General features: G+C 67.8%; 101 protein-coding genes, 1 tRNA gene and 6 pseudogenes (2 of these 108 cut by a window edge). 49 read left to right on the top strand and 59 right to left on the bottom strand.

Features of this window, described 5'->3' with window-relative positions:
• The 3 genes from RVF83_RS09390 to RVF83_RS09380 all read right to left on the bottom strand — a co-directional run.
• Window positions 1-320, bottom strand: the 5' portion of a protein-coding gene (locus RVF83_RS09390; RefSeq protein WP_005194418.1) for a MaoC/PaaZ C-terminal domain-containing protein. Its footprint begins 163 nt before the window's first position; 320 of the gene's 483 nt are visible here — the first part of the coding sequence; it begins with the start codon at window positions 318-320; its stop codon lies beyond the left edge, outside the window.
• Window positions 317-1,327 carry an alpha/beta hydrolase gene (locus RVF83_RS09385; protein ID WP_005194419.1) on the bottom strand — a complete coding sequence of 337 codons (1,011 nt, stop codon included), beginning with the start codon at window positions 1,325-1,327 and terminating at the stop codon, window positions 317-319. The genes RVF83_RS09390 and RVF83_RS09385 overlap by 4 nt, the downstream gene beginning before the upstream one ends.
• 108 nt (window positions 1,328-1,435) lie before the next feature.
• Window positions 1,436-2,518: an enoyl-CoA hydratase/isomerase family protein gene (locus tag RVF83_RS09380; protein ID WP_005194421.1), complete on the bottom strand. Its 1,083-nt coding sequence runs from the start codon at window positions 2,516-2,518 to the stop codon at window positions 1,436-1,438.
• A gap of 47 nt (window positions 2,519-2,565) precedes the next feature.
• Here RVF83_RS09380 and RVF83_RS09375 point away from each other — a divergent pair, with 47 nt between their 5' ends.
• Together RVF83_RS09375 and RVF83_RS09370 are read left to right on the top strand one after the other, a co-directional pair.
• Entirely contained in the window at window positions 2,566-3,750 is a 1,185-nt protein-coding gene (locus tag RVF83_RS09375) for a CoA transferase (RefSeq protein WP_005194423.1), read from the top strand.
• Window positions 3,747-5,147 (top strand): amidohydrolase family protein, encoded by a 1,401-nt coding sequence (locus RVF83_RS09370; RefSeq protein ID WP_005194424.1) that lies wholly within the window; start codon window positions 3,747-3,749, stop codon window positions 5,145-5,147. Before RVF83_RS09375 ends, RVF83_RS09370 begins: the two co-directional genes overlap by 4 nt.
• Window positions 5,148-5,156: 9 nt before the next feature.
• On the opposite strand, the gene RVF83_RS09365 is transcribed toward RVF83_RS09370, so the two are convergent.
• The gene (locus RVF83_RS09365; RefSeq protein WP_005194425.1) at window positions 5,157-5,849 is read right to left on the bottom strand and encodes an SDR family NAD(P)-dependent oxidoreductase; all 693 of its coding nucleotides are present in this window, start codon (window positions 5,847-5,849) and stop codon (window positions 5,157-5,159) included.
• A gap of 62 nt (window positions 5,850-5,911) precedes the next feature.
• Here RVF83_RS09365 and RVF83_RS09360 point away from each other — a divergent pair, with 62 nt between their 5' ends.
• The gene (locus tag RVF83_RS09360; protein ID WP_005194427.1) at window positions 5,912-6,781 is read left to right on the top strand and encodes an alpha/beta fold hydrolase; all 870 of its coding nucleotides are present in this window, start codon (window positions 5,912-5,914) and stop codon (window positions 6,779-6,781) included.
• 11 nt (window positions 6,782-6,792) lie between these two features.
• A pseudogene (locus RVF83_RS09355) lies at window positions 6,793-8,047 on the top strand (MFS transporter).
• A 45-nt stretch (window positions 8,048-8,092) separates the two neighbouring features.
• On the opposite strand, the gene RVF83_RS09350 reads toward RVF83_RS09355, so the two are convergent.
• Window positions 8,093-8,419 carry a hypothetical protein gene (locus RVF83_RS09350; protein ID WP_005194431.1) on the bottom strand — a complete coding sequence of 109 codons (327 nt, stop codon included), beginning with the start codon at window positions 8,417-8,419 and terminating at the stop codon, window positions 8,093-8,095.
• 320 nt (window positions 8,420-8,739) lie between these two features.
• Here RVF83_RS09350 and RVF83_RS09345 point away from each other — a divergent pair, with 320 nt between their 5' ends.
• Window positions 8,740-10,218: an LVIVD repeat-containing protein gene (locus RVF83_RS09345; protein WP_005194433.1), complete on the top strand. Its 1,479-nt coding sequence runs from the start codon at window positions 8,740-8,742 to the stop codon at window positions 10,216-10,218.
• Window positions 10,215-10,877 carry a DUF305 domain-containing protein gene (locus RVF83_RS09340; RefSeq protein ID WP_005194434.1) on the top strand — a complete coding sequence of 221 codons (663 nt, stop codon included), beginning with the start codon at window positions 10,215-10,217 and terminating at the stop codon, window positions 10,875-10,877. Before RVF83_RS09345 ends, RVF83_RS09340 begins: the two co-directional genes overlap by 4 nt.
• A gap of 31 nt (window positions 10,878-10,908) precedes the next feature.
• Here the strand turns inward: RVF83_RS09340 and RVF83_RS09335 are convergent, their stop codons facing one another.
• The 4 genes from RVF83_RS09335 to RVF83_RS09320 form a co-directional block, all read right to left on the bottom strand.
• Window positions 10,909-11,406 (bottom strand): HNH endonuclease, encoded by a 498-nt coding sequence (locus RVF83_RS09335; protein ID WP_005194436.1) that lies wholly within the window; start codon window positions 11,404-11,406, stop codon window positions 10,909-10,911.
• Window positions 11,407-11,767: 361 nt separating this feature from the next.
• Window positions 11,768-12,634 (bottom strand): enoyl-CoA hydratase-related protein, encoded by an 867-nt coding sequence (locus RVF83_RS09330; protein ID WP_005194437.1) that lies wholly within the window; start codon window positions 12,632-12,634, stop codon window positions 11,768-11,770.
• A gap of 164 nt (window positions 12,635-12,798) precedes the next feature.
• On the bottom strand, window positions 12,799-15,345 hold the full coding sequence (locus tag RVF83_RS09325; RefSeq protein ID WP_005194440.1) for an ATP-dependent Clp protease ATP-binding subunit: 2,547 nt from the start codon (window positions 15,343-15,345) through the stop codon (window positions 12,799-12,801).
• 276 nt (window positions 15,346-15,621) lie between these two features.
• The gene (locus tag RVF83_RS09320; RefSeq protein WP_005194442.1) at window positions 15,622-16,380 is read right to left on the bottom strand and encodes a VOC family protein; all 759 of its coding nucleotides are present in this window, start codon (window positions 16,378-16,380) and stop codon (window positions 15,622-15,624) included.
• Between the two features lie 102 nt (window positions 16,381-16,482).
• Between RVF83_RS09320 and betT the strand changes: the two genes are divergently transcribed.
• From betT to RVF83_RS09290, 6 genes are all read left to right on the top strand, one after another.
• A complete protein-coding gene (betT, locus tag RVF83_RS09315; RefSeq protein WP_039879849.1) occupies window positions 16,483-18,693 on the top strand; it encodes a choline BCCT transporter BetT in 2,211 nt (736 codons plus the stop codon).
• Window positions 18,690-20,207, top strand: a complete 1,518-nt coding sequence (locus RVF83_RS09310) for an aldehyde dehydrogenase family protein (protein ID WP_005194446.1) — start codon at window positions 18,690-18,692, stop codon at window positions 20,205-20,207. The genes betT and RVF83_RS09310 overlap by 4 nt, the downstream gene beginning before the upstream one ends.
• Window positions 20,204-21,769 (top strand): GMC family oxidoreductase, encoded by a 1,566-nt coding sequence (locus tag RVF83_RS09305; protein WP_005194448.1) that lies wholly within the window; start codon window positions 20,204-20,206, stop codon window positions 21,767-21,769. Before RVF83_RS09310 ends, RVF83_RS09305 begins: the two co-directional genes overlap by 4 nt.
• Window positions 21,770-21,910: 141 nt before the next feature.
• Window positions 21,911-22,405 carry an RNA polymerase sigma factor gene (locus tag RVF83_RS09300; RefSeq protein ID WP_005194449.1) on the top strand — a complete coding sequence of 165 codons (495 nt, stop codon included), beginning with the start codon at window positions 21,911-21,913 and terminating at the stop codon, window positions 22,403-22,405.
• Window positions 22,402-23,724, top strand: coding sequence for a VOC family protein (locus RVF83_RS09295; RefSeq protein WP_168432576.1), 1,323 nt, complete (start codon window positions 22,402-22,404; stop codon window positions 23,722-23,724). Before RVF83_RS09300 ends, RVF83_RS09295 begins: the two co-directional genes overlap by 4 nt.
• 224 nt (window positions 23,725-23,948) lie before the next feature.
• The gene (locus RVF83_RS09290; protein ID WP_168432577.1) at window positions 23,949-25,508 is read left to right on the top strand and encodes an HNH endonuclease signature motif containing protein; all 1,560 of its coding nucleotides are present in this window, start codon (window positions 23,949-23,951) and stop codon (window positions 25,506-25,508) included.
• Between the two features lie 4 nt (window positions 25,509-25,512).
• Here RVF83_RS09290 and RVF83_RS09285 read toward each other — a convergent pair whose 3' ends face one another.
• The gene (locus tag RVF83_RS09285; protein WP_005201303.1) at window positions 25,513-25,986 is read right to left on the bottom strand and encodes an anthrone oxygenase family protein; all 474 of its coding nucleotides are present in this window, start codon (window positions 25,984-25,986) and stop codon (window positions 25,513-25,515) included.
• A 52-nt stretch (window positions 25,987-26,038) separates the two neighbouring features.
• On the opposite strand from RVF83_RS09285, the gene RVF83_RS09280 reads away from it, so the two are divergent.
• Entirely contained in the window at window positions 26,039-27,349 is a 1,311-nt protein-coding gene (locus RVF83_RS09280; RefSeq protein WP_005201302.1) for a PQQ-binding-like beta-propeller repeat protein, read from the top strand.
• Between the two features lie 186 nt (window positions 27,350-27,535).
• Window positions 27,536-28,303, top strand: coding sequence for a lytic transglycosylase domain-containing protein (locus RVF83_RS09275; protein ID WP_005201300.1), 768 nt, complete (start codon window positions 27,536-27,538; stop codon window positions 28,301-28,303).
• A gap of 1 nt (window position 28,304) precedes the next feature.
• On the opposite strand, the gene RVF83_RS09270 is transcribed toward RVF83_RS09275, so the two are convergent.
• From RVF83_RS09270 to RVF83_RS09255, 4 genes are all read right to left on the bottom strand, one after another.
• Window positions 28,305-29,597, bottom strand: a complete 1,293-nt coding sequence (locus tag RVF83_RS09270; protein WP_005201298.1) for a M18 family aminopeptidase — start codon at window positions 29,595-29,597, stop codon at window positions 28,305-28,307.
• Window positions 29,598-29,607: 10 nt separating this feature from the next.
• Window positions 29,608-30,288 (bottom strand): phosphoribosylformylglycinamidine synthase subunit PurQ, encoded by a 681-nt coding sequence (gene purQ, locus RVF83_RS09265; protein WP_005201295.1) that lies wholly within the window; start codon window positions 30,286-30,288, stop codon window positions 29,608-29,610.
• 5 nt (window positions 30,289-30,293) lie between these two features.
• Window positions 30,294-30,533, bottom strand: coding sequence for a phosphoribosylformylglycinamidine synthase subunit PurS (purS, locus tag RVF83_RS09260; protein WP_005201292.1), 240 nt, complete (start codon window positions 30,531-30,533; stop codon window positions 30,294-30,296).
• Between the two features lie 68 nt (window positions 30,534-30,601).
• Complete coding sequence (locus tag RVF83_RS09255; RefSeq protein ID WP_005201291.1) at window positions 30,602-31,084, bottom strand: glutathione peroxidase; 483 nt, start codon at window positions 31,082-31,084, stop codon at window positions 30,602-30,604.
• 171 nt (window positions 31,085-31,255) lie between these two features.
• Here RVF83_RS09255 and RVF83_RS09250 point away from each other — a divergent pair, with 171 nt between their 5' ends.
• Window positions 31,256-31,750: a MarR family winged helix-turn-helix transcriptional regulator gene (locus RVF83_RS09250; protein ID WP_005201289.1), complete on the top strand. Its 495-nt coding sequence runs from the start codon at window positions 31,256-31,258 to the stop codon at window positions 31,748-31,750.
• A gap of 61 nt (window positions 31,751-31,811) precedes the next feature.
• Window positions 31,812-33,359, top strand: a complete 1,548-nt coding sequence (locus RVF83_RS09245) for a DHA2 family efflux MFS transporter permease subunit (RefSeq protein WP_005201287.1) — start codon at window positions 31,812-31,814, stop codon at window positions 33,357-33,359.
• Between the two features lie 70 nt (window positions 33,360-33,429).
• Here RVF83_RS09245 and RVF83_RS09240 read toward each other — a convergent pair whose 3' ends face one another.
• Entirely contained in the window at window positions 33,430-35,577 is a 2,148-nt protein-coding gene (locus tag RVF83_RS09240; RefSeq protein WP_005201285.1) for a S9 family peptidase, read from the bottom strand.
• Window positions 35,574-36,473 (bottom strand): phosphoribosylaminoimidazolesuccinocarboxamide synthase, encoded by a 900-nt coding sequence (locus RVF83_RS09235; protein WP_005201283.1) that lies wholly within the window; start codon window positions 36,471-36,473, stop codon window positions 35,574-35,576. Before RVF83_RS09235 ends, RVF83_RS09240 begins: the two co-directional genes overlap by 4 nt.
• Window positions 36,474-36,534: 61 nt before the next feature.
• Here RVF83_RS09235 and RVF83_RS09230 point away from each other — a divergent pair, with 61 nt between their 5' ends.
• On the top strand, window positions 36,535-36,822 hold the full coding sequence (locus tag RVF83_RS09230; RefSeq protein WP_005201280.1) for a SelT/SelW/SelH family protein: 288 nt from the start codon (window positions 36,535-36,537) through the stop codon (window positions 36,820-36,822).
• Window positions 36,823-36,825: 3 nt separating this feature from the next.
• Here the strand turns inward: RVF83_RS09230 and purB are convergent, their stop codons facing one another.
• From purB to RVF83_RS09215, 3 genes and pseudogenes are all read right to left on the bottom strand, one after another.
• Window positions 36,826-38,253, bottom strand: coding sequence for an adenylosuccinate lyase (gene purB, locus RVF83_RS09225; RefSeq protein ID WP_005201276.1), 1,428 nt, complete (start codon window positions 38,251-38,253; stop codon window positions 36,826-36,828).
• Between the two features lie 64 nt (window positions 38,254-38,317).
• Window positions 38,318-38,735: pseudogene (locus tag RVF83_RS09220) on the bottom strand (hypothetical protein).
• A 25-nt stretch (window positions 38,736-38,760) separates the two neighbouring features.
• Entirely contained in the window at window positions 38,761-39,351 is a 591-nt protein-coding gene (locus RVF83_RS09215) for a TetR/AcrR family transcriptional regulator (RefSeq protein ID WP_005201274.1), read from the bottom strand.
• A 183-nt stretch (window positions 39,352-39,534) separates the two neighbouring features.
• Between RVF83_RS09215 and RVF83_RS09210 the strand changes: the two genes are divergently transcribed.
• The 4 genes from RVF83_RS09210 to RVF83_RS09195 all read left to right on the top strand — a co-directional run bounded on the left by RVF83_RS09210 (window position 39,535) and on the right by RVF83_RS09195 (window position 42,128).
• Window positions 39,535-40,299, top strand: coding sequence for a DUF6882 domain-containing protein (locus RVF83_RS09210; RefSeq protein WP_039881278.1), 765 nt, complete (start codon window positions 39,535-39,537; stop codon window positions 40,297-40,299).
• A gap of 94 nt (window positions 40,300-40,393) precedes the next feature.
• The gene (locus RVF83_RS09205) at window positions 40,394-40,663 is read left to right on the top strand and encodes a metal-sensitive transcriptional regulator (protein ID WP_005201272.1); all 270 of its coding nucleotides are present in this window, start codon (window positions 40,394-40,396) and stop codon (window positions 40,661-40,663) included.
• Between the two features lie 28 nt (window positions 40,664-40,691).
• Window positions 40,692-41,087, top strand: coding sequence for a DUF302 domain-containing protein (locus RVF83_RS09200; protein ID WP_005201270.1), 396 nt, complete (start codon window positions 40,692-40,694; stop codon window positions 41,085-41,087).
• A gap of 93 nt (window positions 41,088-41,180) precedes the next feature.
• Window positions 41,181-42,128 (top strand): alpha/beta hydrolase, encoded by a 948-nt coding sequence (locus RVF83_RS09195; RefSeq protein ID WP_005201268.1) that lies wholly within the window; start codon window positions 41,181-41,183, stop codon window positions 42,126-42,128.
• A gap of 25 nt (window positions 42,129-42,153) precedes the next feature.
• Here RVF83_RS09195 and purD read toward each other — a convergent pair whose 3' ends face one another.
• The 4 genes from purD to RVF83_RS09175 all read right to left on the bottom strand — a co-directional run bounded on the left by purD (window position 42,154) and on the right by RVF83_RS09175 (window position 48,039).
• A complete protein-coding gene (purD, locus tag RVF83_RS09190) occupies window positions 42,154-43,407 on the bottom strand; it encodes a phosphoribosylamine--glycine ligase (protein ID WP_174351917.1) in 1,254 nt (417 codons plus the stop codon).
• Between the two features lie 31 nt (window positions 43,408-43,438).
• Window positions 43,439-44,644: a low temperature requirement protein A gene (locus RVF83_RS09185; RefSeq protein ID WP_005201263.1), complete on the bottom strand. Its 1,206-nt coding sequence runs from the start codon at window positions 44,642-44,644 to the stop codon at window positions 43,439-43,441.
• A 99-nt stretch (window positions 44,645-44,743) separates the two neighbouring features.
• Complete coding sequence (locus RVF83_RS09180) at window positions 44,744-46,789, bottom strand: ArnT family glycosyltransferase (protein WP_005201262.1); 2,046 nt, start codon at window positions 46,787-46,789, stop codon at window positions 44,744-44,746.
• A complete protein-coding gene (locus RVF83_RS09175) occupies window positions 46,786-48,039 on the bottom strand; it encodes a bifunctional glycosyltransferase family 2/GtrA family protein (RefSeq protein ID WP_039881277.1) in 1,254 nt (417 codons plus the stop codon). Before RVF83_RS09175 ends, RVF83_RS09180 begins: the two co-directional genes overlap by 4 nt.
• Before the next feature lie 134 nt (window positions 48,040-48,173).
• On the opposite strand from RVF83_RS09175, the gene RVF83_RS09170 reads away from it, so the two are divergent.
• A complete protein-coding gene (locus tag RVF83_RS09170; RefSeq protein WP_005201251.1) occupies window positions 48,174-50,285 on the top strand; it encodes a RecQ family ATP-dependent DNA helicase in 2,112 nt (703 codons plus the stop codon).
• A 28-nt stretch (window positions 50,286-50,313) separates the two neighbouring features.
• Here the strand turns inward: RVF83_RS09170 and RVF83_RS09165 are convergent, their stop codons facing one another.
• Window positions 50,314-51,690, bottom strand: a complete 1,377-nt coding sequence (locus tag RVF83_RS09165) for a wax ester/triacylglycerol synthase domain-containing protein (RefSeq protein ID WP_005201249.1) — start codon at window positions 51,688-51,690, stop codon at window positions 50,314-50,316.
• Window positions 51,691-51,773: 83 nt separating this feature from the next.
• Window positions 51,774-52,199 carry an HIT family protein gene (locus RVF83_RS09160; RefSeq protein ID WP_005201247.1) on the bottom strand — a complete coding sequence of 142 codons (426 nt, stop codon included), beginning with the start codon at window positions 52,197-52,199 and terminating at the stop codon, window positions 51,774-51,776.
• Between the two features lie 92 nt (window positions 52,200-52,291).
• On the opposite strand from RVF83_RS09160, the gene RVF83_RS09155 reads away from it, so the two are divergent.
• Both RVF83_RS09155 and RVF83_RS09150 read left to right on the top strand, forming a co-directional pair.
• A complete protein-coding gene (locus RVF83_RS09155) occupies window positions 52,292-53,392 on the top strand; it encodes a DNA adenine methylase (protein WP_255220824.1) in 1,101 nt (366 codons plus the stop codon).
• A 10-nt stretch (window positions 53,393-53,402) separates the two neighbouring features.
• Window positions 53,403-54,242 (top strand): hypothetical protein, encoded by an 840-nt coding sequence (locus RVF83_RS09150; RefSeq protein ID WP_005200222.1) that lies wholly within the window; start codon window positions 53,403-53,405, stop codon window positions 54,240-54,242.
• A gap of 5 nt (window positions 54,243-54,247) precedes the next feature.
• On the opposite strand, the pseudogene RVF83_RS09145 reads toward RVF83_RS09150, so the two are convergent.
• From RVF83_RS09145 to RVF83_RS09130, 4 genes and pseudogenes are all read right to left on the bottom strand, one after another.
• Window positions 54,248-55,694: pseudogene (locus RVF83_RS09145) on the bottom strand (sensor histidine kinase).
• Window positions 55,694-56,416 (bottom strand): response regulator transcription factor, encoded by a 723-nt coding sequence (locus tag RVF83_RS09140; protein ID WP_005200224.1) that lies wholly within the window; start codon window positions 56,414-56,416, stop codon window positions 55,694-55,696. Before RVF83_RS09140 ends, RVF83_RS09145 begins: the two are co-directional and overlap by 1 nt.
• 91 nt (window positions 56,417-56,507) lie before the next feature.
• Window positions 56,508-57,194: a DUF899 domain-containing protein gene (locus tag RVF83_RS09135; protein ID WP_005200225.1), complete on the bottom strand. Its 687-nt coding sequence runs from the start codon at window positions 57,192-57,194 to the stop codon at window positions 56,508-56,510.
• Window positions 57,195-57,254: 60 nt separating this feature from the next.
• A complete protein-coding gene (locus tag RVF83_RS09130; protein WP_005200226.1) occupies window positions 57,255-58,445 on the bottom strand; it encodes a winged helix DNA-binding domain-containing protein in 1,191 nt (396 codons plus the stop codon).
• 482 nt (window positions 58,446-58,927) lie between these two features.
• On the opposite strand from RVF83_RS09130, the gene RVF83_RS09125 reads away from it, so the two are divergent.
• Complete coding sequence (locus RVF83_RS09125; RefSeq protein ID WP_005200227.1) at window positions 58,928-62,680, top strand: hypothetical protein; 3,753 nt, start codon at window positions 58,928-58,930, stop codon at window positions 62,678-62,680.
• A 4-nt stretch (window positions 62,681-62,684) separates the two neighbouring features.
• Here RVF83_RS09125 and RVF83_RS09115 read toward each other — a convergent pair whose 3' ends face one another.
• On the bottom strand, window positions 62,685-64,310 hold the full coding sequence (locus tag RVF83_RS09115) for a carboxylesterase/lipase family protein (protein WP_005200228.1): 1,626 nt from the start codon (window positions 64,308-64,310) through the stop codon (window positions 62,685-62,687).
• Window positions 64,311-64,395: 85 nt separating this feature from the next.
• Here RVF83_RS09115 and RVF83_RS09110 point away from each other — a divergent pair, with 85 nt between their 5' ends.
• Complete coding sequence (locus RVF83_RS09110) at window positions 64,396-64,749, top strand: hypothetical protein (RefSeq protein ID WP_005200229.1); 354 nt, start codon at window positions 64,396-64,398, stop codon at window positions 64,747-64,749.
• On the opposite strand, the gene RVF83_RS09105 is transcribed toward RVF83_RS09110, so the two are convergent.
• The 3 genes from RVF83_RS09105 to RVF83_RS09095 all read right to left on the bottom strand — a co-directional run bounded on the left by RVF83_RS09105 (window position 64,739) and on the right by RVF83_RS09095 (window position 65,853).
• Window positions 64,739-65,191, bottom strand: coding sequence for a hypothetical protein (locus RVF83_RS09105; protein ID WP_005200230.1), 453 nt, complete (start codon window positions 65,189-65,191; stop codon window positions 64,739-64,741). The two genes, RVF83_RS09110 and RVF83_RS09105, sit on opposite strands and share 11 nt — an antisense overlap.
• A gap of 149 nt (window positions 65,192-65,340) precedes the next feature.
• A tRNA-Thr gene (locus RVF83_RS09100) sits at window positions 65,341-65,415 on the bottom strand.
• A gap of 51 nt (window positions 65,416-65,466) precedes the next feature.
• Window positions 65,467-65,853 (bottom strand): RidA family protein, encoded by a 387-nt coding sequence (locus RVF83_RS09095; RefSeq protein ID WP_005200231.1) that lies wholly within the window; start codon window positions 65,851-65,853, stop codon window positions 65,467-65,469.
• A 166-nt stretch (window positions 65,854-66,019) separates the two neighbouring features.
• Between RVF83_RS09095 and RVF83_RS09090 the strand changes: the two genes are divergently transcribed.
• The 4 genes and pseudogenes from RVF83_RS09090 (at window position 66,020) to otsB (ending at window position 70,123) form a co-directional block, all read left to right on the top strand.
• Window positions 66,020-67,501, top strand: a complete 1,482-nt coding sequence (locus RVF83_RS09090) for a threonine/serine ThrE exporter family protein (RefSeq protein ID WP_005200233.1) — start codon at window positions 66,020-66,022, stop codon at window positions 67,499-67,501.
• A gap of 113 nt (window positions 67,502-67,614) precedes the next feature.
• Window positions 67,615-67,776: a hypothetical protein gene (locus RVF83_RS09085; protein WP_005200235.1), complete on the top strand. Its 162-nt coding sequence runs from the start codon at window positions 67,615-67,617 to the stop codon at window positions 67,774-67,776.
• Window positions 67,777-67,780: 4 nt separating this feature from the next.
• On the top strand, window positions 67,781-69,340 hold the full coding sequence (locus RVF83_RS09080) for an alpha,alpha-trehalose-phosphate synthase (UDP-forming) (RefSeq protein WP_005200237.1): 1,560 nt from the start codon (window positions 67,781-67,783) through the stop codon (window positions 69,338-69,340).
• Window positions 69,337-70,123 (top strand): annotated as a pseudogene (otsB, locus tag RVF83_RS09075) (trehalose-phosphatase). Before RVF83_RS09080 ends, otsB begins: the two are co-directional and overlap by 4 nt.
• A gap of 6 nt (window positions 70,124-70,129) precedes the next feature.
• Here the strand turns inward: otsB and RVF83_RS09070 are convergent.
• Both RVF83_RS09070 and RVF83_RS09065 read right to left on the bottom strand, forming a co-directional pair.
• Entirely contained in the window at window positions 70,130-70,939 is an 810-nt protein-coding gene (locus tag RVF83_RS09070) for a transglutaminase-like domain-containing protein (RefSeq protein WP_039881065.1), read from the bottom strand.
• A 69-nt stretch (window positions 70,940-71,008) separates the two neighbouring features.
• A complete protein-coding gene (locus RVF83_RS09065) occupies window positions 71,009-72,136 on the bottom strand; it encodes an ROK family transcriptional regulator (RefSeq protein ID WP_039881041.1) in 1,128 nt (375 codons plus the stop codon).
• Between the two features lie 85 nt (window positions 72,137-72,221).
• Here RVF83_RS09065 and RVF83_RS09060 point away from each other — a divergent pair, with 85 nt between their 5' ends.
• Window positions 72,222-72,998, top strand: a complete 777-nt coding sequence (locus RVF83_RS09060; protein ID WP_005200244.1) for an SDR family NAD(P)-dependent oxidoreductase — start codon at window positions 72,222-72,224, stop codon at window positions 72,996-72,998.
• Here the strand turns inward: RVF83_RS09060 and RVF83_RS09055 are convergent.
• On the bottom strand, window positions 72,995-74,251 hold the full coding sequence (locus tag RVF83_RS09055) for a L,D-transpeptidase (RefSeq protein WP_039881043.1): 1,257 nt from the start codon (window positions 74,249-74,251) through the stop codon (window positions 72,995-72,997). The genes RVF83_RS09060 and RVF83_RS09055 overlap by 4 nt on opposite strands.
• Window positions 74,252-74,301: 50 nt before the next feature.
• Window positions 74,302-74,889 (bottom strand): helix-turn-helix domain-containing protein, encoded by a 588-nt coding sequence (locus tag RVF83_RS09050; protein ID WP_005200248.1) that lies wholly within the window; start codon window positions 74,887-74,889, stop codon window positions 74,302-74,304.
• Between the two features lie 48 nt (window positions 74,890-74,937).
• On the opposite strand from RVF83_RS09050, the gene RVF83_RS09045 reads away from it, so the two are divergent.
• Window positions 74,938-76,713: an FAD-dependent oxidoreductase gene (locus RVF83_RS09045; protein ID WP_306302380.1), complete on the top strand. Its 1,776-nt coding sequence runs from the start codon at window positions 74,938-74,940 to the stop codon at window positions 76,711-76,713.
• Here RVF83_RS09045 and deoC read toward each other — a convergent pair.
• Window positions 76,681-77,427, bottom strand: a complete 747-nt coding sequence (deoC, locus tag RVF83_RS09040; RefSeq protein ID WP_039881070.1) for a deoxyribose-phosphate aldolase — start codon at window positions 77,425-77,427, stop codon at window positions 76,681-76,683. The two genes, RVF83_RS09045 and deoC, sit on opposite strands and share 33 nt — an antisense overlap.
• On the opposite strand from deoC, the gene purU reads away from it, so the two are divergent.
• A complete protein-coding gene (gene purU / locus RVF83_RS09035; protein WP_005200253.1) occupies window positions 77,386-78,279 on the top strand; it encodes a formyltetrahydrofolate deformylase in 894 nt (297 codons plus the stop codon). The genes deoC and purU overlap by 42 nt on opposite strands.
• A 13-nt stretch (window positions 78,280-78,292) precedes the next feature.
• Here purU and RVF83_RS09030 read toward each other — a convergent pair whose 3' ends face one another.
• From RVF83_RS09030 to RVF83_RS09020, 3 genes and pseudogenes are all read right to left on the bottom strand, one after another.
• Window positions 78,293-79,285 carry an alpha/beta hydrolase gene (locus RVF83_RS09030; RefSeq protein ID WP_039881073.1) on the bottom strand — a complete coding sequence of 331 codons (993 nt, stop codon included), beginning with the start codon at window positions 79,283-79,285 and terminating at the stop codon, window positions 78,293-78,295.
• A gap of 765 nt (window positions 79,286-80,050) precedes the next feature.
• On the bottom strand, window positions 80,051-81,826 hold the full coding sequence (locus RVF83_RS09025; RefSeq protein WP_005200257.1) for an ABC transporter ATP-binding protein: 1,776 nt from the start codon (window positions 81,824-81,826) through the stop codon (window positions 80,051-80,053).
• A pseudogene (locus tag RVF83_RS09020) lies at window positions 81,819-83,583 on the bottom strand (ABC transporter ATP-binding protein). Before RVF83_RS09020 ends, RVF83_RS09025 begins: the two are co-directional and overlap by 8 nt.
• A gap of 193 nt (window positions 83,584-83,776) precedes the next feature.
• On the opposite strand from RVF83_RS09020, the gene RVF83_RS09015 reads away from it, so the two are divergent.
• Complete coding sequence (locus tag RVF83_RS09015; RefSeq protein WP_005200261.1) at window positions 83,777-84,409, top strand: hypothetical protein; 633 nt, start codon at window positions 83,777-83,779, stop codon at window positions 84,407-84,409.
• 15 nt (window positions 84,410-84,424) lie between these two features.
• Here the strand turns inward: RVF83_RS09015 and RVF83_RS09010 are convergent, their stop codons facing one another.
• The 5 genes from RVF83_RS09010 to RVF83_RS08990 form a co-directional block, all read right to left on the bottom strand.
• Window positions 84,425-85,597: a hypothetical protein gene (locus RVF83_RS09010; RefSeq protein ID WP_005200263.1), complete on the bottom strand. Its 1,173-nt coding sequence runs from the start codon at window positions 85,595-85,597 to the stop codon at window positions 84,425-84,427.
• Complete coding sequence (locus tag RVF83_RS09005) at window positions 85,594-86,469, bottom strand: carbon-nitrogen hydrolase family protein (protein ID WP_039881047.1); 876 nt, start codon at window positions 86,467-86,469, stop codon at window positions 85,594-85,596. Before RVF83_RS09005 ends, RVF83_RS09010 begins: the two co-directional genes overlap by 4 nt.
• A gap of 51 nt (window positions 86,470-86,520) precedes the next feature.
• The gene (locus tag RVF83_RS09000) at window positions 86,521-87,219 is read right to left on the bottom strand and encodes a class I SAM-dependent methyltransferase (RefSeq protein WP_247602352.1); all 699 of its coding nucleotides are present in this window, start codon (window positions 87,217-87,219) and stop codon (window positions 86,521-86,523) included.
• Window positions 87,220-87,326: 107 nt separating this feature from the next.
• Entirely contained in the window at window positions 87,327-87,836 is a 510-nt protein-coding gene (locus RVF83_RS08995; protein ID WP_005200268.1) for a DUF2505 domain-containing protein, read from the bottom strand.
• A 10-nt stretch (window positions 87,837-87,846) separates the two neighbouring features.
• A complete protein-coding gene (locus RVF83_RS08990) occupies window positions 87,847-88,353 on the bottom strand; it encodes a DUF2505 domain-containing protein (RefSeq protein WP_005200270.1) in 507 nt (168 codons plus the stop codon).
• Between the two features lie 38 nt (window positions 88,354-88,391).
• Here RVF83_RS08990 and RVF83_RS08985 point away from each other — a divergent pair, with 38 nt between their 5' ends.
• Window positions 88,392-89,516: a UDP-N-acetylmuramate dehydrogenase gene (locus RVF83_RS08985; RefSeq protein WP_005200272.1), complete on the top strand. Its 1,125-nt coding sequence runs from the start codon at window positions 88,392-88,394 to the stop codon at window positions 89,514-89,516.
• Window positions 89,517-89,534: 18 nt separating this feature from the next.
• Here RVF83_RS08985 and RVF83_RS08980 read toward each other — a convergent pair whose 3' ends face one another.
• The 6 genes and pseudogenes from RVF83_RS08980 to RVF83_RS08955 all read right to left on the bottom strand — a co-directional run bounded on the left by RVF83_RS08980 (window position 89,535) and on the right by RVF83_RS08955 (window position 95,078).
• The gene (locus RVF83_RS08980) at window positions 89,535-90,626 is read right to left on the bottom strand and encodes an alpha/beta fold hydrolase (protein WP_039881075.1); all 1,092 of its coding nucleotides are present in this window, start codon (window positions 90,624-90,626) and stop codon (window positions 89,535-89,537) included.
• Between the two features lie 56 nt (window positions 90,627-90,682).
• A complete protein-coding gene (locus RVF83_RS08975) occupies window positions 90,683-91,510 on the bottom strand; it encodes a MerR family transcriptional regulator (RefSeq protein ID WP_005200276.1) in 828 nt (275 codons plus the stop codon).
• Between the two features lie 6 nt (window positions 91,511-91,516).
• A pseudogene (locus RVF83_RS08970) lies at window positions 91,517-91,841 on the bottom strand (DUF2516 family protein).
• 72 nt (window positions 91,842-91,913) lie between these two features.
• Window positions 91,914-93,074, bottom strand: coding sequence for a hypothetical protein (locus tag RVF83_RS08965; RefSeq protein ID WP_005200280.1), 1,161 nt, complete (start codon window positions 93,072-93,074; stop codon window positions 91,914-91,916).
• 14 nt (window positions 93,075-93,088) lie between these two features.
• Entirely contained in the window at window positions 93,089-93,622 is a 534-nt protein-coding gene (locus RVF83_RS08960; RefSeq protein WP_005200282.1) for a helix-turn-helix domain-containing protein, read from the bottom strand.
• Between the two features lie 115 nt (window positions 93,623-93,737).
• The gene (locus tag RVF83_RS08955; RefSeq protein WP_039881050.1) at window positions 93,738-95,078 is read right to left on the bottom strand and encodes a DUF445 domain-containing protein; all 1,341 of its coding nucleotides are present in this window, start codon (window positions 95,076-95,078) and stop codon (window positions 93,738-93,740) included.
• 41 nt (window positions 95,079-95,119) lie between these two features.
• Between RVF83_RS08955 and RVF83_RS08950 the strand changes: the two genes are divergently transcribed.
• The 3 genes from RVF83_RS08950 to RVF83_RS08940 are packed head-to-tail and all read left to right on the top strand — an operon-like array spanning window position 95,120 to window position 97,598.
• Window positions 95,120-95,920: a TetR/AcrR family transcriptional regulator gene (locus RVF83_RS08950; protein WP_174351911.1), complete on the top strand. Its 801-nt coding sequence runs from the start codon at window positions 95,120-95,122 to the stop codon at window positions 95,918-95,920.
• Entirely contained in the window at window positions 95,917-96,750 is an 834-nt protein-coding gene (locus RVF83_RS08945; protein ID WP_005200287.1) for an SDR family NAD(P)-dependent oxidoreductase, read from the top strand. The genes RVF83_RS08950 and RVF83_RS08945 overlap by 4 nt, the downstream gene beginning before the upstream one ends.
• Complete coding sequence (locus RVF83_RS08940; protein WP_005200290.1) at window positions 96,747-97,598, top strand: polyphosphate kinase 2 family protein; 852 nt, start codon at window positions 96,747-96,749, stop codon at window positions 97,596-97,598. The genes RVF83_RS08945 and RVF83_RS08940 overlap by 4 nt, the downstream gene beginning before the upstream one ends.
• A gap of 37 nt (window positions 97,599-97,635) precedes the next feature.
• Here the strand turns inward: RVF83_RS08940 and RVF83_RS08935 are convergent, their stop codons facing one another.
• The gene (locus tag RVF83_RS08935) at window positions 97,636-98,877 is read right to left on the bottom strand and encodes a benzoate/H(+) symporter BenE family transporter (protein WP_005200292.1); all 1,242 of its coding nucleotides are present in this window, start codon (window positions 98,875-98,877) and stop codon (window positions 97,636-97,638) included.
• 62 nt (window positions 98,878-98,939) lie between these two features.
• Here RVF83_RS08935 and RVF83_RS08930 point away from each other — a divergent pair, with 62 nt between their 5' ends.
• Together RVF83_RS08930 and RVF83_RS08925 are read left to right on the top strand one after the other, a co-directional pair.
• Window positions 98,940-99,470, top strand: coding sequence for a helix-turn-helix domain-containing protein (locus tag RVF83_RS08930; RefSeq protein ID WP_005200293.1), 531 nt, complete (start codon window positions 98,940-98,942; stop codon window positions 99,468-99,470).
• 149 nt (window positions 99,471-99,619) lie between these two features.
• Window positions 99,620-100,573: a hypothetical protein gene (locus tag RVF83_RS08925; protein ID WP_005200295.1), complete on the top strand. Its 954-nt coding sequence runs from the start codon at window positions 99,620-99,622 to the stop codon at window positions 100,571-100,573.
• Between the two features lie 150 nt (window positions 100,574-100,723).
• Here the strand turns inward: RVF83_RS08925 and RVF83_RS08920 are convergent, their stop codons facing one another.
• The 4 genes from RVF83_RS08920 to RVF83_RS08905 all read right to left on the bottom strand — a co-directional run bounded on the left by RVF83_RS08920 (window position 100,724) and on the right by RVF83_RS08905 (window position 105,302).
• The gene (locus RVF83_RS08920; RefSeq protein WP_005200297.1) at window positions 100,724-101,485 is read right to left on the bottom strand and encodes a hypothetical protein; all 762 of its coding nucleotides are present in this window, start codon (window positions 101,483-101,485) and stop codon (window positions 100,724-100,726) included.
• Window positions 101,486-101,730: 245 nt separating this feature from the next.
• The gene (locus RVF83_RS08915) at window positions 101,731-102,648 is read right to left on the bottom strand and encodes a 3-hydroxybutyryl-CoA dehydrogenase (RefSeq protein WP_005200299.1); all 918 of its coding nucleotides are present in this window, start codon (window positions 102,646-102,648) and stop codon (window positions 101,731-101,733) included.
• Window positions 102,649-102,790: 142 nt separating this feature from the next.
• Entirely contained in the window at window positions 102,791-104,086 is a 1,296-nt protein-coding gene (aceA, locus tag RVF83_RS08910; protein WP_005200301.1) for an isocitrate lyase, read from the bottom strand.
• A 472-nt stretch (window positions 104,087-104,558) separates the two neighbouring features.
• Window positions 104,559-105,302, bottom strand: a complete 744-nt coding sequence (locus RVF83_RS08905; RefSeq protein WP_005200302.1) for a hypothetical protein — start codon at window positions 105,300-105,302, stop codon at window positions 104,559-104,561.
• Between the two features lie 93 nt (window positions 105,303-105,395).
• Between RVF83_RS08905 and ramB the strand changes: the two genes are divergently transcribed.
• Entirely contained in the window at window positions 105,396-106,826 is a 1,431-nt protein-coding gene (gene ramB / locus RVF83_RS08900; protein ID WP_005200303.1) for an acetate metabolism transcriptional regulator RamB, read from the top strand.
• Between the two features lie 3 nt (window positions 106,827-106,829).
• Here ramB and RVF83_RS08895 read toward each other — a convergent pair whose 3' ends face one another.
• Window positions 106,830-108,233, bottom strand: a complete 1,404-nt coding sequence (locus tag RVF83_RS08895) for a lipase family protein (RefSeq protein ID WP_005200304.1) — start codon at window positions 108,231-108,233, stop codon at window positions 106,830-106,832.
• 409 nt (window positions 108,234-108,642) lie between these two features.
• Here RVF83_RS08895 and RVF83_RS08890 point away from each other — a divergent pair, with 409 nt between their 5' ends.
• Complete coding sequence (locus tag RVF83_RS08890) at window positions 108,643-109,932, top strand: lipase family protein (RefSeq protein ID WP_005200305.1); 1,290 nt, start codon at window positions 108,643-108,645, stop codon at window positions 109,930-109,932.
• Window positions 109,933-109,963: 31 nt separating this feature from the next.
• On the opposite strand, the gene RVF83_RS08885 is transcribed toward RVF83_RS08890, so the two are convergent.
• Complete coding sequence (locus RVF83_RS08885) at window positions 109,964-110,428, bottom strand: MaoC family dehydratase (RefSeq protein WP_005200306.1); 465 nt, start codon at window positions 110,426-110,428, stop codon at window positions 109,964-109,966.
• A gap of 25 nt (window positions 110,429-110,453) precedes the next feature.
• On the opposite strand from RVF83_RS08885, the gene RVF83_RS08880 reads away from it, so the two are divergent.
• The 7 genes from RVF83_RS08880 to RVF83_RS08850 all read left to right on the top strand — a co-directional run.
• Window positions 110,454-110,990, top strand: a complete 537-nt coding sequence (locus RVF83_RS08880) for a carboxymuconolactone decarboxylase family protein (protein ID WP_005200308.1) — start codon at window positions 110,454-110,456, stop codon at window positions 110,988-110,990.
• 13 nt (window positions 110,991-111,003) lie between these two features.
• Window positions 111,004-111,672, top strand: coding sequence for a class I SAM-dependent methyltransferase (locus RVF83_RS08875; RefSeq protein ID WP_005200310.1), 669 nt, complete (start codon window positions 111,004-111,006; stop codon window positions 111,670-111,672).
• 28 nt (window positions 111,673-111,700) lie between these two features.
• Window positions 111,701-112,519 carry a class I SAM-dependent methyltransferase gene (locus tag RVF83_RS08870; protein WP_005200312.1) on the top strand — a complete coding sequence of 273 codons (819 nt, stop codon included), beginning with the start codon at window positions 111,701-111,703 and terminating at the stop codon, window positions 112,517-112,519.
• Window positions 112,516-112,860, top strand: a complete 345-nt coding sequence (locus tag RVF83_RS08865) for a cupin domain-containing protein (protein WP_005200315.1) — start codon at window positions 112,516-112,518, stop codon at window positions 112,858-112,860. The genes RVF83_RS08870 and RVF83_RS08865 overlap by 4 nt, the downstream gene beginning before the upstream one ends.
• Window positions 112,861-112,896: 36 nt before the next feature.
• Window positions 112,897-113,562: a helix-turn-helix transcriptional regulator gene (locus RVF83_RS08860; RefSeq protein WP_005200317.1), complete on the top strand. Its 666-nt coding sequence runs from the start codon at window positions 112,897-112,899 to the stop codon at window positions 113,560-113,562.
• Window positions 113,563-113,645: 83 nt separating this feature from the next.
• Complete coding sequence (locus RVF83_RS08855; protein ID WP_005200319.1) at window positions 113,646-114,125, top strand: hypothetical protein; 480 nt, start codon at window positions 113,646-113,648, stop codon at window positions 114,123-114,125.
• 5 nt (window positions 114,126-114,130) lie between these two features.
• Window positions 114,131-114,805, top strand: the 5' portion of a protein-coding gene (locus RVF83_RS08850; RefSeq protein WP_005200322.1) for an ABC transporter ATP-binding protein. 45 nt of this gene lie beyond the right edge of the window; the window shows 675 of its 720 coding nt (coding positions 1-675); its start codon is at window positions 114,131-114,133; its stop codon lies off the right edge, out of view.

Raw genomic sequence — 114,805 nt, 5'->3', positions numbered from 1 at the left:
ATCGAACCGGTCAATGTGTCGCCGGGACGCACCGGCCGGAGGAACACCACATCGGCAAGCCGCTTGCCCGCGATGACCTTCCAGCGGTACAGCACCCCGGTCACCGCGAGCTTCTGGTAGATCGACATCGTGTGCAGCCCGCTGGCGATGAGCCCGCCATAGACGCCGGCCTCGGCCGCGGCCTTGTCGGTGTGGAAGTCCTGCGGGTCCCAGGTGCGGGCGAAGTCGAGCAGTTCGTCCTCGGTCACATGGTGAGTGCCGAAACGGAACACCTGTCCGGCCTCGAGGTCGTCAGCCCACAGTCGGTCGTCTTCGCTCACTTCAGATCTTTGGCGATCATCGGCCAGGTCGTCTTGAGATCGCGCTCCCAGTAACCCCACGAGTGGGTGCCGTCCGGCCGGAACAGGACCTTGTGCGGAACCTTCAACGCGCGCATGCGTTCTGCCATCTGCTTGGTGCACTCGTTGACCGCGGCTTCGATGACACCACCGAGGACCACCTGGTTGGCCAGCGTCAACGGGTCACCGGCGATCAGCGGGGCCTCGAGGCGGTCGTACCAGCCGGGGAGGCCGGTGCCGCTGGTCATGTAGACCTTGGTGCCCCGCAGCTTCGCGGCGTTGACGTACGGGTCGTTCTTGCGCCAGCCCGACGAATTGACCGGGCCCCACATGTTGTCGACGTTGCCCATGCCGCGGTCGGCCACGACCATCCGGATGTAGGTCTGCCCCAACGGATCGCTGGTCCGGGCGCAGCCACTGTAGGCGGCCACCGACTTGTAGAGCTTCGGTGCGGAGATGGCGAGGTTCAGCACCGAGGTGCCGGCCATCGAGATTCCCGCGATCGCGTTCTTGCGGGTGGTGTTGAACTCCTTGTCCACCAGCGGCGGGAGTTCCTTGGTGAGGAACGTGGTCCACTTGTTGCGGCCGAGCACCGGGTCGTCGCGCTGCCAGTCGGTGTAGTACGAGAACGCGCCACCGATGGGCGTCACGACGTTGACCTGCTTGTCGCGGAAGAACTTCGAGTACTGCGTCTTAGCCGCCCAGGTGGCCGAGTCCTCGCCGCCACCGGCACCGTTGAGGAGGTACAGGGTCGGGCGCGGCTTGGTGAGGTCCTTGGGGCGCAGGACATTGACCGGGACCAGCCGGCGCATGGCGGCCGAGTAGACGATCAGCGTCGTCTGCTGGGCCGAATCGTGGATGACGGTGTCGATCCGGGCGCGATTCGGGTCCGGGGCCGGTGCAGCGAGGGCCGTCGGCACCCATCCGGTCGCCGCGACCGCGACAGCACACGCGACAACACTCAGTCGCCTCTTCCAGGAGAAACGCACCAATAGCCCCTTTGGTTAACATTGTTCTCAGACGTAACAAAGGTAACCGAGATCCCAAGGGCGTCCCAAGCCGAGACGACCGTCGTTAGGCGTTTGTGACCGTGGCGGTCAGCGCGGTACCGGGCCTACTCCCGGAATCTCGTCGACCAGCCCCCAGTCCAGTGCCTGCTCGGCATCGATCTCGGCACCGGTGATGAACAGATGGAGAGCACGCCAGCGACCGATCCTCCGCGGCACGCTCACGGTGCCGCCGGCTCCCGGGATGAGGCCCATCGACACCTCGGGGAGGCGAATCAGGGTGTCCGGCGCGGCGACGACGCGGCCGGCGAACGCGGGGATCTCGATACCCGCACCCACGCAGTGACCGTGTAGACGGACCTCGACGCGGTCGGCGAGTACGGACACGAGTCGTCCGGCTCCCCCGCGGGTGCGGATCAGGTGGGCGGTCGACGAGTCGGGCATGTGCCCGAACTCGTCGAGATCGCCACCGGCGCAGAAGGAGCCGCCCGCGCCGTCGATGACGACGTGGTCGATCGAGTCGTCGAGTACCGCGAGGCGCAGCGCGTCGACGAGTGCGTCGCGCAGCGCGGTGCCGTAGGCATTGCGACGTTCGGGACGGTTGAGGGTGATCCGCAGGGTGTCGCCCTCGCGGTCGAGCAGCACCGGGTCGACCGCGGGTGGTGGCAGCGGGCGGCCCTTGGCACGGCGCACCTCCAGCCACCGTCCGAACTCATCACCGCCCTGAAGGGTCGAGTAGGCCAGCGATTCGATGTCGATGGCCGGTACGGGGTCGAGCGGTTCGGCGGCTCGGACCACCTGCGCGGCGACGAGAGATGCCTGTGGGCAGCGCGAGACGGCGTCGATGAAGGCCGTGATCGACGCGTCGACGTCGTCGGCGGCCACCACACTTCGGTGGTCGGTCCCGGCCGGGGCGTAGGTGAGGTCGAGGGCTTCCAGCAGAGGTCCGAGCGCGAGGCCGACCGGCCCCGTCGACGTTCCCACCAAGATGACGTCCGATGCCGCGGCGCGAGCGGCGGCTCGGTCGAGGTCGTCCTCGGTCACGCCGCCCGCGTCGTCGAGGTCCACCAGCACGACCGGCGACGCGACGACGGCGCCGTCCCCGAGCAGGTCCCCGCCGCCGATCCCCGGGAAAGCGGCAAGGTCGGCGATCGAGACACGGCGGATCTGCATGGCGGTGAACCTCCTGGGTTGTACGTGCGGACGGTAGCATCTCGCCCGTGTCCAGCCATGCGTCCCAGGAACCGGTGCGCGACTGGGCCGCCAGCGGCATCCCGCATCTCACCGGCAGATTCGACGGGCCGCCGCGCATCCCGCCCGGACATGCCGCCACCCGCGCCCGAGAACTGGGCGACTGGATTCGGATGGCGAGCAACGGCTCGGTCGACATCGACGGTGCCGCGTTGCTGGCCGAGCGCGCCGCACTGACCGGACACACCCGCCAGGGCGACATCACCCCCGGCGGCGCCGGACGCCTGCTCCCCGCATCGGACGGCTGGGTCGCGGTGAGTTGCGCACGCCCCGACGACCCTCTCCTGCTGGGTGCGCTGATCGAACGCGAGGTGACCGAGGACGACGTCTGGTCGCTCCTCGCAGGCTGGCTGAGCGAGCACACCCGCGCCGAGTTCGACGACCGCGCCGCTCTGCTGGGCATCGCGGGTGGGGGTGTCGCACACGGCGCCGAGATCACCGACGCAGCACGGGACGCGTTGTACCCGAGCGGTGTTCCCCGTTCGGTCGACGGCCTGCTCGTCATCGACTTCAGTGCGCTCTGGGCCGGCCCGCTGTGCGCCCACCTGCTGGGCCTCGCGGGGGCGCGCGTGGTGAAAGTCGAGACGCCGCAACGCCCGGACGGCGCGCGGCGAGGCAACCAGGACTTCTATCGGCTGCTCCACGAAGGGCACGAGTCGGTGGTCCTCGACCCCACGAGGCCCACCGATCGAGCCACGCTGCTACGGCTCGTCGCGGACGCCGACATCGTGATCGAAGCGTCCCGTCCCCGGGCGTTGCGCGGGTTCGGTTTGTACGCCGAAGATTTCGTCGCCGACGGAACCACCTGGTTGTCCATCACCGCCGCCGGACGCGACTCCGACCGGATCGGCTTCGGCGACGACATCGCCGCGTCGGCGGGGCTGGTCACCTCCGACGACGCAGGTCCGATGTTCGTGGGCGACGCGATCGCCGATCCACTGGCCGGCCTCACCGCGGCCGCCCTCGCGATGTGCGCGCCGGGCCCAGGAAAGCTGTGGGACATCTCGATGCATGCAACAGTTGCCGCGACGCTCGGCGGACCACCTCCGCCGCCAGCGCGTCGCGACGGCGACCGGTGGGTCGTCGACACCGCCACCGGCACGGTGCCACTCGATCCGCCCCGGGCGCGAAACCGCGGCAGGGAAATCCGATGAGCGGCATTCTCTTCCGCAGGGCGTCCCTTCCCGAGGGCATCCGGGACGTGGCCGTCGACGGCGGCATGATCATGGCGGTCGACGTGAATCGCGACAGCACCGGATTCGACGTCATCGACAGCGAGGGCGGTGCACTCATCCCCGGGCTCCACGACCACCACATCCACCTCCACGCGCTCGCGGCGGCCTCGGCGTCGGTGCAGTGTGGTCCGCCTTCGGTGACGACCTCCGACGATCTCGCCGCCGCTCTGGACCGCGCTGCCGGCACCTCCGGGTGGGTCCGCGGCGTGGGTTATGTGGAAACGGTTGCCGGGCTTCTGGATTGCGCTGCCCTCGACCGGCTGCACACCCGCAGGCCGGTCCGCATTCAGCACCGCAGCGGTGCGGTGTGGTTCCTCAACACGATGGCCGCCGAGGCCGTCGGGTTGTGGACCGCCGATCATCCGGGAGTGGAGCGGAATGGGTGCGGCGCACCGACCGGACGCGTATGGCGGGCCGACGACTGGCTCCGTGAGCGGATGGGGCCCTCCCGGCCACCGGACCTGTCAACCGTCGGTTCCGAACTGGCCCGCTTCGGCATCACCGGGGTCACCGATGCGACACCGGGCCTGTCGAACGAGTCTCTCGATGCACTCGTCTCGTCGCACGTGAACGGTTCCGTGCCGCAACGGCTTCACCTACTGGGCGTCCCACTCGACGCGACACCTGAGCTTCCGCCGACAGTCACCGTCGGCCCCCTCAAGGTCGTGCTCGCCGACTCCGACCTCCCCGACTTCCCCACCCTGTGCAAGCAGATCCGGGACGCACACTCGTGGGGGCGCGGCGTCGCCGCGCACTGCGTCACCCGCGAAGCACTACTCCTCCTGCTCGCCGCCTTCGACGAGGCCGGGCGGCATCCGGACGACCGGATCGAGCACGGCGCGATCATCGCTAACGACACCGTTGCGGACCTGAGCCGCCGGCAGATCCCCGTCGTCACCCAGCCCGGCTTCATCACCGCGCGGGGCGACGATTATCTCGATCGTCTCGATACCCACGACGTCACCGACCTCTACCGGTGCGCAAGCCTCATCGAAGGACACGCGCCGGTCGCCATGTCGAGCGACGCGCCGTACGGCCCTGTCGATCCCTGGACGGTGATCGCCGCTGCCGCAACACGTCTCGCGCCGGACGGCCGCACAGTCGGCGCCGACGAAAGAGTCAGCCGCAGATCGGCGTTGACTCGCTATCTCGCCCCGCTGAGCACTCCGGGCGCATCGGCACGACAGATCCGCGCCGGCGAACCGGCCGACCTCGTCCTGCTCGATGCCCCGATCGAGGCCGCACTGCAAACCGGCGCGGATGCCGTGCGCTACACGATGATCCGCGGCCGCGCCGCCTACCGCCGCGAGGGATAGACGGAATCGTCAGCCGACGCCCGGCACCGGAACTTGCGCACCCGTCACCGCGGCGGAGGCGTCGGACACCAGGAAGGCGACGGTCTCGGCGATCGTCTCCGGGGACACCCAGCCCCTGCGAGACGAATCCGGTTGGCTCTCACGGTTCCCCGGGGTGTCGATGACCGACGGCAGGATCGCGTTGGCCCGGATGGCGTCGTCCTGGTACTCGGCGGCGAGCGCGCTGATGAACGCCCACACTGCAGCCTTGGACGTGATGTACCCGGCGGCACCGGAGAACGGTGCGAACGCGGCCTTCGCGGACACTCCGACGACCGATCCGCCACCGGCCTCGATCAGCTTCGGGATCGCCGCCGCGGACAGCAGGTACAGCGGTCGCAGGTTGAGGCGGAGGAGTCGCTCGAACTCGTCGACCGGGGTCGCATCCACCCGCTCGCCCATCGCGAACCCGCCGACCAGGTTGACCACGGCCTTCACCGGGGCCGACGGATCACTCGCCGCAGCAGCGACGACCTCGATCACCGACGACTCGTCGAACAGATCGGCCTGGAGAGTGACCAGTCGATCGGAGTCGGGAAGGCGCGACAGCTCGGCCTCGACGACCCACGGCACCACCACACGCCAACCGTCGTCGAGCAGTTTCCTCGTGACCGCGGAACCCAATCCGCCCGTACCGCCCGACACGATCACCGTTTGCGCCATCACCCGATCCGTCCGTCTGATTGTGTGTATTCATCTCACCTTATGCGTGAAAGGCTATGCCGATGAGCACGAACGTCACCCCGGACGCTCCGGAGTGGTTCCGCACAGCAGTCGAAACGGAACCCGAACTTTCGTCAATCCCCGTCCACGGTGCGCGGATCGCCTATCGCTGTTGGGGCGAGCCCGGCGCCCCCGGTCTGATCCTCGTCCACGGTGGCGCGGCGCATTCCGGGTGGTGGGATCACATCGCCCCGCGGTACTCGGCCGACCGCCGTGTCGTCGCCCTCGACCTGTCCGGCCACGGCGACAGCGGCTGGCGCGACACCTACAGCCTGGGCACCTGGGCCGACGAGGTGATCGCGGTCGCGACGGCCGCCGAGGCTATCACCGACGCCGTCTTGGTCGGCCACAGCCTGGGCGGGCTCGTTGGCATCCGGACGTCGATCGTCCACCCCGGTCTCGCCGATCACCTCGTGCTGGTCGACTCCCGCATCCTCGACGCCGCGATGCTCGACGAGATCCAGAGCAACCAGCCCGAAGAGGGCATTCCCCGGGGCAGCAAGCACTATCCGTCACTCGAGGCGGCCCTCGAACGGTTCCGCCTCGTACCCGACCACGCGAGCCTCGACTACGCCAGGAATCACGTCGCACGGCAGTCGGTGGTACGCGACGACGACGACGGCTGGCGGTGGAAGTTCGATCGCGGATTCGCCGACGAACTCACCGATCTCCCCTCGCACCCGCCGAGCAGCTGCCGACTCAGCATCGTCTACGGCGAACACGGGGTCGTGACCCCGGCGATGATCGACATGGTCACCGCCGGTCTCGACGAGCCGGCGCGTGTCGTCGAACTCGCCGGCGCCGGTCATCACATCCCGCTCGAACAGCCTCTCGCATTGATGGAGGTGATCGACGACGTCCTGCGCGCCTAGCATGGGGATCGATGACCGACGACCGCGCTTCCGAGATCAGCGACGTCGACTCATCTGATCCTCGCGACAGCGTCTTCGCGTCGCTGCACATCCCCAACTATCGGATGTTCTTCGCGGGGATGACCGTGTCGATGACCGGCTCCTGGATGCAGGCCACCGCCCAGGCCTGGCTGGTCCTGACCCTGAGTGGATCGGCGTCGGTCCTCGGCCTCATCGTCGCGCTGCAGGCGTTACCCGTGCTCCTGATCGGACCCTATGCCGGCGTCATCGCCGACCGCGTCGACCGGCGGCGGCTGCTGACGTTCCTCCAGGCGATGATGGGTCTGCTCGCCGCCGTCCTGGCTGCGCTCACCCTCGCCGGGGTGGTGGAGGTGTGGCATGTGGCGATTCTCGCGCTGCTGCTCGGTCTCGGCCACGCCTTCGAACAACCCGCGCGACAGGCGTTCATCCACCAGGTCGTCGGGACATCGCTGATCCGCAATGCCGTCACCCTGAACTCGGTGATGGTCAACGCCGCCCGCGCCGTCGGTCCGGCGGTGGCCGGCGTGATCCTCACACTCGTCGGTGCGGGATGGTGCTTCGCGATCAACGCGGTCAGTTTCGTCGCGGTCGTTGCCTCTCTGATTGCACTGGACGGCACGAAGATCACCCGCGAGACCCCGGTTCCGCGCGCCAGAGGACAGCTGCGCGAAGGCATCCGCTACGTCCGCGGCATCCCGTCGCTGTGGATTCCCCTCGCCACCATGGCCCTGGTCGGCACCCTGGCGTACAACTTCCCGGTCACCCTCACGGCCGCCGCGGATTTCGTCTTCGACGGCGGCCCACAGGCCCTCGGTTTCATGACCTCGGCCATGGGCGTCGGCGCGGTGGTCGGCGGTCTCGTCGTCGCCGCGCGCGGGACCATCGGACTTCGACCGCTCACGCTGGCGGCGTTCGGTTTCGGCATCACCATCGCGGCGGCGGCGCTGGCCCCGAATCTGGCCACCGCCATCTGCGCACTGTTCTTCGTGGGCTGGCTCAGTGTGACGTTCATGTCGACCGGCAACGCCACGCTGCAACTCAACTCCGAACCTCAGATGCGAGGACGCGTCATGGCCCTGTGGTCGGTGGCGTTCATGGGGTCGACGCCGATCGGTGGTCCGCTGATCGGCGCGGTCATCGAGGCCACCAATCCGCGCGTGGGTCTGGGGTGTCGGTGCCGCCGCATGTCTGGCCGCCGCAGTGCTCGCCTTCGTCGCCGCGAAACGCCGGCAGCCGGCCAGCTGAGCTGACCGGCTGCAGGTGCGGGGTGGGGTTCAGGGACCGGATCACTCAGACCGCGTCGCTGCCGTCGATGCTGCCGAAGTCGCCGACCGAGACATTGCCCTCGTCGTCGACGGCGGTGTCGAAGGTGCCGTCGCAGTCGGTGTCGGCGACCGCGATGTCGGTGTAACCGTCGCCGTCCGAGTCGGCCTCGATCAGGTCGATCGCACCGTCGGAGTTGGTGTCGTAGGCGACCGAATCGGCCGAGCCGTCACCGTCGGTGTCCAGGACGGCGTCGGTCGTGCCGTCACCGTCGATGTCGGCGAGGGCGGCGTCGACGAGGCCGTCGCCGTCGGTGTCGACCAGGACTGCGTCTGCGGGGATCTGAGTGCTCATGGGTTGTTCCTTTCGGGGCGTCCGCCGGTGCGGGCTGTCTGCTGCGTTCGAATACTTGGAGGGAGCGCGAGCCGGGAATGTTCCCCGGTGATCCCGGCGTCGTTCGGACGGCCGACGCGTCGAGTCGCGTGCCGCCGACGTGCAACTTTCGACCAATCAGCCCCGCCGTCTCAGCCCGGCCGCTAGCGTGACTCACGTCACGATCGGAGGGGCGATGACGCCAGATCGATGGAATGTGTCTGGGGTGGGCCACATGTGGGGCACGCCGGCGACTACACGCGATCACCTGCCTCGCCGCGGGGGCACTGCTCGCGTCGACGATGCTGGTGTCGGCGCCGGCGACTGCCGCGAACCACTGGTTCCCCGACATCTCCGACACTTCTGTCCCAAAGGCCGACTGCGGTCCGGGCTCCAAGCCGGAACCGGGCCTGCAGGGTGACGTCAGCGCCGAGGATCGACAGTCCGGACGGAGCAGGCAAGGTTACAACTGCAACCTGACGAAGCTCGGCAATGTGACCGGAGCGGGCGGCGGCATCGTGTCCGCGTCCTTCGAACACTGCAGCTACACCGGAAGCCTGTTCCCCGGCAACAACTTCCTGCCACAGCCAGGCGTCCAGGTCATCGACGCCTCGAACCCCCGGAACCCTAAGGTCGTCGGATCGCTGACCGACACCGCGATGCGCGGCGGCACGTGGGAGACCCTGAAGGTCAACAAGAAACGCAAACTCCTCGCCGCAACCGGGGTTCCACTCCTCTGGGGTGCAGGCTTTTTCGCGGTCTACGACATCTCCGACTGCACCCGCCCCAAGCTGCTCAACGCCCGTGGCGGCGGCATCGCCTACCCCATCCCGTTCACCTCGCACGAGGGCGGCTGGTCACCCGATGGCCGAACCTACTGGGCGTCGGGTGTCGCACCCGGTCACCTGAGCGCGATCGACGTCGCCGATCCGCGGAACCCGCGGGTGATCTGGCAGGGGCTGCACAGCTTCCTCGGTCACGGTTTCGGCATCACCCCCGACGGCAACCGCATGTACCTGTCGAACATGGCGGGCGTGACGGTCCTCGACATCAGCGCCGTACAGCGTCGCGCTCCGTATCCGCAGGTGCCACACGTGGCCGCGTACCTGTGGCCCGACGGCCAGCTCAACCAGCACTCGATCCCGATCACCTATCGCGGCACGCCCCACATCATCACGGCCGACGAAGGCGGCTCGGGTGGTGTGAAGATCTTCGACGTCGCCCGGGTCAACAAACCGCGTTACGCCGCACAGCTCAAACTCGAGATCAACCTGCCCGAACACCTCGACACCCAGTTCCGTTCATCCATGGGCGGTTCGTTGTTCGGCAGCAACCCGCACTACTGCGCGGTCGACCGCCCGAACGATCCGACGGCTCTGGCCTGCGCGTGGGAGTCGTCCGGCATCCGCGTGTTCGACATCCGGGACTTCTCGGCCATCAAGGAGATCGCCTACTACAACCCGCCCGCCCAGAAGGGCGCCACCGCACTGACCCGACCCAACTCACCGCATGTTCTCGGGTCGGTCATCGGTGCACCGGGAATCGAATTCCTCAGCCTCGGAATGTCTCTCGCAAACGGACGAGCCAAGCTGAACGAGATGATCGGACCGCGCATGGGCATGGTCGTGGGTGGTGACATGGCCACCGACTGGTGCTCCTCCCCGCCGGAGTTCCACGGCAACAAGATCCTCACAACCTGCGCCGACGGTGGCTTCTACGCCCTGGAGTTGAGCAACCGGGTCTACACCCCACCGCCGGACCAGGATTCGTTCCTCGGATGACCGACCGGCACCCCATCACGCAGATCGCCGGCCTGGCCTCGCTGGCCGTCCTGCTCGTGGCGATCGGCGTCGTCGTCGGATCGGTGTGGTCACCCGGCCCGCAGGACGACGTGAAAACGATGAGTGCCGCCGACATCGGCTTCGCACAGGATATGTCGACGCATCACGACCAGGCACTCCTGATGGCCCGCACGATCATCGCCGCACCCGACGTCGACCCGACGATCCGCGGACTGGCCGACCAGCTCGTCGTCGCCCAGTCCGCGGAGAGCGCGACCATGCGTGGCTGGCTGCAGTTCTTCGAGCTGCCGCTGACCTCCGACGAGCCGATGTCGTGGATGCCCCACGGGGATTCGTATGCCCACGGCGACCACTCGGCCGCCACGCCCGACGCACCACTCATGCCGGGCATGGCGAGCACCGACGAACTCGGCCGCCTCGCCACACTGCGGGGTGACGAGGCCGAGGAACTGTTCCTGCAGTTGATGATCCGGCACCATCGCGGCGGCCTGGAGATGGCCCAGGCCGCGTACAACGACGACCGTTCCGGGGCGGCGACCAAGCAGCTCGCCCTGAACATGCTCAGCGATCAGGGCAACGAGATCGGCCAGATGTCGATGCTGCTGAAAGAACGTGGCGCCGAACCCCTGCCCACCTGACCGGTTCGGGGCTCCCCGTCGTTGATGCGTCTCAGTCGGTCTTGGGATGCAGCATGAACATCTCCCAGACCTCTTTCTGGTCGACGGCCCACGGGTCGTAGACGAAGGGGGCGTGCCGCAACGCCATGCCGGCTTTGCGCGGGGTGCGATTGGCCTTGAAACCGTTGCAGGACTTACACGCCGCGACCTGGTTGCCGAATGTGCTCGGGCCGCCCTGCGATACGGGGACGATGTGGTCCACCGTGTCGGCCGGACCGTCGCAGTAGGCGCAGATCCATTGGTCGCGACGAAGGATCGTCGCATTGGAGGCGTAGGAATCCATCGTCTTGCCTGCGTACGGACGGTAGGCGTCCCGCTTGATGGCCACCACCTTGTGGATGGGCAGCGACACGGTCGGCGAATGGACGACGCGCACCAAGGGGGTGCCCTCGACGTTGCGTGCGACCTCGGTGGTCAGCAAAACGGCCGCGCGACGCCAGGTGACTCGCGCGAGGATCTGCAATCCCGCATTCGTGACGAAGATGGTCATGGATACTCCTCGATGCGTGGGCGAGTGAGCGCGCCGACCATCGAGGTTCACGACCTCAGGAACTGGTGACGCTGGATGTGATTGGTCCGGACCGGGTTCGGGCTGGTAGCCCGTACCGGCAGCCGGGGTCGGTCATCCGCCACTCGCGAACGAACTCCGCCATACCGATCGACATCTGCGCCACCTCCTTTCGGCTCTGCTCTGGCCTGCTGTCCGCCACGATAACCGCGGTCGGCGCAGCCTGCCACCGTTTATGCCGCGTGTTCGTCGATGTTCACGTACTGAACACAGGGTGTTTGCAGCGGAAACGCGTCCGGCCCCGCCAGCTGACAGCTGACGGGGCCGGGTTGCTCTGAACAAGTCAGAAGATGTCGGGGAGGTCCTCCGACACCGTGTTCGGGTACGTCGCCGGTCGCTTCTCCAGGAACGACATGACGCCCTCGTAGACGTCACCGGACTGGCCGCGGTAGAAGATCGCCTTCGAATCGGCGTGGTGGGCGTCGAGCGGACTGGGTGCCCCGGCCATGCGCCACAACAGCTGGCGGGTCAGCGCCGCCGAGACGGGTGCGCTGTTCGCGGTCATCTCGCGGGCGACGGCGAGCGCGGTCTCGAGGACCTTGTCCTTCGGCACGACCTGCTGGACGAGCCCGCGCTCGAGCGCCTCGTCGACCTGGACCATCTTGGCGCCGACCGTCCACTGCAGAGCCGTCGGCAACCCGACGAGCCGCGGGAGGAACCAGCTCGACGCCGCTTCGGGCACGAGGCCGCGGGCGGCGAAGACGAAGCCGAATTTCGCGTCCTCGGAGGCGATCCGGACGTCGGCGGGCAGGGTCATGGTGACGCCGACGCCGGCCGAGGGGCCGTTGATCGCGGCGATGACAGGCTTGAGTGAGGCGAACATGCGGAGCGTCAGTTTGCCGCCCTCGTCGGCCGGGACCTCGTCGCCCTCGACCGCCGAGGAGGCGTCGAAGGTCGACCGACCTGCCTCGAGGTCGGCGCCGGCGCAGAACGCCCGGCCGGCGCCGGTGAGCACCACGGCCCGCACCGAGTCGTCGGCGTCGGTCTCGTCGAAGGCCGCCCGCAACTCCTCACCCATCTGCAGCGTGAAGGCGTTGAGCCGGTCGGGGCGGTTCAGCCGGAAGATGGCGATCTCGCCGTCTCGCTCGACGGTGATGGTGGGCTCGGCCTGCGTGGCCTTACGGCCAACCTCTGATGTATCGCTGCTCACAAGGATCGATGCTATCGACCGCCATCACAGCGCGTTCAAGCAGGAGTCGAACTTCCCGAGCGAACGCTCTGTCAGCAGTTCCTTCTCTCGTCACGCCGCACACAAAACGGCGGCGCCACCCCTTTCGGGTGACGCCGCCGCTGCGTGTGTCAGATCAGCTCAGGTCAGCTCGCATCCGAGCTGCCGTCGCCTGCCTTGGAGAGCTCGACCGGTGCGTCCGGAACCGCACGCGGCTTCTCCGAACCGCTGAAGGTGAACTTGGCATCCTCGCCGTCGCCTTCGCCGTCCCAGCCTTCGACGTCGACCAGCACGATCTGTCCGGGAGCGACGTCGCCGAACAGGATCTTCTCCGAGAGCTGATCCTCGATCTCACGCTGAATGGTGCGACGCAGCGGGCGTGCACCGAGCACCGGATCGAAGCCACGCTTGGCGAGCAGGGACTTGGCGCGGTCGGTGACCTCGAGAGCCATGTCCTTGTTCTTCAGCGCGCTCTCCACGCGGGTCAGCATGAGGTCGACCATCTGGATGATCTCGTCACGCGTCAGCTGGTGGAAGACGACGATGTCGTCGATACGGTTGAGGAACTCGGGCCGGAAGTGCTTCTTGAGCTCGTCGTTGACCTTCTGCTTCATCCGCTCGTAGCCGGACTTGGTGTCGTCCTTCGACGAGAAGCCCATGCCCACGGCCTTGGAGATGTCGCTCGTACCGAGGTTCGAGGTGAAGATCAGGACGGTGTTCTTGAAGTCGACCGTACGACCCTGACCGTCGGTGAGACGGCCGTCCTCGAGGACCTGCAGCAGGGTGTTGTAGATCTCCGAGTGAGCCTTCTCGATCTCGTCGAACAGCACCACCGAGAACGGCTTGCGGCGCACCTTCTCGGTGAGCTGGCCGCCCTCTTCGTAGCCGACGTAGCCGGGAGGGGCACCGAACAGACGCGACGCGGTGAAGCGGTCGTGGAACTCGCCCATGTCGATCTGGATGAGTGCGTCGTCCTCGCCGAACAGGAAGTTCGCCAGCGCCTTCGAGAGCTCGGTCTTACCGACACCGGACGGGCCGGCGAAAATGAACGAGCCCGACGGACGCTTCGGATCCTTCAGGCCGGCACGGGTGCGGCGGATCGCCTTGGAGACAGCCTTGACGGCATCCTCCTGGCCGATGATCCGCTTGTGCAGCTCCTCCTCCATGCGGAGCAGACGGGTGGTCTCCTCCTCGGTGAGCTTGAACACCGGGATGCCGGTCCAGTTGCCCAGGACCTCGGCGATCTGCTCGTCGTCGACCTCGGCCACGACGTCCATGTCGCCACTGCGCCACTGCTTTTCGCGCTCGGCGCGCTCGGCGACCAGCTGCTTCTCCTTGTCGCGGAGGCTGGCGGCCTTCTCGAAGTCCTGCGCGTCGATGGCGCTTTCCTTCTCCTTGCGCGCGTCGGCGATGCGCTCGTCGAACTCGCGCAGGTCTGGCGGCGCGGTCATCCGGCGGATGCGCATGCGGGCACCGGCCTCGTCGATGAGGTCGATCGCCTTGTCCGGCAGGAACCGGTCGTTGATGTAGCGGTCGGCCAGCGTCGCGGCGGCGACGAGTGCGCCGTCGGTGATCGAGACGCGGTGGTGCGACTCGTAGCGGTCGCGCAGACCCTTGAGGATCTCGATGGTGTGCTCGACCGACGGCTCGCCGACCTGGACCGGCTGGAAGCGACGCTCGAGGGCGGCGTCCTTCTCGATGTACTTGCGGTACTCGTCGAGGGTCGTCGCACCGATGGTCTGCAGCTCGCCGCGGGCCAGCTTCGGCTTGAGGATGCTGGCGGCGTCGATCGCGCCCTCGGCGGCGCCTGCTCCGACGAGCGTGTGCAGCTCGTCGATGAACAGGATGATGTCGCCGCGGGTGTTGATCTCCTTGAGGACCTTCTTCAGGCGTTCCTCGAAGTCACCGCGGTAGCGGCTGCCCGCGACCAGCGAACCGAGGTCGAGGGTGTAGAGCTGCTTGTCCTTGAGTGTCTCGGGGACCTGGCCGTTGACGATGGCCTGCGCGAGGCCCTCCACGACGGCGGTCTTGCCGACGCCCGGCTCACCGATCAGAACAGGGTTGTTCTTGGTGCGGCGGCTCAGGACCTGCATGACCCGCTCGATTTCCTTCTCCCGGCCGATGACCGGGTCGAGTTTGCCCTCGGCGGCCGCGGCGGTCAGGTTTCTGCCGAACTGGTCGAGGACCAGCGAGGTGGACGGGGTGCCGGTCTCGCTGCTGCGCCCGCCGGTGCCCGCCTCCTGCGGCTCCTTGCCCTGGTAGCCGCTCAGCAGCTGGATGACCTGCTGGCGGACCCGATTGAGGTCGGCGCCGAGCTTGACCAGGACCTGCGCGGCGACACCCTCACCCTCGCGGATGAGGCCGAGCAGGATGTGCTCGGTGCCGATGTAGTTGTGGCCGAGCTGCAGGGCCTCGCGCAGCGAGAGCTCCAGCACCTTCTTGGCACGCGGGGTGAACGGGATGTGTCCCGACGGTGCCTGCTGGCCCTGGCCGATGATCTCCTCGACCTGACTGCGGACACCTTCCAGGGAGATCCCGAGAGACTCGAGCGCCTTGGCAGCCACCCCCTCGCCCTCGTGGATGAGGCCGAGGAGGATGTGCTCGGTACCGATGTAGTTGTGGTTGAGCATCCGCGCCTCTTCTTGGGCCAGAACCACAACCCGTCGCGCGCGGTCGGTGAACCGTTCGAACATTGTTCTCCCTCACATTGCTAGCGCCCCGGCCGCCGCGAGAAACACCTCGTGTGTCCGGTCGGGACAACGCGGTGCGGGTAGGCGACGACCAGCCTGCTTCCACTCTAGTGGTCGTCGCTGATCTACCTGCAGTTAACGCCCGTGCAGAGTGCACGGATGGACCGCGATGGCGGGGATGTGCACAGTACAACTGCGCAGGCCGGGGCGGTGTTCCCGCTCCGCTACGCCCAGAGCGAACGGGGCGTCGGACCGCCGCCGGAGGTGGACGAAGCGGGCTCAGACCGACAGTACCGACAGGATGTTGCCCGAGGGGTCGGCGAACCAGGCGATGTCGGGCTCCCCCTCGCCACCGCGGACGATGCCCCGCTCGTCGTGGGTGAAGCCGTCGTAGCGCAAGATCTCGACGCCGTTGCCGACGAAGTCGTCGACGGTTCCCTCGAGGTCGTCCACGGCGATGTTGAGGACGGTGAACCCCGCCGGCCGGTGATCGTCCTTGGGGTAGACCATCACGGTCGTTTGACGACTGACGCGGACCCCGGCGATACCCATCGGGTAGCGCAGGACCCGCATCCCGAGGACGTCGCGGTAGAAGCGTTCGGCCTCGTCCAGATCGCGGACCGCGAAACCGCTGCAGGTCGACCTCGGCGGTCCCATCGCGATCTCCTCGGCGTCGGAGAGCCACACGATCTGAATCCAGTTGCCGTCGGGATCGATCACCGTACCGAACCAGTTGCCCTCGCGTTCCTCGAGTGGACTGACCCACCGGGCGCCGAGTGCGTCCAGTCGCGTTGCGGTGGCGCGCGGGTCGTCGACCTCCACGTTGGGGATGCAACGGGCGCCGTCGCCGTTGCTTCCGGACACGTCGTCGCGTTTGTCGAACATGAGATAGAAGCCGTCGAGTTCGACGACGTCGTAGCCGGGTCCGCCGTCGCCGGTGGATTCGACCTTCGCCTCGAACGCCGTCGCGTACCAGTGCGCGAGTCGTGCGGGGTCGTCGCTGGACAGGAGCAGTGAGCCGATCGTTGCGGTTGCCATACCTATCCAGACCGGGTGGGGACTCCGAATTCATCGCCGACCGAGGCCGAGTCGGGCAATTCACCCGACCACCAGAGTGCGGAGAGGCTAGCGTCGTACGTCATGAGTGCCGGCGAAAGACCTGCAGTCCCGTCCACTCCTGCCACCCCAGACACCGGGGAACCGGCGCGACGCCCGAGTTCGGTCAACCTGACCGTCTTCGTCGCGTCGGCGGTCATCGTGCTCGCCTTCGCGATCTGGGCGCTGGCCGCACCCGCCGCGGCGGAGACCGTCATCAACGAGGTCCGGAACTTCATCACCCGCTGGTTCGGCTGGTGGTACTTCATCCTGGCCACCGCGATCGTCGGCCTCGTCGTCTTCCTCGGTGTCAGCAAGTACGGTCGGTACCGCCTCGGACCGGAGGAGTCCCGACCCGAGTACAGCCTCTTCACGTGGACCTCGATGCTGTTCGCCGCCGGCATCGGCATCGACCTGATGTTCTTCTCGGTCGCCGAGCCGGTCACGCACTTCCTGAACCCTCCGACAGGTGCCGCGGAGACCAATTTCGCCGCGCGTGAGGCCGTGACGTGGACCGTCTTCCACTACGGCATCACCGGCTGGGCGATGTATGCCCTGATGGGCGGCGCCCTGGCCTACTTCGCGTTCCGGCACAATCTGCCGCTGACCATCCGTGCGGCGCTCTACCCGATCTTCGGCAAGCGGGTCGAGGGACGATGGGGCGACGCGATCGATGTCGCTGCCGTGCTCGGCACGATCTTCGGCATCGCGACGTCACTGGGAATCGGCGTGGTGCAGCTGAACTTCGGGCTTAACGAGATCTTCGGCATCGAACAGGGGAAGGCGGCCCAGATCGGCCTGATCGCACTGTCGGTGGTCATCGCCACCGCGTCGGCGACTTCCGGTGTGGACAAGGGCATCCGACGGCTCTCGGAGATCAACGTGATCCTCGCGATCGCGATGCTCATCTACATCACGGTCGCCAAGGACGCCGATTTCCTGCTCAACGGCCTGGTTCAGAACGCGGGCGACTACGTGTCCACGTTCGCCGACCGCACCCTCGACACCTTCGCGTGGGATCAGGTGAATCCGCAGCCCGGCAACGACGCCCGCGGCTTCGTCGACGGTTGGACGCTGTTCTTCTGGGCGTGGTGGGTCGCCTGGGCCCCCTTCGTCGGCCTGTTCCTGGCGCGCATCTCCCGCGGACGGACATTGCGGCAGTTCGTCTTCGGCGTTCTCGTGGTCCCGTTCAGCTTCATCCTGGTGTGGATCTCGATCTTCGGGAACAGCGCCCTGGCCGTCGCCCGCGGCGATCAGGAGTTCGCCGAGACCACCGCGTCCACACCGGAAGCGGGCTTCTACTCGCTGCTCGAGCAGTATCCCGGCGCGACGCTGCTGATCGGTATCGCGACGATCACCGGTCTGCTGTTCTATGTCACGAGCGCCGATTCGGGGTCGCTGGTCATGGGCAACTTCACCAGCCGCCTCGAGGACCCGATGGCGGATTGCTCGCGGTCGCTGCGCATCTTCTGGTCGGTCGCCATCGGCCTGCTGACCCTGTCGATGCTCTTTGCCGGCGGCGGGGACGGATCGATCCTCACCCTTCAGGCCGCGACGGTCATCATGGGACTGCCGTTCTCGTTCGTCCTGGGCCTGATCGGAATCTCCTTGCTGCGCGCGGTGCGCAACGAGTCGTACAAGCTCGACAGTTTCCGTACGACGCTCCCGAAGGTGATCGCCGTCGGGCGCGGACCGACCGAGCAGAGCAGCTGGCGACAACGCCTGATCGGAACACTCCGCTTCCCCGGCCGGATCGCGACGCGTAAGTTCATCACGGCGACGGTGGTCCCGGCGATGCACGAAGTCGCCGAACAGTTCGGACGCGAAGGTGTGTCGGCGACGGTCGACGAGTCGGCCGCGAACGAGGGCCTGCCCTCACCCCGCCTCATCGTCGAACTCGCCGATGTCCCGGCATTCGAGTACTGCGTCTGGCCGGTGTCGGCACCGACGCCCACGTACGCGGTTCGTTCGCAACGGTCCGACGACCGGTACTTCCGGTGCGAGGTGTATCTGACCGAGGGCTCGCAAGGGTATTCGCTGTCGGGGTACACCCGGGAACAAATCATCGGTGACATCCTGGACCAGTACGAACGCCACCTGGGGTATCTCCATCTACGTGACTCGGCGGCCGACCAACACGACCACACCGACGTCGACCCCGTGACCAGCGACCCCGCCGCCGGATCCGCGAACGCCGGTACCGTCGCGGGCACGGACACACCCGACAGCGACCCGGAAGGAGCATCCGCTCCATGAGCGACACTCTCTACATCGACGGCCGATGGTGCGCCGCGAGGTCCGGCAGGACGCGTGAGATCCGTTGCCCTGCGGACAATTCCGTGGTGGGCGTGGTGGCCGAGGCGTCCGGGGAGGACACCGAGGCGGCGATCGCCGCAGCCCGGCGCGCGTTCGACGGCGGGGAGTGGAGCGGCACCCCGGCTGCCGAGCGCGGCGATCTCCTGCTCCGCGTCGCCGATCAGATCGGCGCCCGCCGAGACGATTTCGTCCGCGCCGAGACCCTCGACACCGGCAAGCGGCCGTACGAGTCGGACATCGACATGACCGACATCGCCAACTGCTTCCGCTACTTCGGCAAGCTGGCCGCCCAGGATGCCGGCCGTGTCGTCGACACCGGGTCTCCCGATGCGGACTCGCGCATCGTCTACGAACCGGTCGGCGTCTGCGGTCTCATCACGCCGTGGAACTATCCGCTGCTGCAGGCCGCGTGGAAGGTCGCACCGGCGCTGGCCGCGGGGAACACCTTCGTTCTCAAACCTGCGGAGCTGACGCCGCACACCTCGATCCTGCTCCTGGAAGTCCTCGACGGCCTGGGGCTTCCGGCCGGGGTCGCGAACCTCGTCCTCGGCGCGGGAGCGGATGCGGGTGCGCCGCTGTCGTCGCATCCCGACGTCGACCTGGTGTCGTTCACCGGTGGTCTGGTGACCGGCCGAGTCATCGCCCGCGAGGCAGCGGCAACGGTGAAGAAGGTGGCACTCGAACTGGGCGGCAAGAACCCCAACGTGGTGTTCGCCGATGCCTGCGCCACCGACGAGCTGCTCGCGGCCGCAGTGGACAACGCGCTCAACGCCGCGTTCCTGCACTCCGGCCAGGTTTGTTCGGCGGGCGCACGACTCATCATCGAGGAGTCCGCGCACGATCGGTTCGTCGACGAGTTGGTCCGCCGCGCCGAGGAGATCCGTCTCGGACTCCCCTACAGCGAGGGCACCGAGACCGGGCCGCTGATCTCCGAAGCCCACCGCGACAAGGTTCATGCCTACGTCGAACAGGCTCGCGCCGACGGTGCGGTGATCCGCACGGGCGGTGCCTTCGCGACCGGCGACCACGGGTCGGGGAAGCTCGACGACGGCTGGTTCTACCTGCCCACCGTCATCGACCGCGCCGACCGTTCGATGGCCTGCGTGCACGACGAGGCCTTCGGGCCGACCGTGACGGTCGAGACCTTCACCACCGAGGACGAGGCGGTGACGCTGGCCAACGACACCGTCTACGGCCTCGCCGGTGCGGTGTGGTCATCCGACGCGGCTCGCGCACGACTCATCGCCGGTCGTATCCGCGCGGGAACGGTGTGGGTCAACGACTTCGGGCCCTACCTCCCACAGGCGGAGTGGGGCGGTTACGGCCAGTCCGGCTTCGGCCGTGAGCTCGGACCGTCGGGTCTGGCCGAGTACCGCGAGGCCAAACACGTCTACGAGAACCTCCGGCCGGGTGTGACCGGCTGGTTCGAGGACCGGAAGGGGCAACACCAGTGAGTGAGTCGTACGACTACGTCGTCGTCGGAGGCGGTTCGGCGGGCGCGGCGGTGGCCTCGCGGTTGTCCGAGGACCCGTCTGTCTCGGTGTGTCTCCTGGAAGCCGGTCCATCCGACGTCAGCGACGACGCGATCCTGCGCCTCGACCGCTGGATGGAGCTGCTCGAATCCGGTTACGACTGGGATTATCCCATCGAGCCCCAGGAGAACGGCAACGACTTCATGCGGCATGCCCGCGCGAAGGTGCTGGGCGGCTGCAGTTCCCACAACAGCTGCATCGCCTTCTGGGCGCCCCGCGAAGACCTCGACTCCTGGGAGCGCGATTTCGGTTGCGCGGGTTGGGGTTCGGAGGAGTTGTACCGACTGTTCCCGCAGATCGAGACCAACGACGCCCCTGGCGACCACCACGGCCGCAGCGGGCCCGTCCACATCATGACGGTCCCGCCGAACGATCCGTGCGGTGTCGCCGTGCTCGACGCCTGCGAGGCGGTGGGCATCCCGCGGACCGAGTTCAACAGTGGGAAGACGGTCGTCAACGGCGCCAACTTCTTCCAGATCAACCGGCGTCCCGACGGCGTGCGTGCCTCGTCGTCGGTCAGCTATCTTCATCCGAATCTCGACCGGCCGAACCTCACCATCCGCACCGGTTCCTGGGCCAAGCGCATCGTCATCGAGAAGGTCGACGGCCAGTTGCGGGCCGTTGGCGTCGACATCACGGACAACGCCTTCGGCCGCACCACGAGGATCGAGGCCGGCCGCGAGGTGATCGTGTCGACCGGCGCGATCGACACCCCGAAGCTGCTGATGCTCTCCGGGATCGGTCCGGCCGAGGACCTTCGTCAACACGGCATCGACGTCCTCGTCGACTCCCCCGGCGTCGGCGAACACCTGCAGGATCACCCCGAGGGCGTCATCGGCTTCGAGACGAAGAAACCGATGACGCAGGAGTCGACTCAGTGGTGGGAGGCGGGGATCTTCACCACAGTCGACGACGGTCTCGACCGGCCGGACCTGATGATGCACTACGGCAGCGTGCCGTTCGACATGCACACGCTGCGCCAGGGATACCCCACCAGCGAGAACACCTTCTGCCTGACGCCGAACGTCACCCACGCGCGGTCGCGGGGCACGGTGAAGCTGCGGTCGCGGGACTTCCGCGACAAGCCACGCGTCGACCCCCGGTACTTCACCGATCCCGAGGGTTACGACATGCGGATCATGACCGCCGGTCTGCGCAAGGCGCGGGAGATCGCGTCAGCGGCACCGCTGCAGGAATGGGTGGCGCGTGAACTCTATCCGGGACCGGACACAATCAGCGACGAGGAATTGGCCGACTACATCCGGCGCACCCACAACACCGTCTACCACCCGGTGGGCACGGTCCGGATGGGACCGCCGGACGACGACATGTCGCCGCTCGACCCAGAGCTGCGGGTCAAGGGCGTGGCCGGACTCCGGGTCGCCGACGCGTCGGTCTTCCCCGAGCACACAACGGTGAACCCGAACATCACCGTCATGCTCGTCGGGGAACGGTGTGCGGAGTTGGTGGCTGCGGAGCGCTGACAGCCGCGCGGACGGGCAATCGTCGCCGGGCCCGCCGAAGCCGGAAGACAGAACTTTGCCGAAGGGCGTCGGATTCCGGGGCCCGCGCACGACGATGAAGACGTGAGCAGCGACCAATCGGCGTCTTCCGGACCAGAGGGATTGCTGGCGGTGTACGACCAGGCACTGCCGGCCGTCTACGGGTTCGTCGTCCGTCGCTGCGCGGACCGGCGGATCGCGGAGGACGTGACCTCGGAGACCTTCCTGGCGGCGATGGACTCCGTCCGTCGGCACCGGGACACCGAACCGACGACTCCCTGGCTGATCGGGATCGCGCGGCACAAGCTCGCCGATCACTGGCGACGCGCGCAGCGCACGCCGGAACCGGTCGAGGACGTACCCGACCACGGGGACGACCCGTGGGACACCGAACTCGACCGCATGGTCGCCCACCACACGCTGGGGCAGCTGACGCCGATCCACCGCGCTGTGCTCACGTTGCGCTATGTCGACGACCTTCCCGTCGGCGAATGCGCCGAGATCCTCGGTCGCACGGTCGGTGCCACCGAGGCGCTTCTCACCCGCGCGAAGCGCGCCTTCCGCGCGGCCTACCCCGAACCACAACGCCAGAGCAGCGGGAGAGGAGGTCACGCATGAACACCCGGAACAGCACACGCTTCGGCGAGGCACGGGATCCGTTGCACGTACTGCGCGCAGCCGACACCCCCGGCTTCGACGATCCCGTCGAACCCGACCGCGACTTCGCCGCGTCCTTGCGCGACCGACTCGAACGCGGGGCGACGCTACCGCAAGGAGTCATCATGTCCACCGCAACACAATTCGACGAGGCCGTCACCGCCGAGGCGACGAGCGCACTGCCCGTGGTCGAGCGACCGGGCGCACTCCCCTATCTGACCGTGGCCGAGCCGCAGGCCGCCATCGACTGGTACACCGCGAACCTCGGTGCCCGACTCCGCGGCGAGCCGATCGTCATGGACGACGGCGCGATCGGACATGCTGAACTCGAACTGGGCGGCGGCGTCATCTATCTCGCCGCCGAGTTTCCCGACCTCGGCCTGCGGGCACCCGAACCCGGCCACGTCTCGGTGAGTCTGATGCTCGAAGTTGACGACACCGACGTCGCGATCGCGACCGCCTCGCGGGCGGGCGCCTCTGTCACCCGCGAACCATACGAGGCGCACGGGTCGCGCACGGGCGTCATCGTCGACCCGTTCGGTCACCGCTGGATGCTGACCGGGCCGTCGAAGACGCTGTCCGCGAACCGCATACACCAGGGCGACATCGGGTACATGTCCCTGAACATCCCCGACGCCGCACGTGCCCGGCGCTTCTACGCCGCGGTCCTCGGCTGGGAGTTCGATCCCGAGGGGCGTCGTGTCGTCAACGTCGGCCACCGGCTTGGCATCTTCGAGACCGACGGCGCCCCGACGGTGTTCTGTGCCTACGCCGTCGACGATCTCGAGGCGGCCCATGCGCGTATCGTCGCGGCCGGCGGGCAGGGCGAGTTCGGGACGAGCCCCGACGGCCACCGCGTCGTCGACTCCGTCGACGCGCAGGGCGTGCGTTTCGCGGTCTTCGCCCCCGAACCCGGCGACGTCCGACCCGACCAGCACCCACGCGGCATCGGGGCGATGAGCTACCTGACCGTGATGACCCCGGACAGTGCCCGTTTCCGCGACTTCTACGGTTCGGTACTCGGCTGGACCTTCCACGGCGGGCGCATCGACGACGGCTGGGAGGTCGACGATGGCCGCCCCCAGGTCGGGATCGCCGGTGGCGCCGACACTTCCGTAGCAGTACCGATGTGGGTGACGGACGATGTCGAAGCGGCGGTCGAGCGGGTCCGTGCCGCCGGCGGCACGGTCCTCGAAGAACCCCGCACCGCGCCGTACGGCATCTCCGCCCGGTGCGCCGACGACCAAGGCGCGCAGTTCTACCTCGGGCAGTTGTTCTGAGGGACCCGACCGGCAGACTTCGTTCCGACGGTGCGACTTCGATCGGAGTCGTACCGTCGGATTGATGTCGCAGGCGACCTCGATCCGCCATATCCCGTTGCTGCACAACCATTTACCCTGCAGACGCTGTGGATGAAGATCCGCGTTTGTCGGTGGGGTGATCTAGATTGGGGTGGTAACAGATTCAGCCATCCAGGTTGGGCTGTAGACGTTGTGGGGGCAGCGTGAGCAAGTGGACCGATCTACCGAGCGGGTTTCTCGCCGGGGTCGATGCTGCCCACCCCGAACGCTCTGACACCGCAACCCATATGGAACGGTTCGGTTCGATTCGTCACGGTGAGGCTTATCTGGCGTGGTGCCGTTACGAATCGATCGTCACCGTCTACGACCAGCTGGTGGTCAACACCGGTGGCGGGTTCTTCATCGACCGCTACACCGAGATGGTCACCCGGGTCTGCCGTGAAGCCGCCATCACGCGCTACCAGGCCGATCAGTGGGTGGGTGAAGCGCTCGCGCTGCGTGACCGGTTGCCGAAGGTGCTGACCACCCTGCGCGATGGCATCCTGTCGCGGCAGCTGATCCAGACGGTCATCTCCCGCACCGATCTCATCTCCGACGACGCGGTGATGGCTGACCTCGACGCCGAGATCGAACGCATTCTTCGCAGCCGTAGGGGTGCGTGGGCCAACCCGAAGCTCCGGGACATGGTCGATCGCCTTGTCTTCCGTCACGATCCCGACGCGGTGCGCGAACGCCGTAAGGAAGCGTTGGACAAGCGTGGGATGTGGACCGAGAACTTCGTCGACGGGACCGGTGAGATCACCGGTGTGATGGCGGCGGAGAACATTCGTATTGCCGCGACAGCGGTGACAGCGTTGGCCGACACCGTCTGCGCCCAGGACGGGCGTAACCGTAACCAGCGCAACTCCGATGCCATGTTCGCGCTGTTGACCGGCACCGTCTTCGACTGCCAATGCCAGCGAGAGGGTTGTGACGCCGAGATCCCCGACCCCGCCGAGGTGGTCCGCGCGGTGTCCACCGAGGTTGTCATCCACGTGGTCACCGATGCCGCCACCCTCGCGGGCGCTTCGGGGATCGGTTGGGTCGACGGTGCCGGGATCATCTCCGACGAGCATGTGCGTGATCTCGCCGAACGGGTCGATGCGACCATCACACCTGTCACCCCGGTGCGCACACCACCGGCCCGCACGGTTGCCGAGGATGTCCCGTCGAAGAACGTCGCGATCGTCTATCCGGGTGCGCAAACCGCGGACCCGTATCGACCGACCACCGCGTGTGCCGATTTCGTGCGGGTGCGTGACGGGTACTGCACCGAACCCGGTTGCGCCCGGTCGGCTTTCGACTCCGATCTGGACCACGTCACCGAGTACGACCACACCCACCCCAGCCAGGGTGGGCCGACGGCCAGTGAGAACCTCAACGCCAAATGCCGGTTCGGGCACCTGCACAAAACGTTCGGCGACTGGATCGACACCCAGTACCGCGATGACGACGGCCACCTGGTCACCGAGTACCGCACCCCGGAGGGGGTCGTTATCCCCGGGAACGCCGAAACCCTCGAAGACTTCTTCCCGAACCTGCGTCGTATCCGCTACGAACAGCCACCCCAAGCCCCACCAGCACCACGGGTCATCACCGGCGACGAACCGCCGCGCCCACGCAACCGACTGGCAGACAAACACGCCAGACGGCGAGCCGAACGTGCCCGCAACCAGCGAGAACGTGAACGACGTGAGCAGGCCGACGGCCCGCCACCCTTCTGACGGGTCAGCTGACGAGCAAGCCCACGACCAGCACGACGACCGCGGCGGTGGTCAGTACCGACCGCACAATGTTCCACGGCACCCACACCGCGGTGAACTCCGCCCAGACGCTTGCGGCCTCTTCGCCACGGGCTCCGGCCGCGGCGTCGAGGCGGCTGTTGGCCGGGACGTTGACCGTCATCGTGATGACGACACCCGACAGAGTGAGGAGAGTCGCGGCGAGCACCCACCAACGCAGCCCCTCATTCCAGGCGGCCCAGCTACTCAGGGCGCCGAACACCACACCGCCACCGAAGATCACCGCGAACAGCGGATTGAGGATGGCGCTGTTCAGCCGCTGCATGGCCGGGACCGCGACGTCGGCGCCGGCGCGGGTCAGGCCGGGGATCACGGAGTAGCCGAATCCTGCCAGCACACCCGCACTGAGTCCCGTGGTCACGACCGTGAGAGTCACCAGCACGTTCTGCAGTAGGTCCATATGGAACAGTGCACCTCGTGGCACGCCGAAAGGCCATGATTCACTCTTAGCCATGTCCTCACGCTCCCGCGCCCGGGCGCTCTCCGCGCGTCTGCCGTTCGGTATCGGGACGGTCGTACTGATTCTCTGCGCAGCGATGCTGGTCACCGTCGGGGTGGTGCTCTCCGGCGGCAACTACCAGGTCGACGACACCGAGTACGCCTACGGCGAACTGCGCGACTACCACCGTGCACCGTCCATCGCCTGGACCATCGTCGGCCACGAGGATCTCCCTGACTATCGCGACGAGGTCACCATCCAGGTCGTCGACACCTCCGACGAGGGCTGGCTCATCGCCTACCCGTCGGGCCTGGGCCGCTCGTTCATGATGGTGGACCGTCGTAACGGCCGCCTCCTCTGGGACTCCCCGGTCAACGCCGGCCAGGGCGACTGCGCCGTCAACGAGGCCGGCCAGGTCGGGTGCGCCGTCCAGCTCGGCACTCCGCTCGACGACGGCTTCTATCTCGTCGACGACGCCGGGGTGCCGACGCAGACCGCCGAGTACCTCGACACCAAGAAGGTCGTGGGACTCGGCAACAATTTCCTGCGGGTCAACCGGGTCGGTCACCAGCTGTCGTTGAACACGCCGGCCGGGAACACCATCTGGTCGCGCACCTTCGCAGCACCGGTCGTCGACCTCGAGGTCACCGGCGACATCGTCGTGGTGAAGACCGCCGACGCCAGCCAGTTCCTGGTCAACCCGACGAACGGCGACAACCGCATCGCCTGCGACCAGTGCAACATCGCCCTCTATCCGACGGGCGTGACCGTCGAACACCAGGACTACAACGCCGAGCGCGTCACCACCTACGCCACGATCAACGGGCGCGTCGACCCCGACCCCGTCAACGACTCGGAGGGGCTGCAGGTGGAATCCGGACCGTCGACCCTGCCGCTGATGACCGCCTCCAACCGCATCTTCGCCGACCGCGGCACTTATGAGGTGCGCGATCCGGCTCGTCCGGGCGCGCTGTGGCGCATCAGCGACCGGGAACTGTCGAAGTCGGGCGCTATCGCCTGCGGCTCCCTGGTCAACTTCGGACGTCTCGACGGGTCGCGGACGACGTACGCGCTCGCCGACGGCCGGCACATCGCCAGCGGCCCGCCACCCGGCCCGGAACAGCCTGTCCTCGCCAATCCCGCCTGCATCGGCTCGACGGGCACCACCATGATCCTCTCGAATCAGGGGCAGCTGACCGCCCTGACGCCGGAGAACAACGTGGCCTGGGAACAGGGCGTCGGTTCGCCCGGATTGATCAAGGTGGTCGAGGGTTACATCGTGCTCAGCGAGGGCTCCACGATGTCCGTTCTGCGCCCGAACTGATCCCGTGTGTGCGCCGTTTCACATTGTCGGCGGCGTCCACGCGACGACCTGCACAGACACAAACCTGACCTCGTGTCCATACCCGCGTTGGTCACGGGAAGATAACGCTTTGCTCACGACCACGTGTACGGTCGGCTCGGTTCCGAAAGCACGAACCACAAGCAGTACACGTGAGGTCAGTCAGTTTTGGGTAAGCATTCCAAGCCACGGAAGAAAACACGCACACCGCTGTGGGCCACGGCCCTCCTCCCCGTCGGGGTCCTGGCGGGCGCGGCCACCGCAGGAGCCGAGCTGTCGCATCCGACAGCCGCCCCGGAGCCCAGCAGCCTCCCCACGGGCGTGACGGCCACTGCGGCCCCCGCTCTCACCCCCGCCGCGAAGGTGCACCCGGTCGCCCCGGCCCCCAAGCCGGCACCTGCCCCGGTCATCCGCCCGGCGAGCGTCACCTCCGGCGCTGTCCCCGTGACCAACTACGACGCCTACAAGAAGGCCGCGAGCACCCTCGCCGACACCACCCCTCGCTGCGGCATCGACTGGAAGGTCATCGCCGGCATCGGCAAGGTGGAGTCCCATCACGCCGACCAGGGCAACGTCAATCCCGACGGCGTGCTGCGCAGCGCCATCTTCGGCCCCCTTCTCGACGGCTCGCTCGGCGGCAACGAGGTCATCAGCGACACCGACGGCGGTGAGCTCGACGGCGACGCGACCTACGACCGCGCAGTCGGCCCCATGCAGTTCCTGCCGTCCACCTGGAAGGCCTACGCCGCCGACGGCAACGGTGACGGAAAAGCGGACCCGCAGAACATCTTCGACGCCGCGCTGACCACCGGACGCTACCTGTGCGATGAGAGTCTGGACCTGCGCAACCCGGCGTCGCTGACGACCGCGATCCTGCGCTACAACAACTCCATGGAGTACGTGAACAACGTTCTCGGGTTCGCCCGGTCCTACTGAGTCAGTTCTGGGCCAAGAATGCCTGCAGCGCAGCCGAATACATCGGCACGTCGGCGGCGCCCATCAGTTCGCGGGCGGAATGCATCGCGAGCTGCGGTGCGCCGACGTCGATCGTCGTGAGTCCGGTCCGGGTCGCGGTGATCGGCCCGATGGTCGAGCCGCAGGGCAGATCCGCACGGTGGACGTAACGCTGCATCGGCACGCCCGCGTCGTCGCATGCCATCGCGAAGATCGCTTCCCCCAACGCATCCGAGGCGTAGCGCAGATTCTGGTTCACCTTGAGCACCGGCCCGCCGCCGATCGAGATGCGGTGGCCGGGCTCATGCCGTTCGGGATGGTTCGGGTGCGTCGCATGGGCCATGTCGCCAGAGAGACACACGCTCGCCGCCATCGACTGCAGGTAGTCGGAGCGGGAACCGCCGCGCGACAACACGATCCGCTCACAGATCGAGGCCAGGAAGTCCGATGCCGCGCCACGCTCAGAGCCGCTGCCGACTTCCTCGTGGTCGAACAGCGCCAGCACCCGCGTATGCGCCGACGACGACCCGTCGAGCAGCGCCCGCAGACCCGCGTAGCAGGTGCCCTGATTGTCCAGACGCGGTGCGCTGAGCAGGTTCTCGGCCGCACCGATCACCGCCGATGGCGCGACGTCGTGGGTCATCAGTTCCCAGCCGAGCAAGGTGTCGGGGTCGATGCCCGCGTACTCCGCGACCCAGCCGAGAACGTCCGGCGTGGCGTCGTCGAGACCCCAGAGACCGTTGAGGTGTCGCTGCGGATCGGGTGAGACGCCCTTGCGGTCCTCCGACAGGTGTATCGCCAGCTGCGGGACCCGCACCACCGGCTCGGTGACGTGGACGAGGGTGTGCGCCACCCGATCTCCCGCCCGGTAGGCGAGGCGACCGGACAGGCCGAGATCCCGGTCGAGCCAGGAGTTGAGCCAGGCGCCGCCGTAGGGTTCGAGCGCGATCATCGCCACCCCGGCCGACGTGCGGTCGGGATGCTGCTTCAACCGCAGGTTGGGGCTGTCGGTGTGGCCGCCGACGATGCGGAAGGCGGGACCGTCGCCGGTCTCCCAGGCGATGATCGAGCCACCGCGGATCACATACGACTTCGACGACGCCGCAGTGGCCGCAGCAGGCCACGCCTGCTCCTCGAAAAGCCTTGTGTATCCCGCATTTTCGAGCTCACGGGCGACCGTGGCGCAGACGTGGAACGGCGACGGCGAGGCGTCGATGAACTCACCGAGCCCGGCCGCCGACGCGCTTGTCGGGATCTTCGGCGCTGCGTCGCTCATCCGGACGCACTCACACCGAGGCGAGGACCGAGTCGATCACCGAGTAGAACAGGCCGAGTCCGTCGTCGCTCGGGCCGGTCAGGGCCTCGGTCGCGTGCTCGGGATGCGGCATGAGACCGACGATCCGGCCGTTCGGGCTGGAGATCCCCGCGATGTCGAGTGCCGACCCGTTGGGATTGCGCTCCGGGTAGGTGAACACGATCAGACCTTCGCCCTCGAGTTCCTCGAGTTTGCGCTCCGACGCCACGTAGCGGCCCTCGCCGGACTTCAGCGGGATCAGGATCTCCGCGCCGCGCTCGAAACGCGTCGTCCACGCGGTCGTGTTGTTCTCGACCCGCAGCCACTCATCGCGGCAGATGAAGTGCAGACCCTCGTTGCGGGTCAGCGCACCCGGCAGCAGGCCGGCTTCGCACAGAACCTGGAATCCGTTGCAGATCCCCAGGACCGGCATGCCCTTGCCCGCCGCCTCGACGACCGAACCCATGACCGGCGCGAAGCGCGCGATGGCTCCGGCGCGGAGATAGTCACCGTAGGAGAAGCCGCCGGGCACGATGACCGCGTCGACACCCTTCAGGTCGGCGTCGCCGTGCCACAGCGCAACGGGTTCGGCACCGGCGAGCCGGACCGCGCGGGCGGCGTCGACGTCGTCGAGGGTGCCCGGGAAGGTGATGACACCGATACGAGCTGTCATGCCGCCTACTCCGAGACCCGGGAGACGTTGAAGTTCTCGATCACCGTGTTGGTCAACAACTCTTCGGCGATCCGCTCCAGGGTCACGTCGTCGACGGTGTCGTCGACCTCGAGCTCGAAGCGCTTGCCCTGACGGACGTCGCCGATCCCGGTGAATCCGAGCCGACCCAGTGCGCCGACGATGGCCTGCCCCTGCGGGTCGAGAATCTCGGCTTTGGGCATCACGTCGACCACCACTCGCGCCATGGCACCGCTCCTCAATCTCTGCTGATCAGTTCTCGCCTGGTCAGCTTACCGGGTGCCCCCAAATTGACTCAGAGCACGGATTCGATCGCGGCGACGACAGTCGGATCGGTCGGCTCGGTGCGGGGACGGAAACGGTTGACGACCTCACCGTCGGCGTTGACGAGGAACTTCTCGAAGTTCCACTGGATGTCGCCGGCCTCGCCGTCGGCGTCGGTGGCCTGGGTCAGCTCGACGTAGAGCGGATGGCGCGCGTCGCCGTTCACATCGGTCTTCTCCAGCAGCGGGAACGTGACGCCGTAGGTGGTCGAGCAGAAGGTCGCGATCTCCTCGGCGGTGCCCGGCTCCTGGCCCATGAACTGGTTGCAGGGCACGCCCACGACGGTCAGCCCCTTGTCGCCGTAGGTCTTCGCGAGCTGCTCGAGGCCCTCGTACTGCGGGGTGAGGCCGCACTTGCTGGCGACGTTGACGATCAGCAGCGGTCCGCCGAAGTCCTTCAGCGAGACTTCGGAGCCGTCGAGAGAGGTGACCGGGATGTCCTTGATGTTGCCCATGGGGAGAGGTTAACCGGTCATCAAACGGCTGTCCGGCGCAGGACGAGACGGTCAAACTCTGTACCTGCACCGAGCCTCCCGTGAGACGGGGGTCACACCATCGCGCAGACCATGTGCGATCTCACGCATATTGCGCTTCTGCAATAGTTGCGTCGGAGTTACTATATTCCGGTGTCTGAGGAACCCACGTGCGCAGCGAGCGCCGACGAGTCGATCGAATCCGCTTCGGCGGCGCTCGTCGCATTCCTCGACCGTCTGCTCGACCTCGGCCGGCCGGAAACCATGGAGAGTCTCGCCGCCACCGACATCACCTTCTCCCAGCTCCGCGTGCTCTGTGCGCTCGGCAGCCACGACGGGCCGATGCCGGTCAACGCCATCGCCGACCAGGTCCAGTTGTCCCTCGCGGCCGCGGGCCGGACGGTCGACAAGCTGGTCAGCTCCGGTCTCGCCGATCGTCGTGAGGACTCGGCAGACCGTCGCATCAAGCGCGTCTCGCTCACCGACGACGGCATGCGCTACCTCGAGACACACCTGGCACTGCAGCACGACACCGTACGACGGTTCGTGGCCGGCCTCCCCGCCGAACTCCGGGACAACCTGTGTTCGGCGCTGCGACCCATCGTCGACGACGGCGTCGACCACTTCTGCAATCTGGTCACCCGTTGACCGCGAACACCTCCCGACACCTACTTCTCAGTCGCATCCCGACCGATAGGACAAACACCGCATGACATCCTCCACCGGAGGCCATCTCCACGAAGGTCCACCAGACACCAAGCTGGACAAGAACGTCCTGCTGGTCGCCGGTGTGGTCGTGCTCGGCGCGATCATGTCGATCCTCGACGTCACCGTGGTCGGCGTTGCCCAGAACACCTTCCAGCAGGAGTTCAACACCGACGCCGCGGGTGCCGCGTGGACCGCGACCGGTTACACCCTCGCCCTCGCCGCCGTGATCCCGCTGGCCAGCTGGGCCGCGTCGCGTTTCGGCACCAAGCGGGTCTACCTGACCTCGCTGGTGCTGTTCACCCTCGGTTCGATCCTCTGTGCCTTCGCACCGAACATCGGCATGCTGGTCGCGTTCCGCGTGGTCCAGGGCCTCGGCGGCGGTCTGCTGATGCCGATCGGCATGATGATGCTGACCAAGGCGGCGGGTCCCGAACGCGTCGGTTCGGTGATGGCCGTCCTCGGTATCCCGATGCTCCTCGGCCCGATCTCGGGTCCGATCCTCGGCGGCGTGCTCATCGAGCAGCTCAGCTGGCACTGGATCTTCCTGATCAACGTCCCGATCGGCATCATCGCCTTCGTCTACGCGTGGATCGTCCTGCGTGACGACGCCGAGACCAAGAGGTCGTCGATCGACGTCGTCGGCCTCCTGCTGCTGTCGCCAGGTCTCGCGCTGTTCCTGTTCGGCATCTCGTCGAGCGCCGAACACCGCACCTTCGTCACCGGTTCGGTGCTGATCCCGACGATCATCGGCGCGGTCCTCATCGCGGCGTTCATCTTCCACGCGCTGCGCGCGAAGAAACCGCTGCTCGACCTGCGCCTGTTCAAGAACAAGACGCTGAGCATCGCGGTCGTCACGATGGTGCTGTTCATGATCGCGTTCTTCGGTGCCGCACTGCTGTTCCCGCAGTACTTCATCGGCGTCCGCGGCGAGTCCACGCTGACCGCCGGTCTGCTGCTCGCCCCACAGGGCCTGGGCGCGATGCTGACCATGCCGATCGCCGGCAAGCTGACCGACAAGATGGGTCCGGGCAAGTTCGTGCTCGGCGGCATCGTGCTGATCCTGATCGGCATGTCGACGTTCACCATGCTCGGTGCGAACACCTCGTACTGGTTGATCTGCGGCTCACTGTTCGTCCAGGGCCTCGGCATGGGCATGACGATGATGCCGATCATGTCCGCTGCCCTCGCCACCCTGAGCAACCCCCAGGTGCCCGACGGCTCGACGCTGATGAACGCCATCCAGCAGGCGGCCACCTCGATCGGCACCGCGGTCATCTCGGTGATCCTGGCCAGCAGCCTGGCGAGCAAGCCGGAGGCCGGTCTCGCGATCATGGCGAACACCTCCGACAAACCGCTGCCCCCGGGTGTCCCGAACCCGTTGCCGGAGTCGTTCTTCGAGACCGCCGCCGACGTGTTCTCCAACACCTTCGTGATCTCGGTCGTGCTGATCTGCCTCACCGTGATCCCGGCGTTCTTCCTGCCGCGCAAGAAGATCGCCTCGCCTCTCGTCGAAGAGGACCTGGATCGCGGCCCGATCATGATGCACTGATCGACCTCCGGGTCGAAACCGGAAGAGCCCCACCGCCCGCGAGGGTGGTGGGGCTCTTCCGGTTTCGAGGTCAGTTCGCCAACGCGCCGGACTGCTGCAGAATCCAGGCGATCTCGAAAGCGACTTCCTCCCACTGCTTGTAGCGTCCGCTGACGCCACCGTGACCGGCGGTCATCTCCGTCTTCAGCAGGATCGGGTTGTCCGAGGTCGACTTCTCCTGGAGCCGCGCAACCCATTTCGCCGCCTCGGTGTACAGCACCCGGGTGTCGTTGAGGGAGGTCAACGCGAGGATCGGCGGATAGGGCTTCGCGTCGACGTTCTCGTACGGCGTGTAGGTCTTCATGTACTCGTAGACCTTCGGGTCGTGCAGCGGGTCGCCCCACTCGTCCCATTCGATGACCGTCAGCGGCAACGACGGGTCGAGGATCGAGTTCAGCGCGTCGACGAACGGCACCGACGCCAGGATGCCGTTGAACAGCTCCGGCGCGAGGTTGGCCACCGCACCCATCAGGAGGCCGCCTGCCGAACCACCCTCGGCGACCATCTGCTGCGGCGTCGTCCACCCCGTCTCGACGAGATGGCGTCCGGCCGCGACGAAGTCGGTGAAGGTGTTCTTCTTGCTGAGTTCCTTGCCGTTCTCGTACCAGTAGCGGCCCATCTCGCCGCCGCCGCGGATGTGGGCGAGGACGAAGACCATGCCCCGATCGAGCATGGACAGCCGGGACACCGAGAAATAGGGATCGATACTGGCCTCGTACGAGCCGTACCCGTACAGCAACAGCGGGGCCGGCTTCGCGGCGTCGGTCTCCTTGCGGCGCACCACAGACAGCGGGATCCGGGTGCCGTCGTCGGCCACCGCCCACTCACGGGACTGGACGTAGTCGGAGGGGTCGTAGCCACCGAGCACCGGTTGCCGCTTCAGCAGGGTGCGTTCGCCGGTGGCGACGTCGAGTTCGAACAACTCCGCGGGTTCGATGAAGCTGCCGTAACCGATGCGCAGCTTCGGCGACCACCACTCGGGGTTGCCGCCGAGCCCGGCCGTGCTCAGCTCCTGATCGAACTCGACCTCGTGGAAGTCGGATTCGGCCGGAATGCCGTCGATCTGGCGGAGGTCGGCGATAGCCAGGCGCGGCAACGCCTCTCGCCGGTACGACAGCACCAGGTAGTCGGCGAAGGCATCGAGATCCTCGACGCGGCGAGCCGGATCGTGTGCGATCAGCGGGCGCCGGTCCGCGGGATTGTCCACCGGTGCGATGTCGATGGCGAAGTTCTCCGCTTTCTGACCGTCCACGACCTCGTTGTGCACGATGACGAAGTAGTCGTCCCCGCCGATGACGGCATGTTCGACGCTGTACTCGACGCCGTCGACGCGCGGTACGACGCTGCGGAACTCACCTGTCGGGTTATCGGCTTCGAGAACGTAGCTCTCCGAGGTGATCTTGGAGCCGACTCCGATGACGAGGTACTTGTCGCTGCGAGTGGTGCCCATGCCGACCCAGAACCGCTCGTCGGGTTCGTGGAAGACCTTGACGTCCTCGGTGCCCGCACCGATGTCGTGTCGCCACACCGTGTCCGGCCGCCATGCGGCGTCGACCGTCGAATAGAAGACGTGGCGGGCGTCGGCCGACCACACCGCGCTGCCCGAGGTGTCGGTGACGACGTCGTCGAGGACCTGACCGGTACGAAGATCCTTGATGCGCAGCGTGTATCGCTCGTCACCGACGACGTCGGTGCTGTAGGCCAACCAGTTGCCGTCATCGCTGACGGTCAGCGCGCCGAGACTGAAGAAGTCGTGTCCCTCGGCCTCGACGTTGCTGTCGAGCAGGATCTCCTCGCCCGGCAGCTCGACGCCGTCGTCGACCTTCGGCGCCGTCCAGTCGTCGTCGCTGGCGACCGGGCACCGGCAGGACGTCGAATACTGCTTGCCCTCTTGAGTTCTGGCGAAATACCAGAAGCGTCCGCGCCGCACGGGCACCGACATGTCGGTTTCCTTGGTGCGGCTCTTGATCTCGTCGAAGATCTGCTTGCGCAGATCCGACAGGTGACCGGTGTGCGCCTCGGTGAACGCGTTCTGCGCCTCGAGGTAGGCGGTCACCTCCGGATCGTCCTTGTCGCGCAACCATTCGTAGTCGTCGACGAAGGTGTCACCGTGGTGGGTGCGCTCCTTCGGGACCTTCTTGGCGACCGGGGGTGTCGCGGTGTCGCGCTCGTCGGTCACGAGGACACCTCCGCGGTGGGCCAATCGGCGAAGGACTTCTGCGAAATCCATTCGTACGCATCGATGTAGCGCTGACGTGTCTTCTCGACGACGTCGTCGGGCAGCGACGGCGGCGCGACATCGGAGGCACGGTCCCAGCCGGATGCGGCACTGGTGAGCCAGTTCCGGACGATCTGCTTGTCGAAGCTGGGCTGAACCTTGCCGGGTTCGTAGGTCGCCGCCTCCCAGTACCGGGACGAGTCGGGGGTCAGGACCTCGTCGGCGAGGACGAGTTCACCGTCGGGGCCGCGACCGAACTCGAACTTGGTGTCGGCGAGGATGATCCCGCGGTCGGCGGCCACCGCCGCACCTCGACCGTAGATGTCGAGGGTTGCCGACCGCAGCGCCCCGGCCACCTCGGCACCCTCCTGTTCGACGACGCGCTCGAAGCTGATGTTCTCGTCGTGCTCACCCTGCTCGGCCTTGGTGGCCGGGGTGAAGATCGGCTCGGGCAGCTTGGAGGCCTCCGACAGACCCGCCGGCAGTTCGACGCCGCACACCGCACCGGTCGCCTGATAGTCGAGCAGACCCGAACCCGTCAGGTAGCCGCGCGCCACACATTCGACCTGCACCATCGGTAGGCGCTTCACCACCATCGAGCGGCCGACGACCTCGCCCGGGATGCGTTCGTCGGTGGGACCGCCGGCGAGGTGGTTGGGAACGCCGAGCTCGTCGAACCAGAAGAAGCTCATCGCTGTCAGGATGCGTCCCTTGTCGGGGATCGCGGGACTCAAGATGTGGTCGTAGGCCGAGATCCGGTCGGAGGCCACCAACAGCAGGGTGTCGGCGTCGATCTCGTAGATCTCACGGACCTTCCCCGACGCCAGATGCCGGTAGGACTGCAGTTCAGGACGCATGGACTCGACCCTAGAGGGTCACCGGTCGGCCGGGGGCGGCAGCCTCTGACATTCTTGACCGATGACCGCACCGCACATCACCATCACCTACTGCACCCAGTGCAACTGGCTGCTGCGGGCATCGTGGATGGCATCGGAGCTGCTGAACACCTTCGGCACCGAGATCGGCTCGGTGACGCTGGTCCCCGGGACCGGCGGCGTGTTCCACATCGACGTCGACGGCACGCAGATCTGGGAGCGCAAACGCGACGGCGGGTTCCCCGGGGCACCCGAACTCAAGTGGCTCGTGCGCGACGTCGCGCTCCCCGATTGGAAGCTCGGGCACGCCGACGCCTCCGCGCCGGAGTGACCCCTAGAGGATGGGCGCGGGTGCGTAGGCCGCGGCCTCCGGGTACTGGCCGATGATCTTCTCCGCCGCGGCGATGACGTCGGCGACCTGTTGTTCGGCCGCTCCGACGAACACCGACTTGTCGGCGAGGAGCTCCTCGAGCTGGGTCCGGTCGAGTGGGATGCGGTCGTCGGCGGCGAGGCGGTCGAGCAGATCGGGTTCGCGACCCTCCTCGCGCATGGCCAGCGCCACCGCGACGGCGTTCTCCTTGATCGCCTCGTGCGCGGTCTCCCGACCCACGCCGGCACGCACCGACGCCATCAGCACCTTGGTGGTCGCGAGGAACGGCAGGTAGCGGTCGAGCTCGTTGGCGATGACCGCAGGGTAGGCGCCGAACTCGGCGAGGACGGTCAGGAAGGTCTCCATCAGACCGTCGATGGCGAAAAAGGCATCGGGCAGCGCGACGCGGCGGACCACCGAGCAGAAGACGTCGCCTTCGTTCCACTGGGCGCCGGCGAGTTCGGCGGCCATCGAGCCGTAGCCGCGCAGGACCACGGCGAGACCGTTCACGCGCTCACAGCTGCGGGTGTTCATCTTGTGCGGCATCGCCGAGCTGCCGACCTGGCCGGGCTGGAAGCCCTCGGTCACCAGCTCGTGGCCGGCCATGAGCCGGATCGTGGTGGCCAGCGACGACGGTGCGGCCGCGACCTGGACCAGCGCGGACACCACGTCGTGGTCCAGGGACCGCGGGTAGATCTGACCGACCGAGGTGAACGACCGGGCGAAACCGAGGTGGTCGGCGACGCGCGCCTCGAGGTCGGCGAGCTTGGTGGCGTCACCGCCGAGGAGGTCGAGCATGTCCTGCGAGGTGCCCATCGGGCCCTTGATGCCGCGCAGCGGGTAGCGGTCGATCAGCTCACGAAGTCGGGTGAGCGCGATCATGAGTTCGTCGGCGGCCGAGGCGAAACGCTTGCCGAGGGTCGTGGCCTGCGCGGCGACGTTGTGGCTGCGGCCGGCCATGACGACCGAGGAGTACTGGGCGGCACGTTCGACGACGCGGGCCAGGACGGCGACACCGTGGGCATGCACGTGCTCGAGGGAACGGAGGATCTGCAGCTGCTCGACGTTCTCGGTGAGGTCGCGGCTGGTCATGCCCTTGTGGATCTGCTCGTGACCGGCGAGGGCGTTGAACTCTTCGATGCGAGCCTTCACGTCGTGACGGGTGACGCGTTCACGGTCGGCGATCGAGGCGAGGTCGACCTGGTCGACAACGCGCTCGTAGTCGGCGATCGCGTCGGCCGGAACATCGATCCCGAGGTCGGCCTGCGCCTTCAGCACCGCGATCCACAGTCGCCGTTCGAGGGCGATCTTGGTGGTGGCCGACCACAGCTCGGCGAGGTCGGTGGAGGCATAGCGGCTGGCCAGGACGTTGGCAATGGCGGGCTTCGACACCCGCTCAGTGTAGGTCGATCGACGGCGGATCCCGAATTCCTCGACCCACCGATACTCGGCGTACTCAGAACGCGAAGCAGGTCCCGTTGGAGCCGTAGCCCTGGCGCACCTTGACGAGGGTGGGCTGCGAGGCCTTGCCGTTCTGGACGGCGTAGAGGTACTTGTCGCCGATGCGACGCGGCACCCCAGGTGACCGAAGCGAGTGCTCCCGAGGGGAGATCGCGACCGATGAAACGAGCCGGCAGACCCGGCTTGACCTCCCAGAACTCCACCCAGCCGGACGAGTTGACCGCGACGGTCACGGGGTAGGTGCACCCCGTTCCGTAGACCACCGACGACAACGGGACACCCGCGTCGACCCGACCGGCCGGCGCCGCCTGGGCGCTGGGAGCGACGAGCATCAGCACCCCGGCGATCGCGGACATGAGCGCGGCAACAAGGCCCCTGCGCATACGGGGCCCACTCATCGAATCCCCCGCCATCCGATCCCTTCTTCCTTCTCTGCGGTCACGCTCGCGGTGCCAGGACGTCGATCACCTCGAGCAGGGCGTCGCGCACCGCGTCGAGGGGCCGTACGCCGTTCTGTCCGAGGGCACCGACGATGGCGCCGTCCTCGATCCCGATCAGCTGGGCGATGTGGGCGGGGTCGGCGACCCGGCCGGATCTGGTGAGGACGTCGAGATGGCACATGGACAGCGCCTGCCACCGTTCGCTCACCACCTCGCGCAGCATCGGGTACCGCGCCGACAGCGCGATCATCTCGTAGCGGGCCGACAGTTGCTGGATCGTGTCGTCACCGACGACGACCTCGGCGAGTGCCGTCGCGGTTGCCGTATTCCCGCGGCGTCGACGCGGAAGTGCGTTGCAGCGCTCGGTGACCGCCTCCGCGTCGTGGCCGCAGAGACTGGCCGCCGCCTCGGCCATCAGGTCGTCGAGGGAGGCGAAGTAGTACGTCGTCGACGCCAGCGGCAACTGGGCGCGTTCGGCCACCGCACGATGACGGACGGCGTCGAAGCCACCTTCGAGCAGCAGCTCGCCGGCGGCCTCGATCAAGCGAGACCGCCGTCGCGCACCCTTGGGTGTCGCCGCCGACGTCATCATGTGGTTCATGCTGCCAAAGCCGTCCGTACCGCCGTATTGCTTTTGACCAAAGCGGTACAAGCACAGTCGATTTCCCGTATAAGAGCAGAACAACGGTGGTGAATGGCCGGTTCAGATCGACGTCAGTCGGTCATCGGACAGCAGGGTCGTCTCCGCTCCCGGCCCGTTTACCGTGATCCCATGCAGTTCGACGGCCTCCACGCTGTCGCCGATTACGCGGCGCTCTACACCTCGCTGAGACAGTCCGCATTCGTCGACCTCCTGCGTGAGAGGTTGGGCGCCTTCGACGTACGGTGCGCCGAGGACAACCGGACGGCCGTGTTCGCCCGCTCGGGCACCGACTCCGACTCCACACGCGACGAGGCGACGTTTGTCCGTTTGCGGGCATCACTCGTCGCCGTCCTCGAACCGTCCGCGATCATCTGGGGTTGGGCACACCCGTGCGGCGACCACACCGGACCGGCGTCCAGGCTTCGCGAGGCCGGCGCGCGGCTCGGCATCGAGGATCTCACCTCCCCGCGAGTGACACTGCCGCCCAAGCCGTCCCATGACGCCGACGATCCCGGCGATCGGGTCCTCGACGTCATCGCGGCCGCCGCCGTCGGCAGCACCGGCGTGAGTCCGTATTGCACGGTTCGACTCGACGACGACGATCGCGGCGTCTTCCTGCTCGACGACGTCACCCTCCCCGAGCCGACCTTCGCCGACTTCGCAACCCGGATGCCCGAGGTCCTCAGCTCCCTTGCGGTGAACGATCATCGGGTCGCCATCCACGGGATGGCCGCACGACGTGGCTGGCACATCAGCTGGCGCACCGGCACCGACCGCGGGCGTTCACCGATCTGTGACGTGACCGACGGCCGTTCCGTCGTCCGGGTGAACTTCGACCGGCGCGGCCGGCCGGTGGACTACCGGTGCGAGCTCGCCGACGCCGATCGCGATTGAGCCGACTTCCGCCTGACGAGACCTCTCCTCATACCCCAAGGGGTATAGTCCCCCTTGTCAAGGTATCCACGCGTGCAAACCCCAGGAGGTTGTCATGGTCGGTGACGAAGAATCGATCGGCGTCGTACTCAACCGGCTACGCCGCGCCCACGGACAGCTCGCCGGCGTGATCTCGATGATCGAACAGGGACGAGACTGCAAGGACGTCGTGACCCAACTCGCCGCGGTGTCGAGTGCACTGGATCGGGCCGGTTTCAAGATCGTCGCGACCGGCCTCCGCGAATGCATAACCGGTGAACAGTCGAAGGACTCCGAGCCGATGACGATCGATCAGATGGAAAAGTTGTTCCTGGCGCTCGCCTGACGCGGGGAGCACCACGAGAGGAGTGATCATGAAACTCGGTTACCGGACGACCCTGGAGACCGACTTCGACGACGCGGTCGCGCGGACGCGGGAAGCGCTCGGCGACGTCGGCTTCGGAGTGCTCACCGAGATCGACGTGAAGGCGACGCTCAAGAAGAAGCTCGACGAGGACATGGAGAACTATCTCATCCTCGGCGCCTGCAATCCACAGTTCGCCCACCGCGCGCTCGGGATCGAGCGGCAGATCGGTTTGCTGCTCCCCTGCAATGTCGTGGTGCGCGACGACACCGACAACCCCGGGACCGTCATCGTCGAGGCGATGAACCCCGACATCATGGTCGCGGTCACCGACGCCCCCGGCCTACCCGACGTGGCGTCCGGAGCCGCTGAACTCCTGCAGAAAGCCATCGCGTCGCTCGACTGACGTCAAGTCAGGGACGGATTTCTCACAGCGTCGGCGCGTCGGCCGACTCGACGTTGCGTCGAGCCCGGGTACCCCGATTACCCTGTTCCTTCGATGACGAGCCTGCGATCCCGATTCTCCGAAGCTGCCGACCGCGACCTTCCGCGCGTGGGCCGTCGTGCCGTGCTCGCCGCCGGCGTCGGGGCCGCCGCTCTCGGACTGGCCGCATGCTCGGACAAGGCACCGTCGGCGTCGGTGCAGCCACGCAACCTCGAAGGCCGCGCCGCCGACGACGAACTGCCGGTCGAGACCTCACCGCCGCCGGTCACCAGCGGCCCCCCGCTCATCACCGGCAGCTTCAAATCTGCCCGCATGGGCGGCCGCGACACCCGCTGGGCGGTCGCCCGGCCCAACGGCGTGACCGGCAAGCTGCCCGTCGTCGTGGTGCTGCACGCGCTGAACACGAACGAGAAGACCATTTTCGGGTCGAAGCTCGAGATGCAGACCGTGATGCAGCAGTACGTGGACAACGGCAACACCCCGTTCGCGCTGGCCGCGGCCGATGTGGGTCGCAACTACTACCACCGGCGGGCCGACGGCACGGACGGTGGCGCGATGATCCTCGACGAGTTCCTGCCGATGCTCGCGAACGATCCGCGGCTCAACCTGTCCACCGACCGCATCGGTCTCTTCGGCTGGTCGATGGGCGGATACGGCGCCCTGCGTCTGGCGTCGATGCTCGGAGCGCCGCGCGTGGCCGCCGTGGCAGTCAGCTCACCCGCGATGTGGGCCGACCCGCGCAACTTCCCGCCGCGCGCCTTCGACGGCCTCGCCGACTACCAGGCCAACTCGCTGTTCGGTGCGCAACCGAGCTTCGCGAAGATCCCGCTGCTGATCAACATCGGTTCGAGCGATCAGTTCTACACCTACACCCGCCAGTGGGCCGCGGGCCTTCACCCGCCGGCCGCCTTCGGCACCGCAGCCGGTGGGCACACCAACCGGTACTGGCGCAGCGTGCTCCCCGAGCAGATCGAGTTCCTCGGCCGCAATCTCGCGGACTGAGCTCCCGACCCGCCCGGGTCTGCCACTAGATGCTGATCTTTCCCTCGAGGGCGTTGCGGCCGATGTCGGTGCGGTAATGCGAGCCCGGCAGCTTGATCTTCTCGATCCGGGCGTAGGCCTGGGCACGGGCCTCGGCGAGGTCGGCGCCGGTACCCACGACGGCCAGCACGCGACCTCCGGCGGAGACGATCGCACCGTCGGCGTTCCTGGACGTGCCCGCGTGCAACACGCCCTCGGCGTCGGCGCCGGTGATGACGTCACCGGTGCGCGGCTTGCCGGGGTAGTTCTCGGCGGCGACGACCACGGTGACCGCAGCGCCGTCGTGCCATTCGAGCGCCGGCAGGTCGGCCAGCGTGCCGGTGGCGGTGGCGTTGAGCGCCGCACCGAGCGGCGACTTCAGCAGTGCGAGGACCGCCTGGGTCTCGGGATCGCCGAAGCGGCAGTTGAATTCGACGACCGCGGGCCCGTCCTTGCCGATCGCGAGACCGGCGTACAGGAGACCCGAGAACGGGATTCCGCGCTTCACCATCTGGGCCGCAACGGGTTTGACGACCTCCTCGACGATGCGCTCGGTCATCTCCGCGGGCAGCCACGGCAGCGGGGTGTAGGCACCCATGCCGCCCGTGTTGGGTCCGGCGTCGTTGTCGCCGACGCGCTTGTGGTCCTGCGCGGGCAGCAGCGGCACCACGGTCTCGCCGTCGACGAGGCAGAACAGTGACACCTCGGGTCCGTCGAGGAAGCTCTCGAGCAGAACGGGGTGTCCGCTCTCCAGGCACTCGGCGGCGTGGTCGCGGGCGACCTCGCGGTCGGGCGTGACGACGACGCCCTTACCCGCGGCGAGGCCGTCGTCCTTGACGACCCAGGTGGGTCCGAAGCGGTCGAGGGCGGCGTCGAGGTGAGCGGGGTTGTCGACGATCTCCGCGTGCGCGGTCTTGACGCCCGCAGCGGCCATCACGTCCTTGGCGAAAGCCTTGGAACCCTCGATCTGCGCGGCCTGCGCGCTGGGGCCGAAGGTTGCGATACCGGCCGCGCGCAACGCATCGGCGACGCCGAGGACCAGGGGCACCTCGGGTCCGATGACCACGAGGTCGGCCTCCAGCTTCTGCGCCAGGGCCACGACCGCCTCACCCGAGACCACGTCGACGGCGTGGTTGGTGGCGATCGCCGAGGTGCCGGCGTTGCCGGGAGCGACATGCAGGTCGGTGACCGACGGATCGTTCTTGAGGCCGATGAGAAGGGCATGTTCGCGGCCGCCCGAGCCGATCACGAGTACTCGCACGACCATGACTCTAAACGACCCGCACCCCGAGTCACCCGCCGGTGAGCTCCCGGAGAGCATGCTCACGACGCCCGGCGGTGAACGCCTCGTCGACGATCACCATCACCACCGGTGCCAGCGATGCGACCACGATCGTCGTGATCACGGACAGACCCGCGAGACACAACAGCATCGACGTCGCGATCGTGCCGACGACCGCCACGGCCTGGATGAGCGAGAGACGGTCGAAACCCAGGAGGTAGCCGTCGATCGCGACCACACTCAGACAGAACACCGCCAGCGGGACGGCCAGACTCGCGGCGACGAGCGTGTCGTCGAGCACGGCGTGATGCTCCAGGTAGAGCGCCGCGACATGAAGTCCGACACCGACACCAACGGCTGCCATGAACACGACGATGTGGCCGTATCCCCAGACGAAGGACTTCTCCCGGTGGGCATGCAACACGTCGCCGGTGGGCACCGCGCTGTAGGTCCACCACATGGCGAAGGTCGTGGTCAACGTCGCGAAGCCGAGGACCGCGGTGTCCGGGGTCCACCCGTCGACGGCGACCTGGGCACCGAGCAGCGTGACCACGCCCACGACCCCCTCGCCTAGGCTCACGATCGTGAGCAGGGAATACCGCTCCGCGATGTGATGCGCGTGCCAAGGCGTTCCGGCCGTGCGGGTCTCGGCGATCACCGGGCCCATCAGCTCGATCAGGACGCCGATCAGCATCGCCACGACGGTCATCACCAGCGGCAGGTGGGCGACCAGGACAGCGACCCACCAGATCTGGGCCACGATGGTCGCGACGGCGTAGACCAGGCACGCACGCCGCCACTGGGCACTCTGCGACGCCGCCCGCAACCACTGGATGACCATGCCGACGCGCATCACGATGTAGCCGAGAATCAGGATCCGGTTGTCGATGACACCGCCGTGGGCCACCGAGTCGAACACGGGCGGCATTCCGACGGCGATGATCGCGACGCCGCCCATCTGAACGAGCGTGACGACACGGAAGACCCAGTCATCGGTGTCGAAGGCCGACGCGAACCAGGCGAAGTTGATCCACGCCCAGATCGCCGCGAACGTGCAGAGGAAGAACCCGATGAACGCCGCGGTGTAGTGCGCCTCGGCGAACTGATGGCCGGCCAGGGTCGTCGCCACGGAGAAACCGACGACGAACACCAGGTCGTAGAACAATTCGAGACCGGTCGCGACCCGCCCCTCCTGGTGCGGGTCGCGACCGGTCATCCGAGTCAGTCGCGATCGTGTGCGTGTCGTCGTATCAGTCGTGGCAGTGCCGTCCGACGGTTTCACACAGTGAACTGTAGGTCGCCACGGCCATTGGCGTCAGGCCGCCGGCCTCGTCAGGTCGTACATCGTGACCCCGTCGACCGTCACCGCGGTGAAGTTCTCCTGCACCCACGCACTGATCGACGACGCCGGGCGTTCGGAGTCCGTGCCCATGCCGTCCCCGCCCATCCCCGGCCCGCCACCACCGCCGAGGAACCAGTGGATCTTCTTCTCGGCGACCAGTTTCTGGAACTCGGCGAGGGTCGGCGACGGATCGCTGCCGTTGAACCCGCCGATCGGCATCACCGAATGGCCGCTCTCGAGCTGGTAACCCGAGGCGGACATCGACCCGACCGCCGCGGCCACCCACGTGTACTGGTCCGCGTCGGCGTTCAGCTTCTCGACGACCGCGGCAGTGGGGGTCGAGCCGCGCAGCAGACCACCGGCCCCGTCCCGACCGCCGGGCATCTCCTGCCCGCCCGGCATCGCCTGGCCCGGCGCACCTGGCATGCCACCCGGGAACGGGAATCCCCCGGGCCCACCCGGCATGCCGCGGCCGTCCGGACCTCCCCGCCCGCCGGGGCCGCCTCGTCCACCCGGGCCGAACCCATCCTCGACGCGCGGGCCGGCGGTGATGATCGAACCGCTCTTCTCGGTCGTCACCGTGTCGATCGTGTACGCGACCGGACCGGCGAGTCCGGCGAGGATCGCACCGGTCACCGCTGCCGCTGCGACACCGCGGACGTTCGCGAAGACCATCGCGGCACCGGCGAGCAGGCCGACGACGAGGACCACGACGCGCAGCCACGGCACGAAGTCGGGAGTGCGGTTCAGCAGGACGAAGCCCCAGCCGGCCGCGATCCACACGGATGCGCCGAGAGCGATCCGGACCCACAGTCGGCCGCGGTGACTCCAGCAGACCGCCCCACCACCGGCGACGAGAGCAGCGACCGCCGGGGCGAGGGCTGCGGTGTAGTACTGGTGGAAGATGCCGGCCATGAAGCTGAAGACACCCATCGTGATCAGCAGCCACATCCCCCAGACCGTGAGGTACGCGCGGCGCGGATCGGTCCGCCGGGCCCGGCCGATCAGGACTGCCGCGACGACGGCGAGCAGGACACCGGTCGGGATGAGCCACGCGATCTGACCGCCCTGTGCGGGTTCGAACATCCGCAGCCATCCGGTCTCGCCCCACGGGCCGCCACCGCCACCGCCGGGGCCACCGGGACCGCCGCGACCACCGGGGACCACTGCGCCGGTCTCGTTGCCGTTCAGTCGACCGAGACCGTTGTAGCCAAGAGTGAGCTCGAGGATCGAATTGTTCTGCGAACCACCGATGTAGGGCCGCGACGACGCCGGCCAGAGTTCGACGGCGAGAATCCACCAGCCGGCACTGACGACCATCGCGCCGAGTGCGGCGAACAGCTGGCCGAGCCGCCGCAACCAACCACGCGGACCGAAGGCCAGGTAGGTGATCGACAGCGCCGGTACGATCAACATCACCTGCAGCTGCTTGGTGAGGACTCCGAATCCGATGAACACACCGGTGAGGATCAGCCACCGCCACCGACCGTCGTCGACCGCCTTCATCAGCGACCAGACGGCCGCGATCATCAGCAGGATCAGCAGCGCCTCGGGGTTGTCGAAGCGGAACATCAACGCCGCGACCGGCGTCAGCGCCAGTACCGCGCCGCCGAGGATTCCGGCCCAGTGGCCGAAGTATTTTCGCGTGATCAGGTACAGCAACGCGACCGATGCGACGCCCATCAGGACCTCGGGCACCAGAATCGACCAGGAGTTGACCCCGAAGATCCGCGCACTGATGCCCGGAATCCACAGCGAGGCAGGTGGTTTGTCGACGGTGATCGAGTTGGCCATGTCGCTCGACCCGAAGAACCAGGCCTTCCAGGATTGCGAACCTGCCTGGATGGCCGCCGAGTAGAAGGAGTTCGCCCAACCGTTGATCGAGAGATTCCACAGATAGAGGACACCGGTACCGATCAGCAGCGTGGCCAGTGAGAGACGTTCCCACAGCACGTTCTTCGCGTGTGCATGCGTCTGCGGAGCGGAGTCGAGGGGTGGGTCGATGGTCAGTGTCGTCATGCGACAACCTCCGGGGTCTTGCGGAACACCCAGCGGAGACCGACGAACCGGGTGAGCGTGGCCACCAGGTTGGCGACCACCAGGATGATCAGTTCGATGTGTTTGGTCGCGTCCGGCGCGACGGTGTGCAGGAACAACAGGGAGCCGGCGGTCACCAGCCAGCCGAACAGGAACACCCCGAGACCGAACAACTGATGGCGGAGTGCGTTGTCACGCCCGCGGACGCCGAAGCTGAACCGGCGGTTGGCTGCGGTGTTCAGGACGGCGGTGATGGCGAGGGCGACCAGGTTCGACACCTGCGCTCCCAGGAACGAGTGCAACGCCAGGAACAGCACCGCGAAGGCGATCGTCGACGCGACACCCACCACACAGAACCGCGCGAGCTGGCCGACCAAACCCTTCGGCACACCGTCGATCTGGGGGCCGGCCGCCCGGTCGCGACCGATGGAGGCACGGAGCTGCGCGATCGGGAGCCGCCCCATCGCCAGCGCGAGACCGACTCGCGCACAACCCTTCAGATCGGCGAGTGCGGTGGGCACGATGTCGACGGTGCTGTCCGGGTCGTCGACCCAGTCGACCGGGACCTCCGCGATCCGCAGCCCGATCTGCTCGGCGAGGACGAGCAGTTCGGTGTCGAAGAACCAGCCGGTGTCGACGACGAACGGCAGCAGCTCGCGGGCGATGTCGGTGCGCATCGCCTTGAACCCACACTGGGCGTCGGAGAACCTGGCGCCCATGGCGGTTCGGAGGATGAGGTTGTAGGAGCGCGAGATGAACTCCCGCTTGGGTCCGCGCACGACGCGCGACGACCGGCTGAGCCGGGTGCCGATCGCGATGTCGGAATGACCCGACACCAGCGGGGCGATGAGCGGCATCAGCGCATTTAGGTCGGTGGAGAGGTCGACGTCGCAGTAGGCGACGATCTCGGCGTCGCTGCGCTGCCAGACCGCGTTCAGCGCACGACCACGCCCCTTCTCGTCGAGATGAACGACGCGGACGCCCTCGAGGTCGTCGACGAGACCGACGGCGATCGCGAGGGTGTCGTCGGTGCTGGCGTTGTCGGCGACCGTGATACGCGCCGGATACGGCACGTGCCGGCGCAGATGGTCCGCGAGCCGGTGGATCGACGACGCGAGGTCGGTCTGTTCGTTGTAGACGGGAACGACGATGTCGAGGACCGGGGTGGACACCGAACTGTCGGCGAGCGTGTACACCTGCGCCCTCCGGTCCGGCGGTGCTTGCGGGATCATGAGGACACGATGGGCTCGCACCCTCGTTCCTCCCTGGAACCCGGCTGGGAGGTTCCTGTGAACAGGTCCGGCCGGGTCTTCGCCGCTGTGCGCCGCCGACCCGTGGTGTCGGGTGTCGCCACTACATTGGGCTCATGGCCGCAACCCTCACCCCTGACCAGCTGACCGCCGCCAACCGCGTCATCACCAGCCTGGCCGGTGAGGGCGCCCGGCTGCGCGAGGACCAGCTCCGCGCGGTGACCGCCCTGGCCGGGGGCGATCCCGGCACACCCGGCGCGCGGGTTCTGGTGGTCCAGGCGACCGGATGGGGCAAGTCGGCCGTCTACTGGTCGGCCACCGCGATCATCCGTGCCGGCGGTGGCGGGCCGACGCTGATCGTCTCCCCGCTGCTGTCCCTCATGCGTGACCAGGTGGCCGCGGCGGCTCGCGGCGGCCTGTCCGCGGCGACGCTGAACTCGTCGAACGTCGACGAGTGGTCGGCGATCGAGGCGCAGTTGCGGGCGGGTGATCTCGACGTCCTGCTCGTCTCGCCGGAACGCCTCGCCAATCCCGGCTTCGGGCGCCGCGTGCTCGACGCACTGGCCGGCAACCTCGGACTCCTGGTGATCGACGAGGCCCACGCGGTCTCCGACTGGGGTCACGACTTCCGGCCCGACTACCGCCGCGTGGCCGACGTGCTCCGCTCGGTCAACCCGACGACGCCGGTCCTGGCGACCACCGCGACCGCCAACGCTCGCGTCACCGAGGACGTCGCCGCGCAGCTCGACTCCGGTTCCGATGCCCCGACGCTCGTCCTCCGCGGGCCGCTCGCCCGGAAGTCGTTGCATCTCAACGTCCTCGACGGGCTCTCGCCCGTGCAGCGCTACGGCTGGGTGGCGCAGGCCCTCCCCCATCTCCCGGGCTCGGGCATCGTCTACGTCCTCACCGTCGCCGACGCCGACCGACTCGTCGAGGCCATCCGCGCGGTACACGGCGATTCGGTCGAGGTCGCCGCCTACACCGGCCAACTCGACGCCGACCGACGGCACGAACTCGAAGATGCGTTGCTGCACAACAAGGTCAAGGCGCTCGTCGCGACGTCGGCCCTCGGGATGGGCTACGACAAGCCGGACCTCGGCTTCGTCGTGCACGTCGGCTCGCCGCCGTCGCCGGTCTCCTACTACCAGCAGGTGGGTCGTGCCGGGCGCGCCCTCGACGACGCCGTCGTGATGTTGCTGGCCTCGCAGACCGACGACCGGATCTGGGATCATTTCGCCACCGCAACCATCCCCGATCCCGACAAGATGCGCGATCTGCTGGCCGCGCTGGAGGCCGCCGACGAACCGCAGTCGGTCATCCAGCTCGAGGCCGCCACCCGCTTCCGGCGCACGCGAATCGAGTTGATGCTCAAGCAGCTCGCCGTCGACGGCGTCACCGATCGCACCCCGGACGGCTGGGTCGCGACCGGCAAGCCCTGGACCTACGACGCCGCCCACTACGACGGCGTGCTCGCGGTCCGTCGCCGCGAGGCCGACATCATGCGGTCCTACATCGCCGGCCGAACCTGCCTGATGCGCCTGCTCACCGAATCGCTCGACGACCCGCAGGCCGCCGACTGCGGCCGCTGCTCGGTCTGCCGCGGCGCACTGAGCGAGGGACTCCCCGACGCCGTCGACGCCGAGGTGGTACGCACCGTGACCTCGACCCTGCGTCGCAAGGCATCGACCCTCGATCCCCGGAAGATGTGGCCGGGAGGCGAATTCGGCCGCCGAGGGCGGATTCCCGCCGAACTCCTCGCCCAGCCCGGTCGTGTCCTCGCCCACGCCGACGCACCCGAATGGGTGGAGGTACTCGCCGCCGCCCGCAACGGTGACGAGCGTGCACTGGCCGAACTCGGCGACGCCGCCGTCGCCACGCTCTCCTCCTGGGTCCGCGAGACCGGTATCCGCGCCGACGTCATCGTCTCGCTCCGCTTGACCGGCACCAACCTCGCCGAGACGCTCGCCGAGCACCTGCGCACAGTCGGGAAACGCGGCGGCGGAACCTTCCCCGTCCGCCTGGGCGATCCGCCCACCGACGCGACCGGCGCCGTCGAGGCCGCCTACTGGCGCGACCACCTCGGCGACCCGCCCGAGGTCGCCGGGCAGAACGTGATGCTCGTCGTCGACGCCAACAGCTCGGGCTGGCCCATCACCCTCGCCGCCGCGGCGCTCCGCGAGGCCGGGGCGGGTGCGGTCCTACCGCTGCTGATCCACCGGACGGTCTGACCCTTCGAGACGCTCGCGAGCTCGCCCCTCAGGAAGCTGATCGGGTCAGCGAGAGCACCTCGTCGAACCCGTCGACGAGGCACGCATGGAAGACGTCGACGTCGCCGATTGCTCCGGTGTCGACATCGATCCCCAGCTCACACGTGTCGATGTAGCTGAGCAGGGTGACGTTGACCGCGGCCCCGATGGTGGGACCGAATGCGTACTGGGCGGTCATCCGGGCGCCGCCGAGGTAGAGCGGCACCGGAATACCCGGCACGTCACTGCACAGGAAGTCGACGTGACGCAGGACCGAACCGATGTACCAGCGCGGCATGAGGTTCATGGCACCGGCGATGAGCTGGGTGTACGGCAGCGAACGCTCCTCGCGGACACGTGAGGTCCGTCGGTGGATTCGCGCGATCCGCTGCGCCGGATCAGCCTCTCCCACCGGCACGTCGAACCTCATCAGGGTGATCCGGTTGCCACCGGGGGCATCGTCGTCGGTCCGCAGATTCACCGGCATACACAGATGAAGGTCGCCGACTTCGACGCCGTGTTTCTCGTGGTACAGACGGAGCCCTCCGGCGACGCCGGCGACGAAGGCGTCGTTGAGCGAACCGCCCCCACGATGCCCGGCGTCGCGGAGTTGCTGCAGCGGGACCTCGTGGACGTCGAGGTGACGGACCAACGACCGGTCGGTCACCAACGACGATCCGGTTTCGTTGACCGGCCGAACCGTGCGGTAGACCGATGCGGCCGTCTCGACGGCGTCACCGGCGGTCGCGATCGGATGGCGAATCGTGTCGAACGCCAAGCCCGGTACCGATTTCACGAGTTCCATCACGGTGTTCGAGGCGCGCTCGGCGTCGAATCGCATCGAGTCCAGGTAGTCCCGCCACCAGGCCTCACCGTTCGGCGGCGTGATGGCGTCGGGAGTGCCCGGCGGAGGGTCGGATTCCTCGGTCAGGTCGAAGAGCCGCATCGCGATCTCGATGGCACCCACCCCGTCGGTCAGCGCGTGGTGGAACTTGCAGACGACCGCGGCCCCGCCGTCGGTCAGACCGTCGACCAGGGTTGTCTTCCACAACGGGCGCGCGCGGTCGAAGTCCTCCATCGCGGCGATCCGTGCCATCTCCAGCACGGTGTCGAAGGTGCCCGGCGCGGGCGCTCTGACCCGGCGAATGTGGAAGTCGAGGTCGAAATCCGGGTACGGGACCCACCTCGGCGGCGCCGAAAGCGGCGAGTACACGACGCGCTCGCGGAACATCGGCAGGTCGGCGCTGATCGTCTCGAACCGGTCGCGCATCGCATCCCAGTCCGGTGTGTGGTCGAGCAGGATGACGGTCACCACCGTCGATCGCAGGCGCGGGTCGGACTCCATCGACCAGGTGAAAGCGTCGCTGTTGCGCATGTACTCGGTCATGACTGCCTCCGCTCATGACCGTACTCAGCCCGCCCCGGAGCCGATCGGTTTCAGCTCACGAGGGGACTTTGTGCCCGGGGGCGTCAGTCGGCGACGTACTCGCCGTAACCGAGCGAACGCAGGCTGGCTCGGATTTTCTCGGCCGCGGCGTCGAGGTCCTCGGGGCTGGCGTTCTTGTCGGCGTTGGCGAGGTCGAAGGTCTCGAGCGAGAGGCCCTGGAAGACGTGGATGTGCACGTGGGGAACCTCCAGGCCGGCGATGAGCAGGCCGATGCGCGGGGCGTCGAAGGCGTCCTTGACAGCCTGCCCGACCTTCTGGGCGACGCCGCTGAGGTGTGCGAACAGCGAGCTGTCGATCTGCTCCCAGTGGTCGACCTCGTTGCGCGGCACCACCAGTACGTGGCCGGGGGTGACCGGCTCGATGGTCAGGAACGCGACGGCCTCGCCGTCCTTCCAGACGAATCGACCCGGGATGTCGCCGTTGATGATCATGCTGAAGACCGATGCCATGGGGCCGAGTCTAGATGTTGTGGGGTTCGGCACCACCTGACGCAACCGTGTTCTCCACGGCGCTGTCGGGGGTCCATGACATTCTTTTCGGTGTGAGTGGGCCAGAATCCTCCCGATCGGGACGCAGCACCGGCAGACCTGTCGGATCCAGTGACGTCCTGGCCCGCGCACAGCGCTTCCCGCGGCTTCGGTACATGGGGTCGAAGTACCGGCTGCTCCCCCATCTCGAACGCACCTTCGCCGAGATCGGCGGGTCGACGGCGGTCGACGCCTTCTCCGGGTCGGGCGTCGTGTCGTACCTGCTCAAGGCGCAGGGTTTCGAGGTCCTGAGCAACGACTTCCTCCACTTCCCGCACGTGATCACGCGTGCCTCGGTGGCGAATTCGAGCGTCCGCCTCGAACCCGAACTCATCGACCAGATCTGCGGCCCGGCCGCCGACGACCGCGACTACATCTCCACCACGTTCGACGGGCTCTACTTCACCGCCGAGGACCGCGCATTCCTCGACTCGGCGTGGTCGCACATCGACGCCCTGCGCGGATACCGCCGCGATCTGGCCATCTCCGCGCTGGTTCTCTCCGCCGCCCGCAAGCAGCCGCGCGGGGTGTTCACGTTCACCGACTCCACCCGCTATGCCGACGGGCGCCGCGACCTCACGATGACGCTGCGCGACCACTTCCGGCTGCGTGCGGCGGCCGACTACAACGGCACGGTGTTCAGCAACGGCTGCAGCAACCGGAGCGTCCAGGGCGACATCTTCGACCTCGACCTGCCGTGGTCGGCGCCGCCGGACCTCGTCTACCTCGACCCCCCGTACGCGCCGCCCACCGACGACAACGACTACATCAAGCGCTACCACTTCCTCGAGGGCCTGTCCGCGTACTGGCGCGGCATGACCATCATGGAGAACACCAAGACCAAGAAGCTGCCCAAGCGCTTCACGCCGTTCGCGTACAAGCGGACCATCGAGGACGCACTGCTGCGCACGTTCGAGCATTTCGAGGAGGCGGGCGCGATCGTGCTGTCGTATTCCTCGAATGCGTTGCCGGGCAAGGACCGCATCGTCGATCTTCTCGGCAAGGTCAAACCCTCGGTCGAGGTGATCGCCATCGACCACAAGTACAGCTTCGGCACGCACGCCGCGGCCACTCGCCGTGACGTCAGCGAGTTCCTGTTCATCGGACGGGACTGACGCCGAGCACATGAGTGACGCAGTTGACTTCGAGGATTATCTGAAGTCGTTGGGACGGTTGACCTCTCACGTCGACCCCACTGCCTCCACGCCGGAGGCCGAGCGGATCGTCGAGGCCACCGGGAGTCTAGGCGGTCTCCTCGACACCGACATCACCGGACTCGCCGCCTGGGTGCGCGACAACCCCAACGACGTCCCGGTGCTCGGGCTCGCGGTCGGGTTGTCGCAGGAGAAGCTCAAGAACGTGTTGCGCGACCGGTTCGACACGAGCGGCTGGCACGGACTGGCACGCACCCAGCCCGTCGACCTGGTCACCTGGCTCGACGCCGAATTCGACCTGGTCCGGATGCTGCGGGCACAGATGGAACGCACCTACACCTTCGCCGACATCCTCGTGGCGCGCGCCGGAACCCGCGCCACCGCAACCCGTGCCGGCGCGTCGGGCCGTCGCATCGAGGACGAGATCGAGGACATCGCACGCGATCTCGGCCTGGACTACACGACGCGATCCCGGTTCGTCGGCCGCAACGGGCGCACCGCCCCCGCCGACCTCATCGTGGGCGATCCCGACTCCGCCGACATCGTGGTGGCCGCCAAGGGTTTCGACTCGACCGGCTCGAAACTCACCGACGCGGTGCGCGAGATCGAGGAGATGGCCGAGGTACGGCTACCCACCCAGCTCGTGCTCGCGGTGATCGACGGAATCGGCTGGAAGTCACGGCAATCCGACCTACGGCGCATCCACCAGCTCTGGGCCACCCGCCAGATCGACGGCATGTACACCCTCGTCACGCTCGATCAGTTCCGCACCGACGTGGTCGAGTTCGCACGGTTGCGGCGGCTGATCTGACTACCTCAGCCCACGAGGAGCGGCAGTCGCACCCCAGAAGGTCGCCCCCTCACCCGGTGTCGACTCGACACAGACCCGGCCGCCGTGCGCTTCGACGAGCGCGGCGACGATGGACAGCCCCAACCCGTTTCCGCCGCCCGAACCGCGGTGGCGTGACTGGTCGCCGCGATAGAACCGCTCGAAGACGTGTTGCGCATCCTCTTCGGTCAGTCCCGGTCCGGTGTCGGAGACCGTCAGCACCGCCTCCGAGGTGCCGTCGGGACCGGCCTCGACCGAGACACCGACCGTGATGGACGCGTCGGCCGGCGTGTGGTTGATCGCGTTGCCGATCAGGTTGCGGAGCACCTGCAGCAGCCGCGGCCCATCGCCCGAGACCAGCGGCGGGTGGTCATCGGTCGTCACCTCGAGCCGGATATCGCGGTCGGGAGCGGCGACGCGCGCGGACTGGACGGCCTCGGCGGCCAGGCCGAGCAGGTCGACGGGCGCCGTCGCGAGGGGACGCTGCGCGTCGAGGCGTGCCAGCATCAGCAGATCCTCGACGAGCAGGTTCATCCGGCCCGCCTCGTCGTTGATCCGGCGCATGGCATCGGCGACGTCGGAGACCCCACCCTGCGAATACAGTTCGGCGAAGCCCTTGATCGACGTCAGCGGGGTGCGGAGTTCGTGGCTGGCGTCGGCCACGAAGCGCCGCATCTCCTCCTCGGAGTCGCGGGCCTGACGCTCCGACGCCGCGGTGGTCGCGAAGGCGTGCTGGATCTGACCGAGCATCGTGTTCAGCGAGTCCGACAGACTGCCGACCTCGGTGTTGGGAGCGGCCAACGGAACTCGTCGGGTGAGGTCGCCCGCGGCGATCGCGTGCGCCGTCTCCTCGACCCTGCGCAGGGGTCGGAGGCTGGTCCGCACGAGCAGATAGCTGAGCACCCCGATGAGGGCTACGACGACGGCGCCGATGGCCAGTTGCAGCCAGATGAGCCGGCTGATCGTGGCGTCGATGTCGGACATCGGGGTCGCCACGGTCGTCGAGCCGAACATGTTGCTGCGTTTGATCACCCGCCATCGCGGACCGCCCGGCTCCGTCGATCCGACGGTGATCGGGCCGACGTTGTCGCCGGTGAGTCCGTCGACGTTCGGCGCGTGGTCGAATTGGTTGAACACGTTGACCGCCGAGATGCCGGCCGGCCCTGTGATCGTCGACTCCACGTAGTACGGCGAGGGCGGACGACGCGGCCCCGGCGGGCCGGGACGCGGATCGTTGCTCGGCGATCGCGGATCGGCCCAGGTGCGCGTGGCGTTGACCAGACCATCGTCCGTGCGCGAGATCAGGTCCTGCCGCATCGACGACGTGACCGCCACCCCCGAGGCCAGCAACCCGACGACCACGAGCGCGAGCGTGACGGCGACCAGGGAGAACCGGAGTGGCACACCGCGCCTGCGGGCCTCGGACGCGGCCATCAGTCGCGTGGCTCGCGCATCACGTAGCCGACGCCGCGCAGGGTGTGGATGAGGCGCTTCTCGCCGTTGTCGAGTTTGCGACGCAGGTAGGAGACGTAGGACTCGACCACATTGACCTCCCCGCCGAAGTCATAGTTCCAGACATGGTCGAGGATGCGGGGCTTGGACAGCACCGTGCCCGCGTTGACCATGAAATAGCGCAACAGGGTGAACTCGGTCGGCGAGAGCTGAACCGGTTGCCCGGCCTTGAAGACCTCGTGGGTCTCGTCGTCGAGTTCGATGTCGGCGAAGGTGATCCGGGAGGAGGTCTGCTGCGTTTCACCGAAACCACTGCGGCGCAGGAGCACCTGCAAGCGGGCGACGACCTCTTCGAGGCTGAACGGCTTGGTGACGTAGTCGTCGCCGCCGATCGTGAGTCCGTTGACCTTGTCCTGGACCGAGTCGCGAGCCGACAGGAACAGGGCGGGCGCCTCGACCCCGTCCGCGCGGAGACGGCGCAGCAGCCCGAAGCCGTCCATGCCCGGCATCATCACGTCGAGGATCAGCACGTCGGGCTTGCTGCTCCGGCACCTGTCGATCGCGGCCGGTCCGTCGGCGGCGGTGTCGACGTCGTATCCCTGGAACTTCAGCGACACCGACAGCAGCTCGCGAATGTTCTCCTCGTCGTCGACGACGAGGACCTTCGCGCCGCGCGCGTCGTCGTTCCTGGCTGGTCCGGTCACACTCCTACTGTCGCAGAAACCCCTGGCACCTCACTGGCCGGAGGCTGGGAGATTGCTGTGAGCCCTGACCTGCGGAGGCGTTGCCCGCGGATCACGCATCGGGGTCGCCGTAGGCGGCGGCGATGGCCTCCGAGTCGCGCCACCGCGAATACGTGGGGCTCTGGGGCCAGCCGTCGGGTGAGTCCTGCCATTCCTCCTGGCGGCCCCACGGCAGGACGTCGAGAAGCCCGAACGTGAACCCGAGTTGTTCGGTGCCGCGGCCGGTGGTGGACCAGGTGCGGTAGACGGTGTCACCGTCGCGGAGGAAGACGTTGATCGCGAATCCCTCGCCGGGCCCCGCGCCGACGTCGGCGGAGAACGTCGTGCCCGCCGACGAGTACCAGTCCATGCGGTTCCCGACGCGCTTCTTGTAGGCGAGGGCCTCCTCGATCGGACCGTGTGTGACGATCACGAACCGCGCGTCGTAGTCGGCGAGATAGTCGAGTCGGCTGAACTGCGTCGTGTACCCGGTACACCCCGAACACTGGTAGGTCTCACCGGGAAACCACATGTGGTTGTAGACGATCAGCTGGGGCTGCCCGTCGAAGACGTCGACGAGACGGATCGGCCCGTCGGGTCCGGTCAGGGTGTAGTCGGGCATCTCGACCATGGGAAGCCGACGCCGCTGCGCCGCGATCGCGTCGAGTTCGCGCGTCGCCGCCTTCTCGCGGGCCCGCAGTTCTTCGAGGGCTTTCGCCCAGGTGCGGTGGTCGGTGACGGGTGGGAGTTGATCCCTCATCGCGGTGCCTTTCGATCGACGCAGGTGTCCGTAGGGGCAGACCGCGACTCGGGGCCCAACTCATCGCCGGCGCATGTACGGGGCGGCGTACCCGATCTTCATGGCGGCATCGCCGAGCCACTCCGCGAGCTCCTCGGCCCGCGCATCGAGTTTCCTCCGGGCGTCGGCGGACAGCGGCTCGAGCGGGTGGATCGCGATCGAGTTGTCATCGCGGCGATACCAGCCGCCGACGATCCGGCCGCCCCACCACGCGGTCTGTCCGCCGTTGCCGACGGAGTCGAAGATCTCCGGCCCGTGGTCACCGAGGTAGAAGGCCCGCTCCTTGAAGCCCATCGTCGTGGGGTCGAGTTCGGGCAGCAGCGCCGCCTGCGGTTCGCAGTCCTCGTCGTCGGTCGCGCCGGGGAGGTCGTCGGGCAGTACATGTCCGACGCCGCCCCCGTCCAGTTCGACCTCGACCGTGCCGAGGTCGGCGAGCGCGGCCCGCACCGCGGTCTTGGTGGACCCGAGCCACCACACGAGATCGGTCTCGGTGCCCGGCCCGTAGGTGCGCAGCCACCGTTCGACGAGCGCCCGGTGCCCGTCGTGCACGGTCGGTGCGTCCGGGGTCTCGCCGAGCCACACCTTCATCGACGTCCACGCCGGGCGGGACAGATGCCAGGCAAGTCGGTTCGGCCCGCGGACGATGTCTCCCGACGCGTCGAGCATGTTGAGCACCCGCGGCCCGAAATGGCTCTTTCCCGCCCACGACCTGCCTTCGCCGAAGGTGATCGAGCCCTCCAGGACGGGCAACCGGGCGCGCAGTTCGGTCGACGTGAGCGACTCACCGCCGGCAAGTTCGGTGAGGACCGCGTCCCGCGCGGTCTCGATCCAGCCCTCCGGGTCGTCGACGTCGGGACTGCGGCGGAGATCGCGGAGCATGTTGGTGCGCTCGGAGGCGGAGATGCGCGGACCGAGCGCACCGATCACCTCGGCGAGGATGTCACGGGGAAAAGCGAAGAGGGTCCGGCGCATCGCGAGGTGTTTGACGAGGGTCCGGTCGTCGTACAGCGCGGAGTCGACTCGGGCGCGGGTGAGATCGTCGACGCGCGCCCAGGCGGACAGGTAGACCGTCGACGGCGTGGTGGCGTGGAGACCGACCATCGTCGTGGCCGCCTCGACGGCGGACGACGCGCGCGACGCGGCGTCGAGGTGCATGCGGCGCATCAGCCGGGACCGGCGCGCGGTGTCGGTGATGCGGGGATGCACTGGCATGCCGCGATCCTAGTGAGCCGACACGGCGAGCGGAGCCGGGCTCAGAGAAGAGGGGAAGCGGGTGCCGGAACCCGGCCGACCCCCATCGACCCGGTGTTCCGGCACCCGCCCGGTTGCGTGGGCCGGACGACACACAGCCCCCGACGGGCAGTGCCTGAGAACACCTCCGTGTGTCCTGCGACCGACGCATCCTCACGCTCCCGACCCCCGTCGGGAACGCCCGCCAAGGAGACCCCACCCGGCGTCCGGAGTACAGCCCCGTTCCGGAACGCAGAACGAAAGTCCAGGTCAGCGGGCGAACGGACTATCCGGACCGGACACCGTCGAATCCGGATCCGGACATCTTCCGGTCACCTGACCTGATGGCTCGACCCCGTGGTGGCCGTCGCCACCTCTGCCCCTCGACGGTGGCGCACCGGGGTCGCCTGTCGCATGATGTACCGGTCGATCAGTCGTGTGCGTCAGAGCGTGGAGTCGGGTGAGTGGATTTTGGTGAAGCGCTCGCGCGCCTTTTCGTGCAAGCGGGACGCCCTACCCTCCGAGCGTCGGCGGCCCGGGCCAAGGTCTCCGCTCAGCGGATCAGCGACTGGCGCAACGGCCGGCATCTCCCCCGCGACTTCGCGACCGTCGAACCGCTTCTCGTCTGGCTGACGTCCCGCGCGGTGGCGGCAGGCGTCGCCGGCGTCCTCACGATCCCCCAGTGGAGAGAACTGTGGGACCGCCACCTGAACCAGGAGACACCGGGCACCCCGGAGCCGCCCGCCCAGCACGCACGCCCCTACGCCGGGCTGGCGCCTCTCACCGCCGCCGACAGCGAGCTGTACTTCGGACGCGACGACCTCGTCGGCACACTCGTCGACACGATCCTCGCCGCCGGCTCGGAGCCCGCGCCGCTGTCCCCGTCCTCCCGGCTGGTCGTCGTCACCGGGGTGTCGGGCTCGGGGAAGTCGTCGTTGCTGCGCGCCGGTCTGGCCCGCGACCCGAGGATCTCGACCCCGCGCCTCGCCGAGGTCACCCCCGAGGGTCTCTCCATCGCGCCGCCCGTCGACGGCGAGATCGACACGGCCGTCGTCATCGACCAGTTCGAGAACGTCTTCTCACTCGAAGACGAGCTGCGGGCGGCCACGATGCGCGAGGTCGAGGAACTCGCCGCCGACACCGTCGTGGTGGTCGGCATCCGCGCGGACTTCTTCAGCCAGTGTGTGGAGTACCCCGTCCTGGCCGATGCCTGGCAGCACAGATGCGTGATCGTCTCGGAGATGACGCGCACCCAGCTCCGCGAGGTCATCACCGCCCCGGTCCGCCTGGCGGGCGGGCGCATCGAGGCCGGCCTCGCCGACGTGATGATCACCGACCTCTACGAGGCGTCGACGGTCGGGGACCGTGCCGGCCGGTTGCCGCTGCTGGCCCACGTCCTGCAGGCCACCTGGGCACGACGCTCCGGCAACCGCATGACCCTGTCCGGGTATCGCGCGACCGGCGGCATCGCACGCGCCGTCGCGGACACCGCGGAGGCCGCCTGGGAGGCCATCGCCCCCGAACATCGCGACCTCGCCCGCGCGGTGCTGTTGTCGCTGGTCCACGTCGGTCCGGCCGGGATCGCGCTGCGGGTGCCGCTGTCGACCTCGACCCTCAGCAGCCGCTTCCCGCCCGAGGTCTCGACCGTCATCGACGAGTTCGCGCAGGCCCGATTGCTGACGGTGTCCGCGGAGTCGGTGATGCTCGTGCACGACGTGGTGCTGACCGCGTGGCCGCGCCTCGCCACCTGGATCGCCGACGACTCCGACACCCACGTCTGGTGGCAGCAACTCGACGCCGACACCCGGTCGTGGGTGGCCCACGGCCGCAGCCGCTCGTTCCTCTACACCGGGTCGCGACTCGACGACGCCAAGGCTCACCGCGAAGCACTGCGCAGCAGCTATGTACACCTGCTGAGCCGCGAGAACGACGAGTTCCTCGACTCCGCGGTCGCGATGCAACGACGCCGCCGGCTGCTGCAACTCGGTGCCGTCTCGGTGATCGTGATCCTCGCGATCTCGGCGTCGATCATCGCGGTCTTCGGGTACCGGCAGGCGCACGACCTCCGCCAGCAGCGCAACGCCGCGGAACGGGCGGCCCTGCTGTCCCACATCGACAGCATGGAGCACTCCAACCCGTCGCTGGCCGCGCGCCTCCTGCTCGTCGCCCATCAGCTCTACCCCGACGACCCGACGGTCGTCGGTCACCTGCGCGGCGCGGCCACCAGCCCGCTCGCCACGCAGGTCAACGGCCACACCGGACCGGTGTACGACCTGGCCTTCGACCGGACCGGCCGTTACCTCGCCTCGGCGAGCGGCGACCGCACGGTCCGAGTCTGGGAGAGCACCGACGCCGTTCCGCGGTATCGCGAGGTGTCCGCCCTGCACGGTTTCGGCAACTACGTCACCTCCACCGCCTTCCACCCCACCCGACCGTTGCTGGCCTCCTCGAGCGGTGACGGAGCGGTCCGGATGTGGGACCTCTCCGATCCCGGCCGTCCGGTGCTGCGCGAGATGGCGTCGCTCGGCCGCGGCACCGTCTACATGGCCCGTTTCTCCGCGGACGGCCGGACGCTCGCCGCATCGTCGGACGACGGTTCCATCACCGTGTTCGCGGTCTCGCCGACGGGAACACTGCGCGAGACCGCCGTGCTCCCGGGCCACGACGCCGCCGCACGCACACTGTCCTTCAGCCCCGACGGACGACTGCTCGCGAGCGGCGGGGACGACCGCGTCGTACGTCTGTGGACCACCGGCGAGGAGCCCCGACCCGTCGGCGAACCCATCGCCGGATTCCCCAGCATCACGCATTCGGTCGCCTTCAGCCCGGACAGCCGTTCCCTGGCCGTCACCGGCGACAGCCCGAACGCCCAGCTCTGGGACGTGACCGACCCGCAGTTCCCACGGCCGCTCAGCACGTCGCTCCCGACCGCGACCGCGGGCTCCTGGTCCATCGCCTTCGACCCGACGGGTTCGCAGGTCGCCTCGGCCCGCGCCGACGGCATGGTGCGGGTCTGGAACACGACCAACCGGGCTTCACCGACGGCCCAGTGGGCGCTGCAGACCGCATCGGAGCAGGGTTCGGTCCGCACCTTCTCGACCGCGTTCGACCCCACCGGTGAGCGCCTGGTGTCGGGTCGTTCCGACGGGACGATCGACGTCTGGTCATTGCCCGACCGATCGGTCCCAGACCGCGGTGGCACGATCAGCGGGGTGGCCACCGACCCGTCCCAGCGCATCCTCGCGACCGTCGGCTCGGACACCACCCTGAACGTGTGGACCCTGCACGACGGCGAGATGTCGTTGCGTTCACGCACCCCCATCCAGCGCCGGGTCAACGACCACCCGCGGGTCTCGGTGAACGACCGCGGCACCCTCGCGGCGACGGCGAACAACAACGGCGGCCTCGTCGAACTGTGGGACATACGGGACACCGACGCCCCGCGGGCCGCGGCCCGGTTGCCGATCTCGACGCGGTACTCGTTCCCGGTCGCCTTCGCACCCACCGGCGACGTCTTGGCGACCGGTGACACCGACACCACGATCGCGCTGTGGGACACCGCCGATCCCACCTCGCCGAGACGGATCGGCAGTCCCCTGCGCGGTCCCGCCGACCTCATCCGCAGCGTCGCCTTCAGTCCCGACGGCACCCGCGTCGCGGTGACCTCCGACGACAAGCGGGTCTACCTCTATGACCTGGAGTCCGGGAACCCTGACCCGGTGACGGTGGTCTCCGCCGACTCCCCCGTCACCCAGGCGGCCTTCGATGACGACGGTGAGGTACTCGTCGTGGCGGCCCGTGACCTGTCCACCTGGCGACTGCCGGCGACGGAGACCGACGGTGAACCCGAACTGATCGATCGCCACGAGGACATGTTCGCCAACACGCTGTCCATGTCGCCCAACCGGATCGCTGTCGGTACTTCCACACACGAGCTGATCAGCTTCGCGCTCGCCGACGACGGCACGCTCGGTGACCGACAGTCGGTGGGAACACTGCTCGACTCCACCGACACGACCACGACGTGGCAGGTCCCGGTCCGGTTGCCGGCGGACGACGAGATCATCGCCGGTGGCGACACCACCGGCAACGTCTACGTGCACACCCTGGACGTGCCCGACGCACGCGAATGGATCTGCGGGACCTCGACTCCCATGACCGAGGAACAACGGTCGACGTACCTGCCCCACGCCTACCTCAAGGGCGATTGCGACTGAACGGTCAGCGGAAGCTGAGCACTTCGTCGCCCCAGGCCTCCCAGAGGTCGCCGTCCAGGTTCTGCACCACCCGGTCCTCGGCGTCGATGCGCAACACCGGACGGCGGCCGGTGTCGTAGGTGGGCCACTCGTCGCCGGGCGATCCGGTGTCCGGCGCGCGACCGTGCGCGAACGAGGTCCAGCGGCGGATGAGTCTCTGCGACACGGCTTCTCCGTGCTTTCGTCCGCCGAGGAGGAAGGTGATGTCCCGCGGGCCCGCACCGAGATTCCCCCACACGTAGGGCACCTCGGTGGCATGTGCGGCACCGAGACCCAGAAGCCGGAACATCCGGGTGGTCCAGTCGTAGCGGTACACATAGACGGGAGCTCGGCGCGCGTGGGCGTCGGCGAGCCACAGCGTCGGCATGCGGAAGGCGACGTCGCGGGCCACGCCGAGCCCGGTGACCTTCGGACGCAGGCCCGAATACGCCGAGAGCACCTGCGCGCGTTCGGGTAACACGATGTCGGGATACTCCTCACGCATGCCGGCGAACATCCGCTCGATCTCCTCGGCGGTGATCGGCATGAGCGGCGACTTCATGTACTTGAAGAGGTTCGCCTCGTCCCGGTTGGTCCCGATGATCAGCGGCACGGGCAGGGCGCGACCGTTCCGGTAGACGTCGAGGGGATGGTCGGGCAGCAGGTCGCCGTCGACGACCGGCGCGAAGGCGATGGTGCCGGGCGATTCGGTGGGCACCTTCTCGAACAGCTCGGTGGTGAGCGTCGAACACCTTGTGGCGTCGAGGGATTCGAGTCGTCTCACCACCTCCGCCGCGTCGCCCGGGTCCTCGATCCCGGCGGCGTCGAGCAGCATGCGCGCGACGCGGGCGGCCCGGTCGGCGCCGTACATCGACGTCACCGGCGAGCTCTGCGCGATGGCCCGGCCGAACAGCCCCTCGGCCGCGGGCATCGTCAGCAGTGCGGTGACGAGGCCGGCGCCCGCCGACTCGCCGAACACCGTCACCTTGTCGGGGTCCCCACCGAAGGCCGAGATGTGGTCGCGGACCCACGCCAGCGCGGTGAGGACGTCGCTGAAACCGACGTTGGACTCGAAGCGCGGATCGATCGACGACAGGTCGGCGAACCCGAGGACGCCCAGCCGGTAGTTCAGCGTCACGATCACCACGTCACCGGTGGAGGCGAGCGCCGCACCGTCGTAGTACGGCTGACTACCAGATCCCAGGACGTAGGCCCCGCCGTGCAGCCAGACCATGACCGGCAGGGCGACCGCGTCGTGGGCGTGTGTCGACGCACCCGGCGGCGTCCACACGTTGAGGTACAGGCAGTCCTCGTCCATCACGACGTCCGGACCGAGGCGGACCGCGGGGTTGAGTTCCTGTGGGCAGACCGCCCCGAACGAGGAGGCGTCCACGACGGTGTCGCGACTCCCGTCCTCGTCGGGGGTGAGTGGCCGGGCGCGACGCCATCGCAGTTCGCCCAGCGGAGGTCTCGCGTACCGGATGCCGCGCCACACGTCGGCGCGCTCACCGGCGATTCCGCGATAGGTGCCGAGGGCGGTACGCGCGAGCGGGTCCGCGGCCGATGATGCCGAGGCCGCCACGGCCGAGGTACCCGGTTCGTCGTGTTCCATCCGTACATCGTGCACCGAGAACCCGTTTCCGGGCACGCGTTCCCGGGTGCGGAAATGTGGAGGACCTGCTGGGTAGAGTACGGCCATGGATGTACTACGCAACGTCGTAATTCTGTTCCACATCGTCGGCTTCGCCGTGACCTTCGGCGCCTGGTTCGCACAGGTGGCCGCCCGCGAGTTCCGCTTCACCCGGGTCATGGACTACGGCATCCTGCTCTCGCTGCTCACCGGCCTGGCACTGGCGGCACCGTGGCCCGCCGGAATCGATCTCAACTACCCGAAGATCGGCATCAAGCTGGTGATCCTGCTCGCGCTGGGCGCGATCCTGGGCATCGGCAGCGCCCGTCAGAAGCGCACCGGCGAACCCGTTCCGCGGGCGCTGTTCTGGACCGCGGGCGCACTGTCGCTGCTCGCCGCCGGACTCGCCGTCATCTGGTGACCATCTCCAGGCGATAGACACACATCGCCGGTTCGGGCCGGACGGTGACCAGATCGTGGTTCGTCTTCTCCGCGGGACGCCCGAACGCACCGACGTGGGTGATGATCCGGAAGGACACCACCCGGTCACCGTCCGGTGTGTGCGCGACGATCTGACCGATCGACGATTCCTTGACCTCGGACCCGGCGTCCGAATTCCGCAGCTGCTCGACGAGCCCCGCTGCGGAACGGGCGTCGGGCGAGTCGTCGCACAACCGCTCCAGGGCAGATTCGACGCGCGTGGTGTCCGTGGGCGAATAGCTCAGGAGGTCGACGACCATCCGGCGGGCGTACTCGACGACGGCCGCGTCGTCGACCGGGGTGTCCTCCTCCGGCTCGTCCGGCCGCACCGCGAAGACCACCACCTCGGCGGCCAGCAGAGCCACTGCCACGGCGAAACCCACCAGCCACCATGGCGTGCGGCGCCGGTGTCGCGAGGGGGACGGAACGGGCCCGGAGACAAGGGAGGCCCCGGCCCGCGGCGAGGACCATCGACTCTCGGGTCCGGTGTGACCGTTCGTCATCTGGCTCCCCCCGCGGGCCGAGGCCCTCGTGGAGCCCCCTGTCAGGATTGAACTGACGACCGCTCGCTTACAAGGCGAGTGCTCTACCACTGAGCTAAGGAGGCGTGCGTGCGCGAGTATATCCACCGCGCATGCGACGGTCCCAGCGGACCCGGTCAGCCCGGGATCGCGGCGACCGCCTCGATCTCCACCAACTGGTCGTCGTAGGCCAGTACCGAGACCCCGAGCAGGCTGCCGGCCGGCTTGTGCTCGCCGAACGCCGCTGTCACCGCATCCCAGGCGACCACGAGGTCGGCCTGCAGGTGCTCGGCGACGAAGACGGTCACCTTGGCGACGTCGGACAGCGACGCCCCGGCCTCGGCCAGTGCCGCCTCCAGGTTCGCCATGCACTGCCGTGCCTGTTCGCTGACGTTCCCCGGGGCGACGGTGACGCCCTGTTCGTCGATCGGCGCGGCACCCGCGGTGAAGACGAGACTGCCGGGGGCCACTGCCGCACTGCGGGTGTGACCGTCGAGGGGACCGTTGATCTGCACTGATGACATGCCGCGATCCTAGAGGGCGGTGGGCACGCCCCACGCAGCGTGACATCGGCCGTGTCCGGGTAGTTCACATCTGAGATCGATTCGGTGCCAAGATCGAAGCGGCAGTCACCGATGATCGACGACTCCCGACCGAACGCGAATGCTCGACTGACACAAGGAGGCATGGGTGCGCGAGTTCCTCGGCCGCGCGCTTCGTCGACTCACCGGAACCCGGCAGGCGACGATCGACACGATCGAGCCCGGCAGCATCATGGTGTCGCCGCGCAAGCCGATCGAACCGTTCGACGTCGCGGCGATCACCGAGGTCCTCGACCTTGCCACCAAGATCGGCGCAGTGCTGCTCGACTCCGGTACCGGTGCGATCGACACGCAGACCCAGATCAAGTTCGTCGCAGGTGTTTACGGCCTCGAGGACGTGGACGTCGACGTGACCTACAACACGATCGTCGTCAGCGCACGTCGCGGCGCGACGCTCCCGCCCATCACCACGATGGAGCAGGTCTACTACCGCTCGATGGACTTCACCCGGCTCGCCCAGGTGGATCGGCTCGTCCGGCGCATCCGCGACTCCGGCATCACGCCCTCGACCGCTCACCGCATGGTCGACGAGATCATCACCGCCCCACACCCGTACCCGCACTGGGTCGCGACGGTCGCCTGGGGCGCGATGGCGTCGGGCATCTCCGTCCTGCTCGGTGGCCAGTACCTGGTCGCCGCGCTGGCCTTCGTCACCACGGTCGCCATCGTCCTGGTCAACCGGAACCTCAACCGGATCGGTACGCCCGTCTTCTTCCAACAGCTCTCCGGCGGATTCATCGCCGTCGTCCCCGCGGCCCTCGTCTTCGGCGCGGCCGAGAGACTCGGCGTGGAGATCGCACCCTCACAGGTCATCGCCGCGGGCATCGTCGTTCTGCTCTCGGGGCTGTCGCTCGTCGGTTCGGTGCAGGACGCCATCACCGGCGCCCCGATCACCGGCGTCGCCCGGTTCTTCGAACTCCTGCTCATGACCGGCGGCATCATCGCCGGCGTCGGTATCGCCATCCGACTGCTCGAGGCGGGCGGCATCTTCCTGCCCACGATCACCACCTCGACCAGCTTCGAGGCGGTCGAGTTGCCGGTACGGGTGGCCGCGGGCGCCGTCGCCGCCTGCGCCTACGCCCTGGCCAGTTACGCCGAGACACGCGCGCTCGGCGTCGCCTTCCTCGGCGGCCTGATCGGCACCGCGGTCGCGGCGTCGGCGACCTTCACCTCGATCGGCGACGTCATCGCCAACGGTCTCGCCGCGGCCTTCGTCGGCCTGGTCGGTGGCCTCCTGGCCCGTCGTGCGCTGACGCCGCCGCTCGTCGTCGCGGTCGCCGGCATCACCCCGCTCCTCCCGGGTCTCGCGGTCTACCGCGGCCTGTACGGCATCCTCAGCGAACAGACGCTCAGCGGCTTCACCTGGATCGCCAACGCCCTCGCCATCGGCTGCGCGCTCGCGGCCGGCGTCACCCTCGGTGAGTTCGTCGCCCGGTCGCTGCGCCGCCCCCAGCTAGCGCCGCGACCCAACTGGAGTCTGCGGCGTCGACTCCTCGCCCAGCGCGAGGCACGCGAGGACCGGGCGATCCGTCAGAACCGTCGGTGGCCGCCGCCACCGCGGCGGTTCTGAGCACCCCCGCGACCCGGGTAGAATGGCGAATCGGGCGCGCCACCCATCGGCCGCTCCAGCCCGCACGGCCTCGAGCCACACCGCGACACCGCACGCACTACGAGGGGACTCACATGCCCGCGAAGACCACCGACATCGCCGACGAAGAACTGGAACCGGTAGCCGACGAGACCGCCAATTCGGCGCGACGCGTCGTGGCCGCCTACGCCACCGACGCCGACGAATGCCGGATGCTGCTCGCAATGCTGGGGATCGCACCGGGCGAGAACGCCTGATCCGGTGACGCCGCGACCGGCTGGAACCGGGACCGACCCCATCCGCGACAACGCGTCCGGAGAGGGGCCGAACCGGGCTGCCCCGCACGATGGCGCAGAGTTCGTCGTCGTCGCCAACCGTCTCCCCGTCGACAAGGAGATCCTGCCCGACGGCACGATCAACTGGAAGCGGAGTCCCGGCGGTCTCGTGACCGCCCTCGAACCGATCCTGCGCGCCAACACCGGCGCCTGGGTCGGATGGTCGGGTATCCCCGATTCCGACGACAATCCCCCGGACATCGAGGGCATCGACATCCACGCGGTGCCGCTGTCCACCCAGGAGATCGCCGAATACTACGAGGGCTTCTCCAACGCCACCCTGTGGCCGCTGTATCACGACGTTATCGTCAAACCCGAGTACCACCGCGAATGGTGGAACACCTACGTCGAGGTGAACCGTCGGTTCGCCGAGGCCGCGTCGCGGGCGGCCGGCGAGGGTGCTGTCGTGTGGGTGCAGGATTATCAGCTGCAGCTGGTCCCGAAGATGCTGCGCATGCTGCGGCCGGACGTGAAGATCGGCTTCTTCCTGCACATCCCGTTCCCGCCGGTGGAACTGTTCATGCAGATGCCGTGGCGCACCGAGATCGTCGAAGGCCTCCTGGGCGCCGACCTGATCGGGTTCCACCTCCCTGGCGGCGCACAGAACTTCCTCTTCCTCGCCCGCCGGCTGGCCGGCCAGGCCACCAGCAAGGGCACCGTCGGCGTCCGCTCCCGTTTCGGCGTGGTGCAGGTCGGTTTCCGCACGGTGCGCGTGGGCGCGTTCCCCATCTCGATCGACTCCGGCGAACTCGCGGCCAAGGCCAAGACCAAGAAGATCCGTGACCGGGCCGCCGAGATCCGCCGCGAACTCGGCAATCCCAAGACGATCATGCTCGGCATCGACCGGCTCGACTACACCAAGGGCATCGACGTCCGCCTCAAGGCGATCTCGGAGTTGCTCGACGAGGAACGGCTCGACGCGTCCGAGACGGTGATGATCCAGCTCGCCACGCCGAGCCGCGAACGCGTCGAGAGCTACAAGCGGATGCGAGCCGGGATCGAGCAGCTGGTCGGCAACATCAACGGCAACCACAGCCACACGGTGAGCCGCCCGGTCGTCCAGTATCTGCACCGTCCGGTGCCGCGCGACGAGCTGATCGCCTTCTTCGTGGCCGCCGACGTGATGCTGGTGACCCCGCTGCGCGACGGCATGAACCTCGTGGCCAAGGAGTACGTCGCCTGCCGCAGCGATCTCGGCGGCGCTCTGGTTCTCAGCGAATTCACCGGTGCCGCAGCCGAACTGCGCTCGGCATATCAGGCCAACCCCTACGACCTCGACGGAGTCAAGGACGCCATCGAGGCCGCGGTGAACCAAAGCGAACACGAGGGCCGCCGCCGCATGCGAGCACTGCGTCGTCAGGTGCTCACCCACGACGTCGACAAGTGGGCACGCAGCTTCCTCGGCACGCTCAGCGAGAACTCCGAGACCGAGTTGGAACCCAACCGTGGTGTGCACCTGGTCGAAGACTCCCTCGACAACACATGAGCGACAACGGGATTCCCGTGGACCTGCGGGCCGCTCTCGGCGCGGCCGCACGTGCTCGTCGGCTGCTGGTCGCGTCGGATTACGACGGATGCGTGTCGCCGATCGTGTCGCGCCCGGAGGACGCGGTCCCGAACCCGGCGTCGATCACCGCACTCGAAGTGGCCGCAGCACTGCCCGACACCGAGGTCGCGGTCATCTCCGGTCGTGAACTCGCCGTGCTCGCAAGCCTTTCCGGCCTGGGGTGCACCGGTGACGCTGGTCGGGAGCCACGGCAGCGAGTTCGACACCGGGTTCGCGGTCGAGGTGACCGACGCCGCACGCGCCCTGCTCGTCCGGATCGTCGACGAACTGCGTGACATCTCGGCTCGTTTCCCGGGTTCGACGGTCGAGACCAAACCGGCGAGCGCCGTGTTGCATGTGCGCAACGCCGATCCCGACGACGCCGTGACGGCACTCGAAGGCGCGCGGACCGGCCCCGGCTCCTGGGACGGCGTGCATTCCACCGAGGGCAAGAGCGTGCTCGAACTCGCGGTCATCGAGACCAGCAAGGGGCACGCGCTCGACACCCTGCGGGTACGGCTCGACTGCGACGTCGTCATCTACCTCGGCGACGACGTGACCGACGAGAAAGCCTTCGCACACCTGCGGCCCGAGGCCGGCGACATCGGTATCAAGGTCGGCGACGGTGCCACCGCAGCCGGATTCCGCATCGAGGACACCGACGACGTCGCAGCCGTCCTCGACTACGTGGCCACCGAACGCCGAGCCGCGCTCGACGCCTGAGCCGGTTCAGCCGATCATGACCCGGGCGGTCGAGTCGTCGTAGGGCAGCGCACCGCGAACGGTCGCGGTCACCTCGTAGTTGTTGAGCGTGATCGTGCCGCGGTGGTTGTCGAGGAATGCGGTGTCCGCGGCGTCGCGCCCGGTGGCGATCCGCACGAGCGATTGCCGCGGCGCCAGACGCGTCGCGTCGACGACCACCCATTCGCCGTCGATGATCGCCTCGGCGACGGCGTGGAAGTCCATCGGGGAGCACCCCGGCGCGTATACGGCGACGAGCCGGGCGGGGATGTTCAGCGCCCGCAGGAGCGCCACGACGAGATGCGCGTAGTCGCGGCACACACCCGCCCCGGCGAGCAGGGTGTCGACCGCACCGTCGATGGGATCGCTCGCCCCGGGCAGGTAGTTGAGCCGATGCTCGACGAAGGCCACCACCTGGTTGAGGAGCTCCTCTTCGGGCAGCGACAGATTGAACTGACCGGCCACGAATCCGAAGAACTTGTCGCACTCGGCGTATCGGCTGGGGCGCAGGTATCGCGACCGGTCGGTGCTCTCCACCGGGATCGGGTCCGCGGGGGTGAGGATCTCGGCGGTGTAGTCGATCGTCAGCAGTCCGCGGTCGAGCTGCATCCGGTGGATTCGCGATCCGTGATCGGCGACGAGCTCCTCCACGGCGACCGGACTGCCGCCCAGCTCGATCTTGAGTTCCTCCTGCAGTTGCAGGCCGGGCAACTTCGCCACCGTGATCTGCATCTCGAGTTCGGTCGGGTCGTCGATGCTCACCTCGAGTCGGGCGGACACATCGCGGGGCAGGGTCATGTCCCCACCGTAGGTGATGACTTCCCGCCCGGCACATACGGCGGTGCCGCACGCGAACGACATGCCGTTTCAGAGTGTGGCGACAGCGGCGATCGGATCGGCGTAGATGACGCTGAGGGCGACCACGACCGCGGCGCTCTCCTGAACGTGCACACCGAATCTCGACGGCGCGATCTCCAGCGGCCGGTCGAGCGTCGACGCCTCGTCGAACGACGCCTGCACCGGGGCAAGTCCGTGCGGGTGCGCTGAGAACGCGTCGCCGGCGACGACGATCGTGTCCGGGTTGATCACGTCGCGGATCATCGCGACCGCCTCCCCGAGGACCCGCGCGCGTTCGTCGACGATGCGCGACGAGCCCGGATCGATGCCGAGGCGGTGGGCTGCCGCCTGGGCGGCGGCGTCGCCGATGACGTTCTGCAGCCGCACCCGGGTGTGTCCCGGGGCGAGCACCGGCGCGGACACGGGCAGATGCGCGATGGTCCCGGCCCCTCGCTCGGGGACGTGGACCCGGCCTTCGAGAGTCATTGCCATACCGGCGGTCTCGCGTGCGTAGAAGAACAGTCCGGTGCCTGATTCGTCGCGCGATCCGGCCAGCAGGAGTTCCGCGGCGGCCATCGCCTCCACGTGCTCACACACCGACACCGGGGTGTCGAGTCGGTCCGCAAGGGTTTCGCCCACCGGAAGTTGATGCCACCCGAGAACCCGGTGATCCACCACACCCGTCTCCGCGTCCACCGCACCGCCGAGCGCCACACCGCCCCACAGCAGACGGCGTCCGCCGAACCGGCCGGCGAGTTCGGCGAGCTGCGTGCACAGTTGCTCGATCGCCTCCTGCTGGTCACCCGACGGGGTGAGCACGGCATGGCTGTGCAGGGTGCGTCCACCGAGATCCGCGATGACCAGGACCGCGCGCCGCGCACCGATGTGCAGTCCCGCGACGCACAGCGAATCCCGGTCGATGGTCAGCGGGTTCTTCGGCCTGCCAATGGTTTTCGGCCCCGCGAGATCGGGACGTTCGGCGACGAGACCGTGGGCGGCGAGCGCATGGACCTGACGGTTGATCGTCGCGGCGGACAGCCCGGTCGTCGAGGCGAGCTGATCCCTGGTCACCGGCCCACCGACCCGGATCGCGTGCAACACCGCGGCCGCCGGAGTGGACGTCAGTTGCAGCGCCGCCGGGATCACTCCCCCACGCATGGGACGAATGTAGCAGTGCGCGAGTGCACGCCGAGGCTTCCGGCGGTGTCATGGGCGAGGTTGGCACGCATCGTAAGGTGGGCCCATGAGCCCTGACACCGCCACCGACGCCACCGCCAAGACCACCGACCAGCGACCGATCGCCGTCGTCACCGGCGCGAGTTCCGGGATCGGTGCCGCCACTGCTCGCCAACTGGCGGAGCAGGGCTACCACGTGGTGCTCGGCGCACGACGCGTCGATCGCGTCGAGGCGCTCGCCGCCGAGATCGGAGGAACCGGAAAGCAGCTCGACGTCACCGACGAGGACTCGGTCGCCGCGTTCGTCGAAGGCCTGGACCGCGTGAATGTGCTCGTGAACAACGCCGGCGGCGCCAAGGGCCTCGACCCGGTGTCCACCGCGAACCTCGACGACTGGCGCTGGATGTGGGAGACCAACGTCCTGGGCAGCCTGCGGATCACGAAGGCCCTCCTCCCCGCACTGATCGCATCCGGGGACGGACTGATCGTCGCGATCACCTCGATCGCAGCGCTGGAGGCCTACGACAACGGCTCCGGCTACACCTCGGCCAAGCACGCCCAGGCGGTCACCCACCGCACTCTGCGATACGAACTCCTCGGCAAGCCGGTGCGTCTCACCGAGATCTGCCCGGGCATGGTCGAGACCGACTTCTCACTCGTGCGGTTCGAGGGCGACAAGGAACGCGCCGACGCCGTCTACCAGGGCCTGACCCCGCTGACCGCGGGTGACGTCGCCGAGGTCGTCGGCTTCGTCGCGTCACGGCCGCCGCACGTGAACCTCGACCAGATCGTCCTCATGCCGCGCGATCAGGCGTCGGCTCGCCGGAACATCAAGACCGGCTAGCGGGGAGCGGGAACGTTGGAGGTCGGGGCGCCGCTCGGCGTCGCCGGCACCGACGACTCCGTCACCTCACCCTTGATCGCCGACATGCCCTGCCAGGTCTCCCAGTCGAAGATCCAGTCGTAGATGTCACCGTCGGCCTCCGACAACGGGATTCGCGTACCCGAGACCTCGACCGGGTCACCGTAGACGGCCACCCGGAAGTAACGTTCGGCGTCGGCCTCGGACAGGTTGATGCACCCGTTGGTGACGTTCGCCGTGCCCTGGACGTTGACCGTCTCGGGGTTGGCGTGGATGAACTCGCCGTTGTTGGAGATGCGCACGGCCCAGCGTTCCCGGATGTTGAAGTAACCGGCCGCCGGGTTGCTCATGAAGAACTCTTCGTACTTCTCGGTGACCACGTGGATGCCGGAACGGGTGACGTTGCGGTCGAGGTCGCCGCCGCCGTAGCTGCAGGGCAACGACATCAGTTCGACGCCGTCACGCAGCACGTCGATGCGGTGCGAGGACTCGACGGCCCTCACGACCTGCGCGCGGCCGATCGAGAAGTCGCTCGTCACGTCCGCGGCCCCAAAGGCGCCGCCACCGTGATCGAGGCCGTACAGCTTGGCGTCCATGTGGACTTTGGTGCCGGGTGCCCAGTACTCGCGGGGACGCCAGTGGACGCGTGAACCGTTGTCCTCGCCGAGCCACGCCCACGACCCCTCGGTGGGCGGCGTGGTCGTGACGGTGAGCGCCCGCTCCACCGCTTCCTTGTCCTCGACGGTTCCGTTGAACTTCAGGATGATCGGCGCGGCGATGCCGACCTCCTGACCATCGCCGATGTTGACCACGACGTTCAGCTGGCTCGACGGTTCGAGGGTGGTGAAGCTCCCGGCGACCGGCACGGTCTTGCCGTCGGTCCCGATGGCCGTCCCGCTCCACGTGTATTCGGTGCCGTATCCCAGGGGCTCGGCGATGGTGTAGCTCGTCCGGTCCTCCGACAATCGCCCGTTCACCACCCGCCCACGGGGGTTCGTCAGCTTCACATCCGGGTTGAGCGTGCCGTCCTCGGCCTGCACGCCGATCTCGGCGATCGGACTGGGCGCCTCACCGTCGAGCGGAGGGGTGAAGGTCAGTTGGACCTTCGGCTCGGCAGGTTTGTCGTCGCCCGCGCCGGAACCGGAACCCGTACACGCCGCGATCGCGACCCCGAGTACGCCGACCCCCGCCGCGGCGAGCACAGCACGTCGGTTCACCGGGGCCTGAGAAGTCATCACCCGAACAAGCCTACCGATCTGCGGTTGTCGTTCGCGGAGCTGACGACTCACGGTTGCGGATCGTCGGCGGCGGTCGTCGCGGACGGCATGTGGGCGCGCTCGCCCGCGTGGTCCATGATCGACAGCACCTCGGCCGGGCCGTCGTGAGCGCAGATCGCATGCGGGATCATGGTCGAGAATTCCGCCGCATCCCCCTCCGGGACGATGATCGCGCGGTCGCCGAGCAGGAGCCGCACCGTTCCGGAAAGCACCGTGAACCATTCCCGACCGGGGTGAACCCGCAGGTCCCCGAGCGGTTGTTCACGCTCGAAGCGCATCTTCGCGACCGTCACCCCCTGCGGGCTGTTCTCCCGGGACAGCAGCCATATCGTCATCCCCTCGGCGGTGTGCGGCTGGGGACGGATCACGACGTCGGTGTCATCGGCGGGTTCCACGAGCTGATCCAGTGTCGTTCCCAGCGCCCGTGCGATCGGGACCAGCTGGTCCAGCGCGACCCGGCGGTGACCGGTCTCGATACGGCTCAGCGTCGACGGGGAGAGGTAGCACCGCGCGGCCAACGCATCGAGGGTCCAGCCCTTGGCCAGCCGGAGACCACGAATGCGCTGCCGGACCACCGCGTCGAGTTCTTGCGTCATAGGCAAGACTGTATGCCCATAGAGCATGGACGCGCTACCGTCGACGCCATGACCCACTCGCATTCCCGCTCCCATGGACACGACCATGACCACGACCACCTGGCGTCGGCGCTCGACCTCGATGCCGAACTCCTCGGCAGCTACATCGACGACGCGGCCACCGTGATCACCCGACATCTCGGACGGGCACCGCAACGGATCGTCGACCTCGGCGCAGGAACCGGCACCGGCACCGAGGCCCTCGCCCGCCGGTTCGGTGCAACCCACCTCATCGCGGTCGACAGCGCCGCGGAGATGATCACTCGCGTCGGCGAACGGGCCCGCGCCGGCGGATTCGAGTCGCGCACCACCACCGTGGTCGCCGACCTCGACGACGGTCTGCCACCGCTGCACTCCCCCGACGTCATCTGGGCCGCGTTGTCGCTGCACCATGTCGCCGACCCCGCGGCTCTCCTGCGCGAGTCCGCGTCCGCGCTCGCTCCGGGCGGCGTCGTCGCGATCGTCGAGATGGACGGCCTCCCTCGCTTCGCGCCCGATGCCGACTCGGCCCTGGGCACGCTCGAGGACCGCTGCCACCAGGCCGCGGCCGGTGCCGGATGGGAGGCGCTCGCCGACTGGACCGAAACCCTCGGCGAGGCAGGCCACGACGTCGTCCACCGCGACACGATCCGCATCGCACGTACCGGCCCCAACGAGACCATCGCCCGGTACGCGGTCCACTGGTTCGGTCAGTTCCGGCACCGACTGGCCGAGGTGCTCGCGGATTCCGACCTGGCACTTCTCGATTCCCTCATCGACCCCGATGACCCCGCGTCGCTGCATCGGCGCGCCGACCTCACCCTCACCGCCGGACGCCGGCTGTGGATAGCGCGGCCGGCCGGCGATCACGACGTCGCCATCATCGGCGGGGGCTCCGCGGGGTTGAGCGCCGCGACCACACTGGCCCGTTCCCTGCGTTCCGTCGTCGTCATCGACAGTGGTGATCCGCGCAACGCACCGGCCGAGGGCGCACACAACGTGCTGGGTCAGGAGGGCATCTCCCCGCTCGACCTACTGTCCCGAGGACGCGACGAGGTCCGCGGCTATGGCGGAGAGGTCCGCTCCGACACCGTCGTCGACGCCCGCCCGGACGGCGATCGGTTCATCCTCTCGCTGGCATCCGGCGGAACGGTGCGGGCGCGACGCCTCCTGCTGGCGACGGGCCTCGTCGACGAGTTGCCCGAGATCCCCGGCGTCGCCGAACTCTGGGGGCGCGACGCGCTGCACTGTCCGTACTGCCACGGCTACGAGGCTCGCGGTTCCCGGGTCGTGGTGCTCGCGACGAGCCCGATGTCCGCCCACCAGGCACTGCTGTTCACACAGCTCAGCGACGACGTCACCCTCGTCGCGCAGGCTCCGGAAGCCATCGGCGGCGAGGACCGCACGAACCTGGCCGCCGCCGGGGTGTCGATCATCGACGACACCGTCAAGCGGCTTCGCACCCGGGACGACGCCGGTACGGCTCGCCTCGACGGCGTCGAACTGTCCGACGGCACGGTCCTGAAGGCGGACGCCGTCGTCGTCGCACCGAGATTTGCGGTGCGCGGCGACCTCTACGAACGACTCGGCGGCACGCTGTCGCAGACCCCGATGGGTGAGGTCATCGAGACCGGACCGATGGGCGCGACCGCGATCCCCGGCGTCTGGGCGGCGGGTAACAACACCACACTCAACGCGGTGGTGACCGTCGCGATGGGCGAAGGGGTGTCGGCCGGTGCGGCGATCAACGCCGATCTGGTGATGGCCGACGTGCTACGCGGGAAAGCCGTCGAGCACGGCCGCTGACGACGACAGGCCCAGCCGAGTGGCGCCCGCCGCGATGAGTTCGGCGGCGAACTCGGCCGTCCGGATGCCACCGCTCGCCTTCACCCCGACGCGGTCGCCGACCGCGGCGCGCATGAGGCGAACCGCCTCCACGCTCGCGCCGCCCGCGGGATGGAAACCGGTCGAGGTCTTCACCATTCCCGCGCCGGCCTGCTCGGCACGGCGGCACACCTCGGTCACCGTGTCGGGACCGGCGAGCTGCAGGAGCGCCGCGGACTCGATGATCACCTTGAGCAGCGTCGAATCCCCGACCGCCTCGCGCACGGTCAGGACGTCGGCGAACACCTCGTCGAATCGGCCGTCGACCGCCGCGCCGACATCGATCACCATGTCGATCTCCTGCGCCCCGGAGTCCACCGCCAGCCGGGCCTCGGCGGCCTTGACCAGCGAGTGGTGCTTACCCGAGGGAAAGCCGGCGACCACGCAGGTCCGCTGCTCACCGGTGTCGATCGGGAGCATCGACGGCGACAGGCACACCGCGAACACGCCGAGACGGGCGGCTTCGGCGACGGTGGCCTCCGCGTCCGCGCGGGTGGCCTCGGGCTTGAGAAGTGTGTGGTCGATGATGGCGGCGACGTCGCTACGCCGCAGGTCCGTGTTCGTCACATCGACGAGCTTGGCACACTGTGGGTCGTGACAAGCGGACAGCTGACCCCCACCGACCAGACCGAGCATCGCTATGTGCTGACGCTCGGCTGCCCCGACCGCACGGGCATCGTCGCCCGCATCTCGACCTTCCTGACCGACGTCGGGGGCTGGATCACCGAGGCCGCGTACCACTCCGACGACGACACCGGCTGGTTCTTCACCCGGCAGGCCATCCGCGCCGACGAGGTGTCGTTCACCGCCGACGAACTCCGCGCACGCTTCGCCGAAGAGGTCGCCTCCGAACTCGGCCCCGAGACCGAGTGGCGCCTCACCGACACCCGTGACACCAAGTCCGTCGTGCTGCTGGTGAGCAAGGAAACCCACTGCCTCCTCGACCTTCTCGGTCGTGCGCATCGAGGCGAGCTGCCGGCGACCATCCGGGCCGTCGTCGGCAACCACCCCCAACTCGAAGAGCTGGCAACACGTTTCGAGATCCCGTTCCACCATGTCCCGTTCGGTGAGCGCAAGGCCGATGCCTTTGCCGAACTCGCCCGGATCGTCGACGGCTACCAGCCCGACGCCGTGGTCCTCGCACGGTTCATGCAGATCCTGCCCCCGAAACTGTGCGAAGCGTGGGCCGGCCGTGCGATCAACATTCACCACAGCTTCCTGCCGAGCTTCATCGGAGCCCGCCCGTACCACCAGGCATTCGCCCGGGGCGTCAAGCTGGTCGGTGCGACGTGCCACTACGTCACCGCCGATCTCGACGCCGGACCGATCATCGAACAGGACGTGATCCGAGTCGATCACAGCGACTCGGTGACCGACATGGTGCGTCAGGGCCGCGACATCGAGACGCTGGTCCTGTCCCGCGGACTGCGCTGGCACCTCGAGGACCGCGTCCTCGTGCACGGCCGGAAGACCGTGATCTTCAACTAGTTCGGAACTTCGACTAGTTCAGGGCCCGCTCGTAGAACGACCACGAGCGGTGCAGCTGGTCCTGCCAGTAGCCCCAGGAGTGGGTGCCGGTGGGCGGCAGGTCGACCGTCGCGGGGATGTTCAACTGCTGCAGGCGGTTCACCAGCTGCAGGGTGCACGTCATGGTGCCGCCCTCGATGACGCCACCGACCAGGATCTGATCGGCGAGGGTGTCGGTCTTCTTGACGTACGCCGGGTTGTCGTACTGCCCGGGCAGGCCGGTGGCGTTGGAGATGTACAGCTTGGTGCCACGCAGCTTGTGTGCGTTGATGACCGGATCGTGCTTGCGCCAGCCAGGTCCGTTGTACGGCCCCCACATGTTCCGGGCGTCGCCTCCGCCGCGGGCCTCGACCACCAGCCGGATGCTGTTCTGTCCGAACGGGTCGGCGGTGGTCGGGCATCCGCTGTAGGAGCCGACGGCCTCGTACAGACCCGGATGCTCGATCGCGAGGTTCAGGACCGACGTTCCCGACGACGAGATGCCGCCGATCGCGTTGCGTCCGGAGGTGTTGAAGTTCGCGTCGAAGACGGGCGGCAGTTCCTTGCCCAGGAACGTCGACCACTTGTGGACGCCCAGCTCGGGGTCGGGCTTCTCCCAGTCGGTGTAATAGCTGAACTGACCCTGGTTTGGGATGACGACGTAGAGGTTCTTGTTCTTGGTGAACTCGACGATGTCGGTCTTGGCCAGCCAGTTGGCGCCGTCCTCGCCGCCGCCCGCGCCGTTGAGGAGGTAGAGGACCCCACGCGGCTTGGACTCGTCGGCGGGCTTGATCACCGTCAGCGGGATGTCTTTGTTCATCGCATCGGAATGCACGACGATGTCCGTGACCCGTTCGGTGGGCGAACCCGCGGTCACGAGACTCGGCGCCGCGGCTGCCATCCCGGCGGTGCCGGTGGCCGACAGCGTGAGCCCGATGCCCAGAGCGACCGCGATCGCGGCGCCGCACCTGCGCAGACGCTGGTTCATGGATTCCTCCTCGTCGAGTCCCCGATAGGCCCCGGGGCGGGCGTGGGTCATGTCAGATGGACCGTATCGTGTCGGGCCGCCGGGCGGACGCGCACCGCGGATCATTCAACCGGCCGGACCCCGTCCGACGGCGTTTCGGCCCGGTTCAACACGAATCGCCTCACAGCCGAGACCGTGAGGCGATTCGTGAAGATGGTCGGACTACGCCGGCTCGTCGGAACCGCCCTCGAGCGAGCCGGTGAACACGCCGAAGATCGCTTCGGTGATCGCGTCGGTGATAGCGCCTTCGATCGAATCGCCAATTCCAGTGCTCATGGGAACTCCTTTGTCCATTGGGGGAAAGTTCGGTCTGGACCCACCCGCTCCCACCTGTGCGGCGGATCGAGACAGAGATTACATATCCGTCTCGACAATGTCTCCATTATCCCGGAGGACTTGTCACGAAAATTCCTTCGGGACATCCAGCAGTGGGATGAAATCCCTGCTCAGGGGCGCGGGTTAACACGAACAATGGATTTAATGGGACGATCGTCCAATTGATCCCGAGGCCAGAACGCCGATTAGCAACGTCATTGCAACGTTTCATGAACGAACGGCAAAACTGTGCCGCAACCTTCTTCACCGTAACTTTCTGAGCGGTAGGTTTTTCGTTCTCACGGTTTCCTCACGAGCGACTCGAGCGATTCCCGGAAATGAGATGAATGCGTCCATCCGTATCAGGCAGACGATCTTTACGTACGCGAAAAGACTCTGACCTCGATAGATTCACTTCACTTCGGAGACCACGTCGACGCCGCAGCGTCGCGCATAGATGCCGCCGGCACCGATCAGATCATCGTGCGTTCCCGATTCGACGATCGTCCCCTCCTCCAGGACGACGATCTGGTCCGCGAGCGCGGCGGTGGCCATCCGGTGGGTGATCAGCAAGGTCGTCGTGTCGGCGCGCAGACGTTGCAGCGCCCGCTGCACGAGCAACTCCGTGCGGGGATCGGCGGCGCTGGTCGCCTCGTCGAGGATGAGGATGCGGGGCGAGGCCGCGATGGCCCGGGCGACGGTGACGAGCTGCTTCTCGCCTGCGCTGAGGTTCTCCGACTCCTGCCCGATGACGGTGTCGAGACCGTGCGGCAACGTTGCGACGATCTGGTCGAGATGACCGTCATGGACCGCACGGTCCACTGCGTCGTCGTCGGTCATCCCGTAGGCGACGTTCTCGCGCACGGTCCCGGTGAACAGCCACGGCTCCTGGGTCACGACCGCCATGCCCTCGCGCACCCGGTGCGGGCCGAGGTCGACGGTATCGTCACCGTCGATCGTGATCGCCCCTGCGGTCGGACGATAGAAGCCCTGCAGCAGGTTGGTGACGGTCGTCTTGCCCGCCCCGGTAGAGCCGACGATCGCCGTCGTCGTCCCCGGCGCCATCCGGAAACTCACCGAACCGAGGACCGGCGTGCCCTCCTCATACGCGAAGGCGACGTCGTCGAAGACGATCTCCGGCGGTCGACGGTGACGCCCGGCGTCAGGTTCCACTTCGCCGGTCTCCGACGCGCCGTCCTCCGGCTCGTCGAGCACCTCGCGCACCTTGCCCGCCGAGACCGTGCCCGACTGCACCTTGGTCACGAAACCGGCCAGTTCGCGAACAGCCGAGGACAGTTGTTGGGCGAAGATCACGGCCACCTGGGCGGCGCCGAGACTCAAGGTCCCGTCGACGACCATGATCCCCCCGAGGACCGCCAGGATCAGGAACACCACGGCGTTGATAGCGGTCAGGATCGGGGCCAGGGTGCCGGCGGCCCATTGGGCAGAGCGTGTCGAACCGAACAACTTCTCGTTGAGGGCATCGAAGCGGCGTCGGGCCAGGGGTTCGGCGTTGTACGCCTGCAGCATGCGCCGCGTGCTCAACTCCTCCTCGACATGGCCGGTGAGGGCCGCCGTGGTGGTCCACCGGGTCTCCAGGAACGGTCGTGCCCGGCGCGCGATGACGACCGCCACCGCGGCCGACACCGGCGCCGCGACGAGCGCGACGATCGCCAGCAGCGGCGAGACGACGAACAGCACGACGGTGACCACGAGAAGGGTCAGCACGTTGGTGGGGACGGTGACCAACACCGGCGCGATCACCGTGGCGGCGTTGTCGGTGTGCGCGGTGAGCTTGCTGACGAGCACGCCGCGGTTGTTCGACTCGAAGTAGCGCAGCGGTAGCCGGTGGACCTTGTCCTCGATCCGCGTGCGCAGACCCGCTACGGATCGCTGCACCGCAATCGTCAACATCTGACCTTGCGTGAACGTGAGACCGGCGACGAGCACATAGATCACCGTCTGCACCCCGAGCAACGTCCAGAGGCGCTTCCAGTCCATATCGTCGGCGCCGGTCGTGCCGTCGACGATCACGTTGGTGACCGCGCCGAACAGGATCGGACCGACGACAGACCCGAGCGACGCCACAGCGGCGCACAGCGAGATCGCGACGGCCCGTCTGCGGGTCAGATGGAGCTGCTGCAGCAGCCAGCGGAGCGAGCCGTCTCGCCGCTTGGCGTCAGACATTGGTCACCGCCTGCGCATAGGCGATCTCGCGATAGATCTCACTGTCGATGCGCAGGGTCTCGTCGGTGCCGACCGCCACCAGGTGGCCGGCCTCGAGGACTCCGATGACGTCTGCGTGCCGAACCGAAGACACGCGCTGAGCCGCGATCAGAACCGTCGCCTCCGGGTGCGCGCGCCGTAGGTTCGCGATGACCTGCTGCTCGGTGTCGACGTCGAGGGCGCTGAAGGGATCGTCGAGCACGTACAGGGCGGGACGTCGAAGGACCGCGCGGGCCAGTGCCAGACGCTGCCGTTGGCCGCCGGAGAAGTTTCTCCCCTCTTGCGCGACGCGCGCCCCGAGGCCCTCGGGGCGCGCCTCGACGAAGTCCCGTGCCGCCGCCACCTCGAGCGCTTCCCACAATTGATCGTCGGTCGCGTCGGGACGACCGACCCTCAGGTTGTCGGCGATCGTGCCGGTCACCAGTGCTGCACCCTGCCCGACGAACGCGGTCCGTGCGCGTACCCACGCCGGTGCCAGCCCGGTCACGTCCGCGCCGTCCCACCGGACGACGCCCGAGTCTGGGTCGGCGAAGCGCAGTGGCAACGACAACAACGTCGATTTCCCGCTGCCGGTGCCGCCGAGGAGCCCGGTGACCGTGCCGGCGGCACACGTCAGCGAGATCGCGTCGACCGCGGGTGCGTCGGCGCCGGGAAAGCCGACGGAGACGGCGTCGAAGACCACCGCGGGTGCGGGCGACGTCGCCCCGGCCTCGGCGTCGCCGGATTCGAGCACCTCGGTGTCGAGAACCTCGACGATGCGGTCCGCGCTGGTCACCGCACGGGGGATGACGCCGGCGATCACGGTCAGCAACGACACGGCGAGCAGGATCTGCCCGAGGTAGCCGACCGCCGCCGCGATCTGGCCGATCTGCATCTGCCCGCGGTCGACGAAGATCGCACCCCAGGGCGGCCACCGCGACCCCGGCGAGATTGGACACCACGGTCACGGTCGGGAGCAGCAGTACCTGAGTCCGCCCCAGCCGCAGGGCGACGTCGGTGAGTTCGTCGTTCTCCACCGCGAACCGCGCACGCTCGCGGTCCTCCTGCCGGAACGTCCTGATCACGGGTATGCCGCGCAACTGTTCGCGCAGCACGCGGTTGATGGTGTCGAGCCGACGTTGCAGGCGCGCGGCCCACGGGACGATGCGACGCACGAGCACCCCGACCAGCGCGACGAGGATCAGCCCGGCCACGAAGATCACCGGGGCCATCTGCCACGCCTGCGACAGGGAGAGCACCAGGGCACCGAACAGCATGAGCGGCGCGGTGACGACGACCGTGAGGAAGATGAACAGGAAGCCCTGGATCTGGGCCACGTCGCCGGTGGATCTGGTCAGCAGGCTGGACAGGCCCAGCCGGGCGACCTGCTGGTCGGTGAACATGCCGATCCGGCCGTTGACCCGGCCGCGCAGATCACGGGCGGAGCTCGCCGACAGGTGCGAGGCGAGGTAGGTGGCACCGAGCGAGACCGCGAGGTTGACCACGGCCACCGCGACCATCAGCAGACCCACGACCTTGATGGTTCCCACGTCGCCGCGCAGGATCCCGTCGTCGATGATCGCGGCGTTCAGCGCCGGCTGGGCCAGTGACGTGAAAACGCTGGCGAGTTGGAAGACGACGAATCCCGCGACCACCCACGGTGACGCCTTCAGCGCGGTGCCGACGAGACCGACGAGCGCCCGCACCTGACCTCTGTTCAACGACGGTGCAACGGGCATCGGGCGAGACCACTCCGGACTTCGACGGGAACAGGAGAAAATCGGCGTCGGATATCGTCGCCGATCCATTGCTGCCTCACATACCGGGAAGGTCGCCAGGCGGTTGTGAAGTCTACATATCGTCGTCTCGCAAACCGCCCGAACGCGACGTAAGAACACCTCACCGTTTTCGCCGATGTGCTGATATGTAGCGGTGACGCAAGGCATCCAGGCGGCCCGGAACGGCTCCCGCCCACTGACGGAATCCGATCGAGAAAGTGCACTCGACCTGCTCGAGAACGGTCTGCGGGAGACCCCGATGTATCAGTGGCTACTCGGCGCCGATGCACCGAGCGAGGCGTATCGGTGGTACGGCGAAGTCCTCGTCGCCGAGAATTTCCACGGGCTCCGAGGCGTATTCGACGAGTCCGGCGCCCTGATCGCCCTGATCGCACTCGCCTATCCGACCCGCCCGGCCGGTCGTGTCGACGACGAACTGATGGCACGAATTCGTCATTTCGTCGGAGCGCTCGACGGATTCCCCGATCGATTCACCGAATTGCGCCGGTCCCAGAAAGAGGCTGCGACCGACGATCGCGCGATCGAGATCCTGTTCGCGCTCGTACATCCCGATCGCCGACGCGGCGGCACGCTCGCCGGCCTCCTCGACGAGGTCATCGGGATGGGGCGCCGGGACGATCTACCGGTGGTCGCCGGGACCGCCGACGCCACCATGTCGGAGGTCTACGTCCGCAGGTGGGACGCGCCGGTCTGCGGCGAGTTCACGCTCACCGGCGGGCCGACGGTGTGGATTCACCGCATCGCCCCGCCGGGAGAACGCCGGTAAGCGAGCGACTGCCGATCAGACCGAGCAACCCGACTGCTGTTCGTTCCCGGTCATCTCGTTGGTCAGCTGAACATCCGAGCCGCTGATCGCGAACTCCAGACCCGTGTCGGTGACCTTGAGCTGATCGACCTGGACCTCGTCGAAGAACGGTCCGAGCGCCGATGTGGTGATCTGGTCGACGATCTGCTGTGCGAAGTCCGGCGGGATGCCGAACACCAGCGCGCTTGCCTTGACGACCTCGAACTCGACCCGGCCGCCCTTGAGGACGGGCTTGATCGTCGCCGAGACCGGGACGGAGAAGAACATGACCGGGAAGCCGGCCTGGACCTCGAAGGTGCCGTCGGCCGCGTTGCCGGTGATCTCCTCGACCGAACCGACCGGGCTCGCGCCGTTGCCGGTGCTCTGGCCGCCGGCGCCGGCGGGAGCGCCTTCCTTGCTGAGTTCGACGATCCGCTCGTAGGGGATGAAGCCGTCGCCCCTGAGACTGCGGATGTCGGTGCTGCTGTTGTCACCGGAGATCCCGTCGGCGCGCATGTGCAGACGCACGCCCTGCGGATCGGAGCCGTCCTTGGTGTCGACCTGGACGTACGGGACGTCGCCACTGCCCTGCAGGATGATCGGCTTGCGGCTCAGCGACACCGAGGTGGGTACGCCGGTCAGACCGCTGAACGATTCCTCGAGGCAGTTCGTCACCTTGTTGCGCAGATAGAGCTCGCTGCCGACCGCACCGATGACCACGAGCAGCAGCACGGCGATGGTGCTCAGCGCCACGATCTTCTTCGTGCTGCGGCGCTTTCGCGGCGAGGTCAGCACCGGACCGCTGCCCGGCGTCTGCAGCGGTTCGCTCGAGTCGTCGCCGTAGGGCGTCTCCCCGGGCGCGAACTGCGAAGTGCCCGGCTGACCGAGCCCACCGCTCAGGTCGGTGGTGTCGGCCGCTGAGGGCGGCACGCTCGAATACGCCTGTGCCCCCGGCGCGATCGGGGCCGTCGGGAACTGTTCGGTCTCCCCCGTCTCGGGAACGTCTGTACCGGCGGTCCGCTCGACGGACCTCGTGCGGTCGGCGTCGTCCACCGGACGCCAGTCGTCGCCGGTGGATTCGGAGTTGCCGGTGGGTCCTGCGGATTCGGTGGGATCGTGCGACTCGCCCTGGTCTCGGGGGTCATCACCGGGAGTCTTGTTGTCGCTCATGGATTCCGTCCTCGGTCGTCGGACTCTCGAAGCCGTTCGGCGGTGGATGCGACCTTGCTGGGCACCGCACCGCCGGCAGTCAGCTCTCGCTCGTTGGCGAGGACCGCCAGTTGTTTACGAGCCTTCTCGACCAGTTCCAGGTCGAGGTCGTGGACATCGACACCGACCGTCTCCGGGTACGCGGCGACCACGGTACCGAAGGGGTCTGTGATTTGGCTGTGTCCGATCCCGGTCGGCGCACCCGACCCGGCGACCGTCTCGTCCGGGGGAAGTGCCTGCCCCACGGCGACGACGAACGTCGTCGAATCCAGCGCTCTGGCCGTCGCGAGCACCTGCCACTGATGGATCTTGCCGGGGCCGGCGCCCCACGACGTCGGTACGACGACGATCTGCGCACCGCGTCGGGCCAGATTGGTGAACAGGGCGGGGAACCTGATGTCGTAGCAGGTGGCCACCCCCACGGTGACGCCATCGACCTCGAAGGTCAGCGGTTCCGAACCGGCCGCGACGGTCTTGGATTCGCGGAACCCGAAGGCGTCGTACAGATGCAGCTTGTCGTATCCCTGCCGCGACCCGTCCGGGTGTGCGACGAGCACCGTGTTGAACACACGCCCGTCGTCCGACGGGGTGAACATCCCGGCCACGACGGTCACACCCGCCGACCTCGCGACCTCCGACACCGCACACGCCCACGGCCCGCCGAGATCCTCCGCCACCGGCTTCAACGGAACGCCGAACCGGCACATGGTCGCCTCCGGGAACACGACCAGGCGCGCCCCGCGCGATGCCGCATCCCGCGTCGCCGCACGGAGGGTCTCCAGGTTCTCGCCCGGATCGTCGGTCGAGCTGATCTGAGCCATCGCCACACGCATAGCCGCCACAGTAGTGCCCGTCACCGTCGGTACCGCCGACTTCCTCCGCGGTTACGCCGACGGGGCGACGGCCTCCCACGGGACGGTCAGCACGTTGTCCGACATCCGACGCCGGCTGACGACGCAGTCGACACCGCGTTCGCGCAGCAGGTCCAGAACATGACGCCAGCGGACGCGCGGCCCATACGGCGCCAACGGAGCGGCGATGTCCCAGCACTGGTCGGCGAGAACGAGCAGGTCGTGGATCTTCTCACCGGGCACGTTGCGGTGGATGAGCGCTTTGGGCAGTCGTTCGGCGAGATCGGAGGGACGTTCGGAATGTTCCGGCGCCCAGCAGAGCGTCAGACTGACCGGCCCCGCGTCGTCGAGCAGCACCCACGTACAGCGCCGCCCGATCTCGTCGCAGGTGCCCTCGACGATCACCCCGCCCGGCGACAGGGCCGCACGCAACCGCGACCACGCGGCGTCGACCTCGGTCTCGTCGTACTGGCGGAGGACGTTGAAGGCACGCACCACCCGGGGCCGCAGACCCGCCATCTCGAAGCCGCCGACCGCGAACCGGACGCCGTCGCGCGGGTCGACGACCCGTGCCGGGTCGATCTCGAGTCCGACCATCTCCAGGTCGGGGGCGATGCGGCGGAGCCGGCCGGCCATCTCGACGGTGGTGTCGGGGCGGGCGCCGTAACCGAGGTCGACGACCAGGGGATGTGGGACGTCGAGTGCCGCGATCACGGCCGGTTCATGCGCCATCCACCGATCCACCCGCCGGAGACGGTTGATGTTGGTGGTCCCGCGCGTCACCCGTCCGATCGGGCTGTTCGACAGCCGTCGCCCGGACTGCTGCCCGGGGAGTCGACTCACAAGTTCTTGTCGATCCAGTCCTTGGCGTACTCGGCCTCGGCTCGGAACAGATCGACCAGGTTTATGAGGATCATCTGCTCCAGCTTGCCGTTGACGAACGGGACGAAGACCTTCGCCTCGCTGGTCCGGCGGATCGTGCAGCCGTCGTCGGTGGGGAACAGTTCCTGCCAGCCGTTGAGGCTGCCCGGCCCCGCGGGGATCGACGCGTTGTAGGTGCCCTTGGTGTTGTCCGGGTCGAACGGACCGAGGGTCTCCTCACGCGTGATGACCATGTCCTTCATCATCACCGTCTGCGCGAGCGGGGGCAGCTGATCGCGACCGATCGTCTGCTTGAGGACGACCTTGATCCCGGTCTCGTCGGAGGTGAAGGAGGCGACCTCGCAGTGTGGCGAGATCATCTGGAATCCCGCCATCATGTCGTCCCAGTACTGCTTGATGCTCTGCGCTTGGTAGAGCTTCTCCGCAGCGTGAGTGTACCGAGCGGAGTAGCTGAGCCGTCGTGCCATGACGACCAGGCTACGTCAGCGGATTTTCCGATTCCCAATCGACGGTGTGACCACGCTCGTGATCAAGCAGGCCGACAAGCTCGCTGACCACGGCCTTCTCGATCTTCCCGCCGAACATCGGCAGGTTCACCGACACCTCGGCGGACCACTCGCTGGTCGCCGGATCACCGGCGATGGTGGTGGACCCGTTCACGTTCACCGGCACCGGGGCGCCCTCGACCGTGGCGTGGATCTCGCCCTCGATCCGGCCTCCGACCAGCCGATATGTGTTCTTCCGCGGAATTCGGAGGTCGCCGGGCATGATCTTGGTGACCGCCGACGGGAGCTTCTCCGCGGGGATGCCCTGGTTCATCTCCACGGTCACGGTGTCGCCCGCGATGTTCACCTTCTCGACGTGGCCGTGACCGGAGTTCATCCGCTCCACCAGATCGTGCCAGTACTGCTCCGTGGTGTAGAGCGCCCAGAGCCGCTCGGTGGAGAACGGGTAGGACTCCGAGTGCTGCAGCTTGCTCGCCATGAAGAGAACGCTACCGGTCGCCGGTTAACGTTTAACGCGTGACCGACACGCAGACGCCGCTGAGCGCGCCCCTCGCCGAGCTGACCACCCTGCGTCTGGGCGGCCCCGCCCGCGAGATCGTGCGCTGCCCGGACACGCGCAGCATCGTCGAGACCATCCAGGAGCTTGACGAACAGTCCGAACCGGTGCTGGTGATCGGCGGCGGGTCCAACCTCGTCATCGGCGACGCCGGCTTCGACGGCACCGCCGTGGTGCTGGCGAGCGGCCGCATCGAGTTCGGTTCGGGCCGCGAGTCGGGCCGATCGCACGTCGTCGCCGACGCCGGCGTGGGCTGGGACGACCTGGTCGCCGCGACCGTCGAGGCGGGATTCGGCGGGCTGGAGTGCCTGTCGGGGATTCCCGGCGCGGCCGGCGCGACGCCGGTGCAGAACGTCGGGGCATACGGAGTCGAAGTCGCCGACATATTGCGGTCGGTCCAGGTCCTCGACCGCCGGTCGGGCAACCTGCGCTGGGTCTCCCCCACCGAGCTCGGACTCGGCTACCGCACCAGTAATCTCAAACACCGCGATGACTTCGTGGTGGTCGCAGTGTCCTTCTGGCTCAACGAGGATCGCGAGAGCCAGCCGATCCGGTACCGCGAACTGGCCACGACGGTCGGCGTCGCGCCCGGCGATCGCGTCGACGCCGCCACCGCCCGCGAGGCGGTACTCGGCCTGCGTCGCGGCAAGGGCATGGTCCTCGACGCCGACGACTTCGACACGTGGAGTGCCGGTTCGTTTTTCACCAATCCGATCATCGACGGCCCGGACGCCCCCGCCGTCCTCGAACGGATCGCGGTCCGGGTCGGCGAGGACGTGGCGATCCCGTCCTATCCGGCCGGCCCACAGCCGGGAACGCCGGTCGACCCCTCCAACGCCGGCACCCCCACCGCGATCAAACTGTCGGCGGGGTGGCTGATCGAACGGGCCGGCTTCGGGCGCGGCTACCCGTCGGCTGACGCCCCGGTCCGCCTGTCGACGAAGCACACTCTGGCGCTGACCAATCGGGGTTCGGCCACCACCGAGCAACTACTGACGCTGGCGCGCGAGGTCCGGGACGGCGTTCTCGACTCCTTCGGCGTCACACTGCGACCCGAGCCGGTCTTCGTCAACTGCGTGCTCTGACGACCGGCCGGGCGCGATTCAGCCGACCCGCTGCGCGGTCCGTGACACGTCGGCGACCAGCTCGTCGAGCATCTCGTTGAAGCGCTCCGCCGCCTCGATGCTCGACATGTGCCCGACACCCTCGTAGACGATCAGATCCCGCAGTGAACCGTTGCGGCGCAGCACCTCTGCCATCTGCTCGGCGTGCCGTGGCGGAGTGAGCCGGTCCTCGGTTCCGACGACCACCACCGTGGGCACCGTCAGCGCCTCCAGTCCTGCGGTCACATCGAGTTTGCCCATCGCCGAACCCCATCCGGCCCGCGCACGCGGCGGGCAGGAGCCGACCATCTCGTCGACGAAGTCGACATGCGACTTGCGCGCGTTGGGGCCGAGTGCGATGTAGTGCGAGAACTTCACGCCGTACGGGGTCTTCGGGATCGGAACCGGCACCGAGGTGATCGCCTTGGTCACGACCGGCGTGAACGGCCGTGCGTAGGCGGGCAGGTCGACGGGTACGAGTCCGTGGTTCTCCATGACCGCGTTGGCCGCGGTCGACACAAGCACCGCGGCGGACACCGTGGTGCCGACCTTCTCCGGATGCTGGGCAGCCCACGACATGATGGTCATGCCACCCATGCTGTGTCCCACCAGGATTGCCCGACGACCATTCGGGACGGTCGCCTCGAGCACCGCGTCGAGGTCCTGTCCGAGCATCGCCACCGTCGGCCGGGCCCGCCCCCGCTCCGAGAGCCCGTGCCCACGCTGGTCGTAGACGACGACGCGACGGTCGCCGGCGTCGGGCGTGATGAGGTGGTTGATCTGCGGATACCAGTAGGCCGTGTTGCAGGTCCAGCCGTGGACCATCACGATGACGTCCCCCTCGGGATCGTCGTCGTCGGCACCGTAGACCTCGACGTTCAGTGCCGTGCCGTCGAGCGTCCGGACCGCCTGCCGCAGTGGTGCCACCTCGGGCTCGCGGAGCAGATCGTCGGGGCCGTCGTCCACCGCGGTCGAGGTCCGCAGTGCATCCCGAGTGATCCCCGCGAGCACCGTACCGACCCCGAGGCCGATCACCCCTGCACCGACAGCGGTCGCGATCCCGCCGACATTCACCAATGACTTCCGCTTCACCGGCACTCCTCGCTACGTGGAACCTCAGGTCCGGGCTCCGTGCGGGGGCACCTCGTTCAGCGCCCCGTCTCGGTGTTCAATGTACCAACATCCGTTGTCTCATAGCCGGGGTCCGGCTGGTCACCGGTCGAATCCGGCGTCGCGGAGTCCGGTTCGTCGTCCCCGGTGGCGGCATCGAAGTAGGTCGCCGCCCGCCCGATCGCCTGCGAGATCTGCTCGTCGAGGGCCCGGCGGAACGTCGTCTCGACGATCTCGTGGGCCATCGGCCGAACGGTCTGGATGAGGTCCGCCATCTTGCTGACGCCCTGCTCACCGAGGTCGGGCAGGTTCTCGTCGAAGTAGGTGTCGGTGATGATCGAGACGAAGCTCTTGGCGACGTCCTCGAGGTCGTCCTGGACCCGGACCCAGCGGTCGAGCAGGAACTCCAGGTCGACGCCGGCCTTCACCAGGACCTCGGCACCCTCGAGGAGTTCGGGGTTGCGGATCGCGTAGTGCGTGCCGTCCTTGGCCAGCAGACCCAGCTTCTGGCTGAGCGCGATGGACCGGTCCGACGCATTGAGCGTCTTCCTCAGCTCGGCGATGGTGATCGTCGCGGCACGCTTGAAATTGCGGAACCGGCCGCCCTTCGGCGACCCGCGCAGGATCTGTTCGACGCGCATGCCGTGGTGGGCGGCGTGCAGGAGCTCACTGATCGTCGCGAAAGTGTACCCGCGTTCGAGCATGCGGGAGATGAGGTTCAGGCGGACCAGGTGCTGGTCGGAGTACCAGCCCGCACGGCCGCGGATGGTGGGCGGCGGAAGCAGTCCGCGGTCCTGGTAGACCCGGATGTTGCGAACGCTGACCCCCGACGCCTCGGCGAGGTCGTTGATCCGATACTCCGCCACGATGCATCAGGCCTTTTTGCTGAACCAGGATTTGCCCTGGATGTCGTCGACACGTTTGCGCACGTCGACCAGGTACACGAGCATCGCGACCACGCCGATGATGCCCAGGAAGCTCACCGCACCGAAGAACCAGATGAACAGCGACGCGGCGGCCAGGATCGCCACCCCAGATCACCTTGCTCTGCCGGTCGACCGCCGGGAAGGCATCGGGCCGCTGAATGGCCGCGTGGATCAGAGCGACGACCGCCGCGATCCCCGCGACCACGGTCAGGACCAACATGATCAGACTCTGTCCATAGGCCAACACGCTGAAGACGTCCACGCCGAACACTCTAGTTCCCGTGCGCCCCGATTGCCGCAGCAGCCCACGACGCCACGCACGGGCGGAACGTGCGCGCAGTGATCAGTCGGCGCGCGGAGTGGCCTTCTTGGCGGGTGTTTTCTTGGCGGGGGCCTTCTTCGCGGTCGTCTTCTTGGCTGCGGTCGCCTTGTTCGCCGCGGCGGCCTTCTTCGCGGCCGGCGTCTTCTTGGCGGCCGCCTTGGTCGGCGTGGGCTTCGTCGCCTTGGCGGGGGCGGCCTTACGGGCCGGGGCCTTCTTGGCCGCAGCCCGTTCCGCGGCACCCTTCACCGCAGCAGCCTTCTTCGCCGGTGCCGTCTTCGCAGGGGTCGTCTTGGCCGGGGTCGTCTTGGCCGGAGCCTTCTTCGCCGCCGCCTGCTTGGTCGGTGCCTTCTCGGCGGGGGCCTTCGCGGCCGGGGCCTTCTTCGCAGGCGCCTTCTTCGCGGGAGCCTTGTTCGCCGGGGCCTTGTCCGCAGGAGCCTTGTCCGCAGGAGCCTTGTTTTCAGGAGCCTTGGTGACCGGGGTCGCCTTGGCGGGGGCCTTGGTCGCCGGGGCCGGAGCCGGCGCCGCAACGGCTCGCACCGGTGCGTCGGCGCTGGCGTCGCGGACCGTCCCGTCGGGAGCGCTGCCGTCGGCCAGCCCGGCCAGCCGGAGCGCACGCTCACCCACCGCGCGCGTCTGCTCGGAAATCGTCCCCAAAGCCTCTTCGGTGAGACCGACGGCGTCGCTGTAGACCTTCTCCAGCTTCGGCAGATTCTCCCCGACGACCGGCTGCGACAACAGCTTTCCGACGGCCTCGTCGCGCCGCTCCGACAGCGACGTCAGCAGCCCGGCCGCGACGGCGAGATAGGCCTCGGCGACCTTACGGAGTTCGTCCGGCGAGAACCGGGTGCGCAATTCCTCGATCTCGGTGGGCAATTCGACCGGCAGCGTCGACAGCTTCGACTTGGCCTCCTCGAAGAGCGCCAGCGCGGTCGCGAGCGCCTCGTCGATCCTCGCCTGCGCGTCGTCCCGGGAACCCGAGATCCTCGCCTGCGTCGAGCCGACCGTCTCGACCAACTTCGACTGGGTGTTCTCGACGGTCTCCGCGAGCTTCGACTGGGTGTTCTCGACAGTCTCCGCGAGCTTGGACTGGGCCTGTTCGCTCGCCGCCTCCCCGCGCTCCCGGACCTCGGCCAGCAAGGCGGCCACCTGTCCCACGGCTGTCGTCAACGGGTTCTCGCTCATTCAGGTCTCCTGCCTCAGTCTTCTCGGAACTCGTCTTTCTCGGAACCAGTCGAGGAGATCGCGTTCTCCTTGCGGAAGGACTCGTAGATCTCCAGCAACATCTGTTTCTGACGCTCGTTGATCGAGTCATCTGCGATGAGAGCATCACGGACCGGGCTCGCGGGGCGTTCTTCGAGAATTCCTGCGCGCACGTACAACACTTCCGCGGACACCCGCAGACCCTTGGCGATCTGGGCGAGGACGTCCGCAGAGGGTTTCCGGAGTCCTCGCTCGATCTGACTGAGGTACGGATTGCTGACCCCGGCACGTTCGGCGAGCTGCCGGAGCGAGACCTTGGCGGCCACCCGCTGGGACCGGATGAAGGCGCCGATGTCCTGCGCCGCATTCGCCACCGCGTCCTGCGCAGCCGTCGCGACGGCCTCCACGGCCTCGACCGCCATCGTCGTGGTGCCGTCACCGTCGTCGGACACCTGATCCGCGGAGTCGCCGGACTCGGCCTCACCGTTTACGACGGCGTCGAGGGCAGCCTCGTCCTTGTCGCGCTTCATCACGCTCCGTTCCAGGGTCGATCGTCTTTCCCAAGTATCGGCTTCACTGCTAGCACGTGCAAGCACACAGCTAATACAGGATGTCGGATCACAGACGGATCACCGGGATTCGGCGTCAATGGAAGATCAGCACCGACGTCGTGTGGATGGCGAGACCGGCGAGCGCACCGACCACGGTGCCGTTGATCCGGATGAACTGGAGGTCGCGTCCCACCTGTAGTTCGATCTTGCGACTCGTGTCGTCGGCGTCCCAACCGCGCACGGTCTCGGTGATGACGGAGATGATCTCCTGCGAGTAGTTCGCGGCGATGTGGTGCGCGACCCGCGCGACCCAGCCGTTCATCTTCTCCTGCAGCGGACGATCGTCGCGAATCCTCGTCGCGAGCTGGATGATCGAGTCCGACAACGTGTTGCGCAGTGTGCTGTTCGGGTCGTCGAGCATCTGCTCGATGACGGCCTTGCCGGTCTTCCAGGCGGTCGACGCCGCGCCGGTGACCTCGTCACGACCCACCAGTTCCAACTTGATTGCCTCGAACTTGGCGATCATCTCGGGATCGTTCTGCAGGTCGTTCGCGAACTTCTCCACGAATTCGTGCATCGCCCGGCGCATTTCATGGTCGGGGTCGGAGCGCACCTTGTAGGTGAACTCGACGAGTTCGCGGTGGATCTTGTCGCCGACGAGAGTGTTGACGAACTTCGGCGTCCACTGCGGGCCGTCCCGGTCGAGCACGCGGTCGATGAGGTCCTGGCTGCCGATCGCCCATTCGTGCGCGCGATCGCAGAGCATCTGGAAGACCGGTTCGAGACGGTCCTCGGCGATGAGCTGTTCCAGGATGCGGCCGGTCGGCGGCGCCCACTGCGGCTCGGCGACCCACTTCAGTGCAGCCTGGATGAGCTGCTCGACGTCCTCGTCGCGCAACATCTCCGACGCGAGTTGGATCGCCCGGGCCGCTTCGCCGGAGATCCGCGGGGCGTTGCGCGGGTCGGCGACCCACGTCGACAGCCGTCGTGGCAGATCGATCTGCTGCGCGCGGTAGACGACGACCTCGGGCGTCATGAAGTTCTCTTCGATGAAGCCGCCGAGTTGGTCGCCGATGTCGTCTTTCTTCTTGCGGATCAGCGCGGTGTGCGGGATCGGGATGCCGAGCGGATGCCGGAAGAGCGCGGTCACCGCGAACCAGTCGGCCAGCGCGCCGACCATCCCGGCCTCGGACGCGGCCTGCACGAAACCGACCCACGCGGCGACGTCTTCGCCGTCGCGGTGCTCGAGATAACGGGTGAAGAGGTAGACGACCGCCGCGAAGATCAGGAAGCCGGTCGCGACCGCCTTCATCCTGCGGAGATCCCTGCGCCGGCCGGCGTCTCCGGCGCTGTCCGCACCGAATCCGGGGGCAGACGGCGCCGAGGGCTTGCCCTCGGGCTGCCCGGCGACTCCTTCGATGAGTGTCGATGCCATGGCACCAGTGTCACCCATCAACCGACTACGCTGGCGTCGTGATGGCCAACCGCCCCAATCCCGCAGCTGCGGCGCGTGCAGCGATGGCGGCTGCGGCCAACGTGACGCGCGGACTCGAACAGGTCCTGACCACCGTCACCGAGACCGGCGCCAAACCGGACGGTCGCAAGCAGCGCTGGGAGAAGCACAAACTCGCCCGCCGCACCGAACTGACCGACGGTGTCATCGCCGCGGTCCGCGAGCTCGGCGCCGATGTCGGCATGGACGAGATCGCCGCCCACATCGGGGTGTCCAAGACCGTTCTCTACCGGTACTTCACCGACAAGAGCGACCTCGGCGTCGCGACCACGGTGCGCTTCTTCGAGAACACGATCTGGCCGCGGCTGACGGAGGCGATCTCCGACGACGTCGACGAGTACACGCTGACCCACACGATCATCGGTGTGTACGTCCACGCGGTCGACGACGAACCGAACCTGTACCGCTTCGCACTCGCCAGCTCGCCCACGTCGTCGCCGGCCCCCGCCGACTCGGTCCGCCTGGTCGCGCAACTGGTCATGAGCAGCATCGTGATGCGCATGACCGAGCGGGGCGCGGACACCACCGGTGCCGAACTGTGGTCACACGCTCTCGTCGGCGGAATCCAGCACGTCGTCGACTGGTGGATGACCAGCCGCACGCTCGACGCCGACCAGGTCGTCGACTACCTGACGATGATGGTGTGGAGCGCGGTCGTGGGCGTCGCCGCCGTCGACGGCTCGCGTGAGGCCTTCCTCGCCTCTCCCCCGCCGCTGACCGACCCCGCGCGCGAGGCACCGTCCGACGCGGCAGGCGGCTCATGAACCGGGTCGCACTCGTGACCGGGGGCAGCCGGGGCGTCGGCCACGGGGTTGCCCGCGCGCTCGTCGAGGACGGCTGGACCACCTACGTCACCTCACGGCACGGCACCGGACCCGACGGTGCCGTCGCGCTCGCGTGCGACCACACCGACGACGCCGCGGTGGCCGCGGTGTTCGACGAGATCGCCTCCTCCAGTGGTCGGCTCGACCTCCTCGTCAACAACGCGTGGGCGGCGCCCAAGGGGTTCGGCGGGTTCTCGGACCCGTTCTGGAAGCGCCCGGTCGACGACTGGGACACCCTGATCGGCGTCGGCCTGCGCGCGCACTATGTGGCGTCTGTACATGCGGCACGCATGATGACCGAGGCCGGCCGGGGGCTGATCACGAACATCTCGTCGTTCGGTTCTCGCGGCCATCTGCATTCGGTGCTGTACGGCATGAGCAAGGCCGCGCTGGACAAGATGGCCGCCGACATGGCCGTCGAGTTGAAGGGCACCGGGGTCAGCGCGATCTCGCTGTGGCTGGGCCTGATCCGCACCGAGCTGTTGCTGTCGCTCGGAATCGACGAGTTCGCCGGTTTCTCGCTGCAACGAGCCGAGGACCCGGAGTTCGTGGGTCGCGTGATCTCCCGCCTCGCGCAGGACCCCGACCTCGCCGCGCACAACGGCCATACCCTCGTCACCGCCGAACTGGGCGCCCGCTACGGGATCGTCAACAACGATGGCACACCACCGGATTCGCATCGCAGCGCATTCGGCGGCGGGCCGCTGTTCCCGCCGCACACCGACGCGGATGTCGTCGATCGAGCAGAGTCGCGAGAGGACGTGTCATGAGCAAAGGCTGGTTCACTCCCGCCGCCGAGGCCCTGCGCGCGTGCGCGGTCGGACCGATCGCCTCCTTCGACCCTGAGTCGACGCCGGGATTCGACGGCGACAAGGAGTCCGGTTCCGAGCTCCTCGCCTCTCGCGGACAGGATCTTGCCGACCTCCAGGAGCTGTTGTACGCCAACGGTCGCTCCGGTGACCACCGCTCGGTTCTGCTGGTTCTGCAGGGTATGGACACGGCCGGCAAGGGCGGCATCGTCCGGCACGTGGGTGGTCTCGTCGACCCACAGGGGTTGAGCATCAAGGGCTTCGGCAAGCCGACCCCTGAGGAACTGCAGCACGACTTCCTGTGGCGCATCCACAAGGCCCTCCCACCCGCGGGACGGATCGGGATCTTCGACCGGTCGCACTACGAAGATGTCCTGCCCGTCCGGGTGCACAACCTCGTCCCGAAGGCGGAGTGGGAGAAGCGCTACGACCTCATCAATCAGTTCGAGTCCGAACTGGTCGCCGGTGGCACCACGATCATCAAATGCTGCCTGGTGGTGTCGAAGGACGAGCAGAAGGCGCGTCTCGCCGAACGTCTCGACCGTCCGGACAAGTACTGGAAGTACAACCCGGGCGACATCGACGAGCGCGCCCACTGGGACGCTTACCTCGAGGCGTACCAGGACATCTTCGAGCTGACCGACAAGGACTCGGCCCCCTGGTTCGTGATCCCCGCCAACCGGAAATGGTTTGCCCGGCTCGCCGTCTGCGAATTGCTCACCACCACCCTCGCCGGCCTCGAACTCGACTGGCCGAAGGCCGATTTCGACGTCGAGGCCGAGAAGAAGCGGCTCGCCGCGAGCGACTGACCTCGATACGCGGCGCCCTCGCTACGCTCGGTCGGCGCTACTCGGCCATCGGAACTGGTGGTTGAGTAGGTGAGGAGCGCTGGCGACGAGCCGTATCGAAACCACCTCGCCGCAACACTGCCCACGACACCAAGCCCACGACGAGCGCCCAGAATGCGCCGCCGATCCCGGCGAAGGTCACACCCGATGCGGCCGTGACGAACGTGAGCGCAGCCGGTATCCGGAACTCGACCGGCTCGAACGCACCCATGATCGACGCCACGAAGGTCGCGAGAAGTGCCAGTCCGGCAACGGCTTCCAGCAATCCCGCGGGCGAGATCGAGGTGATGACCACGAGCGTGCCGGAGAGCGCCGCCAGGACGAGGCTCGTCGACCCGGTGGCGACTCCCGCGATCCAGCGTCGTGAGCGATCGGCACCCGCTTCGGGTCCGGCGGCGAGCGCGGCCGACAACGCGGCCAGATTGATCGCGTGTCCGCCGAACGGTGCACCGATCACCGTCCCGGCGCCGGTCACGAACATCGCGGGACGCCATGGCGTTTCGTAACCGAAGGACTTGAGCACGGCGACGCCGGGCACGTTCTGGGAGGCCATGGTGACGATGTAGAGCGGGATCGCGATCCCGATGACGGCGGCCACGTCGAAGGTCGGAGTGGTCCAGGCCAACCGCGGCCACCACGACTCACCCGCCCAACCGTCGTAGCCGTCGACGACGAGGTTCACCACGATCACGGCCAGAGCCGTCACCAGCGCCAGCGGGAGCGCCCACCGCGCCAGCCAGCGCATGGCGACCAACCACACCACGAGGATCGGGATCGTCGACCAGGGCTGGCCGCCCAGCGACTGCATCGGCGCCAGACACAGCGTGAGGAGCACACCGGCGAGCATCGCCTGAGCGATCGGCGTCGGGATGCGCCCGATCAGTTCGCCGAGCGCCGGCACCAATGCCGTTGCCAGAACCAGCAAACCGACGATCAGGAACGCACCCACCGCCGACGACCAGCTGCCCTCGTACGAGTCGGCCATCGACGCGAGAAGTGCCGCACCCGGCGTCGACCACGCGAGGGTGACCGGCCGCCGGGTCCGCCAGCACAGCAGGATCGTCCCGGCCGCGAACATCACGGTGAGCACCAGCAGACCAGAGGCCGCCTGCACCGGCGTCGCGCCGACAGCCCGCAGGCCGGTGACCACCACGACGAACGACGAGGTGAACCCGACCAGCGAGGTCACGACACCGGCGATGATCGGCTCGGTGCGAGTCGACGGCGCGGTACTGGTCATGGGGCGAGCATAACGGTATCGTTCCGTAAACAGAACACCCGCGAGGATGGAGGGGTGACCAGATGACGGCAGGCGACGAGCGTCGACGCACGGTCGGCGCCCGGATCTCCGCGTTGCGCGAGCAGCGCGGCCTGAGCCTGTCCGCACTGGCCCGCGAGGCCGGCATCGGCAAGGGATCGCTGTCCGAACTCGAAGCCGGACAGCGCAATCCGACACTCGACACCCTCTACGCAGTGGCCGGGCCCCTCGGCGTACCACTCACTGCCCTGCTCGGTGAGGAGACCGGAGTCGAGGGTACGAGCCCACACCTCGCCGCCCGACTCCTCCACGTCGAGCATCACGGCGACGACACCACCACCGAGGTGTTCTGGCTGCACGTCACGCCCGGCGGCGTCCGCGAATCCCCCGCCCACGGTCCCGGCGTGGTCGAGCACATCCTCGTCGCCAGTGGACATCTCGTCGCCGGACGCGTCGGCGAGGAGCGATCCGCCGGCCCCGGCGAGTCCATCGAGTGGATCTCCGACGTCTCCCACACCTACCGCTCCGACGACGGCGCCCTCGCGGTCCTGACGATCCGCTCCCCCTCCCGCTGAGCGCTTTCCCTCCCGCCTGATGAATTCGCTCCCGCGGGCGCTAGCCGATAAGCGGGAGGGAAGGCGTCCCGCGGGACGGAAAGGCTCACGCGGGAAGGCGATGAAATCGACGGGAGCCTAGAGGCGCTCCCGTGCGTCAAAGAAGGGTGATGGTCTATCCACTCGATCAGTACGGTCTCCTCAGGAGGGCCGCCGCGCTCGACGCCGCTATCTCCGACAACGAGCTCGCGGCCGCCGTCCGCCGCCGCGATCTCATACGTCTTGTCCCGGGCGTGTTCGTACCGGCGTCGGCGCAGTTCGACGGGCATGAGGGTGCCCAACGGCTGCACCGGTTCAAAGCGATCGCGGTCGCGACCGTCGGCGATGCCGATACGCAGACGATGCCGCTGAGTCATGCGTCGGCTGCCGCCGTCCACGGTCTGCCGCTCCTCAAACCGGACATCGAGTACGTACATGTGGTGAGCGGAAAGAAGTCGGGTGGCTCGATACAAGGGCATCGCCACGTCCACGCGGCTCCGTTCGGTGACGACGAAATAGTCGAGGTGAACGGCATTCTGGTGACGACCCTCGAACGCACTGCGGTCGACGTCGCGACGAGCGGTACCTTCGCACAGGCGCTGGCTGCGTTCGATCAGGCACTACGATCCGATGCGAGCCCCGAGAAGATCGCACAGATCCTGGCGGATCGTCGACGCCGCGGTGTGCGCGTTGCGCGACGGGCATTGAAACTCGCCGATCCCCTGTCCGAGACCGTGGCCGAATCCTGGAGTCGCGCTCAGATGATCGAAGCGGGTCTACCGATACCGCGACTCCAGCACGAGTTCCGCGGACGCCGCGGCACCTACTATTCCGACTTCGACTGGGACGAGCGGCTCATCGGCGAGTTCGACGGAATGGTCAAGTACGGGCGTCTGCGCAAACCGGGGACCACCATCGTAGACAGAGTGATGCAGGAGAAGCGTCGTGAGGATGACCTGCGCGCTCTCGGCGCCATCGTCGTCAGATGGACGTGGACGGATCTCGAGAAGGGCGCCGTCGTGGGACTGTTGCGGCCTTGGCTCGAGAAGTTGAATCTGGTGCCGTCGAGGCCCATTCCCGCGTGACTGTTTCCCTGCGGCGGGACCGATTCCCTCGCGCTTATGGGCTGGCACCCGCGGGAGGGAATCGGATAAGCGTGAAGGAAACACCCCCGCGCGAACACGACAGCGCCCCCGTCCATTCGACGGAGGCGCTGTGTTCGCTTGCGCGAGTGCTTACTTAGCGGTGGTCGCCTTCTTGGCCGGAGCCTTCTTGGCGGGCGACTTCTTGGCCGGAGCCTTCTTCACGGCGGGAACCGGCTCGTCCTTGGCCTCGGCGACCTTCTTGGCCGGCGATGCCTGGGCGGTGCGGGTCTTGGCCTCGACAGTGCCTGCTGCGCCGTCGATCTCCTTGGCGGCGTCGTCGGCCTGCTCCTTGATGTCACCACCGATCTCCTCGATGGCCACCGCGACGTCCTCGACCTCTTCGCTCACGCGACCGGCCAGCTTGGCGGCGCGCTCACCGACGAGGCGAGTCTGCGAGGACACGACGCCGAGGGCGTCCTCGGTCAGGTCGACAGCGTCGTTGTAGACCTTCTCCACGCGGGTCAGGTTCTCCTGGACGACCGGCTTCTTGCGCAGGCGCTCGAGGGTGGCCTCGCCACGCTCGGCGAGCGTGTTGTAGAAGTCGGTGGCCTTCTCGACGTACGGGTCGGCGAGCTTCTTGAACTCGTCGGCGGTCAGTTTGCCGCGGAGTTCGTCGATCTCGGACGGAACTTCCTCGGAGAGCGACTCGATGCGGGTCTTCGCCGTCTCGGGCAGCTCGGTGATGAGGGCCTTGGTCTCGGTGTAGCGAGCCTCGAGACGCGTCTGGGCGGTCTCGGCGGCGGCCTCGGTGCGCTCACGGAGCTCGGTGAGCTTCTCGGTGACCTGCGTGAAGGCGTAGTCCCCGGCGCCGACGGCGGCGTAGAGCGGGGCGTAATTACGGGTGGTGGTCACTGGTGACTCCTTCTGTTGGCACCAATCGCGCTGCAGCACATGCGGTCTCGCTGATCTCGGCATCATTGCCGGGCGCATGTCGGTTTGTCGTCGGTTCGACGCGATGTCGCAAGCCGCCATGATCTTCCGGCTCGTCACCGCGCGAGATTAGGGAACCGCGGCGCCATCGGTATTGGTGTTTCCGGATCCCAGTATCCACGCTGTGCTAGCAAATGCAAGCATTCTGCTAACACCTGTGGCTCAGCTCACCTTTTCCCGGCGAGAACCCGCTCGTATTCATAGAAGCCGTGACCCGCCTTCTTGCCGAGGCGGCCCGAGGTGACCATCTGCACCAGCAGCGTGGGCGGCGCGTAGAGGGGCTCGCCGAACTCTTCGCACATCTTGTCGGCGATCGCCTTGACGGTGTCCAGGCCCACCAGATCGGCGAGCTTCAGCGGCCCCATCGGGTGGGCGCAACCGAGCATCATGGCCTTGTCGATGTCCTCGACCGTCGAGAAGCCGCTCTCCACCATGCGGATCGCGGAGAGCAGGTAGGGAACGAGCAGCGCGTTGACCACGAAACCCGAGCGGTCGGCCGAACGGATCACCTGCTTGCCGAGCACGTCGTGCGCAAAGGTTTCCGCCCGCGCGGTCACCTCGGGAGCGGTCACCGGTGTGGTGACCAGCTCGACCAGAGGGAGCACGGGTACGGGATTGAAGAAGTGCAGACCGATCACGCGGCCGGCGTTCTGCGTCGCCACGGCCAGCTTCATGATCGCGATGGAGGAGGTGTTCGACGCGAGGACCGCGTGCGGATCGTCGACGATCTTGTCGAGGTCGGCGAAGATCGCGGTCTTGACGACCTCGTCCTCGACGACGGCCTCGCAGACCAGCTGCCGGTCGGCGAAGTCGTTCAGGTCCGAGGTGAACGAGAGGCGGTCGGCCGCCTGGTCACGTTCGCGCTCGGTGAGTTTGCCGCTCGACACCCCGCGGTCGAGTGAGCTGAGTATGCGGGCGCGCCCCGCCGAGAGGAGATCCCGGGTGGTTTCGTAGACCAGTACGTCAGCCTGGGCCCGGGCACAGACCTCGGCGATCCCGGCACCCATCTGTCCGGCTCCGACGACGCCGACTCGGCAGGTCTTCTCGGCGGTCCGAAGGACCTCCGGGGTTCGGCTCGTTGGCATGGTCGGCTCCTGAAAACGCGCGGCACCGGAAAAGGGTGTGGGTATGACGAGCCCGGGGTGAGCGGGTCGGGAGACCTGCTCACCCCGGGTCATCTGTCAGCCACTGATCGAAGTCACACCGTGGTGCGACCGATGTTCATTCCTAGTGGAACTGGCCCTCTTCGGTCGAGCCCTTGAGAGCTGCGGTCGAGGTGTTCGGGTCGACGGTGGTGGCGATGCTGTCGAAGTAGCCGGCGCCGACCTCACGCTGGTGCTTGACGGCGGTGAAGCCACGCTCGTCGGCTGCCTTGAACTCGCGGTTCTGCAGGTCGACGAAGGCGGTCATCTGCTCGCGGGCGTAACCGTAGGCAAGGTCGAACATGCCGTAGTTGAGCGAGTGGAAGCCGGCCAGGGTGATGAACTGGAAGGTGAAGCCCATGGCGCCCAGCTCGTTCTGGAACTTGGCGATGGTGCTGTCGTCGAGGTGCTTGCTCCAGTTGAACGACGGGCTGCAGTTGTAGGACAGCAGCTGGTCGGGGTACTCGGCCTTGACGGCCTCGGCGAACTTGCGAGCCAGTTCGAGATCGGGGGTACCGGTCTCCATCCAGATCATGTCGGCGTAGGGAGCGTAGGACTTCGCACGCTCGATGCACGGCTCGATGCCGTTCTTCACGTGGTAGTAGCCCTCGGCGGTGCGCTCACCGGTGACGAACTGCTTGTCGCGGTCGTCCACATCCGAGGTGATGAGGGTCGCGGCCTCGGCGTCGGTACGGGCGATCACGACGGTGGGGACACCGGCGACGTCGGCGGCCAGGCGAGCCGAGTTCAGGGTGCGGATGTGCTGCTGGGTCGGGATGAGCACCTTGCCACCGAGGTGGCCACACTTCTTCTCCGAGGCGAGCTGATCCTCCCAGTGGGTACCGGCGGCACCCGCGGCGATCATGGCCTTCTGGAGCTCGTAGACGTTGAGTGCGCCACCGAAGCCGGCCTCACCGTCGGCGACGATCGGGACGACCCAGTTGTCGACCGAGTCGTCACCCTCGACGCGGGCGATCTCGTCGGCGCGGAGCAGCGCGTTGTTGATGCGACGGACGACGTTCGGAACCGAGTTCGCCGGGTACAGCGACTGGTCGGGGTAGGTGTGGCCGGACAGGTTGGCGTCACCGGCGACCTGCCAGCCCGACAGGTACACGGCCTTCAGGCCGGCGCGGACCTGCTGCACGGCCTGGTTGCCGGTGAGGGCGCCCAGAGCGTTGATGTAGGAACCGTCACCCTTGGTCACGCCGTCCCACAGGATCTCGGCGCCACGGCGGGCGAGGGTGTGCTCCTCGACGACCGAACCCTGGAGCTGAGCGACCTGCTCGGCGGTGTAGTCGCGCTTGATGCCCTTCCAGCGGGGGTTGGTGTCCCAGTCCTGCTGGATCTCCGCGGCGGTGCGGGGCTTTCCGACGTTGCTCATTGGCTGCTTCGCTTTCGTTGTCCTGCTCGTCTCGACCGGGTCGGATCGGGACGACCGGCCCGGCGCGCCGCCGAGGCCTGGAGTGCTGACAGACATCCGACTTCGTTCCCGAGAGCGTCGTACTCGCGTGTCCGGCATCGGTGTCGGCCGGACTTTGCGAACTCTTGGGCTTTCGTCTGTGGTGCCTGAAGCAAGACTGCCATAGGACAAACCTGCAGGTCCAACCCTCGACGACTGTAAATCCGGGTTATTTTTTGACGGCGGTTTGCAAAGTTTGCAAATCTGCACGTGTGAAGACTGGGGTCGTTCATCGTAAAAAGTACGCGCGTACTGGGATTTCCTACTGCCGAGTACAGCACACTTCTGCGCAGCGGCGCGCGAATTTCCGGGTACCTCGCCTGGCGGAGACGGAGCACATAGTGACGACACTCACACCGATTAGGCGGTCGGTCGGGTCCGCTCGAGTACCGGATCAGGGAGCGGTGACCCGACCGACGGCCGCGTCGAAGAGTTCCGCGAAGGCCGCGGAGTCGACCGGTTCGGTCGGTTCGGGAGGTGGATCAGCGGCCGGGGTCGCAGCTCCCGACACCGTCAACTGGACGGTGACCGGACCGGACGACGGACGGTCCAGGGCGGCGTATCCGGCGAAGCCGATCTGGCGTCGGACACCACCGTCGGGCAGCGTCGTGGTGACCTCGGAACGCGTCAGCAGCATCTGCTCGCCGGCCCCGGGGCCGCCGTCGACCTCCGGTGGCGGGATCTCGGAGTACTCGGTGACCACACGACTGCCGGCGAGGTTGCCGGTGGTGATCTCGGTGGTGGTGCGCGCACAGCGCCCAGTGGTGGCGAGTCGGTCGGCGTCGATGTCGCGTCGCGCCTTGGTGACCAGTTCGACGAGCACCCCGCTGCCACCTCGAGCGGCGAGCACCGCTGAGTTGTCCGCGGTCAGCTCCCCGTTGAGGTCCGCGTCGGCCGTGGGGGCGCAGTACTCGGGGGCGACGCGGGTGGTGCGCGCGGCGTCGATGCCGGCGCGGTTCCCCGCGACCAGGTCGTCGATGGAGAGCGTCTCGGCGGTGAATCCCGGAGGCAGGTCGGATGCCGGGAGCAACAGGTCGGCCGGGGTGCGCGGGGCAGGCGCCTCGGCGGACCCGGTCGAGCACCCGGCGACCGCGATCATCCCGGTCACCAGCGCGAACGCCCCGACCGTCACCCGCATCGGGGTGCGGAGTCGGCCGTCGGGTGAGCGCACGCGGTCACCGTACCCTGTAGAGGATCTTCGATCTGGAATCACCTGTTCTGGAGGTGGCAAGTGAGCAGGACCTACGTCGGATCCCGGCTGCGCCAGTTGCGCTCCGAACGCGGACTGTCGCAGGTGGCCCTTGCACAGACGCTGTCGATCTCCGCGTCGTACCTCAACCAGATCGAGCACGACGCCCGACCGCTGACACCCTCGGTGTTGCGCAAGATCACCGAGGCGTTCGGCGTCGACGCCGGGTTCTTCGACTCCCAGGACGATCTCCGACTCGTCGCCGAACTGCGTGAGGTACTGCTCGACGATGACATCGAGGCCGCGCCGGGCGCGCACGACGCCTCGCAGATCAGCACGATGGTCGCAGCACATCCGGAGATCGCGCAGGCGATGGTCAACCTGCACCGGCGCTACCGGATCGCGACCGATCAGCTCGCCGCGGCCACCGACGAACGCGGCGACCGCAGCATGCGCGGCACGATCAGCGCGCCGCACGAAGAAGTGCGCGACTACTTCTACCAGCGCCGCAACTACATCCATGAGCTCGACATCGCCGCCGAGGAGATGACGAACCGGATGCGTATGCACTCGGCGGACATCCGCCGCGAGATCATGAACCGCATCGAGAACGTGCACGGCATCAGCATCGTGCGTCGCGTCGACCTCGGCGACTACACCCTCCACCGCCTGAACGCCGAGGAGCGCAGGCTCGAGTTCTCCGCCGCGCTCTCCGCCGGACAGCGGACCTTCAAGCTCGCCAGCGAGCTCTGCTACCTCGAGTACCACGACCTGCTCGACGAACTCGTCGACCAGGGCAACTTCACCAGCGAGGACGCCCGGTCGCTGGCGTTGCTCGGACTGGCGAACTACTTCGCGGCGGCGGTCGTCCTCCCTTACAGCCAGTTCCACGGCGCCGCTGAGGATTTCCGCTACGACATCGAGCGACTGTCCGCGTTCTATGCGGTGTCCTACGAGACGATCTGCCATCGGCTCTCGACACTGCAGCGCCCCAACCTGCGGGGCATCCCCTGGTCGTTCGTTCGCGTCGACCGCGCCGGAAATATGTCGAAACGCCAGTCCGCCACCGGTTTCCACTTCTCCTCCAGCGGCGGCACCTGCCCGCTGTGGAACGTCTACGAGACGTTCGCCTCGCCAGGAAAGATCCTCACCCAGATCGCCGAGATGCCCGACGGCCGCAACTACTTCTGGGTCGCGCGGACCGTCGAACGACGTGCGGCGCGCTACGGGCAGCCCGGCAAGACCTTCGCCATCGGCATGGGCTGCGAACTCCGCCATGCCGGGCGGGTGATCTACTCCGACGGCCTCGAGATCGGCCCGCAGGCGCACGTGACCCCGATCGGTGCGGGTTGCCGGGTCTGCGAGCGCACCAACTGTGCGCAGCGGGCGTTTCCGGCGCTGGGTGCGACGCTGCGCGTGAACGAGCATTCCTCGACGGTGTCGCCGTACATGGCGATCACCGAGAACCGTTGATGCTCAGCGACACTCATTCGGGGCCGGGATCCCCTGGAGTCGGCGGTCGAGCCAAGTGGCCACGTCACCGAACGAGGTGAACGCCGCGGTGATGTGCTCGATCGGGTACTCGCGGTAGATCGCGGTCGCTCCGAGCTCGCACTGTTCCTCGAACAGCGCCCGCGCCTGACTCGCGGGAATCCACCATTCGTAGGTGCCGTGATAGATGAACAGCGGCATCGTCGCCTTCAGTCCCGACATCGAGGTGACGTCGAAGATGTGTTCGGCGACCGGCGAATGGAACGGGTCCGGGTCGACCGAGAGCAATTGCGTGGGCACGTGGGAGACGCCCAGTTTGCCCATGTCGCCAGTGCACAGATCGCGCAGTGGCGACGTCGCGAGCCAGCGGGCGGCGTGGTTGGACATCGCCAGGATCTCGGGACGCTCCCGGGCCACGCCCAGCATCGCGGAGTGATATACCCCGGAGGCCAGGTTGGCGTTCATCGCGCCGGCCAGGGCCCGGTAGTCCGCCGGCACGCCACCGATCGCCGCGCCGGCGAAGCGTCCGGCTTGATCGGGTGCGTACGACGAGGCGAGTCTCGACGCGGCGTTGGTCGCGATCGCGCCACCGGAGTATCCGTTCATGACGATCGGCCCCCGGCCGAACTGCTGCGGGTCCAGTTTCGCGGCGGCACGGACGGAATCGAGGACGACGTGGGCGCCCACATACGGTTCGGCGTAGGCCATTCGGGCGCCGGTGTGGTCGGGCACGATCACCGCGTATCCGCGGTCGAGCGCCAGCTGCGTCAACGGCGGGAACAGGTCGGTGCTGTTGGTGTCGTCGTTGTAACCGTGGGAGAACGTGTACCCCGGCGTGCAGGTGGTTCCCAGTGCGACGATGGGCGTGTTGTTGATGACGACCGGCCGCGGTCCCGGACCGTTCCACTGCTTGCGCGGGACGAACAGGGTCGCCGTGCCGAACAGCGGTCCGCCGGTGGCATCGGTGGTGCGGAACTTGACCTGTCGAGCCGAACGCAGGGGCACCGTGACGAGGAAGCCGGCCACCGGCGTCACGTCCCGGGTCGCGATGAGGTCGCCGGGCTTGCGTCCGGCGAGGTCAGCGGGCCAGTGATCGAAGAACCGGTCACCCACCGGCGACGGCATGACCGCCTCACGCAGTTCCTGCAGCTCACGGGAACCGCCCTCGATCTTCGACCGCTGCGGGATGCGCTGGAGTTTCTTGATCGGGGGCGGCGGCACAACCGCGTCGATCTCACCCGGGATGTTCGGCGGGATGGCGGTCAGGTTCGGGGGTTCGGCACTCGCCACGGAGTTTGTGCCGACTCCCCCGACACCGGTGACCAGTGTGGCCGCGGCGACGCCGACGGTCACCATCGCCCGCAGCGTCAGTGGTCGCCACCTGCCCATCGCCAACACTCCTGTCATGCGGGCGATTCCGGGTCAGCTCACCCCAGTGGTCAGCCCGACTCGCTCCTCCGGTCCGGATTCCGTCATGCTAAACGGCCTCACGGGCATCGGCAGGACACACCCCGATCATCGCCGGAGAATCCATCGTCCGGCCCAATTCGGATCACGGTTCGATCTCGAAGAAACGACCATCGGGGCGCCGGACATCGACACCTGGTCGCTTGTCTTAGTGTCGACCGCAGTGAGGCGACGAGGCACTCACACGCTGCGGAGGCACCCGATGGCGACAACCGCGAACGGTCGACGACACCGGACCGGTCGCCGGACGCTGATCTCGGGGATCGCCACCGGACTCGTGGTTGTCTGGTGCGCGGTGGCGCCGGGGTCCGCTCCCGGTGAACCGCCGAACATGATGCCCGTCCCGCCGCCGGTCGCCGAGGCCGTCGACGCGGCCGTGCCACCGCCGCCGGTCCCGCGACTGCGAGACATCCCGCCGCGGGCACGGGCCGCCGGATTCGACCACCGCACACTGGAGTTGCGGGAGGCGCTACTGCCCTCGCCCACCGGTGATCCGTTGTTCGACCGCTGGCCTGCGGACCTGTCGACGATGCGACCGGGTCGGGTCATCGCGGTCCGCGACGTCAGGGCCACCGCGGGTCCGGTCGTCACCGTCCCCCTCCGGTCGGCCACCCTGATCAAGTTCGCCACCACCGATGCGACCGGCGCCCCGATCTTCGGCACCGCGACACTGCTGATCCCGAACCGTCCCGCCCGCGGACCCCGACCCCTGCTGGTCAACAATCTGCCCATCGATTCGCTCGGCGCCGCCTGCACCCCCGGATACACGCTGGCGCACGGCTTCTCGATCGCGACGAACCCCACCGACCTGATCCCGCCCACCACCCAGATCGCCCTGAACGACGGCCATGCAGTCCTCGTCCCCGACCATCAGGGGCCGCGGATGGCGTACGCCGAACCCGTGCTGGCCGGGCATGTCATCCTCGACGCCATCCGCGCCGGCCTGACCGTACGCCCGGAAACGTTGCGGCACAGTCGAATCGCCCTGGCGGGCTACTCGGGAGGTGCAATCGCGACGCACGGGGCGTCGAAGCTGGTCGGCGACTACGCCCCCGAACTGTCCGACCGGATCGTCGGCGCCGCACTCGGCGGGGTTCCCGCGGACTTCCGCATGCTGGTCGGGAGCATGAACGCGAACCTGGCCACCGGGCTGTTCCACGCGGCGACCTTCGGCATCGCCCGCGAACGCACCGAGATCCTCGCGCTGGCCAACCGCCCCGCGCGATGGCTGGCCACCTCACCGCTGAAGAACGTCTGCGTCATCCCCGAGGCACTGGGCGGCGGGACCTTCATGCCGATGCAGCTGATGTCGAGCGACCCGGACCCGTTCCACTCGCCCGTCGCCGAACGCATCTATCGGCTCACCGCGATGGCGGACCGGAAGTCGTTGGTGCCCTTGCTGATCTACCACGGCACCCACGAGTGGTGGATTCCCGCGGCGGGCGCACGCGCGCTCTACCGGCAGCAGTGCGGCTACGGCGCCACCGCCGCCTACCGGGAGATCTTCGGTGAACACCTGACCGGCGCCCTCCTCGGTTTCCAGGTCGCGCTCGACTGGCTGAACAACCGACTGGCCGGCCGCCCGGCCCCGAACGAATGCACGCGGCGCCCGGCCGGTTGAGGCCGAGCGCCGCGAGACGGTCAGGGGCGGATCAGTAGACGAGGACGCGCAGGTTCTCGGCGACGCATGCGGGCTTGGACTCGCCCTCGATCTCGACCGTGTTGGTCACGACCATGTTGACACCCTTGGGGGTCTCCTCGATCGAGGTGATCACCGCGTTGGAGCGGATACGCGCGCCCACCTTCACCGGGTTCGGGAAGCGCAGCTTGTTCATGCCGTAGTTGAGGAAGAGCTTGGGGCCCTCGATGGTGAAGATCTGGCCGGCGAGCATCGGTAGCAGCGACACGGTGAGGTAGCCATGCGCGATCGTGGTACCGAACGGACCCGACTTCGCGCGTTCGGGATCGGTGTGGATCCACTGGTGGTCACCGGTGGCGTCGGCGAATGCATCGATCCGCTCCTGCGTGATCTCCAGCCACTCGCCCGATCCGAGGTCTTCGCCGATCGCCGCCTTGAGCTCCTCGACACTTGTGAACGTTCGTGTGCTGTTAGTCATGGTGGCCGTAGTCTACCGTGGCCCCATGAGCGCACCGCGAGTCTCACCGGGTGGTCTCCGAGATCTCGGACCCTTCAATTTCGCCTTCGCGCGTGGAGCCGCGCGCGTCATCGGCGTCGACGACGCACACATCTTCTCCACGCTCGGCCGGACGAAGGGACTGTTCCGCGGCTGGCTGCACTACAGCGGTCGGCTGATGCCCTTCGGGACGTTGCCGCGCAAGGACTCCGAGATGATCATCATCCGGGTAGCACATCTCCGCGGTTGCGAGTACGAGCTCGATCATCACCGACGACTGGGGCGCCGGGCGGGCATCGGTGACGCCGAGTTCGAGCGCATCCTCGAAGGTCCCGACGCCGGATGGGGCGACCGTGAGCGGGCCATCCTCCGCGCGGTCGACGAACTGGTCGAGAGCAAGGACGTCTCCGACATCGCCTGGGCCGCACTGTCACGGCATCTCGACGATCGCCGGCTGATCGAGTTCACCTTGCTCGTCGGCCAATACGACAGCCTGGCCACGACGATCCACACGCTGCGCATCCAGCGCGACCACCACACCTGACGACGGATGAGTGATGGAGTCGATCAGCCAGCGCCTGATGCGCAACGCCGCGTTCGCCGAGATCTACGAGAACCTCTGGCGGCCGACGTTCACGAGGTTGTTCAGTCTCGGTGGGCGTACCACCGAGGACTACGACCGCGCACTCCGCACCTACCTGTCCCGCCCCGGTGACCGACTCGTCCTCGACGTTGCCTGTGGCCCAGGCAATTACACGCGCCTCATCGCCGACGGACTGACCGGCGACGGACGCTGCATCGGGATCGACTTCTCCGCCCCGATGCTGGCCCGTGCGGCCCGCACCAACGCTGTCGAGCGCGCCGCCTTCCTCCGCGCCGACGCCCACGCGATCCCGTTCGACGACAACACCTTCGACGTCGTGACCTGCCTGGCAGCTCTGTACCTCATCCCCGATCCACTCCCCGTCGTCGACGAGCTGGTGCGGGTCACCAGACCGGGCGGCGAGATCGTCATCTTCACCTCCGTCACGACCGAGGTGACATCACTGCCCGGCGTCCAGCGGGTCGTCGGACTGACCGGCTTTCGTATCTTCGACGAGCACTCCATCACCGACCGCCTGCGCGCCGCGGGCGCGGCCAACGTCGAGCAGACGATCACCGGTCACGGACAGTACGTCCTGGGCGTGAAACCGGGGCCGGTGAGCACTGCCGGGGATTTGCAGTAAAGTCCTCCTCGAAATAGGGAGGTTAGGTATGACTAACGAAACCACGTCCGGGGATCAGCTGCCGTTCGGCCAGCGCAAGACCGAGGACATGCCGGGCCACTGGCTCCTCGCCCGACTCGGCAAACGCGTCCTGCGTCCGGGCGGACTCGAGCTCACCGAGAGCCTGCTCGACGACGCCCGCATCAGCGGCTCCGATGTCCTCGAGATAGCACCGGGCCTGGGCAAGACGGCCACCGCGATCCTCGAGCGATCGCCGAAGAGCTACGTCGGCGTCGACGACGATCCGGACGCCGTCGTCCTCACCAAGGGCGTCATCGGTGAGCGCGGCCGGGTCGTCGCAGGTGACGCGTCGGCCACCGGACTCGATGACTCGAGTACCGACGTCGCCGTCGGCGAGGCGATGCTGACGATGCAGTCCGACCGCAACAAGGCCAAGATCGTCGAGGAGGCGTTCCGTGTGCTGCGCCCCGGCGGCCGGTACGCGATCCATGAGCTCGCGATCAATCCCGACACCCTTCCGGACGAAGAGAAGACCGAGATCCGCAAGTCGCTGGCGCGATCGATCAAGGTCAACGCCCGTCCGCTGACCGAAGCCGAGTGGCGCAAGCTGCTGACCGACGCCGGCTTCGAGGTCACGACGGTCAAGTTCGCCAAGATGGCACTGCTCGAGCCGCGTCGCGTGATCGCCGACGAGGGACTCGTCGGGGCATTGAAGTTCGTCGGCAACGTGATCCGCGACGGCGATGCACGCAAGCGCGTCCTCGCCATGCGGGCGACGTTCACCAAGTACAAGTCGCACATGGCCGCCATCGAGGTCATCGCCACCAAGCCGGAGACCGCGAGATGAGCGACTCGACCGTGATCACCGGCCTCGCCGACAACACCGGCAAGACAGGCGATCGTCCCGACATCTCCGTTCTCTCCCGCAACGACGGCGGCAACGTCATCCGCCTGTCGTTCCTGGCCGGTCAGACGATGCCCGACCATTGCGCCGGCCGCCCGATCCTGGTCATCGGCCAGACCGGCGAGATCGACTTCACCGTCGGGGAATCCACCACCCGCCTCGAGACGGGCGTGGCGATCCACGTGAACGCCAACATCCCCCACGCGCTCGTGGCACGGACCGATGCGGTCGTCACACTGGTGGTGTTGGAGAATCCCACTGGAGAGCAACCCTCCGGGAGCTGAAGCACGCGGGGCGCGTCGAGATCGAGAGGACCAGCCATGGCGACCAAGCAGCGCGACAAGATCATGGCCCTGCTGTCCGAATCGGTCGAACCGATGGTCGCCGGGGAGATCTCGACGCGCCTCGACCTGCACGTGACCACGGCCCGTTTCCACCTCGCCAAGCTGGTCGAGGAGGGGCGGGTCGAGACCACGACCGTTCCGACGCCGGGCGTCGGCCGTCCCCGCGTCGGCTATCAGCTCGTCCGCCGGGCGCCCACCGGCGCACTGCTGGGCCATCTCCTGGGCCAGTTGGGCAGCACGCAGGCCGCTCGTGAACATGCCGGCGCCGAGGCCGGCCGCCTGTGGGCCGAGGAGCATGCGCGCCCGGCGCCGACCGCCGATCTGCCCGACCCGGTGACCGTCGCCTCGGACACTCTCGGCGCGCTGGGATTCGAGGTCTCGAACATCATGAGCGCGTTCGGCTCTCACGAACTACGACTCTGCTCGTGCCCGCTGCAGGACATCGCCCGGACGCACCCCGAGGTCGCCCGAGGAGTCGCCCGCGGCGTCATCGAGCAGGCACTCGCCGCCAGCTCCCCCGCCCTCAGCTCGCAATATGCCGTCACCGTCGCCCCGGACCCGGCAGGCGGCGACTGCGAAATCGTGCTGCGGCTGGCGCCGTTGCGGCGCACCGCAAACCACGTCGAGACCCCACTCAGGTGAGGCTTGCCTTAATTAATTTGAAGGATTAAGTTTCTCCAAAGGCGTTGGCGAACGACCATCGCCGAACAGGAGGGACTCTCGTCATGCATCTCATCCGCAGGATGACCATCACGCTGCTCGCGACGCTCGTGGCCGTCGTCGGGCTCGTCGCGGCCACCGGCGGTGCCTCGGCCGCCAAGACCTTCCCGCCGAACTTCAAGGTCACCACCGACCGCCCGACGCTCGCCGATCTCAACGACATCGTCGAGTTCCTGGTCGAGACCCCGGCGTCGGACCAGGCCAAGGCCGCCAACGTGGAGGGTGGGATGAACGCGGTGATCGTCCCCAAGACGGTGTACTCGCTCGGTCTCTTCCGTGCGCCCCGCGGCTGGAACGAGGTGACCGGTCCGCTGGTCCAGAAGGGCAACAGCGTCACCGCCACGCTCAACAGCGGCTCGGCCGGACGCCCCACGATCCGCATGACCATCGAGTTCAAGAAGCTCGACGGCAACTGGAAGCTCGCGGCGAGCTCGCTGTGCCAGGGCGTCAAGACCGTCGGCCTGAACATCTACTGCAACTCCTAGTAGCCGTGCTCGACATCAGCGGCCTGTCCGTCCGAATGGGCGGGCAGGCCGTTCTCGACGACATCACCACCCGCGTCGACGACGGTGAGCTGGTCTATCTGCTCGGACGCAACGGCACCGGCAAGACGACGCTGCTCCGGACCATCTGCGGCGTCATACCTCCTGCGGCGGGCCGAATCCTGATCGACGGCAAGCGATTCAGCGAACTCGATGCGCCACCCACGGTGATCGGCATGCATCTGGGCACCGACGCCGCCCACCCCGGCCACAGCGCACGGCGCCACCTGACCTGGCTGGCCCGGGCCGGCGGAATCCCGACCGGTCGGGTCGCCGAGGTCCTCGACCTCGTCGGACTCACCGACGTGGCCGGCCGCCGGGTCGTCGACTACTCCCTCGGCATGCGTCAGCGGCTCGGAATCGCCTCCGCCCTCCTGGGCGATGCGCGCACCCTCGTCCTCGACGAGCCGGTCAACGGCCTGGACATCGACGGCATCCGTTGGCTACGCGGGCTTCTCCGAGATCTTGCCGACGACGGCCGGCGTCTGCTCATCGCCTCCCACCACCTCGACGAGGTGGCCCGCACCGCCGACCGCGTCGTCGTGCTGAACTCCGGCCGTATCGCCGCCGACGCGCCGCTGGCCGAATTCGTCGGTGATTCCGCCGATCTCGAGGAGGCCTAC

It is taken from the genome of Gordonia rubripertincta (genome assembly GCF_038024875.1).
GTDB lineage: Bacteria > Actinomycetota > Actinomycetes > Mycobacteriales > Mycobacteriaceae > Gordonia > Gordonia rubripertincta.
This window is presented reverse-complemented; position numbering and strand designations above follow the sequence as displayed.

What these genes read in the sequence shown, in the direction of transcription:
- RVF83_RS09115 (WP_005200228.1), bottom strand. Translation starts at nt 64,310, where the DNA reads ATGGAACACGACGAACCGGGTACCTCGGCCGTGGCGGCCTCGGCATCA.
- RVF83_RS08935 (WP_005200292.1), bottom strand. Translation starts at nt 98,877, where the DNA reads ATGACCAGTACCGCGCCGTCGACTCGCACCGAGCCGATCATCGCCGGT.
- RVF83_RS09060 (WP_005200244.1), top strand. Translation starts at nt 72,222, where the DNA reads ATGAGCCCTGACACCGCCACCGACGCCACCGCCAAGACCACCGACCAG.
- RVF83_RS09010 (WP_005200263.1), bottom strand. Translation starts at nt 85,597, where the DNA reads ATGAGCGACAACAAGACTCCCGGTGATGACCCCCGAGACCAGGGCGAG.
- purQ (WP_005201295.1), bottom strand. Translation starts at nt 30,288, where the DNA reads ATGACAGCTCGTATCGGTGTCATCACCTTCCCGGGCACCCTCGACGAC.
- RVF83_RS08950 (WP_174351911.1), top strand. Translation starts at nt 95,120, where the DNA reads ATGGCCAACCGCCCCAATCCCGCAGCTGCGGCGCGTGCAGCGATGGCG.
- RVF83_RS08870 (WP_005200312.1), top strand. Translation starts at nt 111,701, where the DNA reads ATGACTAACGAAACCACGTCCGGGGATCAGCTGCCGTTCGGCCAGCGC.
- RVF83_RS09135 (WP_005200225.1), bottom strand. Translation starts at nt 57,194, where the DNA reads ATGAGGGATCAACTCCCACCCGTCACCGACCACCGCACCTGGGCGAAA.
- RVF83_RS09200 (WP_005201270.1), top strand. Translation starts at nt 40,692, where the DNA reads ATGAAACTCGGTTACCGGACGACCCTGGAGACCGACTTCGACGACGCG.
- RVF83_RS09150 (WP_005200222.1), top strand. Translation starts at nt 53,403, where the DNA reads ATGAGTGACGCAGTTGACTTCGAGGATTATCTGAAGTCGTTGGGACGG.
- RVF83_RS09195 (WP_005201268.1), top strand. Translation starts at nt 41,181, where the DNA reads ATGACGAGCCTGCGATCCCGATTCTCCGAAGCTGCCGACCGCGACCTT.
- RVF83_RS08905 (WP_005200302.1), bottom strand. Translation starts at nt 105,302, where the DNA reads ATGCGGGTGACGGTCGGGGCGTTCGCGCTGGTGACCGGGATGATCGCG.
- RVF83_RS09295 (WP_168432576.1), top strand. Translation starts at nt 22,402, where the DNA reads ATGAACACCCGGAACAGCACACGCTTCGGCGAGGCACGGGATCCGTTG.
- RVF83_RS09185 (WP_005201263.1), bottom strand. Translation starts at nt 44,644, where the DNA reads ATGACCGGTCGCGACCCGCACCAGGAGGGGCGGGTCGCGACCGGTCTC.
- RVF83_RS09230 (WP_005201280.1), top strand. Translation starts at nt 36,535, where the DNA reads ATGACCGCACCGCACATCACCATCACCTACTGCACCCAGTGCAACTGG.
- RVF83_RS08960 (WP_005200282.1), bottom strand. Translation starts at nt 93,622, where the DNA reads ATGAAGCGCGACAAGGACGAGGCTGCCCTCGACGCCGTCGTAAACGGT.
- RVF83_RS08955 (WP_039881050.1), bottom strand. Translation starts at nt 95,078, where the DNA reads ATGGCATCGACACTCATCGAAGGAGTCGCCGGGCAGCCCGAGGGCAAG.
- RVF83_RS09045 (WP_306302380.1), top strand. Translation starts at nt 74,938, where the DNA reads ATGACCCACTCGCATTCCCGCTCCCATGGACACGACCATGACCACGAC.
- RVF83_RS09280 (WP_005201302.1), top strand. Translation starts at nt 26,039, where the DNA reads ATGTCCTCACGCTCCCGCGCCCGGGCGCTCTCCGCGCGTCTGCCGTTC.
- RVF83_RS09180 (WP_005201262.1), bottom strand. Translation starts at nt 46,789, where the DNA reads ATGACGACACTGACCATCGACCCACCCCTCGACTCCGCTCCGCAGACG.
- RVF83_RS08865 (WP_005200315.1), top strand. Translation starts at nt 112,516, where the DNA reads ATGAGCGACTCGACCGTGATCACCGGCCTCGCCGACAACACCGGCAAG.
- RVF83_RS09365 (WP_005194425.1), bottom strand. Translation starts at nt 5,849, where the DNA reads ATGGCGCAAACGGTGATCGTGTCGGGCGGTACGGGCGGATTGGGTTCC.
- deoC (WP_039881070.1), bottom strand. Translation starts at nt 77,427, where the DNA reads ATGCTCGGTCTGGTCGGTGGGGGTCAGCTGTCCGCTTGTCACGACCCA.
- RVF83_RS09380 (WP_005194421.1), bottom strand. Translation starts at nt 2,518, where the DNA reads ATGCAGATCCGCCGTGTCTCGATCGCCGACCTTGCCGCTTTCCCGGGG.
- RVF83_RS08895 (WP_005200304.1), bottom strand. Translation starts at nt 108,233, where the DNA reads ATGGGCAGGTGGCGACCACTGACGCTGCGGGCGATGGTGACCGTCGGC.
- RVF83_RS09245 (WP_005201287.1), top strand. Translation starts at nt 31,812, where the DNA reads ATGACATCCTCCACCGGAGGCCATCTCCACGAAGGTCCACCAGACACC.
- RVF83_RS09170 (WP_005201251.1), top strand. Translation starts at nt 48,174, where the DNA reads ATGGCCGCAACCCTCACCCCTGACCAGCTGACCGCCGCCAACCGCGTC.
- RVF83_RS09085 (WP_005200235.1), top strand. Translation starts at nt 67,615, where the DNA reads ATGCCCGCGAAGACCACCGACATCGCCGACGAAGAACTGGAACCGGTA.
- RVF83_RS09055 (WP_039881043.1), bottom strand. Translation starts at nt 74,251, where the DNA reads ATGACTTCTCAGGCCCCGGTGAACCGACGTGCTGTGCTCGCCGCGGCG.
- RVF83_RS08945 (WP_005200287.1), top strand. Translation starts at nt 95,917, where the DNA reads ATGAACCGGGTCGCACTCGTGACCGGGGGCAGCCGGGGCGTCGGCCAC.
- RVF83_RS09095 (WP_005200231.1), bottom strand. Translation starts at nt 65,853, where the DNA reads ATGTCATCAGTGCAGATCAACGGTCCCCTCGACGGTCACACCCGCAGT.
- aceA (WP_005200301.1), bottom strand. Translation starts at nt 104,086, where the DNA reads ATGAGCAACGTCGGAAAGCCCCGCACCGCCGCGGAGATCCAGCAGGAC.
- RVF83_RS09310 (WP_005194446.1), top strand. Translation starts at nt 18,690, where the DNA reads ATGAGCGACACTCTCTACATCGACGGCCGATGGTGCGCCGCGAGGTCC.
- RVF83_RS09110 (WP_005200229.1), top strand. Translation starts at nt 64,396, where the DNA reads ATGGATGTACTACGCAACGTCGTAATTCTGTTCCACATCGTCGGCTTC.
- RVF83_RS09175 (WP_039881277.1), bottom strand. Translation starts at nt 48,039, where the DNA reads ATGATCCCGCAAGCACCGCCGGACCGGAGGGCGCAGGTGTACACGCTC.
- RVF83_RS09050 (WP_005200248.1), bottom strand. Translation starts at nt 74,889, where the DNA reads ATGACGCAAGAACTCGACGCGGTGGTCCGGCAGCGCATTCGTGGTCTC.
- RVF83_RS09205 (WP_005201272.1), top strand. Translation starts at nt 40,394, where the DNA reads ATGGTCGGTGACGAAGAATCGATCGGCGTCGTACTCAACCGGCTACGC.
- RVF83_RS08995 (WP_005200268.1), bottom strand. Translation starts at nt 87,836, where the DNA reads ATGGCACGACGGCTCAGCTACTCCGCTCGGTACACTCACGCTGCGGAG.
- RVF83_RS09130 (WP_005200226.1), bottom strand. Translation starts at nt 58,445, where the DNA reads ATGCCAGTGCATCCCCGCATCACCGACACCGCGCGCCGGTCCCGGCTG.
- RVF83_RS08930 (WP_005200293.1), top strand. Translation starts at nt 98,940, where the DNA reads ATGACGGCAGGCGACGAGCGTCGACGCACGGTCGGCGCCCGGATCTCC.
- RVF83_RS09070 (WP_039881065.1), bottom strand. Translation starts at nt 70,939, where the DNA reads ATGACCCTGCCCCGCGATGTGTCCGCCCGACTCGAGGTGAGCATCGAC.
- RVF83_RS08875 (WP_005200310.1), top strand. Translation starts at nt 111,004, where the DNA reads ATGGAGTCGATCAGCCAGCGCCTGATGCGCAACGCCGCGTTCGCCGAG.
- RVF83_RS09000 (WP_247602352.1), bottom strand. Translation starts at nt 87,219, where the DNA reads ATGGCGCATGAACCGGCCGTGATCGCGGCACTCGACGTCCCACATCCC.
- RVF83_RS09030 (WP_039881073.1), bottom strand. Translation starts at nt 79,285, where the DNA reads ATGAACCAGCGTCTGCGCAGGTGCGGCGCCGCGATCGCGGTCGCTCTG.
- RVF83_RS08855 (WP_005200319.1), top strand. Translation starts at nt 113,646, where the DNA reads ATGCATCTCATCCGCAGGATGACCATCACGCTGCTCGCGACGCTCGTG.
- RVF83_RS09270 (WP_005201298.1), bottom strand. Translation starts at nt 29,597, where the DNA reads ATGAGCGACGCAGCGCCGAAGATCCCGACAAGCGCGTCGGCGGCCGGG.
- RVF83_RS09320 (WP_005194442.1), bottom strand. Translation starts at nt 16,380, where the DNA reads ATGGCAACCGCAACGATCGGCTCACTGCTCCTGTCCAGCGACGACCCC.
- RVF83_RS08880 (WP_005200308.1), top strand. Translation starts at nt 110,454, where the DNA reads ATGAGCGCACCGCGAGTCTCACCGGGTGGTCTCCGAGATCTCGGACCC.
- RVF83_RS08990 (WP_005200270.1), bottom strand. Translation starts at nt 88,353, where the DNA reads ATGGCGAGCAAGCTGCAGCACTCGGAGTCCTACCCGTTCTCCACCGAG.
- RVF83_RS09325 (WP_005194440.1), bottom strand. Translation starts at nt 15,345, where the DNA reads ATGTTCGAACGGTTCACCGACCGCGCGCGACGGGTTGTGGTTCTGGCC.
- RVF83_RS09285 (WP_005201303.1), bottom strand. Translation starts at nt 25,986, where the DNA reads ATGGACCTACTGCAGAACGTGCTGGTGACTCTCACGGTCGTGACCACG.
- RVF83_RS08925 (WP_005200295.1), top strand. Translation starts at nt 99,620, where the DNA reads ATGGTCTATCCACTCGATCAGTACGGTCTCCTCAGGAGGGCCGCCGCG.
- purS (WP_005201292.1), bottom strand. Translation starts at nt 30,533, where the DNA reads ATGGCGCGAGTGGTGGTCGACGTGATGCCCAAAGCCGAGATTCTCGAC.
- RVF83_RS09165 (WP_005201249.1), bottom strand. Translation starts at nt 51,690, where the DNA reads ATGACCGAGTACATGCGCAACAGCGACGCTTTCACCTGGTCGATGGAG.
- RVF83_RS09340 (WP_005194434.1), top strand. Translation starts at nt 10,215, where the DNA reads ATGACCGACCGGCACCCCATCACGCAGATCGCCGGCCTGGCCTCGCTG.
- RVF83_RS09215 (WP_005201274.1), bottom strand. Translation starts at nt 39,351, where the DNA reads ATGACGTCGGCGGCGACACCCAAGGGTGCGCGACGGCGGTCTCGCTTG.
- RVF83_RS08890 (WP_005200305.1), top strand. Translation starts at nt 108,643, where the DNA reads ATGATGCCCGTCCCGCCGCCGGTCGCCGAGGCCGTCGACGCGGCCGTG.
- RVF83_RS09160 (WP_005201247.1), bottom strand. Translation starts at nt 52,199, where the DNA reads ATGGCATCGGTCTTCAGCATGATCATCAACGGCGACATCCCGGGTCGA.
- RVF83_RS09335 (WP_005194436.1), bottom strand. Translation starts at nt 11,406, where the DNA reads ATGACCATCTTCGTCACGAATGCGGGATTGCAGATCCTCGCGCGAGTC.
- RVF83_RS09235 (WP_005201283.1), bottom strand. Translation starts at nt 36,473, where the DNA reads ATGCGTCCTGAACTGCAGTCCTACCGGCATCTGGCGTCGGGGAAGGTC.
- RVF83_RS08915 (WP_005200299.1), bottom strand. Translation starts at nt 102,648, where the DNA reads ATGCCAACGAGCCGAACCCCGGAGGTCCTTCGGACCGCCGAGAAGACC.
- RVF83_RS09370 (WP_005194424.1), top strand. Translation starts at nt 3,747, where the DNA reads ATGAGCGGCATTCTCTTCCGCAGGGCGTCCCTTCCCGAGGGCATCCGG.
- RVF83_RS09360 (WP_005194427.1), top strand. Translation starts at nt 5,912, where the DNA reads ATGAGCACGAACGTCACCCCGGACGCTCCGGAGTGGTTCCGCACAGCA.
- betT (WP_039879849.1), top strand. Translation starts at nt 16,483, where the DNA reads ATGAGTGCCGGCGAAAGACCTGCAGTCCCGTCCACTCCTGCCACCCCA.
- RVF83_RS09005 (WP_039881047.1), bottom strand. Translation starts at nt 86,469, where the DNA reads ATGCGTGTGGCGATGGCTCAGATCAGCTCGACCGACGATCCGGGCGAG.
- RVF83_RS09350 (WP_005194431.1), bottom strand. Translation starts at nt 8,419, where the DNA reads ATGAGCACTCAGATCCCCGCAGACGCAGTCCTGGTCGACACCGACGGC.
- RVF83_RS09210 (WP_039881278.1), top strand. Translation starts at nt 39,535, where the DNA reads ATGCAGTTCGACGGCCTCCACGCTGTCGCCGATTACGCGGCGCTCTAC.
- RVF83_RS08965 (WP_005200280.1), bottom strand. Translation starts at nt 93,074, where the DNA reads ATGAGCGAGAACCCGTTGACGACAGCCGTGGGACAGGTGGCCGCCTTG.
- RVF83_RS08860 (WP_005200317.1), top strand. Translation starts at nt 112,897, where the DNA reads ATGGCGACCAAGCAGCGCGACAAGATCATGGCCCTGCTGTCCGAATCG.
- RVF83_RS08885 (WP_005200306.1), bottom strand. Translation starts at nt 110,428, where the DNA reads ATGACTAACAGCACACGAACGTTCACAAGTGTCGAGGAGCTCAAGGCG.
- RVF83_RS09065 (WP_039881041.1), bottom strand. Translation starts at nt 72,136, where the DNA reads ATGCGTGGGGGAGTGATCCCGGCGGCGCTGCAACTGACGTCCACTCCG.
- RVF83_RS09255 (WP_005201291.1), bottom strand. Translation starts at nt 31,084, where the DNA reads ATGGGCAACATCAAGGACATCCCGGTCACCTCTCTCGACGGCTCCGAA.
- RVF83_RS09345 (WP_005194433.1), top strand. Translation starts at nt 8,740, where the DNA reads ATGCTGGTGTCGGCGCCGGCGACTGCCGCGAACCACTGGTTCCCCGAC.
- RVF83_RS08940 (WP_005200290.1), top strand. Translation starts at nt 96,747, where the DNA reads ATGAGCAAAGGCTGGTTCACTCCCGCCGCCGAGGCCCTGCGCGCGTGC.
- RVF83_RS09025 (WP_005200257.1), bottom strand. Translation starts at nt 81,826, where the DNA reads ATGTCTGACGCCAAGCGGCGAGACGGCTCGCTCCGCTGGCTGCTGCAG.